Source organism: Polaribacter sp. Z014 (assembly GCF_023555435.1).
Lineage (GTDB): Bacteria > Bacteroidota > Bacteroidia > Flavobacteriales > Flavobacteriaceae > Polaribacter.
The window spans coordinates 1-88,835 of sequence record NZ_JALCZP010000014.1; the positions used below are offsets into that span (position 1 = coordinate 1).

An 88,835-nucleotide genomic window follows, 5' to 3' on the forward strand; every position below is an offset into this window, starting at 1 on the left:
AGGTAATTCCATTTACCAAGTCGGTGCATTATTCCCCAAGTAACACCTTTTCCAGGAATACTATCTGTGTCTACAAAGTTACTAACTCTATACATCCCTCCTGCTTCTGGTTTTTCTAAACCATGTTTTACCGGATAAAAATTAATACCATCTTCTGCAAACTGAATACTATTGGCTTCTGGCCCTTCTGTTAAAATAGCACAAACTCCGTTTTTATAAGGCCATACAATTACTTCATGTCCGCCTACAATTACAGGATTGTATTTTGATTTCACATAAGGTCCTTCAGGAGAATCAGCTACAGCCAAACCTACTGCTGCCCTATCAATATCAGCATATTTCCTAGATAAAGTATTTCCTTTTTTATTGTTATCCCAAGGTGTACGAGGAGACCCTTTGTAGTACAACCAATATTTACCATTTCTAACAACCAAAGAAGGATCGTGAACTACATTACCATCCCAATCATCTTTACTCCCCACCTTAAGCATAGGTTCTTTTGAGCGGTACCAAGGTCCACTAGGTGAATCTGCCCAAGACATTCCAATAACATTTGGAAGAAAATCACCTCCAAAAACAGGATCATTACCAGCTTTAATACCTTGTTTTAAACTTTTTGCTGCTTGATAAAACAAGTAATATTTACCTTTAGCTACTAAAACATCTGCAGTATATACACTTCTATGATCGTACTCTCCTTTTTTTCCTCTTTTAATTGCGACTCCTTTTTCCGTCCATTTATAACCATCAGGAGAAGTAGCATACCAAATCTCCGCTAAATCCCAATGATATGCTCTCAGAGAATCATTAGCTGCTTTTATACCAACAACAGGAATCTTAGCTGGAGGTCTCGTATACCAGACATAGTACAAGTCATCTACCTTTATAACACTAGAAGGATCTCTTCTAGTAATCCCTTCTTCAAACCCAATACCACTAATTTTTGTGAATTTGAACTTTGTTTCAAACTCATTAAATTTCTCATAACGAAGCTTATTTTCTTTAAAACGCTTGTATGATGCACTTTGATAATTTTCAGAATTTACCTCAGATTTTTCTTCTTTCTGCTCACATCCAAGAATTCCTAAAGAAAGTATAGCTAATAGTATATATAGTTTTTTCATTTATGATTTATATTATCCTTTTTCTACTAATTATTACCATAAGCTAATACTTGCTTTAACTTTTTATTAAATTCAGCATTGTCTTTAAAAGGATCTTTTTGCTCCTTTACATAATTCTGTAATTTTTTAGCCAACTCAATGGTAATCTCTTTATAGTTTTTATCACCATAAAAATTAATCAATTCATCCGGATCTTTTTCTGTATCAATTAACCAAGGTCTAGATTTTTTAGAGACATCTATTGCTAGTTTATATCTATCGGTAATTACAGCTAACCAACTTCCATTAATTCTACTAAAAGTAACGCCTTCAAAAGATTTTAAATCAGGATTTTTAATCAGTTCCGATAAATCTTGTCCTGCCGATTTTGGTATGTTTTTAGCACCAACCATATTTAAAATTGTTGGCATCCAATCAGTATTGTTTGCGGCTTTATTTACAATTGTACCTGGTTTTATAGAATTACTGTGATACATGATAAACGGAATTAATGCAGATCCTTCAAAAGGTGCTCCTTTATTTATTTGATTATGCTCACCCAATAAATCTCCATGATCTGAAGTAAATATAATAATTGTATTTTCTAAAATACCTTTATCCTTTAAAGATTTTATTAACTTTCCAACATTATCATCTATACATTTTACAGAACCAAAATAAGTTGCAACCATTTTGTGTAATTTTTCTTCAGTAAAGTTTTTTTCTAATGGTTTTCTCCATTTTGGTGAATGTTCTGTTCTTCCTTCTGTAAACGTTTTTGGTAAATTAAATTCATTAGCCATAAACATGGTGTCATAAGGTGCTCTTACAGCATCTGGTCCATGAGGTTCTGGTAAGCTAATCACACAAAAGAAAGGGTCTTTTTTCTGTTCACCAATAAAATCTATTGCTCTATCCATTAACCAATCTGTAGAGTAAGTTTTTTCATTAGCTCCTTTCATACCATAAGACGGTGCTCCATTTTTGTCTTTTGCTGCAATAAATGGTGTGCCATCTTCTTTGGTTCCAAAAACTTTCCAATGACCTCTGTTAAACATGTATTTATTGTTCTTAAAACCATGAGTAGCCTCGGGTGCCCAACCTGGTTTTGCATCACCATCTAAATGCCATTTACCAATATAACCTGTATTATAGCCTTCTTTATTTAAAACATTTGCAATTGTAGGATAACTTTTATCTAGCACTCTATTATTAACTTGCATATTTACGGTATACGGATATTGGCCAGTAAACATACTAGATCTAGAAGGAGAACAAACTGGCGAAGAAGCATACATACTTGTAAATAAAACTCCTTTTTTTGCTAACCAATCTAAATTTGGCGTTTCTACTACTTTATCTCCCCATTGTTTCGCCTGAGAAGCTTCCATTAAATCTCGATAACAACCTAAAGTTCTAAAATTATGTTCGTCTGTAATGACCCAAACAATATTTGGTTTTTCATTTTTTTGAGCAAAAGAACAAATGCTAAATAAGGCAAAAGCGATAACGAATCTTATGTTTATATTTTTTTTCATGAATCTATATTTTCTAGATAATAAAAGTAAATAAATATCGCTAGTTTGATTAGAACAAATAAACGGAACAACAGAATACATGGTCTATATTCATGGGTTTAGTTACTATAAACACAAAAACCTAAAACAAATCCTTTATGGGTTTCTTAGGTTTTTATAAAAATATTTTAAAAAAATTCTTATTTCTTCAATGTAAAAAACATAGAATTAATATCTAGAGCATCTCTCGTTTTATTTGTTCCTTTGACATCGCGAATAATTGCTTCCACTTTATAAGTTGATGATTTAGATAGTTTTTTATTTAGTTCAAAAACAAGTTCCATGTTTCCATATCCTGGAGAAACCTCTATTGTTTTTTCTACAACTTTTTTATCCCATTTTACTTTTGTTCTATCTGTAGTTTCAGATATTTTGATATAAATAGTTCTCTTTTTATTTGCTTTAAAACTAATAGGAATCGTTATTTCATTGTCTTTTGAAGCAACTATTTCAGTTTCTATATTAGAAAAAATAATACTTTCGTTATACAAATTTAAACCAATTTCATAATCTTGATTCACTTTTTTATCCAATACATCTACCAATTTATAACCTCTAACCCAATCGTAATACACCGTATTTTTTGTTGGATCTGCTAACTCCTCATCCGTTGGTAATTCAATCCAGGGAAAGGGATATGTTTCTGAAACCAAACGCATAAACATTGGTTCACTAAATGGTTTTTCAACAACTTTATCGTAGAATTTTATATGCTTTGGTTCTCGGTTATCGTAATAATAGCTTGCATAATTTTCATTTCGCCACCAACCTCCGTAAACGTGAAAATTTTTTGAAGCTAATTCTTTATTCGCAAATTCTACACTCGATGCTTTTAAATCATGCCTTTTCTTATCTACATCAGTGTACCAAAAGTGTCCATTTGAATTCATTCCTGTTGTAAAATGATTTCCGGCAAAATCACCACTTCGCCCTATGCATTCTTGTATATCCCATTCCTGACCATATTTATCACTTCCATTTGGCCCTTTTGCAGCACCATTTGTTGAAAACCAAAATGTAGCAGACATTGTGGTAGCAGCAGCTTTCATTTTAGTTTCATAATATCCTAGAAAAGCAGCATTTTTTGAAACTACAGCGCCTCCTTTGATATTAAACGTTAAGTCTTTATTATAAGCGTGAATAATGGTGTCTTTTTCCATTTTTTCTCCCTTAATTTGAAGATAACCGTCTTTTACAGAAACTTGTGACGGCATAAACAAACCAGGCACTCTACCTTTCCATTTTGGATGATGGTCTAACCATTTGGTAGCGTCTAATTGGGTACCATTAAACTCATCAGAAAAATCTGGATTCATAACCCACCTTTTTCCAACTGGTGGTTTTGGTGGACCCGAAGAATTGTTTTGTGAAAATGAATAAAAACTAAAAAACAGAAATACAATTACTAATTTAAGTGCTAAAAAATCTCTCATTTTACAATATATTTTATCTATTCGCTTTTTTATTATGTAAAGTAATTGTTGGCCAATTATCTGTTCTAAAAGCAGTAACTGGCAAATTAGCTTTGTCGTATAAATTCGCATACGGATTATTAGACCACGCAAATCTTACTGCTATTGGTTTGCTAATTTCATCTGCAAAAACGACAACTTTGTTTTTACCAATAATATTCGCTTTTGCCCACACAAACTTTTGATCTTTTCCCGAAATCATAAATCCTTTTACGGTATTCTCATCGAAAGCATATAAACTTTGAGCCACATCTTTAAATGTAATTGTTATTTTATTCCCTTCAACTTTCATGGATTGATAACTCGGACTTTTCGCTTTCAATTTAACGCCATAATCATTATTTAAAGCATGTAAAACCAATCGATTTGCAGAAGTTTGTTTGTCTTTAAAATGAATATTATTACTTTCTGATAAATCATACACAATAGCTTCACCTGTATTTGGTAAAGACAACGTCATACTTTGCGCTTCTCGCATTTCTGCCCACATATTTCCTTTTCCTATTTCTAAAGTTTTTTCTTTTAAACCAGCAACTTGAACCCAATAAAAAGGAAAATCGCCTTGATTCCATAATTTTCTCCAAGTATTAATTAGCAAGGGAAACAAAGTACGGTATTGATACGCACGACCTAAATTTGTTTCTCCCTGACACCAAATAGCACCTTTAATTCCGTAACCTACAATAGGATTTACCAAACCGTTAAAACCATTAGCAGGTGTATTCTGACCAATTCTATGATCTCTTGCTGGGTTTAATCTCTTTCCTTTTTTACCTCCTTTTTCCCAAGATTTGTATGCTTTTGTTTCTTTATCAAAAGTAGCCTGCGTATAATTCGCCATTTTTTCATCCCATTGCGCCAACATTTCTGTATATTCTCCTGAAGCATCCATAGCATCTCTTGGTATCCAAGTTTCAATTGCGGAAGCTCCCCAAGCTACATTGATTAAACCTATTGGCACACCTAAAGTTTGATGTAATTTTCTTCCGAAGAAATATCCATTGGCAGAAAAAGTCCCAACAGTTTCTGGGGTACAAACTTCCCAAGAAGCATCAAAATTATCTTGTTTGTCTAAATTCCCTACTAAAGGAACTTTTAAAAATCGAATCTTCGGATACTTTGCTGATGCTATTTCTAAATCTGCAAAAGTAGTTCCTGCTACTTTCCATCCCATATTAGATTGCCCAGAACATAACCAAACTTCACCAATTAATATGTCTTTAATTTCAACTGTATTTTTACCTTTTACCAATAAATTATAGGGTCCTCCGGCTTTCATCGAATTTAAAATTACTTTCCAATAGCCATTTTTGTTAGCTTTTGTAGTATGCTCTTGTCCGTTTATAGAAACTGTTATTTTCTCATTTTTATCTGCATTTCCCCAAATAGGATTTTTATGATTTCTTTGTAAAACCATATGATCACTAAAAAAGTTTGGCAAAGTAACTTGTGCAGTTACTTTTGATGCAGTTGATAATAGTATAACAACCAGTAATGTCTTAAAATAATTCATGTCTATAATTTAATTTTTAAGAATTGTTTTCCAATTTTCTTTACTAAAAGCTGAAGCAGGAAGACCTGCATTATTAAATAAATATTCGTCTATATAACTACTAAAACCATAACAAACATTTTTTGGTTTTGATACTTTATCTCAACTGAAAAATAGCTTCTTGAGGTATTGCAGCACCAAGTTTAGTACTTAATTTTCCTGGTGATGAGTTACCTACTACAACTTTATATTTTCCTTTTCGCCAGACCTTTTCACCTTCTTCGTTAATTACTTTTAACTCTTCAGGGCTTATAGAAAAAGAAACCTTTTTACTTTCTCCTTTATTCAAAGAAATACGTTTAAATGCTTTTAAACTTTTCAATGGAATTCCGCCAGAAGTATCTTCAGGACAAATATATAGTTGAACAACTTCATCAATATTAAAATCACCTTTATTGGCAACTTCTAGGTTAACTTCAAGTGATTCTTTTTTCTTCAATTTTTGAGCATTTAAACTCATGTTTTTATATTCAGCTTCAGAATATGTTAAACCAAATCCAAAAGGAAACATAGGCTCTTTAGTCATATATTTGTAAGTTCTTCCTTTCATAGAATACCTATCATACGCAGGTAATTGAGCTGTGTTTTTAGGAAATGTAACTGGTAATTTTCCAGAAGGAGATACTTTTCCAAATAAAATATCCGCCACTGCGTTTCCACCTTGTTCACCTGGGTACCAAATTTGCATAATAGCTTCACAATGTTCTTCAATCCCTTCTAAAGAAACTGGACCTCCACTTGCAATTACTAAAATTAATGGTGCATCCTTTTTCTTTTCAATTAATTGATGAATGTATTTAATTTGGTTTTCTGGTAATTTTAAAAATTCTTTATCACCACCCCAAGTTGAAGCAATAGCATCAACTGATTCTCCTTCTAAATAACGAGTTGTACCAACAACACAAATAATAGCATCTGACTCTGCGGCTACATTTGGTGCCCAATTTTTAGGATTTGGGTTTATTTGAAATGGTAAAGCACCTGTTCTATAATTTAAAGAAGTACCTAATGAAAGTGCATCCGTAACTCCCTCTAAAATAGAAACCATTGAAGGACTAACCCCATAGTAACTCCCCATTAACACATCATTAGAATTTGCAAAGGGTCCTGTAAGATAAGGAACCTTAATATCTGGCGATAAAGGAAGTGTATTATTTTTGTTCTTCAACAAAACAATAGATTTTTGCGCAATTTTTCTTGCCAATAGAACATGTTTTTGACTGTGAATATGTTCTGGTCCAATTTTAGTATAGGGATGATCACTATTCTTATCAAACAAACCTAAACGGAAACGAGTTTTAAATAACTGAATCACTCTTTCATTAATCAATTCTTCGGTAACCATTCCTTTTTCTACTGCCGTTTTCAATTGCTTATATGCACTTCCACAGTTTAAATTAGCTCCTGCTTTTATAGCAAGAGAGGCTCCTTCAAGACTTGATTTTGCGTATCCTTGTTTTCCTGAAACACCGCCAATAGCTCCACAATCTGAAGTTACATATCCATCAAAATTCCAATTTTCACGTAAAGTTTCCTTAATTAAAAACTCACTAGTAACTGAAGGTTTTCCGTAAACCATATTGTAGGCAGTCATTACACCTTCTACTTTAGCATCTTCAACTAAGGCTTTAAAAGCAGGGAAATAGGTTTCGTTTAAATCTTGCTTGGAAACCTCTACATTAAAAGTCAATTTACCGTGTTCAGGACCTGAGTGCATAACAAAGTGTTTTGCACAAGCTGCTGTTTTTAAAATATTTGGATCATCACCTTGTAAACCATTTACAAAAGCAACCCCAATTTTAGACATTAAGAGCGGATCTTCTCCATAACATTCTTGTCCACGGCCATATCTAGGGTCTCTAAATAAGTTTACCGTTGGCGACCAAAAAGTTAATCCCGCAAACTTTCCGTAATTTCCCTTTTTTTGAGCAATGGTAAATTTAGCTCTTGCTTCAGTTGAAATTGCATCAGCCATTTCTTTAACCAATTCAGGATCAAAAGTTGCTCCTAAACCAATAGCTTGTGGAAAAATAGTAGCTTTCCCATTTCTTGCAACACCATGTAAAGCTTCACTCCACCAGTTGTATTTTGGTATTTTAAATCTAGGAATTGCTGCTGCATTAGAAGTCATTTGACCTATTTTCTCATCTAAAGTCATCTGAGAAACTAATAATTTTGCTCTTACATCAATTGGTAATTGATTATTTTGAAAAGAGAAATCCACATTTTGAGCATTCGACAAAGTGCTAATAAAAAAACATGAAAAAATGATAAAATATTTATTGTATGACATTATAATTTCTTTAATTTAATTTTAATATAACATTCCAATCTTCTGTACTAAAAGCTGAAGCAGGAAGACCGGCATTATTAAACAAACATCCATCTATATAACTGGTAAAACCATAGCGAACATTTTTAGGCTTTGCCACTTTATCACTCCAAACTTGCAGTAATTTTTCTTTCATAATAATTTTAGCTTCCGCTGGATAAAAAACGCCATTTTCTCCCGAAATCTCGAAATTTGTTAACGGTTTCCCTAAACTTGTAATTCCTAAAGCAGCATGATTAAAACTAATAAGTGCTTTGTTTTTTTCTATTTTCACAGCCTTATAAGTTGGTCCGGAATACGTTATTCCCTCCACATTATAATCTTTTGCCAATGCCCAAAAAGCCAAACGTTCTCCTACTTCTCTCTTTTTTGGTGGATGAATTCGTGTTTTATATCCAATATCATTAATTACCGCCATACCTGTACTTGGTACCGTTAACATTGTTTTTAATTGCGATTGCTGCAATTGTGCCCAACCTTCTAAATCTTTATACCCATAAGGGGCTAATTGCACAAAATAGAATGGAAAATCTCCTTGTTTAAATTGGTCTCTCCAATTTTTAATCATGGCAGGAAACAATCTTGAGTATTGTTCTGCATTCCATCTATTTGCTTCACCTTGATACCAAATAGCGCCTTTTATTCCATACGGGATTAAAGGATGTATCATTCCGTTATACAAAACTGTTGCCGTTTTTGTGTTTATCTTTTTAGAAAAATCTTTATTAAATTCTGGAAATTCTGAAGAGATAACTTCTTTTGAAGTCCAAGCTTGAGCTGGTGTTCCGCCCACATTACTAGAAATTAATCCAACAGGAACACCTAAATGTTCTTGAATCATTTTTCCGAAGAAATAACCAACAGCACTAAATGCTGCCGCGGTTTTAGGGGTTGATACTTCCCAATTCCCTTTTAAATCATCTAAAGGAACTTCGCTTACGGTTGTTGGAACTGTAAAAAACCTTAAGTTAGAATTTGTACTATTTAAAATGGCACGATTGCTTCCTTCTATATGCTGACCAACATTTCCTCTTAAAGCCATTGCCATATTAGATTGTCCGCCACAAAGCCAAACTTCACCCAACAAAACATCTTTTAACGTAACGTTTTCTGATCCTTTTACTTCTAAAGTATAAGGTCCACCAGCTTTTAACGTTTTAATTGTTGTCTTCCATTTCCCATTAGCATCTGTTGTGACGCTAGCTTTTTCTCCCCAACTTCCAATAATTTCAATGGTAGATTTAGGAGTATCTGTACCCCAAATATGGACATTAGTATTACGTTGTAATACCATATGGTCATTAAAAATATTGGCTAATTGTGTTTGCGCATTTGTAGTATACACAAACAAGCATAAAATCATTAGATATAAATTTCTCATATGTATTCTTAATTTAAGTTCAATGTTACCACAATCAACAGAGAAACTATAAAACAAATGTTTTTATTAAGGCAAGTGTTTATCTATTTAAAGGAATAAGCCGGATTTTTAATAGCAGAAATTTAAAAATCTCGATTTACCCTATCTTCTAACTTTATATTCGAGAAAAGAATAAAACGACAAAATTGCAATACCAATTAAAGTTATAATACACCAAAATGAGTTTAAGAATCGTAATAATTTATCTAAAAATAGTATATTATTTTAGCATCATTTTTTTAACTTCTACACCTGCATCATTAATAAACTTTAAAAGGTAAATTCCATTTTTGAATTCCTTTAAACTTAAGATGTACTTGCCGTTTCCTTGCTGAACTGAAATCTGCTTTTTTAACTGTCCTACTGCGTTATAAACTTCCAATTTATAAGCACCTAAATTAGGGGTTTCAATTGTTATAAGCTCTTTTGATGGATTTGGATAAAAAGAGAAAGTATCTTTCAATGAATTTGACAACACATTTAACGAATCTTCTCGATTGATTAAAATACAATCTTCTGATCCATTCATGGAAACCTCTAACTTCGTTGCAGTTGTGTAAACAATCTTATATCCGATAGTCACTTCTATTGGCTCATCGATTTTTACATTACAAACACCTTCATCAAATTTTGTTATTTTAATTAAACCTTCATCTGGTTTGTTTGCGACATTCCATACATTATGATGGATTGTTTCATCCTGACTTCTTCCAACATAAAAATCTTCAACTTCATGCATTGCAAGCACATAGTCTAAAGATACATTCTCATTTGCATTAAAAGTATTGCCATAAATATAGATTCTTCTTTGCCCATAACTATGAGGTTTTGGACGACAATCTAAATTTGCTTGCGCATTACTATTCATGTCTCCTGGTTGACATGTCCCAATAGTACCATCATCAAGATCACGAGTTATAATTTCTGGTGTATTTTGATATCTTCTTTTAGCTTCACCGCCCGCAAAATCTATAAATGTACTGGCTCCTGTAATATTATTTGTGAAAATATTTTCGCTGATTGTAATATCACTAACAAACTGTTCTAAATGAATTGAGGCATTATATGACTGAGCCGTAGTTGCTTGATTCGTCATTCTATTTCCGTGAATAAGTGCATTTTTAGACTGTACAAAGCCAATACACCACTTATTCCAACCTTCAAAATCGTTATCATAAATATAGGTTCCTTTTAGATCGGTTGTATAAGTATATCTTTTTTGAGCATCTGAAACACCTGGAAATTCAACATCATAAAAATCATTTCCACAATCGGATATAATTCCTCTTTGATACCCTGGATGAAAACGATTGCCAATTACGTCTATTTTCTCTGTAAGTTCTTCAATTCTATTGATACGTGTTTGTCTATTCAATATTAAAACGCAGATATTTATAATCTCATAAAAATCTGTATTTTCAAGCTTTAATCCGTGTAATGCATAACCTACTTGACCTCTAATTCCGTTTTCTCCATCTCTTAAAACACAATCAATTACGCTTACTTTTTTTCCGTAAGACCTAATCAAACAGGCATCATATTTACCTGTTACCGCTTTGGTAATATTCTGATTTCCGTCTAATTCAAGGTTGGTAAACGTGACTCTATTATTATTTGGTAATGCATTTACTAACTTAAAAAAGTCTGTACTTGATTCCATCATTCTTAGAATCGCTTTCTCAACATCCGTAGAAGTAAAAACAATACCTTGGTTTACATTGATAAGTTTTTTAAAAGGATAAATCTTCCCAGATTCAAACTTAATAATATCTCCCAAATCTGATGAATTAATCAAACTTTGTAATTGTGTGCTATAATCTGTAATACCAGCATCCCAATTCACAATTTTGGTTTCGGCCCAACCTTGTTGAAGATTCGATAATAAAATAAAAATAATTAGAAATGTTATTTTTTTCATAATACACTTTGTTAATTAAAAATAAAATGGACAAGCCCGACCTTCTTTTATTCAGTCAATACTCCTTTTGCAAAACCGCTTCCGTGGCAAGAACTCCAAAATACATTTTCATCATAAGGATCAAATTCAAAACCTGTCATTTTATCAACCTGACCTAAACCATAATTGTATTTTGTCCAAGTTTTTCCGGCATCCTCAGAAATATAAATACCACTATTTATTTCTTTTACCTTTTTACCGGGAGCCACAACTACTGCAATTGTATTCGCATCTAACGGAGAAACTTTTACCATTTTAATATGTGGCATTTCAAAAATTTTATCCCAAGATTTTCCTTTGTTAGTACTTCTGTAAACTCCTCCTTCTTTTATGTTTGCAGCACCTTCTCCGCAAGCTAAATAAAGAGTTCCTTTTTTATCAACTTCTACAAAATTGACACTTTTTATTTCGTTGGGTATTTTTACTTTATCCCAAGACATACCATCGTTTTTACTTTTATACAAACCTCCAACAGATTTTTCGAAACTTCTACCCAAAGCCGCATAGATATCTTTATAGTTATTATCGTACGTCATCTGCATAACGTTTGGTCTATTAGGTAAACCGGTATTACTTGTTTCCCACGTTTTACCTCCATCATTACTTAAATGAACTCCAAAGTCTTTAAAATCGGTCATTCTTAAATAGCCATTTACCATCCATTTACTGGTATGCCACCCTCTTTGTGTGTGCGTTGGAATGGTAAACAACATTCTATTTGAATCCTTTTTATCAATAATATGACTGAATGAAAACAAGACTCCATTAGCATTAAATTTTACCATTGGTTTTTCCGAAACTGTAAACCAAGTTTTACCAGCATCTGTAGATTTACGTAACTCGCCTGCAAAATGCTGTCTGTTTGGTAAAATATAATAAATATTAGCATTGTTAGGGTCAATAGAAATTTCGGGTGCACTGGTTGCTCTATGATCTTTTGCCGTTAATTCTTGCGTTTGACCTTCAATTTGCTCTAAAGCCACAGCTCCTTTATATGCCTTATCTCCGTCTGTTGTTGATTTCCATATTCCGTGTTCTTCTGAAGCGAATAAGTACTGCCCTTTCAATCCCGTATTTACATTTAAACCAAAACCTGGTAAATTACTATTTCCACGACCTACCCAATTTCCACTTCCTTTTGATGTTTCAATATCATCTCTTTGTTGCCAAGTTTTTCCGTGATCTGTGCTGATAAATAATTGTTGATCGTACACTGTAAAAACTTCCCCTTTATTATTTATTTGTAAATCTCTATAGCCTTTCGAATTTCCATACGTATTTGCTGCCGCTTCTAAATGAGAAAAAGTCATATTTCCTCCTGACGGATTGTTTCTAGAATCCCAATAGGCTTTATCAACTCCTTTTTTCCAATAATCTCCAGCCCTAGCACAAGCAAACCAAGTTTTACCTCCATCTTCTGTTTTCATAACTTCCGCAGGCGGAAAACTCATATCGTGTTTTATGTTGCTAGAAATATAAACTTCATCCGGATTTAGAGGATTTACCACCAATCTGTTGTAAACAGGTAATATTGAAGTTGGGTATTCTGAATATTTTTTCTTCGCTTCTTTTATTGAAATACCAAACCAATACGCAATTGTTTTTAGATAATAATTTCTTGAAGAATAATCAGCAATCTGACTCATATCAAAGGGTAAATTACCGGTGATTGATTTCCAAGTATCTCCATTATTTTCGCTTTTATAAACACCTCCATCAGATTTTACTGATTTCCCATTTGGTTCATAATGTGTTTGTAATAACAAGTATAAGTTAAACTTTCCTGATTTTTTATCATAATAACTTTGGATATCTCTAGCATCATTATACGGCAAACCGTTTTTCTTTTCTACCCAAGAATTCCCTTGATCTTTTGATGTGTAAAATCCAAAATTGGTTAAAACATATAATTGATCAGAATTTCTAGGGTCAACAATAATTCTTAACACATCTAAATCTTTCGAAATAGTGTTCATTATTTTTATCCAAGTTTTACCAGCATCTGTGGTTTTGTAGATAAAACCGTATTCGGTATTTCTATATTTGGAACCATGTGGTTCTTTTAAACTTCTATGAACTCCTTTTATTTTCCAGTGTTGACCTGCGCCTACATACCAAATATTATCATCCTTAGGATCTATAGCTACTGCATTGAATTTTTTAGTACTCGGAAAATTTTCAATTTCCTCCCAAGTTCTACCTCTATTGTTAGTGGTAAAAAGAGTTCCTTGATTTCCTTTCATAATTCCAAAATCATAGTTGGTTGCTGAAAAGGCTGTTCTAAACGGTTTTATTTTACTTCCTAAACCGTCATAATCATTCAAGGTTGTCCAAGAATCTCCTTTATTCCAGGTTCCATAACCATTTCCCATATCGTAACTTAAAAACATCACATCACTATCATACGGATGGATATTTAAATCTTCGCTATAACCTGAAGTTCCTGGTCCAATTACCGTCCATTTTAAACTCGGATCACTTGTAACTTTTTTAGTTTGTAAGGTTTTAAAATACTTCTTGTTTTGAGCAGTTAAACTTCCTACTACTAAAAAAGCAACCAACATACTCTTTAAAAACTTATGGTAATTTTTCATTTTATGAATCTTTATGAATTAATTTCTAAATCCTTTTTTAATGTAAAGAGGGTTTAAACTATTTATGATATATTTTATACATTTCTGTACCCGCACTTAAAAAAGCCCCAGTTCCATACACTTCTGTAACATTTTTAGAAGCAACTCCTGGTGCCGCTCCAATTGGCTGAACATAGCCCAACATACCGTTTTCATGCACGTAACCAGCCATCGCATTCCAACCTTTTATGGCTGCTTTTTTATATTTTGATTTATGAAGTATTTTATTATTAACGCCCCAAGCCAAACCATAAACAAAGAAAGAGGAACCACTTGTTTCTGGCGTTGGGTAAAATTCATCACCTAATAAACTCATAGCCCAATGTCCTTTTTCTGTTTGAATTTCCACCAATTTCTTAGCCATTGATTTGTAAATTTTTAAGAAATATTTGTACTCTTTACTTTTAGGATTTAGTTCATTCATAATATTTACCAAACCAGCAAATACCCAACCGTTACCACGTGCCCAAAATATTTTTTGATCATGATCTCTTTTTGTGATAAATCGTTCATCTCTATAATATAAACGCTCGTCTTTATCAAATAAAAAATTAGTAGTCGCTTTAAATTCAGAAACCATAAAATCTAAGTACTTTTTATTTCCAGTTACCTTATATGTTTTTGCCCACAAAGGTGGAGACATAAATAAAGCGTCGCACCAATTCCAACGGTTTTGATGGTTTGGTGATTTCCATTTTAGTGATGAAGCTGATGGGTTATCAATAATAAAATCTAACAACTCAATTGTAGGAGCTAACATTTTATCTTCTTTATACTTTTTGTATAAATCGACATATAACTGTCCTACTGCATGAGGATCTGCGTGATAACCATGAGCATGTTGATATGACCATTTTTGTTGATTTCCGATATCATTTTTTAACCAATCATAATATTTATCATTATCGGATAATGCTGCCCATTTTACCATTCCAGAATATAACGCTCCATTTGTCCAATGATTTGGATGATGCTTTTTCTTTCTACTATAAGTATCTTCAAAATGCTCTATTTGCCAATCAGCATTTTTTTCTAATAATTGCTTAATTTCTTTTTGCTTTTCGGTTTGTGCTTGAATTTGAAAGGCGCTTATTAGGACTAATAGTAAAAGAAAAGTGTTGCTCTTAAAAATGCTCATGGCTCTTATTTATTTGAGATTTGTTTAATTTTTGATAAAAATAAAATCCTTTAATTTATCCTTTGGAATATCTTTAAATTTTATGTCATTCATAATAACATCAGGTTCTATATCAAAAGTCATCGTGTTTTTTGTTTGATAACCTCCTATTATTTTTTCTTCTGAATTGATATGATTGTTTCCTTTTATTTTTAAAAAACCTCTACCATAACCAATCGCTATTGCATTTTTTTTGCTTGAAGTAATCGTGTTTCCATCTAAAGTGATGTTGCTAGAACCGAAGTCAATTTTTTCTTCATCCGGAATTTTACGACCATTTCCGTGCCCAGTATATCCTGTGGAAAATATGATTATGGCGTTACCAACATCATTTTTCATAGTATTATTCTTAATTAAAACATCTCTTGTATCGTGTTCAATATGAATTGCTTGCGAATACCCTTGCAAACCACCATCCATTCTAGAATTATTCTGAATAATTACATTTCTAGTATTTGCTAAAGCGATATTAAACCTTGCGGCAACATAAAAAACACAATCATCAATTACAATGTTAGCATGATCTATAGCATCCGTTTTAGCAAACGCATTGTCTATACTAATTTGATGATCTCCTCTTTTAAAAGTACATTTTGTGACTAAAAAATTCTTTAAAACCTCAGAATCCATTGTTTGTAAACTAAATTTACAATCATCAAAAAAAGTATTTTCAACAAGAATATTTGTAAAATCACCTCTAAAATCTATCCCTGTATATCTACCATTAGAAAAGTTACAATCTTTAATAGTAATATTAGACAACGTTTTATCTTTTGCTTCAATTCGCAACAAATTAGTAGCATTTTTGAATGAGATATTTTCAAAAGTTGTAAAACCTACTTTCAATAAAAATAAGTTCAATTTTTGATGTACTTTTCTAACCTCAAACTTTTTACCATCTGCTCTTTTTGCACCTTTAAAAGTAACTCCTTCTTTATCAATTAAAAAATGAGCCTCTTTCTGATTAAATAACACATCAACATCTATTAAAACAGTATCTCCTTTTTTTGCTTTTTTATAAGCTTCTCTCAATTTTTCAACAGAAGTTCCTTTTTGAGAAGAAACTTTAATTGTTTTAGCCTGAAGTGAATTAACTCCCAGAAATAAAACTAAAACTATTTTAAAAAATGTTTTCATATATAGACCTTTAATTTTTAGACCAACCTTTTTTAGTTCCTTTTAAATAACCAATTGCCCAACCGCTACCTTTTTGCGAACACCAAAAAACATCTTCTCTATATGGATCTGGTTTTATATCTACAATACGATCTTGTTGACCTAAGCCATTATTTATTTTACTCCATGTTTTACCAGCATCAAACGAAACATAAGCACCTGGATTTAACATCGCTTTCTTATCTTTTGTTCTTGGAGGTAATGGTACCGAAACAGTAATTATATCAGGATTTACGGGCGAAGTTTCACATTGCCAAACATAAGGCATATCAAATATTTTCTCCCAAGATTTTCCTTTATCCTTACTTCTCCAAACTCCACTTCCTGCATCTGTTGCTGCTTCATTTCCACAAGAGATAAACATGTGTTTTGTATTTCTATCAATAAAAATATTATTTACAAATTGTATTTTTTCCGGTATAGTTACCTTTTTCCAATCTCCTCCTTTGTTCGTCGATTTATACAAACCACCATTTTCATCATTTACGGCAGAAAATAATGTCTCTGAATTTTCTGGATCTAAAACCACACGTCTAAAACTTGCTGTTTTATGCAAACCTTTAGTGCTTAATTCCCATGTATAACCTCCATCAAAAGAACGGTAAAAACCATAATCTCCTTTTGTTAAAGTTTTCGCATATGGCCCATGAACTTGCGAAATTGGCTTACGCGTTGCACAGAAATACATATTATCGGGATTTACAGGATCGATGGTTAATGAATTTACAAAAACCAATCTCATATGGCTTGGATCATCAGCATCAAAAATATGTGCTATGTTTTCCCATGTTTTACCTCCATCAATAGATTTACGAACCATTCCTCTATTATTCTGTCTGTAAGACATAAAATAAATAACATTTGGATCTTTTGGATGCACAGCAACTGTACCCGCAGAATGCGAACCATCATGATGCATTTGTCCATCTATTTGCTCTACAGCAACATCCATTTTATCTGGATGATTGTCTAAAGACGTTGTTTGCCACAACCCATGCTCTCCGCTACACAATAAATATCGGTCCTTTTTCCCTGTTTCTAACAATATTGTTCTACCAGGTAAATTACTTCCGCCACGTCCAACCCAATGTTTACTTCCTGGTGCTGTTTCGTAATCATCTATTTGTTGCCAAGTTTCTCCTCCGTTGTCGGATGATAATACTTGTTGGTCCAAACATATAAAAGGTGTTCCCTCCGCATCTAACTCTAAAAAACGATTTCCCCAAGACTCTTCTCTTCTGTCCATTTCTGGTTGCATATGAGCAAAAGTGGTATTCATATTTACCAAATTATTTCGAGATTCCCAATAGGCTTTGTCTTTTCCGTCTATCCAATATTTACCTTCTCTAGCAACCGCTTTCCATGTTTTTCCTCCATCGATCGATTTCCATGCACCTCCTGGTAAAAAAGCTTTGTCGTGTTTGCTATTATGTGATAAATAAATCTCGTTTTTATTTTTAGGATTTACCTGTATTCTATGCCAAATATCTAAAACGTCCGTTGGTAATTTTGGATACATAGTTTTCATTTCTTTTGAACTTTTCTGAAACCAAAATGCTATAGAATTATAATATTTACCTTGTAAAGTTTTACTTGAAATCTGACTCATATCTACCTTTAAATTTCCAGTAATATTTTGCCAAGTCTTTCCGCTGTCTGTACTTTTATAAACACCTCCTTTAGAAGAAACTGTTTTTCCGTTAGGTACAAATGCTGTTTGATCTACCAAATAAACTACAAACTCTTTTGTTTTTTTATCAAAATAAAAATCGAGATCTCTAGGGCGATTTACTGGTAAACCTGTACCACTTAATTTCCAAGTTTCTCCTTGATCTTCACTTCTAAACATCCCTTCATTTGTAGCAGCCAAAATAATTTTTGAGTTATTCGGGTTTACAATAATTCTACCCACATTTATTTTATCAGTTTCTCCAACTTTAAAATTTTCCCACGTTTTTCCTTTGTCTCTACTTCTATAAATTGCGTTTTTACTAGTTTTACCAACTTGTCCATTTATATGGCGCCAATTCTTTTTTACATTCCAAAAATCTCCAGGACCGATGTACCAATTTCTATCGTTTGATGGATCTACCACAACTACAGAATGACGTCCTTTAAAAGAAGCTATTTCTGTCCAACTTCTACCAGTATCTTCGGTTTTATATAGTTTTCCACCGCTAGAAATAGCCAAACCAAAAGCTGCATCTTGATAAGAAAATGCAAAATTTCGCATTCTTGCTAAATCTTTACCAATTCCGTCTGCATTTTTAATAGTTTTCCAACTTTTACCAGCATCCCAAGAACCATAGGTATTGTACATATCTGGAGACATCATCATTACATTTTTATCTGTAGGATGACACCAAAACTCTTCGCAATAACCAGACATACCTGGTCCTACTTGTCGCCATGCTACCAAATCTGTTGATGGCATTTCTTTTTTCTGTAAATCTTTGAAATACTTTTTATCTAGCTGCGCCACAGAAGGGAAACTCAATAAAAAAGCAACAATTAGTAAGAGGGCTTTTTTCATATTTAAATGTATAATTATGTGTTTTGTTTATGTTTTTTTTTAAGGATTGCTCTAAATTATCTAACGACAACTAATCCTTGTAATACGGTTGTTTTTTGATTGCTTCCTTTAATAGTTACTCTAACTTCTATAGCCTTATTTCTTTCTATCATTTTCTTTCCCCATAGCGTCAATGTTGTTTTTTTATACGGTTTTAAAGCAGGAATTTTTTCTTTTTTGAAAACATGCCAAGTGTCATTCTCTAAATACTCTATAGTGATTTCTGAAACATCTGACTTTACTTGTCCAAAATTCTCTACCTCAATCTCTGCTTTCAAACTTTTTGCATTCAAAGAAAACTCTGGAAATTTACTAGATAAAATGGGTGTTACATAGGTTACCCAAGGCAATCTTGCAAATCCAAATAAAAGGGATTTCTTTTTAGTGCTCCCTAGTAATTTTGCAACAAAATTATCGTCTGTTAATCCATTATTTTTTCCTTCAAAATATAAGAACAAGTCTTTACCTACTTTTTCTTTTCTCAAGAACTTACTTCCTCTACCAAAATCTACTTCTTCGGATGCCCCAAAACGCAACGATTTTAAATCAATGTCTTTATGCGGATTAAAGCCGGGTTCTGCCTTTATCAATACTTTAATTTCTGAAGTATTTTTATCGATTTTCTCAGTATTAACTAGCGCTATCCTCTTCCCCACTGTCATAGGAATGCTAATATTTTTAGAACTATGATTATCGCTACCTTTATCTTGTTTTTTGATAGTATCTAAAACCGCAAAATTTGCTTGAAACGCGCGTCCGTATGCATCTTGTAACACTTTAATCCGCTCAAACTTATACCAATCTTCTATTGTTCCATCTTTATGTTTTGCAATTCCTGGTAAATACGCTTCTCCTTTGTCCAATTTCCAGTCAACTCCATTTTTAGAACGCATATAATAAGCGAGTCTTCCTAACCAATCATTAACGACTAAATGGTATTGAATGTCCGTTCTCCAAACTACAGGATCTTCATATCTACCATCGTACGGAGGATAAACAGTGCCTTCCGTAATTTTTTTATAGGGAGGCAAACCAGTTTCACTTAACCAAATACCGCCACCACGACCAACCATCAACATAGAACCATCTTCACGTTTTGCAAAGGTGTTGTTTGAAAAATGATCTTCTAATTCACGCTGACGCGTATCATACGTAAATTCAATTTTTTCCCAAGGACCATCTAATGTTTCAGAATAGTAAGAATAAGCATTGGAAAACTTAAATGCATATAAAAAATAACCTCCACTTTTTAATTTTTGAATCTCCGGATTGTGTCCTGGACCAATAATCTGACTTACTTTATACGGTCCAATTGAATTCTCTGAAATAGCATGTACCACCTCAGACCTTGGCCACGCATTATGACCTTTTGGATCGTCTTCTCTCCATCTACAGACAAACAAATGATATGTACCATTGTCATCTATTTGAATATTTCCTCCCCAATAAGACCATTCATTATCTTCTAAACCATTATCAATATATCTAGGTTTAACATTTTTAGCGCCCCAAGTATTTGCAGTTTTTTCACCTGTTTCTGGCATTGGCAAAAAACGATCCATCAATCTTCCTCCAAAGACAATTCCCTTCCAATCATCCGGAGCAGATCGCTCTACATCTTGCCCCTGAATCACAAGCGTACTACATACCAAAAGCACCAATATTAAATATAGTTTTCTCATAATGTATTTTATTATTCTTTTAACCAACCATCTGTTGCACCATTTAAATAGGTAACAAACCAACCTGATCCCCAAGCAGCACTCCACAATACATTTTTATTATATGGATCTGGTTTTACGTCAACCATTTTGTTTGGTTGCCCTAAGCCTTTGTTAATTTTTGTCCAAGTTTTTGCTCCATTTTGAGACACATAAATTCCTGGGTTTTTAAATTGATCTCTCGCTTTTCCTGCTTGACCAGCTACACTTATTACTATAATATTTTCATCTAAAGGAGACGTTTCTACTTGCCACACAAACGGAGCCATAAAAATTTGTTCCCAAGACTTTCCGTTGTTTGTACTTTTCCAAACACCTCCTTCTTCATAAGTTCCGGTACGTCTTCCTGTAGCAATGTATATATTATGGCTATTTCTATCAATAAATACATTATTAACTGCCTTTATTTCTGATGGAATATCCATCTTCTCCCAAGAACTTCCTTTATTTGTCGATTTATACAAACCACCTTTATTGTCGTTTAATGCTGCATAAATAGTGTTCGGATTTTTAGGATCTAATTTTATTCTACGCACACTTGCTCCTTCGCCAAAACCTTTGTTACTTAATTCCCAAGTATAACCAGCATCAAAAGAGCGATAAAAACCAAATCCTCCTTTGGTTAATTTTGCAGATCCATCACCAACCTCAGAAATTGGTTTACGCACTGTACAGAAATACATATTATTAGGATTTTTAGGGTCTATGGTTAACGAATATTGTGTAACCAAACCTCTATACGATGGATTATTTCCTTCAAAAATTGTAGAAATATCTTCCCAAGTTTTTCCTCCATCTTTCGTTCTACGCAACTTTCCTCTATGTTCTTGTCTCCAAGCCAAAGAATAAATAGTATTTGGATCGTTAGGATGAACTGCCATTGTTGATGTTGAATGTTGCCCATGATTTCCATGATGATCGTGAACCTGACCATCAATTTGTTCTACAGCCACCGCTTGTTTATCTGGCCAACCATCTAAATCTGTCGTTTGCCATAAACCATGTTCTCCACTTGCTAATAATCGTCTTCCTTTAATTCCTGTTTCATGAAGCATAAAACGTCCAGGTAAATCACTGGTCCCACGACCAATCCATTTTTTACTTCCTGGTGATGTTTCAAAATCATCTACTTGTTGCCAAGAATTACCATGATCAGAAGATTTTAAAGTTTGCTGATCTATCCCAATAAATACTTCTCCTTTAGGATTAATTGCCAACATTCTATTTCCAGAACGAGCAGGCGAATTATCTATATTGGTTTGTAAATGTGCAAACTCAACATTTGCTCCCATCGGATTGTTTCTACTTGTCCAATATGCTTTGTCTTTTCCGCTTTTCCAATACAGACCATCACGAGCACAAGCAAACCATGTTAACCCTCCATCTTCCGTTTTCCATAAATCTCCTGCACCAAACGTTTTATCGTGTTTTTTATTGAAATTTACATATAACTCATTCTCGTTTATCGGGTTTACAACCAAATGGTTGAATACTGGTAATGTTTCTGTAGGTAAATCTTTAAGCGTTTTTCTTATCTCTTTTTTATTGATTCCAAACCAATTTCCAATAGTATTGTAGTAACGATCTGCTTCCGAAGAAAAACTAATTTTAGTTAAATCAATCGCTAAATTACCCGTAATATTTGTCCAAGATTTTCCGTTATTGGTACTTTTATAAACACCTCCTTTAGCGGTAGTAGTTTTTCCTGCTTTCTCATAAATAGTTTGTTCTACTAAATACAAAACAAAATCTCCTGTTTTAGGATTATAGTATGATGTTAAATCACGTGGTAAATTGTTAGGCAATCCTTTGTTAGCTGCTTCCCATTTATCTCCACCATTATAACTTACAAAAACACCATAATTAGTCGCTATAAAAACAGTTGATGGATTTTTAGGATGATAAATAATTCTCCCAACGTCCAAATCTTCAGAAATATCTGTTGCAATTTTTGAAAACGATTTTCCGCCATTGGTTGTTTTTAACACATACCCATAACTTGCTCTTTTATCAAGTTTACCATGAATATTTTTTAAGCTTCTGTGATTGTTTTTTACATTCCAAAAATCTCCAGCTCCAATCATCCATTCTTTATCATTTTTAGGATTGATGGCAATTTTAGTATGTGCATTGCTAGTGTGTTTCCCTTTTTCTCTTGGAATACTATATACAACTTGCCAAGTTCTACCTCTGTCATTTGAGGTATAAACATCTCCAGCACGTTCTATTGCCACACCAAAATCTGGGTTTTGAGCAGAAAAAGCAATATCATGCACACGTTCCATATCTGTACCGTCTCCATCAGAATCTTTAATGGTTTGCCAAGATATTCCGCCATCCCAAGTTCCGTAACTTACATGCATATCTGGCCCCATAAACATTACGTTTGTATCCGTTGGATGACACCAAAACTCTTCATTATAACCGGACATTCCTGGGCCAAAATTTTTCCATTCAACAGATTGATCAGAAACCACTCTTTCATTCTTTATCTTTTTAAAGAACTTTTTATTGCTCTTAGACATTTGTGCATTTGCAGTAATACTAAACACAAAAACGATAATTAATAATTTTATTTTATTCATTTAAATTTGATTATTGATGAAACAATTCAATTCAGAAACCAATATGGAATCTATTTATTTTTCTAACTTTAATTTATAATCATGAGCGCCAGGAGCAAAATTGTTTTTATAAACTTTTGTTCCCGTAGCTTTCATTCCTTTACCCCAATTTACCTCTGCTCTATTGTCTCCAAGCACAATATTTGTAAGTTTATCTTTTAATTGCTTCGCTATTTTTTGATACTTTTTATCAAAAGCTAAATTGTTTGTTTCTTGAGGATCATTTGTCATATCAAACAACGCAGGATCTAAATCTTTATACTCCGCGTTTACTGCCCAATTCATATCAACTCCACGTTTTTTACTCGGTCTAGTTTGCATAGAAAAGGCATATTCTTTAGTTCTTATATAAGCTCTTGGACCTGTAACAGCATGACTTTCGCCCACCACATAATCTCTATGAATAGCCTTACCAGAAGCTACATCTGCCAAGTTCATTCCGTCTAAATACTTAAACTCTTTGGTATCAATATTAGCACCACCAGCAGCAATAATTGTTGGCGCAATGTCTACAAACTCCGTATAATCCGTTACCACTTTTCCTGCTGGAAAGGCTTTTTTATCAGAAGAAACCACAATAATTGGGTTGTGAGCATCTATTTCCCAAGGTGTAAATTTAGAATATGCACCGTGTTCATTCAATTTCCAACCATGATCTCCATTTACATACACCACCAACCAAGGTTGTTTTTTGTTTTCACTATATTTAATAAAAGCATCTACAGATTCACCCACCAAATCATCACCATAAGCACAAAAGGCATAGTAATCTTGAATCATTTGTTGCTTCTGATCATCTGTAAACTCATTAGAATACGCATTATTTACTTGCTTTTTAAGCTGTTTTGGCATTTTAGCCCACTCTTCCTTGGTTAATTTTGGTAATTTATAGGTATGTTTTTGAAAACGCTCTCTATATTCTTTTGGAGGCAAAACCGGTGTATGAGGAAAATCATAACCAATATGGCAAAATAATGGTTTAGAAGTATCAATACCATTAAACGTTAATGTTCCCAACTTAAATTCTTTATTTTCACTTGACAAAAACTCTTTGAAAGAAGAATTATAAAAGCCATCACGTGTTTCACCTGCAGGTCTTGGACTTACCCCTCCTAAAATACCTTGGCTAAATTCCGTTTCAGGTTTTTTAGGTGTATGCTTACGCAACAAATCTAATTTATCATAGATTGCTTTTGCCATTCCAGCAAACTGTGGGTTTTGTTCTTCCAGTTCTTTACTGAAATAATGATATTTTCCATCTTCAGTTTTTAAGTATTTTATGTTTTTAAAAGGCTTTACCAATTTTTGTCCATCAATTTCTTTCAGCAAACCCATTTTCCCCCATTCAGCCATTCCTTCATAAGAAAGCAATATTGAACTGATATCCGTTTGATACATTTCTGGAGCAACCGCTTTACCATTTTTAATGGTTCTTAATCTAACACCTAGTTTACCAACATGCACTGTTTGATATCCCATTTTTTCCATTTGTTCTGGTAAATGCGGATAAGAGTTTTCTGTATTGTTATTATGATACTCAAATTCATACACTCCCGAACGAAAAGGGTAACGACCATAATGCATAGATGCTCTAGAAGGTGCACAACCAGAAGCTTGACAATAGGTATTTATAAACGTAGTTCCCATGGTACCTAAACGATCAATATTTGGAGATTCTACATACCCTAATTCACTTTCTTCTTTTCCCGTTAGTATTTTATTAAACGAACTAATAGCATCATAACGATGATCATCCGTTAACACCCAAAGTACATTTGGTTGTTGTTGTTTTTGAGCTATCACTAATTTACTCGTCAATAGCACTGCTGATAACAGTACGAATACTTTATAATTTATTTTCATAATCAATATTATTTTTTTTCTAATGGTGCTACTTTTCCATAACCTCCTTTCGGAGCATCATGTGCTGTTTCATGTAAATTAAATTGAGGAATTATCCCTAACAATTCATCTCTTTCTTTTCTGTGTGCTTCAGAAACAGTACTCCAATCTTTAATCTTTGGAAAACTTATTAAATCAGTTGGATTTGCACTTACATCATACCAAACATTATTACCATCTTTCATCACCAAATCTCCACGAACAATTTGAGTCTCTTTATGATATGCATAAATCCATTCTCTATGTTTTTTCTTATTTGTAGTTAAAAACGGAATTAAACTTTCTCCATTTATCTCGTAGCTATCTGGAATTTTTACTCCTGCAATTTCAGCGATAGTGGGTAACATATCAGAAATATTTACCAAAACATCTTGCGCTCCTTTTTTAGTCATATGTAAACCTGGAGCATAAATAATTAATGGCACGTGCGTTCCTCTCTGCGAAACTGGACTCGATTTTCCGTATCCACTTGTTCCATTATCTGCACAGAAAATAAAAATTGTATTGTCTTCAATTCCCATTTCCTTTAGTTTGTTCATATACAACCAAACTTGATAATCTAAATAGTTTACATGGTTGTGAATTCCGTCTTCCGTAATAGTTCCATGGGTATCATACACACCATTATCACCTGTTACATTGGGTGCTGTTCTTGTATATTTTTTTCCATCCCAACTAATTTTTGGAGTCCCTGGCCATTTATTTCCAGAATCTGGATGTAAAAAATCGAAAGCATCATGTCCTAAATGACTTGTATGGTATACAAAGAAAGGTTCATCTTCCTTTTTCTTTCTCTCCATAAAATCAAAAATAAACTCTAATTCTACATCAGGTCCAAACGTATTTAAACCAAATTCTTTTTCAGAAGCTTTATCATTTGGCCACCATTCAAGATGTTCTTTAGAATCTGGATGATTCATTAATTGCACATGAGGTTTCCAATACCAACCAGATTGCACATAACTTTTTTGAGTTAATTGTTTTCCTGTATCTGCATTAAATATTTTTTTCTTCCCAGTTTCTTTTCTTGTTTCTAATCTAAAATCTGTAGTATGAATTTCTTTATTATAAGAACCTTCTCCAGGAGTGAAACAACCTTCATCAAACTGAAAACCAGCAATACTCATTTGTGTTTTTCCTGCCCAATAGGTAGCATAACCACCTGCCTTAGCAACATTTGCAATTGAATGCGGAGAACTATCATACAAATTCCAAGAACCTTTACCATTTGGTGCTTTTCCTTTATCACTATTGTGCCACCATTTATGTAAATGTGCATATCTACCCGTCATCATCATTGCTCTACTAGGACTACAAACTGTTGCTGCCCAAGTTGTTTTTACGAACACACCTTCTTGTGCCAATCGATTAAGATTGGGCGTTTTTGCTCTGTATTTTACATCTTGTGTATCGCCACCTTTAAGTTTTCCTCCTTTGGGTAAGCTCCAAGTATCTGAACCGTAAATAGGCAATTCTCTTGCGCTAATATCATCTGCATATAACAAAATGATATTTGGTTTTTTCTGAGCTTCCATTGAAAACGACAGCATCATTAATAAGCTTCCTAAAAGTATTTTTTTCGATGTTTTCATGTAATTCTTATTGATCTTTATCACTAATGATTATTAAATAATATGTTCCTATTCACTTACTTTTAAAGCAAAGTCTATTCCAATTTTAGTTTATAATCATGAGCACCCGGTGCAAAATTACTTCTGTAAACTTTTGTTCCAATCGCTTTGGTGTTTTTTCCGAAATTATCTCCTCCCCAATTTACTTCTGCTCTACCATCACCAATTACAATATCTAATAATTTCTTTTTTAATTGCTCTGCAACTTTTTGGTAATCTGAATCAAAAGCAAGATTATTAATCTCGTTAGGATCGTTTTTTGTGTTATATAAAGCTGGGTCCAACTCTTTATAAGTTGCATTCATAGCCCAATCCATATTTTCGCCCCTTTTTGAATTTGGTCTCGTTTTTACAGAAAACATATAATCTTTGGTTCTAATATAAGCTCTTGGGCCAATAGCGTGGTGACTTTCGCCAATTACATAATCACGAGCTTGAATTGAACCAGAAGCAATTTTTTCTAAATCCAATCCGTCTAAATAACTAAATTCTTTATTTTGAATATTTGCTCCTGCTGCATTTAAAATAGTTGGAGCAATATCAACAAATTCAGTAAAATCGGTTACTACCTTTCCTGCTGGGAATTTCTTTTTATCAGAAGAAATCACAATAATCGGATTATGACTGTCAATTTCCCAAGGTGTATTTTTAGCAATTGAACCGTGTTCATTTAGTTTCCAACCATGGTCTCCACAAACATAAACAATCATATAAGGTTGTTTGTTCTTTTTACTATACTGAATAAATTCATCAACAGCATCTCCAATTAAAGCATCTCCATAGGCACAAAACGCATAATAATCTTGCACCATTTTTTGTTTTTCTAAATCTGTAAAATCATCAGAATAACTATTTTTCACTCTCTTTTGAAAAGCTTTCGCCATTTTCTTGAATTCCTCTTTTGTTAATTCAGGAATTTTATATGCATGCTTTTGAAAACGCTCACGATAATCTGCTGGAGGTAAAACTGGCGTATGTGGAAAATCGTAACCAATATGAGCAAACAAAGGTTTTGAAGTATTAACTCCATTAAAAGTAGTCTTTCCTACATTAAAATTTTTATTTTCATTTTTCAGAAAATCAATAAATGCGGTTGTGTAATTTCCATCACGAGTTTTACCAGCTGGTTGCGGACTTACACCAGACAACACACCTTTGTTAAAAACACTTTGTGGATCTCCCTTTGCATTATTGTATTTGTAAAAAAGGTCAAATTTATCAAAAGCCTTTTTTGCCATACCAGAAAACTGAGGATTCTCTTTTTCTAACTGTTCAGATTTATAATACATATTTCCATCTGCATCTTTAAAAAAAGTAACATTCCTTAATGGCTTTTTCAGCTTTACTCCATTTATTTCTTTTACAATACTTTGTTTTCCCCATTCTGGTAATCCTTCATTTTCTACAATTTTAGAATCAACATCCGTTTGATAAAGAGAATAACTAACTGCTTTCTCATTTTTTATAGTTCTTAAACGTACACCCAATTTACCAGCATGCATGGTTTGATATCCTAATTTTGCCATTTCTTCTGGCAACAATGGATATGAATTATCTGTATTATTATTAAAATATTCAAATTGATAAATTCCTGAACGAAAAGGATAACGACCTGTATGCATAGATGCTCTGGATGGCGCACAACCTTGAGCCTGACAATAGGTATTGATAAATGTTGTTCCCATATCTGATAGGCGATCTACATTTGGAGACTCTACATAACCTAATGCACTTTCTTCTTTACCCGTTAGTATTTTATTAAATGCTGAAATTGCATCTAAACGTTGATCATCTGTTAATACCCAAAGTACATTTGGTTGTTGTTTTTGTGCGAAAAGTGATTTATTTGAAACTAGTGCAATTGCAAAAATTAAGGCAATATATTTTAACTTATTCATGATTATAATTTTAAATTTTTACTATATAAAGGAATTGTTTTTATACTTTTTATTTTTAATACATTTTCCGTTTTATTCAAATTTGGCCAGTAAACTCCATCAATGTATATTTCATCTTTAGGTTGAAGTGGTAAAAATTTCAACTCTAACTTTATATCCTTTTTATAATCTGATAAAAGGTGCTTTGTACTGAAATCCCATACGTTTCCATTGAAGTAATTATCGTATATAAATTCATCATTTTTATAAAAACGTAAAGCACTTGCTTCGTAATCAACAACAACTCTTACATCGTTTAAGTTTGAAGGTATTCCTTTAGGGAAAGCTAATTCAATAACTGTTCCTTTATGCCATACAGAATCTAGCGGACGTGCAATTTTATTATTTACTTTTCTATTGTTTGAACGGTTTTTAAAACTTAGGTTTTTACCATCTTGAGTTTCTTTGATTGAAATAGGAACGTCAACTTTATTAAAATTCACTTCAAACTTATCAAATAAACCATCTTTAGATGCATTTACATCTGCCACAGTATATGATGGATATACCCAAACCGTATTTTTAGTATTTTCACTTATAACCTGAAGCGTATTTTTAACATTATCAAACGTAATTACTTCCGCATTTGACAAGTATAATTTATCTTCATTTTTATACAATTGCTTTGCCTGTTTTTGCGACAATACTAAAAAACGAATTGTTTCTCCATTTTTTTGTTTTACATCAAAATAACAATCCAATCCAGCTTTAGAAACTTTGATTTTAGTGGTTTCTTTTAATTTTGAAACAGCTGCATTGTTGGCCGTTACAGTTTCAATAGAAGCATTATTTAATAAAAATTCAGCATTAATTCCTTCATTTTCAAAGAAAACATATGTTTTACTTTCTTTTAGTGAAAGTATTGGTTGCGCCGATGCATATTTAATTGTTGTTTCTTGAAGTTTTAAATTAAAAGGCCAATAAAAATAAGAGTCTACCGGAATAGTTACAGCCTTTTCTGGAATAGTTAAGGTTTCATTCTTTAACTTTATTTTAAATTGAATGTTATTAAATTGATACGTTGTATCTAATTTTACGTGGTTATTTACAAAAATAAAACCTGTGTTACCATCAGTTCTAATTGCTCTTTGCAACTTACTTGTTTGTCCTAATTTAAACCCTTTAAGTTCATCCAATTCAGAAGGAACAAAAGTTTTACAAGGCGCTAAGTATTGCCCAAAATCTGTCATGAAATTTAATTGAACTGGAAATTCATGAAAGCTTTTACGCACTTGTCCAAACTCTCCAATTGCAGCTTGAAAATCGCGACTAATAACACCATTATCATTTGCACCTTGCTCAATATCACGATTCATGTATGTTAACTTTCCTTTCGGATTGTTTCCACCAACATTCATAAAATATCCAATACCATTTGCTCCACTTCCAAGTTCTACTAAAGATAGCGCTCCGTTGTCTAAATAAGTTAAATTTGTTCTTCTATGATATGCCATGTCCATTCCAATTCCTGTTTCACAAGTCATATAAGGATTTGCATTGTAAGATGTCTGAACGCCTTCCGATTCTTTTGCTCCATCATTTAATTCTGTATCAACATCATTTGAGGCTCTGTAAATACTAAAGCTAAAAGCCTCGGGAACATGTTTAGCATCAGCAGGAATCCAAAAATAATCTGCATAAGAGCCATACATTGGTATGGTATTATCTTGCGTAAAAGGAGCATCTGCCCATCCTGTTATAGAATATAGCGGAACTTCCATTCCGTATTTAATAGCCGTTTCTTTTTCCCAATCCATTAATGCTGGATTGCCTTTTGAAACGTGATGCGAAAACTCATTATCTAATTGAATAGCATAAATAGGTCCTCCGTCTTTCCAATATAAGCCTTCCATTTGTTCTGCTAATTTTTGGAATAACTTATCAACTGAAGCCAAATACTCAGGATCCATGGTACGCAGTTTCCCGCCTCTTCCACTATTTCCAAATGGATTTTTAGGAGCTCCTAATCTTTTAACGAGCCAATCTGGATGCCCTCCATTTCTGCATTCGCCATTTACCCAAGGTCCAATTCTTGCAAAAAACTTTAAATCATGTTTTTGACATAATTTAATAAAACGCCTTAAATCATTATTCCCTTTAAAATTCCATTCCCCTTCAATTTCTTCATGCATAATCCACAAAACATAGGCAGACACACCATCAAAACCTTGTGCTTTCATTTTTAAAAGTGCATCTTCCCAATATTCTGCTGGGTAACGTTGATAATGAAATTCTCCATATGAAGGGATCCAAGGTGTATCGTTTAAAGTTACATATTGGCTGTTAACGGTAATCTTATCACCTTTTGGTGAAACAGCAGACATACCAGGTATATCTCGAGGTGTTTCTATTTTAATTTTAGAAAAATCTGAAGTTAAAGGTGCATTATAAGTAATGATATTATCAACCCCCTTTAAAGTTATGGTATCCGTTTTACAAGCGTAAAACAGTGATGTTAATCCCAAAAATAAGATGAATTTTTTCATTTTTTTTATTTAAGAATTATTTTTCCAGTTTCAATTTATAATCATGAGCTCCAGGTGCAAAATTTGATCGGAATACTTTTGTTCCATCTGCTTTTTTACCCCAAGCAACTTCTACTCTTCCATCTCCTAAAACCACATTGATTAGTTTCTCTTTCATTTTTTGAGCTATCTTTTGGTATTTTTTATCAAAAGCTAAATTTTTAACTTCATTAGGATCCGATTTCGTTTCATATAAACAAGGATCTAAATCTTTGTAAGAAGCCGTTCTTGCCCATTCCATATTTTCTCCTCTTTTTTTACTAGGACGAGATTGCATAGAAAACACGTATTCTTTTGTTCTAATAAATGCTCTTGGTCCTGTAACCGCATGATTTTCTCCAACAATATAATCTCTAGAAATAGCTTCTTTAGATGCAACTTTTTTCATATCAAAACCATCTAAATAACTAAAAGTATCATCATTTAAATTTGCTCCTGCGGCAGATAATACTGTTGGTGCAATGTCTACAAACTCAGTATAATCTCTAACTACTTTGTTTGCCGGAAATGCTTTTTTATCCGAAGAAACTACAATAATTGGATTGTGTGTATCAATCTCCCAAGGAGTAAATTTGGATACGGCTCCATGGTCATTTAATTTCCAACCATGATCTCCGCAAACATAAACGATTACCCAAGACTGATTTTTACTTTCACTATAAGCTATAAAATCGTCTGCTGTTTGTCCGATTAATGCATCGCCATAGGCGCAAAAAGCATAATAATCTTGAATCATTGCTAACTTTTCCTTTTTTGTAAAATCATCAGAATAACTACTTTTAACCTGCTTTTTCATCTGAACAGACATGGTTTCTAATTCTTTTTTATCAAATTCAGGAATTTTATAATCATGTTTTTGAAAACGTGCTCTATAATCTGCAGGTGGTAAAACTGGTGTGTGAGGAAAATCGAAACCTATCTGACAAAACAATGGTTTAGAAGTATTTACTCCTTTAAATGTTCTAGAACCGACTACAAATTTCTTATTCTGATTGTCTAAAAAATCTCCAAAAATAGAAGCATAATAACCATCTCTAGTTTTTCCTGCGGGTTGAGGACTAACTCCTGATAAAATACCTGCTGAAAAAGGCGTCATTGGCCCTTTCTTTTTATTATATTCTCTTAGTAAATCGTACTTTTTCATAGTACTTTCTCCAGTTCCTTTATGCTGTGGAAAGTCCTTTTCAAAAGCTTCTGAGATGTACTCAAACTTACCTTCTGGAGTTACAAAAAACTCTAAACTTTTATAAGGTTTATCTAGTTTTTTACCATCAATTTCATAAAACCAATCTTTACCCCAATCTGTTAAACCGTCTCTTCTTAATTGTTTAAAATCGATATCTGTTTGGAAAATTTTAGCAGGTCTTACTTTGTTGTCTTTAATCGTTTTAAGACGTACTCCTAATTTACCAATATGCAACGTTTGATACCCTAATTCCTCCATTTGTTCGGGTAAAGTAGGTTTGCTATGTGCTGCATTATTATTAAAATATTCAAACTCATAAACTCCAGATTTAAATGGATATCTACCAGAAATCATGGAGGCACGAGAAGGTGCACAACCCGCAGCTTGACAATAGGTGTTTATAAAAGTAGTTCCCATTTTAGCTAAGCGATCAACGTTAGGAGACTCTACATAGCCCAATTCGCTTTCTTGTTTACCCGTAAGCATTTCATTAAAAGCGCCAACAGAATCATAACGTTGATCATCTGTTAATACCCAAAGTACATTTGGTTGCTGTTGTGCATAACCAAACTTAATAACTGTTACTAAAAGCAACCAAGCTACAACTATCTTGTTTTTCATGTTCTGTGTTATTTATTATTAATATTGTAAAATAATTTCTCTTTCTATTTTGATATAAATCTTGCTTTTTTCTTAGAAAAAGCAGGGTCATTATATTGTTTTGCTTGTTTTAATAATTCGGTTTGCATTTCATTAGCAATCAACTTATAATCTGGATTCTTATAGAAATTAATATCCTCATCCGGATTTTTTTCTAAATCGATTAACCAAGGTTTATCTTTTGTAGACAATACTAATTTGTATCTATTTGAAACTGAAGCAATCCAATTTTGATTAGAAGCAGTCATGTAGGTAATTCTACCATCTACAACTTCTTTTTTAGAAGAACTAAAATCTGTTGAAGCATCCACTCCGTCTGTATTTTTAATAGAAGGCGCATTCATTAAGCCTAAAATTGTTGGCGTAAAATCGGCAGTAGTAAAAGCTTTGCGTATTACTTTACCGGCTTTTACTTTACTTGGAAAACGCAACACAAAAGGAATTTTTGCAGAAGCTTCATAAGGATTCGATTTATCATTTTTGTGATGTTCTCCCAATAAATCTCCATGATCTGAAGTAAAAACAACAATAGTATTATCCGTTAAATTGTTTTTATCTAAAAAATCAAGGATTCTACCCACATTGTCATCAATACATTTTACCATTCCAAAATAGCGTTGCATTTTAGCTTGATCTAATTCATTTATCAAACTTTTTCCTTTTGCACCTGCCCAAGAAGGCATTTCATTTAATGGTGTTTTTAGTGTTTTCGGTTTTTCGAAATGTAGATTAGAAAACATAGTATCGTAAGGAGCACGCACTGTATTTGGCGTATGAGGATCTGGAATGGAAACCATAATACAGAAAGGTTTATTCTTGTCTCTTTCTAAAATTTCTAATGTTTTTGTAGTTAAATAATCCGTAGTAAAATTCTCTTTCGTTACTTTTTTAAGACTTATGGTTTGCTTTTGCGTTTTTGGATTGTATTTCCCAAAAAGTGCAGGCTTCCCATTAACATCATCTAAACCTTTCCAATGACCACGATTAAACATATAGGTATTGTCATTAAATCCAAATTTTCTTTTTGGAGCAAATCCGGGTTTTGCATCTCCATCTAAATGCCATTTTCCTAGATACGAAGTCGCATACCCTTCTTTACTTAACACTTCTGCAAAAGTGACAACCTCATCTTTCATAGGGATATCATTTCTGTAAGAACCTGTTTTAATAGGATAATTACCAGACACAAACGATGCTCTAGAAGGTGTACAAACGGGTGATGAAGCATAAAAATTATTACAAATAGCGCCTTCATTTGCAATACGATCTATATTTGGTGTTTTTACTTCAACTCCTTTACCCCAAACAAATGCCTGATCTTCGCTCAATAGATCTCTATAACAACCTAAAGTTCTAAAATTATGTTCATCCGTATGAATTATAATTAAATTAGGTTTCGTTTTTTGAGCGTTCGCTTTTAAAGGAAAAATTAGAATTCCTAAACTTAATATTGAATATAATTTTAATAATTTCATATACTTTTTTTTAATAATCTCTTTTTAATGAATATGTTTTTTGGTAAAATAATCTTAACAGATAAAGTTCGTTTTCTCTGATTTTTATTTTATTTAATTGTCATTTTCAGCAGTTACAATGTCAATCATTTTTTAGACTAAAAACACACCAAAAGGTTTAATGCAAAAACCACAAAAAACCCTTTAAAATAAAGAGATAAGACTATTATTAAACCAAAATAAAACCACACCAAAAGTCATTCGCTTTTCTTTCAAAAAAGAGGCGAATTATAGTCATTTATTTATATGTTTTTTACGATTGCTTTTTACTCTTATTTATTTGCTTTTAAAATGATTTTTTATGCTATTTATATTTAATAAAATGTAAACCAATCTATATTGAATAAAATAGAATTCGGTTTTCCTTTGAAAATAAAATACACAGCATGAATTCCTTTTGTTGATGTAATATGAGCTTCATCAATTTGAAAAAATGAATTTTCATCTTGTTTATCAATATTTACTTCCGCAATTATTTTCCCATTAGGTTTGTCAATTCTAACCTCAACAATACCTCCACTTGAGTTGAAAGTTTTGATTTTAATTTTCTTTAAATCAGTATTAAAATCTAAATATTTATAAACAGCTGTATCATTATTTTTAATTGCTGATAACTGCTCTATTGGAATATCTAATTCTTTATTTGCAGTAATATGTGTATTTCCAGATAATCCACAAGCCCATTCTGCTTCAATAATTCCTGTTGCTTTTAAAGGTTTACTGGCACCTTGACTCGTCATTTCTACTTCATCAATTGTACCATCAGCATTAATCTTAATGGGTTCTATACAGGCTTTTCTAAATTTTCGAGAATTGTGTGTAGCTCTGTGATAGAAAACATACCAATCTCCCTTAAACTTTTCTATAGATCCATGATTGTTCCAGACACTTGGGTCAGATCCATAATTATCAATAATGACTCCTTTGTATGTAAAAGGTCCTGTTGGAGCATCACTTATTGCATATCCCAAACAGGTTGGTTTACCCCTTCTGCTTTCATCAGCAAAAACAAAATAATATTTCTCACCAATTTTTCTGATGGATGAACCTTCATGAAAATATTTATTTCCTAAACTATCTAACGGTTTTACAATTGTAGATTTATCAATTTCTAAAAGATTCGATTTTAATTGTGCAACTTTAGGATTTCCTTGTCCCCAATATAAATACCCTTGTCCATCATCATCTATAAAAACTGCAGGATCTATAGCATTCACACCCTCAATTCTTTTTCCGTTTTTAAATGGCCCGTTGGGGAAATCACTAATGGCTACACCTGTTTCTTTGGTTTTAGTAGTTCCTTTAGGAGAACAGTAATACAAGTAATATTTACCCTCTTTAAACACACAATCGGGTGCAAAAAGTAATTTATCATTATAAGAAACTTGGTCATTTTTCCCTTCGGATGAAAAAACATTTTCATCTAAATTCCAATCTATTAAATTATCCGTAGATAAAACATGATGACTGTGAGAGCACCAATAATCGTTGCTTTCATCTCTAGAACCATAAATATATAATTTACCATCTTGCCAAACATGCGCTTCTGGATCTGCAATATAAACTCCAGCAGGCACAATAGGATTTTGTGCGAATCCACATAAATTAAAAGCGAGTAAAAAATATAAAATGTAGTTTTTCATCAGATTTAATAAATACAAGATTTAGGTTTGTCTTTTACATAATAGGACTTAAAGTTTTTAGCTTTTGGATCTTTGCATCCACATAAATCTAACACCTTTAAATTTTTAAAATCTACCGGATGACTTTCCGCTTGCAAAGCGATATAACCTTCCTTTAAAACATCTCCAGTTTTTGCGCTCCATGCTTTTTTATTGATGCCCCAGTTTTTCCAATTTTCTCCTCGGTAATATTTATTTTTCTCTAAACTACCAATCTGAGGTTTTTCAAATTTTAAAACCGTGTCATTTTCTACAATAAAAACCATAGATTCTCCACCTAAAACAATGGCTTCTGCATGTACCCATTGGTCTCCATAATAGGTTTTAGAACTGGAAGGTATACAATGCTTATAATTCACTTTATTCCCCATAACTACAACCGTACCTGGTGTACAAACATTTGCCGTTGGTCTTGCTTTTTTATCTTCTAATCCACCTAAAAGTTGCAATTCTACAGACACCGGAAATTTTTGATTAAACTCATTACTCGCTGCAGATTGAGAGTGTAACATAATTCCGCTGTTTCTATGATTAGAAGTTGCTCCGCCTTTAAGTTGTTCTCCCGTAAATCGATAATCGAAACTTAATTTATAATATGAAAAAGGTTTGTTATAATAGATATGTCCAAAATTATCGTTGAACTCTTTATATTCATCATACTTAATTCGAATCATATTATCTTCTGCAACAACCGTATTTTTGTAGTTTTTATTGAGTTCTTCTCCTGTAAACTTCATATCCCAACCCGTTAAATCTTTTCCATTGAATAATGAAATCCATTCTTCTGTATTAGCTGTTTTATTAACGATTTCTTTATTTGATTTACAGCTAAACACAACAACTGTAAACATTAAAAGCAATAAATAGTTGTAAAAATTAAGTTTTGTGTTTTTCAATTTTAGTTTGTTTTTAGGGTTAGCGGTTCTACTTTTTCCTTAACTTTTGGAGCATCATGTTCCGTATCGTGCAAGTTGTATTTTGGTAATACATTGTTTAACATCGTATTTTCCTTTACAAAACCTTTTGTCATATTGTTCCTGTTATTTATCTCAGGAAAACTAATTAAATCATCAGGGTTTTTAGTTACATCATATGTTTTTCCTGTTCCGTCTATCAATACACTTTTACCTCTAATTAACTGTTTATCTTTATGGTAAGAATACACCCAATCTCTAAACTCATTTGTATCTGTTGTTAAATAAGGAATTAAACTTTTTCCATTTATCTCATAACTATCAGGAATCTTAACTCCTGCTACATCTGCAATTGTTGGTAAAACATCCGATAAATTTGCTAAAATATCTTGCTCTCCTTTTTTAGTCATCTTTAAATACGGAGCATAAATAAGAAAAGGTACATGGGTTCCTCTTTGTTGTTTAATACTTCCTTTTCCGTAACCACTTGTGCCATTATCTGCACAAAAAATAAAGATGGTATTCTTCTCTATTCCTAACTCTTTAAATTTATTCATGTACTGCCAAACCTGATAATCTAAATAATTAATATGGTTATGAATACCTCCTTCTGTAACCGTGTTATGGGTGTCATATACTCCTGCATCTCCAGTAATTTTTGGGTCTGTTCTTACATATTTTCCATTTTCCCATTTAATTTTTGGAGTTCCAGGCCATTTGTTTCTTGTTTCCTTGTTGATATCACTACTAAAGAAATCCCAACCATCATGTCCTAAGTGAGACGTGTGATAAATGAAAAAAGGCTTGTCTTCTTTTTTCTTTCTTGTCATAAAATCGAAAATAAACTCCAACTCAACATCTGGCCCATAGGTATGTAAACCATATTCCTTTTTAGATTCCTTAGTATTTGGCCACCATTCTAATTTCTTTTTTGAACTTGGATGATTCATCAACTCTACTTGAGGTTTCCAATACCAACCAAATTGTTGATAATACTCTACTTCTACACCTGTATCTTCATTAATTAATACACGTTTCTTTTTCCCAGGTACTTTGGTACTTACTATTTTAAAATCTGTGTATTTATTTGATGTATTTGCGCTACCAATACCACTTCCGGGTGTAAAACAAGCTTCGTCAAATTCAAAACCTTCAACATCCATTTGAGTTTTCCCTGCCCAAAAGGTAGCGTAACCTCCAGCTTTTGCAACATGAGAAATGGTATGTGGAGAGGTTTCATAAAGCGGTACATTCTTTTTTTCCTTCCCTTTTTCGTTAATATAAGTTCCTTTATCGCTGTTGTGCCACCATTTGTGTTTGTGTGCATAACGCCCTGTCATCATCATTGCTCTACTGGGTCCGCATATAGTAGAAGCCCAAACCGTTTTTATATACATTCCCTCTTCTGCTAATTTATTTAAAACGGGGGTTTGAGCCCTATATTTAAGATCAGATGTATCGCCTCCTTGCGGTGGTTTACTCCATGTAGAAGAATTGTAAAAAGGGAATTCTCTAGCGCTAATATCATCAGCAAAAAGAAGTACAATATTTGGTTTCTTAGACTGAGCATTATTTTTATTAATAAAAAAGGACAGAGATAACATTAGGAGTACGTTTTTTAAAATCATCTTATACATCATAAATTTTCATCTTTATATTTAATTATTAGAATAAAACAAGATTATTATTTTGTTCTATTTTTAATAATTTGCTGTTATAAATTACTTCGTGTTCTTACCACAATTCACTTAATTGTTATTTGCGTAGTTTGAACATGCTATTTTACATAAAATTCCTTTTTAGTAGAATATGATATGTTCATTATAGAGCAAGGGATGTTCTTTTTAAGATTAGTATAGAAAAAACGTTCATCTACATATCCCCTTTTTAAAACTAAAGAACACATAAATAATTAAAAATCAATGATATATGTTAAAAATTCAAAAAAAGCACATTCTATAAAAAAAATACAAACTTGCCCTTCTTGTTTTTACTTTCTTTTTTTTTAATTCTAAATATAAAACGAAAAAAAAACTACTATTATCATCAATATTAACCATATGTTGTAGTAACTAATTTGTTTCATAAACATAAAAAAAAACTAAACTTTTAATTTTGCAATGAATAAAAACAACTATTAATATGTATAAAAATATCCTTTTAATTATCATCCTTTTCTTTTCTATAGAATTGATAAATGCTAAAACTATATATGTTGCTTCTGATGGAAATGACAGTAATAACGGATCTATAACTAATCCTTATAAAACATTTCAAAAAGCAGTGTCTGAAATGTTTGCTGGAGATGTTTGCATTATTAGAGGTGGAGTTTATACCGAACCTCTTATAATAAACAAAAACGGAACTAGCAGTAATTATATAACTATTAAAGCTGCTGATGGAGAAACTGTAGAAATTAAAGCTACAAATAGCGTTAACGGTTGGCAATTACACACCGGCAACATTTATAAGGCAAATGTTAACATGACAATTGACAGCAGGTTTCGTGCTATTTATCATAATAATGAATATATGGATTTAGCTCGATGGCCAAACAATACAGATAACAACCGTTGGACTATAGATTCCACACCTGTTACTAATGGAGATGGATCTCACTTCGTGGTAAATAATGTACCTAATATAGATTGGACAGATGGTTATGTATATTACTTAGGCGCTCATTCTGGAGCAAGCTGGACACGAACTATTACTAGCAGCACCAGTACAACTATTAACCATACTGGTGTAAACATTAACCAATGGCCTTTTAACCCACACAACCCAACCGTTTGGAGAAATTACCCTAATAACAATAGAGGTCAATTATTTCTATTTAATAAGCTAGAAGCGCTTGATTATGCCAGAGAGTGGTATTATGACAAGGCTAATAATATGCTCTATTTTCAACCCGCAGATGGTATTATGCCTATTGATGGCACTGTTGAGTATGCTGTAAACAAATTTACCTTAGAATTAAAAGGTGATTACATTAAGATTCAAGGACTTAACTTTTTTGGGGGAAGTGCAAAAATTCATAACAATGCAGATAATAATCAAATTCTTAATTGCCAAATAATACACGGTAGCGAAGGTCATGATGATTTAACTAACAATTCTGCACAAGTTGGAGAAGCTGCTTTAGAAATTTTAGGAGCAAATACCATAGTTAAAGGCTGCACTATAAACCATAGCTCTGCAAATGGTATTACAGTTGCCAATTGGTCAGGAGCTCATAATACAATAATAGAAGGCAATTATATAAGCAATATAGACTATCTAGGTATTCATTCTAAACCAATTAGCTCTTCTGCTAATAATGTAAAAGTATTAAAAAACACCATTATAAATGCTGGTAGAGATGGTATGACGGTTGGTGGAACAGGAAGTGAAATTGCCTACAATGATGTCTCTAATTCTCAACTTATAAATAGTGATTCTGGTATATTTTATACAGTTGGGAATGCTAATCTTAAAAATATTGTGGTACATCATAATTGGTTTCATGATGCTACTGCACCAAATTATTCACATGAGGTGGGTAATCCTGGTAAAGCTGCTGGTATTTATTTAGATAACAACAGTAAAGGATACACTGTACACCACAATGTAGTTTGGAATGTGTCTTGGACCGGATACCAAGTAAATTGGAATAATACTCATTTAGACTTCTTTCACAACACCATTTGGAACGCACAAAATGCTACTGGAACATGGATTAATGGCTACACACAAGAAAATAATAAAGTTTACAATAATTTTTCTAGCACTGGAGATTGGTTTAGTGAAGCAGATGCATCAGCTTTCGATATTCAAAGTAATTTAATAACAACTGCTTCACCTTTTGAAAATGTTAGTAATCAAAATTTTATGCCCAAAGAAGGAAGTGCTGTTGTAAACCAAGCTATGGCTATTTCGGGCTTTACAAAACCTTATAAAGGAAGTGCTCCAGATATTGGCGCTTACGAATTTGGAGGCACACAATGGACTGCCGGTATTAATGCTATTGAAGATACTGGTAATGCCCTAAATATTGCTGATATTGTAATAGATAAAAGTCTTAAACTCTTTCCTAATCCAACAAATAACAGCTTAAATATTAAAGTAACTAATGTTATAAACAAAGCCTCAATAAATATTTATACTTTAATGGGACAATTAGTCAAAACGGTAAAAATAGACAATGCAACTAGTAGCGAGTTAGTTGTTGATGTAAACAATCTATCATCTGGTACTTATTTACTAAAAATAATTACTGATAATAATACAAGAACTAGCAAGTTTATCAAACTATAAAAATAATGAGTACCAAATAAATTTTAAAATGATTAATATTAATTTAGAATAATTATTTTTTCTTGATATAAAACAGAAAATCGACTATTAGCCTTAGTTACTTTGAGTTTTATTTTGAAATAGTAAGGAAGTAGAAACGAATTTAATCAGTCATTTTGATGTTTATTTGGTACAAAACCAATACTGTACTAAATAAACTTAAGGCACACAATTTTAAACCATTTTACTAGTTTTAACCTTTGATTACTACTATGTTCAAAAAAAACTCCCTTGTATTGTTAGATTTGGAGAAGGCTGTTTTTCCTTCTGTAATATTCAAATAAGATGGTAAATGACCATCATAATCAAGTAGTGTGTGCATTTTTACAGCACCTTTTTTTGTTTTGTGTTTTACCCAATCAAATAAACTTAAACAAAGTCTAATAGTAGTGATATCTAACTTGAATATTTTTGATTTTATTTTAAACTTAACCCGCTTCATAGCTGCCTGCTGTCCTAAACTCTCCAATAAAACATAATAATAGTCTCTAAAAAACTCCCAGTTTCTATTTTTATTCTGATAACTGATTGTAGATTTTGAAGACGATTTAAGCATTCCTAAATGATTAAAGTTGCCAGTTACAGAACGTAAACCATTACTGATATCTCGAATAGACTGACTCTTTGCAAATTGATAGAAGCGCATAGAAACTAAATGTGACCAACTATTAAAGCCTTTTTGATGCGTATTGGTTTAATGTGTTTTGACAAGTTTTTTAAACCTAGAACTATAAAGTTTTCATATTCTCTGAGAAAGTAAAGTTACACTTACCATATGTGTAAGGGGTTTTTTATGCAACTCAAAGATATTTGAGAAACTTGACTCTATCCTCGTATTTTTAAAACGTTTTGGACGGTATTGAAGAAAAATCATATGTTTTGTATAATAGCCCATATGTTTTAAGCTTTAAATACAAAAGTTTGATATTTGTATGCCTTCAGAATATTTTTATGACTCAAGAGGAGCAAATGGAGTCATTAAAATAACTACAAATTAAAAATTTATGAAATTTATTTTTTCTCTCATCTTAACATGTTTAACTATTGCCGCAACAGCCCAACAAAAAAATGATTGGGAAAACCCGCAAGTAAATCAAATTAACAGGCTTCCAGCCCATGCCACTTTTTATAATTTTGAAAATGCAGAACAAGCAATTACTGGAGATAGAGAACAATCTAAATATTACAAAACGTTAAATGGAGATTGGCAATTTAAATATGTTGCAAAACCTGCAGAAGCTTCCAATAATTTTCAAAAAGTAGATTTTAATAGTTCTTCTTGGGATAAAATAGATGTGCCTTCTAATTGGGAAATGAGAGGTTATGGAACACCTATTTATACAAATACAATTTATCCTTTTTACAATGATTTTCCTAATATAAATCATCATGATAATCCTGTTGGGCATTATATTAGAACTTTTAATGTTGATAAATCTTGGAGTAAAAGAGATATTATTTTACATTTTGGAGGCGTTTCTTCTGCTTATTATGTTTGGGTAAATGGTGAATTTGTAGGCTATAGTGAAGACACAAGATTACCATCAGAATTTGATATTACAAATCTAATAAAAGAAGGCGAAAATAAAATCGCTGTTAAAGTATATAGGTGGTCCGATGGAAGCTATTTAGAAGGACAAGATCATTGGAGAATGAGTGGCATTGAGCGTGAAGTATATTTACATGCAAATCCTAAAGTACGTTTGTCTGACTTTACAGTTAGAACCGCTTTTGATGAAAATTATAAAGACGCTTTGTTACAAATTAGACCAAACATCATTACAAATATTAAAGATAAATATGTTGCTAAAGTTGGTGAATTTGGAAACACAAACCTCAAAACAACTGTTGATGATTGGACAATCACAACAACGCTTATAGATCAAGAAGGAAATACAATTGGAGATAAATCAGTAACAGAACTTGGAAAAATATTAGGGGAATTTTATCCTCAAAGAGATAACGTTTACTTCGGATTAATAGAATCTAAAATTGAAAAACCTAAAAAATGGTCTTCAGATACTCCTTACTTGTATACTTTACTTTTTGAAGTTAAAGATGACAATGGAAATTCAATTCAATATACAAGTACTAAAGTTGGTTTCAGAGAAGTAAAATTTGATGATAGAGGTCGCTTTTTAGTAAATGGGAATCCAGTAAAAATGATTGGTGTAAATCGTCATGATCATCATCAAACTAACGGAAAAACCTTGTCTAGAAAAGATATGGAAGAAGATGTAAAACTCTTAAAACAGTTTAATTTTAATGCAGTAAGAACATCACATTATCCAAACGATCCTTATTTCTACGACTTATGTGATAAATATGGACTGTATGTTATGGACGAAGCTAATATTGAAACACATGGTGTTAGAGGACAACTTTCCAATGTACCAGATTGGGGAACTTCATATTTGCAACGTGCCATAAGAATGGTACAACGCGATAAAAACCATCCTAGTATTGTATTTTGGAGTTTAGGTAATGAATCTGGAACTGGTGCTAATCATGCAGCAATGGCTGGATGGATAAAAGACTTTGATCCAACTAGGTTTATTCATTATGAAGGTGCTCAAGGTGTCCCAACAGACAAACGATATAAAACTAGTTTTTTCACTCAAGATCAAGGTAATCCAACCGATCTAAGTTGGGTAGATATGTTAAGTAGAATGTATACTACACCACAAGAATTACAGGATTTAATAAATAATACAAGTTTTGATAAGCGACCTGTTGTAATGTGTGAGTATGCACATTCTATGGGGAATTCTACAGGTAACATGAAAGCTTATTGGGATGTTATTTATAAAAATGATAGAGCTTTAGGAGGTTTTATTTGGGATTGGATTGATCAAGGCATTTTACAAAAAGATGAAAATGGAAAAGAATTTTTGGCCTATGGAGGCGATTTTGGTGACAAACCTAATGCAGGTACTTTTTGTTTAAATGGAATTATTGCTTCAGACAGAACTCCAAAACCTGCTACTTACGAGTGTAAAAAAGTAAATCAACCAGTCGTTATTACTACTGATGATGCTCTAAAAGGAGATTTCGAAATTTTAAATCGTCATCATGCAATAGATTTGTCTATATATAATCTTAATTGGGAGCTAACAGAGAATGGTGTTGTTATTCAAAATGGCAATTTAGAATCGTTGAATACGGAGCCTTATCAAACAGATAAACTAACTATAAAATTTAAAAACCCAAAAGCAAAACCTGGTTCTGAATACTTCATAACTATTAAAGGAAGTTTAAAAGAGAACACCATTTGGGAGAATAAAGGGTATGTGGTTTTTGAAGAGCAATTCAAACTTAACTATAAAACAAAATCAATCGAGCCAAATTCAAGTAATTTGAGTTTGAATGTTACTGATAAAAATGATGAAGTTACAGTTTATAACAAATTGGTAAGCCTTAACATCAATAAGAAAACAGGCTATATTACTTCATATAAATCTAAAGGTGTAAATGTTTTAAGTTCTCCATTAAAATTAAATTTTTGGCGTGCAGAAACAGAAAATGATAAAGCTTATCGCGAAGCATTACATTTAGAAAAAGAATTAGACTGGATGAAAGCTGGAGATCGATTTGTAGCAAATAATGTTTCAATTAATTCAGATGAAAAAGGAAAAGTTATTGTAAACGTTAAAGGAGAAATTATCAACCCTAAAACTCAAGTAAATCTCTCCTATATTGTATTGGCATCAGGAGAAGTAAAAGTAAACTATCAAGTTGATATTGATAAAAAAGCACCAAATGCACCAAGAATTGGGATGCAATTTGATATTTCAGATGCGTATAAAAACCTTTCTTATTTTGGAAAAGGACCACATCCTAATTATGCAGATAGAAATTATGGTTCGCACGTAGGTTTATATTCAGGTAATGCTAAAACAATGAGTTATATGTACGCTTATCCTGAAGAATATGGAAATCATACAGAAACAAGATGGTTTAAGATTCAAAATAATAAATCAAACGGAGTTTTAATCAAAGGTGATGATCTATTAAGTTTCAGTGTTATTCCTTATAGTACAAATAATCTTCAAGATGCAAATCATATAAACGAATTGATAGAGCGTGATGTTTTAACAGTAAATGTAGATTTAATTCAACAAGGAGTTGGCGGAGATGATACGTGGACTGCAAGTGCTCAATCTCATGAAGAATATTTAATCAAACCAAGAAGTTATAATTATTCATTTTATTTGGTGCCTTTTCAATCAAAGGTAAAACCAGAAATAATTAAATTTTAGTTAAAATGAAAATGAAATTAAGAATACTTAAGATTTTATTTCTTGCATTAATTTGTTTTAATGTTTCAGGACAAACAGCTCCCGACAATTTTAAGAACCCAATCTTGTCTGGTTTTTATCCAGACCCTTCTATTTGTCGTGTAGGAGATACGTACTATATGGTTAATTCTAGCTTCGAGTGGTTTCCAGGGCTGCCAATTCATAAAAGTAAAGATTTGGTTAATTGGGAGTTAATTGGTTACGGATTATCAAAATCTACTCAAATTAATTATCCTGATGGATTAGGTAATTCTCAAGGTATTTTTGCGCCAACAATTAGACATCACAATGGAACATTTTATATTATCTGCACAATGGTAGGTGGCAATGGGAATTTTATAATCACAGCAAAAGACCCTTCCAATTCTTGGTCAGATCCAATATGGATAGATGATGCTCCTGGAATAGACCCTTCTCTGTTTTGGGATGATGATGGTAAATGTTATTATACTGGAGCTGGAATTATTGACTACTCGCAAAAAGAATGGCAAGGAAAAAATGGTGTTTGGATGCAAGAAATAAATCCAGATAAAGGCGAGCTAATTGGAGAGAAAAAACAACTTACCTATGGACATGCATCAAATGCACGTTGGGCGGAAGGTCCACATTTATATAAAATAAATAATGAATATTTATTACTAATTGGTGAAGGCGGAACAGGAGAATATCATGCTGTAACAGTTTTTAATAGCAAAAATATTTGGGGACCTTACATACCCAATCATGCAAATCCAGTAATGACACATCGTCATTTGGGAAAAGATTATCCTATACAACAGACAGGACATGCAGATTTAGTACAAACTCAAAATGGAGACTGGTGGAGTGTAATGCTTGCTAAAAGAAAAATTGATGGATACACTACTCTTGCTCGTGAAACTTTTTTAGCACAAGTAGAAATGTCAAATCAAGAATCTGGTGTAACTCCTATTTTTAATCCCGGAAAGGGTTTATTGCAATTTGAACAAAAGCGACCTGAATTACCCTGGCATCCAATGTCCAAAACTAATGAGTTGGATGAGTTTGAAGGTGAAGAATTGGGACTTGAATGGAACTTCTTACGATCTCCCAAAGAAACCTGGTACGAGCAAAAAGATGGACAAATACAGATTCAATTACGACCAGAAACGGTTGCTGAATTTGTTAACCCATCCTTTATTGCCCAACGTACCCGTCATTTAAATTATGAAGCCAGCACATCACTTTCGTTTAAAACTAAAAAAGAAAATGAAAAAGCTGGGTTGGTAATTTATCGCCGTCATGGAAATCATTATCAACTATTGAAAACAAAGGATAAACTTGTACTTTTAAAAACATTGCAAAAAGAAAATAAGGGCGAGTTTGAACCGCAAGTAGTAGTAAGTATTCCATATAAAAAAGAAAGTGTTGTTTTTAAGGTAAAAATTGATGGCATTAATGCTCAATTCTATTACGGTGAAAATAAGTTTGAACTGAACCCCATAGGCAAAGCACAAGATTATACGATTTTATCTGACGAGATTGCACAAAAATTTAATGGTGTATACGTGGGCATGTATGTTACGTCATCAGGAAAAGAAAGTAAGAAAACAGCACTTTTTGATTGGTTTATGTATCAAGGTGCAGAATAACTTTTAATTAAAAGAAAATCAATAGAAATTATGAAAGCCGTAAAAAAGATTTCACTATTCGTGGCAAACAATGTAGAAAAACGCAGAGAGTTTAGTCATTCCTAAAGTAAATAAAGAGCCTTTTGCTATTTCAAAAATTGCATCTAGTTCAAAATAATAGTATAAGACTATTACCCTGCTGGAAAGGACGATGCATGAAAAGCCTTGCTTTTTAATAAAACCTTTAAAATCATACACCATTAATTACTATTAAAATTTGAAACAATGAAACATCTCTTACTACTTCTATTGCCACTTTTTATGGCATGTTCTGACCAAAATAATATTGTTAAGGAAGTAGCCTCTCCTAATTTAAATAATAAAATTGTTTTTGAATTGAATGATGCGGGACAATTATTTTATAGCATCAGTTCTAATAACTTGGAGTTCTTACAACCTTCAGCTTTAGGTTTTGAGTTAAAAAACAAGTCTTTAAAAAATAACTTTAAGATGCTTTCTTCAGAAGTAAAAACCAATAACTCAACTTGGGAAACTGTTTGGGGCCAGCGTAAAACGGTTAAAGATTATAATAATCAGTTAACCTTACATCTTCAACAAAAAGAAACAAATATTTTAATAGATATAATTGCAAAATCTTTTGACGATGGTATAGCTTTTAGATATGTATTTCCAAAACAAAATAACTTAAGCGATTTTGTAATTATAGATGAATTGACTGAGTTTAATTTTAAAGAAGATTACAAAACTTGGTGGAATTTTGCAGACTATGATAACTATGAAAAAGTATATTACAACTCTCCTATTAGTCAAGTTGGAGATTCTATCAAGTTTAAAAGAAGACCAGAAAAAGAAGAACGTCCGAATATGGCAAATACACCAACTACTATTGAGGTAAATGATAATTTGGTTGTAAGCATTCACGAAGCAGATTTAACAGATTATGCAGGCATGAATTTGTTAAACACTTTAAATGGGTTTAAATTTAAAGCACATTTAACTCCTTGGCTGAATGGAGATTTAGTAAGAGCTTCAACACCTTTTCAGTCGCCTTGGAGAACTATTCAAATTGGCAAAAATCCTGGTGATTTAGTAGAATCTGACATTATAATGAACTTAAATCCAGAATGTGCTTATGAAGATACTAGTTTTATTGAAACCTATAAATATATTGGTATTTGGTGGGAATTACATATTGGAAAAACTGCTTGGGCAGAAAAAACACAATTTGGTAAGCCTATAACAAAACCCCATGGAGCCAATACTAAAAATGCAAAATATCATATAGATTTTGCTGCTAAACATGGTATCCCTGATGTATTAATTGAAGGTTGGGATAAAGGTTGGGACAATATGGAAGGTTCTTGGACAGGTTATAATATTTTTGATTGGAAAACATCAACAGACGATTTTGATATTAAAGAAGTAACAGATTATGGTAAGAAAAAAGGGGTAAGAATGATGATGTATCATGAAACTATTTCTGATATAGACCATTATGAACCTGCCATGGATTCGTTGTATAAAATGTGCAAAGACCTTGGTATAAAGACAGTAAAAGTAGGGTATACAGGTGATGTAAATTACGATAGTAAAAAGAAAACATACAAACAACATCATCATGGGCAATATATGGTGCGCCATTATAAAAAAATGGTTCAAACAGCTGCAAAATATGGTTTGTTAATTGTAAATCATGAACCAATTAAATTTACAGGTGAACAAAGAACATATCCTAATTTAATGGCAAGAGAGGGTGCTAGAGGTCAAGAATACAATGCTTGGAGTGAAGGCAACTCTCCTGAACATGGGGTAGTTTTGCCTTTTACAAGATTATTAGGTGGGCCTATGGATTATACTCCTGGAATATTTAAAATGGACGTACCTGATCGTAATTGGAGTCCTTTAGATTTTAGAGTAAAATCTACTATATGTAAACAATTGGCATACTATTTAACCATGTACAGCCCCATACAAATGGCTGCAGATTTGCCAGAAAATTATGAAGGCAATGCTGCTTTTCAATTTATAAAAGATGTACCTACAAATTGGTCTGAAAGTAAAGTTATTAATGGTAAAATTGGAGATTATTATACTGTAGTTCGTAAAGAAAGAAATGCAGACAATTGGTATTTAGGAAGTATTACTGACGAAAATCCAAGGAAATTTAAGGTCGATTTATCATTTTTAAAGAAAAACAAAACTTACATAGCAACTATTTATTCAGATGCTAAAAATGCTCATTGGCTAACAAACCCAGAAGTATTTACAATTTCTAAAAGAGAAGTTACTTCTAAAGATGTATTAGAAATTATTTTAGCAGCAGGTGGCGGGCAAGCTATAGAATTTAAAGTAGTTGAATAATATTTCATCAATGATAACATAAACACTATACACTCTTTCTATGATTAATAATTACCGTTTTTATGTTGAAATAGAAACGAATTTAATCAATCATTTTGATGTTTGTTTGGTACAAAACCTAACTTTATTGAAAGTTTTAAAAGATTACTATTTGTGTAATTTTAATTCAAGTATAAAAATTTAGAAAGGAAGTTCTTAAGCAACAATATTATCAACAAAAAAAGCACTAAATTCAGCTATTAACCCGCTAATTTAGTGCTTATCTTATTATTACTCTAAACAACGTTACTGCTAAAATTGTTATGATAATTATATTCGCTTTTATAACTAATTCTTTATAAATTTATACGAAACATTTTTCACCTTATTGGACAGAGATATTATATACATTCCCTTTTTAAGGACAGAAACATTTACTTTATTTTGATTTAAAGAACCAGTTGTATGTGTTTTCCCTAAAGCATCTACAATCGTGTAGTTTACATCTTCTTCAGCTCTAAAACCATGAACATTTAGAATACCTTGTGTTGTAGGATTTGGAAATAACTTTATTGTTTTGCTATTTTCACGAATATCATTAACAGCTAAAGTATTTACATCTATAACTGCTTTGTACCAACCACTACCCCAACCGGCAGACCAAATAATGTTTTCGTTATACGGATCTGGTTTTATATCTGTAATTCTATCAGAATGTGCCAAACCTTTATTTATCTTAGTCCAAGTTGTACCAGCATCAACAGAAATATATGCACCTGGGTTTTTAAAATTAACTGCCATATTTGGTACTTGAGATGCTACTGAAATTATTATTATATTTGAGTTGACTGGAGATGTTTCTGTTTGCCAAACATATGGCGCTTCAAAGATTAATTCCCAATTAACACCGTTATCAATACTTCTCCAAACTCCACCAGAATTCATTGCTCCAGATCTAGAACCCGTAGAAATAAACATATGCTTTGTATTTCTATCAATAAAAATATTATTAACAGATTTTATTACTGAAGGAATTATAACTTTCTTCCAATTGACTGCTCCATCTGAAGATTTGTATAATCCACCTGGATCTGAATTTTTCCACTGACTTAAAGCTGCAAAAATAGTTTCTGAATTATCTGGATGCATGGCAATTCTATTTACACTTGCTCCAGCTGGCAAACCAGCATTACTAACATTCCAGGTAAGACCTCCATCATTAGATCTATTAACGCCGTATTTTCCTTTTGTTAAAGCAGGACTTGTACCGCCTCCAACTCCAGCTATTTGCTTATAGATAGCCGTAAAATACATATTGCTTGGATTTACCGGATCTATCATTAGCGAATGCTGCGGAGCTACCGTTGAAGACACGTTACTAGTACCTTCAAAAATTGTAGCAATATTAGTCCACGTTTGTCCTGCATCGGTAGATTTTCGTAACGTTCCTCTATGTGTTTGACGATCCATTAACGCAAAAATAGTATTTGGATTATTGGGATGAACAGCAACCGAGGCTACCGAATGTGCAGATTTATAACCTCCAAAATCAAAATGCTGTCCTTCAATTTGCGCTATATTTACGGCTCCTGTATTTGTCCAATTTGCAATATCTGTACCAGTAGTTTGAAATAAACCATGCTCGCCACTACATAAAAGTCTTCTTCCTGTAACACCTGTTTCATGTAACATAAATCGACCAGGAAGTGCTGTATTACCTCTACCTTTCCATACGTCTGGTGCAACCTCTTCGTCATCAATCTGTGTCCAACTAGTACCATTATTATTAGAACGCAAGGTTTGCTGATCTATACCTGTAAAAACATCTCCGTTGGCATTAATTGCAAGCATTCTAGTACCTGAAATAGATCTTTGATCGTTCATATAATTCTGCAAATGAGCAAAATTGATATTATCTGCAGTTGTACTCAATCCAGTTTTATTATTCCAATAGGTTTGATCTTCTTTGGCTACCCAATATTTACCCTGTCTTGCACAAGGAAACCAAGTAGCTCCTCCGTTTGTAGTTTTCCATAAATCTCCAGGACCAAAACCATAACCGTGCTTTGTTTTCTGGGCGATATAAATTTCATTTTTATTAAGCGGATTTACAACAATCATACTAAAAACAGGTATAATGTTTGAAGCATATGCTTTACTATCTAAGTTGTTTTTTGGAATACCAAGCCAGTGTGAAACCGACCTTTTATACTTGTCGCGCGAAGTCCAATCTTTTACAACTTGAAAATCAATACCCAAATCTCCGGTAATATTAGTCCACATTAATCCGTTATTTATACTTTTATAAACACCTCCACTGGTATCAATAGAGTTATTTCCATTTTCTGTATATACAGATTGTTCCACTAAATAAAGTGTAAAATCTCCAGTACTAGCATCGTAATGCGATGTTAAATCTCTAGGCAAATTATTTGGAAGTCCCGTAGCGTTAGCCGTCCAAGTCTCGCCTGTATCAGCACTTGTGTATATACCATAATTAGTGGCCATAATCATATTTTCTGGACTACCAGGATTGAAAATAATTCGACCTACATCTAAATCATTCGATAAACCTTTAGCAACTTTTTTCCATGAAACACCACGATCTGTTGTTTTCCATACGTAACCATAAACAGACCTAGAAGTTTTTTCGCCATTAGACTTTGCTAAACTTCTGCTATTCTCTTTTGCATTCCAAAAATCACCTGCTCCTAAAAACCATATATTGTCATTGGTAGGATGAATAGCTAATTTTGAATGAGATTTACCCATTGTAGAATTAAGGTTCCAAGTTCTACCTCTATCATTAGTTTCATAAATTTTACCGCTAGTATTACTTCCTGTTTGGTTGTTTGCAAAAGCAATTCCAAAATCAGGGTTTTGTAAGGAGAATTTGATATCAATTACACGACGCATATCTACACCTGTACCATCGCTGTCTTTTAGTGTTTGCCAGGTTACTCCGTTATCCCAAGTACCAAAAGCCGCATGCATATCTGGGCCACTAAACATCACATTTGTATCTGTTGGATGACACCAAAACTCTTCGCAATAACCAGAAGTTCCAGTCGCAAAGTTTACCCAAGTTACGCTTTGATCTGACGCAATACGTTCTGTTCTTATTTTTTCAAAAAAAGGAGTTCCACTATTTTGAGCAGCTACATTTAGAGCGCACAAAAACACTGTTACTAGTGAAATGATTATTTTTTTTGAAAAATAGTTTATGTTCATCCTTATGTTATTTTATTATAATTTCATCTAACTCCCAAGAACCAGAATTACTATCTGATGCTGGTTGCAGCGCTATTTGCATTAACCTATTTTCTATATTCTTAAATTCTGATAACTGGACTTTATACGTTTTAAAATCGGTATCATTAGAAGAAATAGGAATAGTAATCCATTGTTGCTGAGACCAATCTACAGGATCTGTGCCAACAGCCCAAAAACCATCTTCCTTTTCATTACGTGTATAAATTGAAAATTTTAATTCTTTGGCATTACTATTATTTTTGATATTAAAAATAACTTCAGAACACAATCTTGTATCCGTATACAACCAAGGTGCACTTCTAATAAGGGCATTCTTTTCTGATAAATTACCTACTAATTTCCCGTCTTTAAAAGAAAGATCTGTACCGCTTAAAGCTTTCCATCCCATGGTACTGTTTTTAAACTCAAAAGGTCTTCCGGGAGCTGGATACATTCTATCATCCTTAGGAATTATAATACTTCCATCTTCATTAAAATTAACAGGCTTTAAACTTGCTCCTCTATAAAATGCACTGATATCATGATTTTCTTGCATTACATATTTTTGCCCTTTCCAATCAAAGAAACTTGTATGTCCACCATCTAAAAACGCTCCTTGAAACTCATAAGGACCATATAAGTTTTTAGAGATAGAATACCTACTTCCATACACTAAATAGTACAAATCATTTCGCTTAAATAACGTAGGTTTGTCTTCTGCTCTTAATTTATTACCTTCTTTATCTTGAATGATAATTTCTTTTGGTTCGGTATCTAAAGACTTCATGTCTTTAGATAATGTTGCCATGTAATAAGTCCCCACACCAAAACAAATGGTATACACATCATCTTCAATATAAATTTCTGGATCATAAGGATGCACAGGTACAATGCCTTTTGGCAATAATGGTTTACCCAACAAGTCTTTATATTCCCCGGTAATTGAGTCGGCAACCATGACGCCTGTATCTATATTTCTGTTTGAAAAGAACCAATAATATTTACCGTCTCTTTCACAAATATCTCCTGCCCAACAGTTCGGTTTATCACCAATATAAGTGTCTTGTGGTAATAAATTTCTGTGAAATTCCCAATTAACTAAATCTTCACTCGACCAAAGTTCCCATCTATCCATAGGAAAAGAAGAAGTTGCATCCCAAGATTCATCATGACCACAAATAATATAAACACGACCATTTTCTACCCAAGCATGTGGATCTGCCATACCATGTTCTGGCACAATTACATCTACACTAATCGCTTGATTACTTAATTTATTAGACACTTTGGCTTCCTTTTGCTTATTACCACAGGATACCATCAAAAAAGTTACTACTACAAAATAAAACAGTTTGTGAATTTTCATTATTAGTTTATTATTTATCTAAAATTGGGTCTCTTTTTACGTCCATACGTTTCATAGCATTTACTTCATAAACACGTTTTAATTGCCAAAGAGGTCTTTCCAACTCACTTTCCCAATTCCATAAATCTTTAAACATTTCTCTTACTTTATCGGGATATTTATAGGCTAAATTGTTGTTTTCTGTAATGTCTTTTTTGATGTTATATAATTCAGCTGGTCTATCAGGAAAACGTAGCATTTTCCAATCACCTTTTCTAACAACACCTCTATTTTCTTTTTTCCAAAACAACATTTCATGCGGTACCTTTTTATTCTTCCCTGTAATAAAAGGAATTAAATCTACTCCATCTAATCCTTTAATTTTTGAAGCATCTCCTTGAGCAACATTTACAAAAGTTGGCAACATATCTAACATACTAATAGGTTCTTCGTAAACTGTATTTGGTGTAACTACATTTGGTAATTTTATAATACATGGAACTCTAATTCCGCCTTCTAAATGATTTGATTTACATCCGCTTAAAGGATAATTAGAAGTGTTTGAACCATCTGGACCACCATTATCATTCGCAAAAACAACCAACGTATTTTCATCCAAACCTAATTCTTTTAGTTTGTCTAAAATTCTCCCGCAGGCTCTATCCATAGCAAATGTCATGGCTGCTAATTTTTTACGTTTCCCTTTCAAATTTGGAAATTGATCTAAATCTTGTTGTTCTGCCTCAAGAGGTGTGTGAACTGCATTAAAAGAAACATACATAAAAAAAGGATTCTTCTTATTTCTATCTATAAAATCACAAGCTTCATCTGCAATTTCATCTGTTAAATATTTTTTAGGTTCTTCAAATACTCCTAATCCTTTTTCCCATCTGTCTAATCGCTTTTCTGCTGCTTCTTTTTGTGATAATGCATAAAAACTTCTTGCTCCACCTCTAAAGCCATAAAACTCATCGAAACCTCTATATAAAGGGTTATACTCGTCATTTCCTCCCAAATGCCATTTCCCAAAAATCACAGATTTATAACCCTGTGGTTTTAAATAATTCGCAATTGTTTTAATATGCAATGGAAGCCCCATATCATCTCCCAATAATTTTGAAGACTGACTCATATAACCAGGCACATTATTATCTTCTATACCATATCTTTGTTGATACATTCCTGTAATAAAGCCTGCTCTAGAAGGGCCACAAACAGCAGCTGTAGTATATGCTTCTTTAAAAAGAACTCCTTGTTTAGCTAATTTATCTAAGTTTGGAGTCTTAAAATATTTACTTCCATGAAAACCAAAATCATGATAACCTGCATCATCTGCCAAAAGAAAAATAATGTTCTTTTTTTGAGCTGATGTTTCTGTTATGTTAAAGAAAATTGTACTGGCTATTATTATAATTAATAATAGCTTCTTGTCAATATTATTGAATGCCATATCTCTATTTTTAGTTTATTTCACTTTTTGAAAAGAATACTTCTCTACCATTACTGAGTATTAAATCTTCTCCTTTTAATGTTACTTTTCCTTTTAATCGAATATCTGTTGAAGAAGCAGCTATTTTAAATTCATAGGTACCACCTTCAACAATCCATTTCCCTTTTTTATATTGAACTAATTGTTGTGGAGAAACCTTAAAAGTTACTTTTTTACTTTCTCCTGATTCTAAAGAAACTCTTTGAAAACCTTTTAATTGAATAGGTTTCATTGTTGATGATTTATCAACCGGAGAAACATATAATTGTACTATTTCTGTTCCCTCTTTTTTACCTGAATTTTTTAGCGTAAATGAAATTGAAAAACGATCATCAGTCAATTTTACTTTCGATTTCATTTTAAAATTACTGTAGGTATAATTGGTATAAGACAAACCATACCCAAAAGGATATAAAGGTTGATTATTTACATCATAACCATTTTGATAATTTACTTCTTCTTTTTTCTGAGAATTAGGATACGTCACATTTAATTTTGCAGAAGGATTTACTTTACCCGTTAAAATATCTGCAATTGCATTTCCGCCTTCTTCACCCGGCAACCAAGCATTTATAATTGCTGCACATCTGCCTTCTAATTTATCTATTACTTGCTGTCTTCCTCCAAATAAAACTAAAATAACAGGCTTTCCAGTAGCCAATAATTTCTCTACAAAAGCTTCTTGTTCTCCAGGAAGTCCTATTCCCTTTCTTTTTCTACCTTCTCCATTCAAGGCAATATTCTCTCCTACTGCCGCTATAATTACATCACTTTCGTTCGCGATTTTTAGAGCATTATTTAAATCTGGTTGTGGCAAGCCTTTTACAGTTAACAGTTTTAACTTACCTAATCGACTATCTCCAAAACCACTTTTATCAATTTTTGCTTCTAAACCAGCACTCCAATCACAACCACGTTCGTGCTCAATTTCTACTGTATTACCCAATGCATTTTCCAATCCTTCTTTAAGGGTTACTAATTTCGGATTTAAAGGATCGTACTCTTCACTTTTCCAAAAAGCTCTCATGGCTTGGTACGTATAATCGCCTAACAAACCTTGTGTTGTAGCTGCATTTGGACCTACTAAAGCTATTTTTTTAACATCGCTTTTTAAAGGTAAAATTCCATTATTTTTTAACAAAACAATAGATTGAGCTGCAGCTTCATAGGCTAGTTTTCTAAATTCTGGAGGATCAAAATCTAATACACCATCTTTACCTATTTGCGGATTCTCTTCTAACAATCCTAATCTAGCTTTCATTATTAAAGACCTTCTAACAGCTGTATTAATTTCTTTTTCTGTAATTAATTCTTGTTCAATAGCCTCTGGTAATAATGGAAATGCTGTTGGTGATGATAATTCGATATCTACCCCAGCATTAATTGCCATTGCGCCTGCCATAGCAGGAGATTTTGCTTGTTTATGGCCTTTATATATTAAATTCACGGCACCATAATCACTAACTATTAACCCATCAAAACCAATTTCTCTACGTAACATTTGGTCTAACATCATAGGGTTCGCTGTTACTGCCAAAGATTTATATTTACCATAAGAAGGCATTACACTTTTTGCGCCTGCAATTTTTATACAAGCTTCATGAGGCATTAAATATTCTTCATATAAAACCTTTTCTTCATTGTTTTTAGTACCATAACCCGCAAAATGTTTTACAGTTGCAGCAACACCCGTTTTTAAATCATCTCCTTGTAAACCTTCAACAAAAGCAACACCTAAACGAGATGTTAAATATGCATCTTCTCCATAACTTTCTTGATGACGGTTCCAATGTGCAGTTCTACTTAAATCTAACATTGGCGATAATGCAAACGTTGCTCCTGCAGCTCTCATGTTTTGTCTTGTAGAATTTGTATTTCTTTCTACCAATCCTGGATTCCAAGAACATCCAATACCAATTTGTTGCGGAAAAGTAGTGGCTCCCATCGTTGCAAATCCTGTAATTGCTTCTTCATGAAAAATAGCAGGAATTTTCAACCTTGTTTCTGTTGTTAAATAATGCTGAATTTCTCTAACTAGATCTCTTAATTCTTCAGGATTCAATGCTTGACCCGTAGAAAACTGACAAAAATGCCCTATTCCGTTTGGAATTACTTCTCTACATTTATCTAATGACAATTTTCCATCTACCATTAACTCTCTAATACGAGTTCCTGTTATTTGAGCAATTTTCTCATCCATTGTCATTTTAGACAATATCGATTCTACTTGAGAATCTATTTCAGGAGTACTGAATGATGAGTTCAATTTTCCCTGAGCAACAAGGAAAATTGAACTCATCAATAAAACTAAAAAAACTATTTCCTTCTTCATTATTACTTTTTAATATTAGAATACTTTTCTCCTCTAATTTTTACAAATTCTGCTAATAATTCTTTCAATTTTTCTGGATTCTTTTCAGCTAAATTATTTTTCTGACCTACATCCTCTTTTAAATTGTATAATTGAAATTCAGTTTTAACCCCTGTTTCAACAAAAGAATGCCAGCTCATTGCAGCTCCTTTGTATGGAGGAATCATTACCCAATCTCCTGATCTAAAAGAAGTTTTTGAACCTGCTTCTAAAACAATGTTATCTCTTCCTTTATCGCTTTTTCCTAAAAATTCAGACATCATATTTTGACTATCATTTACCTCTGCTTTCACATCTAATAAACTTGCAAAAGAGGCTAATAAATCTACCTGACAAACCAAAGCTTCTGATACTTGTGGCTTAATTTTACCTTTCCAATACACCATAAAAGGAACTCTTGTACCTGCATCAAATAAACTATACTTTCCTCCTCTTAATTTACCTGCTGGTGTATGTTTTCCTAATTTTTCTATTGCATCATCAAAATAACCATCTTGTAAAACAGGGCCATTATCACTAGAAAAAACAATGATTGTATTTTCTAAAACACCTTCTTCTTTTAAGGTTTTCATAAATTCACCCACCATATAATCTGCCTCTAAAATAACATCTCCTCTTGGTCCTAATCCAGATTTACCTACAAAACGAGGATGTGGAGTTCTTGGCACATGTGGTTGTTGCAAAGCATAATATAAAAAGAATGGCTTTTCTTTATGGGTTTTTACATAATTCTGCGCTTTCTTTAAAAAGTGATCTGCCATTTCTGTGTCTACCCATTTTGCAGCATCTCCACCTTTCATATATCCAATTCTTGGAATACCGTTTACAATACTATTGTTATGACCATGGTGCCATTTCATAGTTGTTAATTCAGGATTATCTAAACCTGTAGGTTCTCCTTCAAAATTCTTTTTATAACTTACTGAAATTGGATCTTTAGGATCTAAACCATCTACAAAACCATTGTTAATATAAACTGTTGGTACACGATCTTGCGTTGCTGCTAAAATATATGCATCTTCAAAACCAACTTCATTGGGTCCTGGAGAAATCTGTTCATTCCAATTTAAATTTCCTGCACCTAAACCTAAATGCCATTTACCAACAATACCAGTTTGATACCCTGCTCTTTTAAACATTTTGGGCAATGTTTCTTGCTCGGTAGTAATAATTAATGGAGCAGACCCTGGTAATATTTTTGCCTTAGGGTTTCTCCAAGGATAAACACCTGTTAACAATCCATATCTACTTGGTGTACACGTTGCAGAAGTTGCGTATCCGTTGGTAAATTTAATTCCGTCATTTGCCAAAACATCTATATTTGATGTCTTTAATTCTGTAGCACCATAAGCGCTTAAATCTCCGTAACCTAAGTCGTCCATATAAATGACAACTACATTTGGTTTTTTAGTTTCTGATGTTACATTTTCCTTTTTAGCTTCTTTACAAGCGGAAAATACAAATAGTGCAATCAATAAGTATTTTAATACGTTTTTCATTATTTAATATATTAAGAGTTTTTCGGTTAAATTTTCTTTTGTTGTTTTTACGATATACATACCTGAATTTAATTTAGAAGTATCTATTTTGTTTTCAGTTCCTTTATAAATTCGAACTCCAGATAATGTATAAATGGTAAATTCTTCATTTTCTATACTAGAATTTAGCGTAACTAAATCACCTTTTTTAGCATAATTAGGTACGAGCCGGAATTTATTTTTTTGTTGAATATTGGATGCTAAAGACAATGGGTTTTGAGATTGCTGAACTTGAAGAATTGCAGAACTAATCCGTCCTCCATTATCTGCAAATTTTACAGTTAAGGTATTTGTACCTTGTTTAAGTTGCCCAATTTCTACAGGAATCTCTAGCGTTCCAAAAAACTGTTTTCTAGTACTTTGATTGTATCCTCTTATAATATCACCATCAGTATTTATCTCGTTTCCATTGATAAATAGCGTTGGTTTTAATGATAAATTATGAGCACGTCCAATACTTAAACGTAAAGTTGCTAAACCATTTCCAGTAGCTACATTGTTAAATGTGAATGTATTATTTGTATTTGCATTAATCGTTTTTAAATATTCTGTTGCGTAATATTTTTTACTATCAATAGTATTATTGAATGCAATAACACTATTAAATTTATACGTTAAAACAACCGTTTCTCCATAATTCAAACTCAGAGTTTCTGGGGCAGTATTTTGAGAGGTTTCTGTTATTTCCGGCAATTTATCTAAAAAAATATTGACCCTTTTAATATCTACATTTTGTAATCCTTCTTTATTTAATAAATTCAAATCTACAGTTTGCACAGCATCATTTAAATTATTTAATACTACATGTACTTTGTTATCATCTACAAAAGCTTGCGTTTGTACATCTAAATTATTAGATTTTGTAAATACCCTTTTCCCTTTTACATCTTTCCAAATTTCGTAGAATAGCTTTCTTTGGGTAAGTTCTACTTTTCCGTTTTCATCTTTTATCCAAACACTAGATTTTGAATATTGCGAATTTCTATTTCTTGTGTTTACATTAAAAGGAATAGCAACCAACATATCATTTCCTCTTTCTATAAAATTCATCACCAAATGCATTTGAGAACGCACTGCTTGCGAATTTGTAATAGGCTCGTAATTAGAAACACTAGGAAAACCTGGTTGATTAGCTACCAAACGACCATATTCTGTTACAGCAATTGGTTTTACCGTTTGCAGTTTTATACTACTATACGTTTCTATTAAATCTAAAATTGCTTCAGAATTAGCACCAGAACGTCTACCTCCAGAATTATTTAATCCACTACCATCATACAAATGCACAGAAAAAACATCTACATCATTACCAGCAATATCTATAAACTTTTTAAAACGTTTGTTCCATAAATCAAAATCGTTATTTTCAAATTCTGGATACGCAGATGCATACCCCACCACTTTCATGTTTTGTAATTCTGGAACTGCGTGAATAGATTGTCCAAGATCTTTTAGATATTGACACATTTTTGTAATGACGTTATCTATTTTACTAGTGATGTATTTTCCATCTTTCCCTTCTGGGTAATAATCTACAGCATGTACCATAGGCTCATTAAAAGGTTCTATAAACTCCGGAACTAATGCCCAATCTTTTTTGTAACTATTCGCTACATAATTGGCTACATTTTTACTAAAAACAGAAACATCTTCAATAGAGTAATCTTTACTATCATCATAAAAAAGTTGACCAGCTGTACCTGTAGCTACTAAAAGTGGCTCCACATTTCTGATGCCCGAATATTTATTTTGAACATTAGGAATCACGCCGTTTTTTACTTTTCCAAAAGGATTCCAAAACTGACGAGAACCTTTATAATCAGAATCAATATTATATTCATTTTTAAAAGACTCAAAATCGGTATCATTAGAATTATACAAAAAATGACCCGTTATAAATTTATTACGATTAAACTCAGAAACTCCATTTATAAATCTTTGGGTTTTAGGATCAATAGTAATTTCACTTTGTGAATACACAAAGAAGTATGAAAACATTATTACTACGAATATAAATTTTGTCATCTTTTTTTTAAAGTTCATTTCTGTTACAACGATATCTTTCCTTTTCTAGTTACATCTACTTTTTCTTAGGCTGAAGGTTTCTAAGAATCAATATCGTATCTGCTTCACCTTTCCAAGGTCTAGCGTCCCAAAATTCTAATGGTTTTTTTACATATTTTACTTCTTTCGTAAACTCACCTGTAATAGTATTAAACCATTGTTTAGTCGCATTTTTATGATTGAATTTTTCTTTTAATGCTTTAGATGTTCCTCCAGCCCAATTATTTTCTTTAGGATTGTACACTAAAATAACACCATCTTTTTCATTGGTTAAATTGTAACCAGCATTGTTATAATTTGGCATCGGTTTAAAGTTTTCGAAATGTAAATCCTTAAACAAGGTTCTCATGTGTTTAAAATATTCGAAATGAGGTTTCTTAAAGTTTTCTGGTTGTTCAAACGGATTGTGAATAACGGCATTCCAAGAAGCTCCTTGCCAGTAATATGTTGAATATGCGCCTGCAAATAAACACATGTAATTTCTTCTTAAACAAGCTTCTGCATTGTCATAAGCACCTGGAAAAACTACATATGGAGAATCTTCATAACCTCCATGTTCAATATTAAAAATAGGTTTGTTCGGAAAATCATTTCTTGCTTTTAACATATTTTGATACAACGTATGTTTCCAATCTTGGGTAGAAATAAAATCTACTTCATCTTTATGATTTCTACAAAAACCGTAATCGTGCACAGAAACCAATCTGTTATAAGAATCTAACTTACGAGTACGTTTTATACGCTCAGAAATATATTCTTTTGTCGCTCTTGTATAATGCAGAGCTTCCTTAGAAACATCCCAAATAATATTTGGAAAACCTTGATATCTTTTTACAACATAATCGTAATACATATTATCTGCCTTGGTTTCCATATCTGGCCATGAAACCAATTTGTTCCAAACATAAATCATTAAATGACTGACAATTTCTTTATCATGCATTTGTGATATAACTCTATCAAAATGCTTAAAAAAATCTACATTTAACGCAGTAAAGTCTGGTTTTGAATTGGATCCTAAAAAAGGAAAAATATCTTCACGACTTCCGTATTCATGTTCTGGAAAGTCTTTTAATCTTTTGGCTTTTGGCCACTTTACATCATAAGAATAGACATTCATTACAACCTGATTGAACCCATACTTTTCGATTAAAGACAGTAAATGTTCGGTCTTCGGAATTTCCTTTTGATTGTAATCTAACGCAAACAACCAATCGCATTCAAATGCTAAATTGAAATAATGAGAACCATCTTCATAATAAAAATGTTGGGTATCTTCTTTTGATAAAACTACGCCACCATGTCTATTTTCCTTTTTATTTTCAGCAACGACAATCTTACCTTTTTCACCATCTAATTCTTTAATTTCAGAAGCGATTACAAAAGTTTTATTTCCAATAGATGCACTCGAATAACGAAATACCCAAGTTTTATCACCATTATAAAATAAAGGGATTTTTTGTTCTGTATTATTGCTTTTTACAATGGCAAAAGCATTTTTACTAAATGGATCTTTTACTTCTTTTTTTACTTTGTAAACAATATCATTCACTTGCCATTGCACCGTTTCTATGGCCTTATTTTTCTTAGGTTTTTTCCATACCTGTATTTGTGCAACACTAACGTTTACAAAAAATAAGATACCTAATAAAATAATTACTTTTTTAATCATCCGTAAAATTTATATCATTTTAACAAAACCTAATACTTACAATTTACTGAACATCAATGCTAATGGTATTTCCTTTTAAACCTTTACCATTCACCTTAATTGTTGTTTTTCCTGATTTTTTTAAAGACTGTAATAATAAAAGTGCATGTCCGTTACTTGTAATAACCGTATCCGATTGATACTTTTGTGCACTTCTGTTAGATCCGTTATCTACTCCTAATTGTCTGATATTTCCATCCACAGAAAAAGTTATTTTAGCCTCTTCGGTTGTTACATCATTTCCGCTTTCATCAACCAATTGAGCAATTACATGCGCAACATCATAACCATCTGCAGAAAGTGTAGTTTTATCTACCGTTAATTTTATAGATGTTGGTTTTGTTGTCGTTTTTAAAACAACTTCTTTTTCGTCACCATCAAAACCTCCTCTTGCTGTTAAAATACCTTCTTCAAAAGGAACCGCCCAACGTAATATTCTATCTACACTTCCGCTTAAAGACCTCCAACCTAAAGATTTTCCGTTTAATAATAATTCTGCTTTGTGCAAGTTGGTAGGAACCTCAACAATAATCATGTCTCCTTTTTTATAATTCCAGCTTTTTTGCGCTCTTATATTATTCCAGTTTAAAATCTTTTTACTGGTTGTTATTACTTTTCCGCTTAGCGGATCTACCACTAAAGAGTCTTTTACCTTGTAAGTTCCTAGTGCTATATGTGGTTTGTTTACCCAAATAGATTTAAAATGATCAAATCCCGTTTTTTTAAATCCGCCAAAATCTAAGATATCTCCATCCCATCCTTTTTGTGGCCATTTATTATGTGCTTCCCCTAAATAATCAATTCCGGTCCACATATACATACTATACACCATCGGATCTTCTATAATAGAGTTCCATTCCGTCCAATTACCTGCATTTTCATTTCCTGTAAAATGCATGTTCGGATAATTCTTTTTAGACCAATTATATTGATTTGTTTGATAACTAAACCCTACAATATCTAATGCTTCTGCATAACCAGAAGCTAAACTTGCTACGGGGATAATTAGATTTGCCGTTACCGGACGACTTAAATCCATCTCTTTCGTCCACTTTACTAATTTCTTAGCCGTTTCTGTTAATTTATGTTTTCTATTTGGCAATGCTTTGTAGCGATCTTGCATTTCTTTAGCAGAAATATTCGGAATTCTATTCCAATAATTCCCTGCTCCTGGGTCCCACAAACCACTTACATGTTTGTAGTTTTCATAAGTCCACTCAATTTCATTTCCAATACTCCACTCAAAAATTGAAGGATGATTACGATCTCTTAAAATAGATCTCTTTAAATCGCTTTCTGCCCATTTTTGAAAATGTTCTGTATAACCACGAGAAACATAATCATCATGTCTTTCGTGCATGTTTTGGCGCTTGTCTTTCGGATTGTCAAACTCATCAAAAATTTCTGCTTGCACTAAAAACCCCATTTCATCACACAAATCATAAAATTCTGCAGAAAAAGGATTATGAGAAGTTCTAATTGCATTTACACCTGCATCTCTCATTAATTGCAAACGACGTCTCCAAACTCCTTTTGGCACAGCAGCACCTACTAAACCACCATCATGGTGTATACAAACTCCTTTTACAAAGGTTGATTTTCCGTTTAAAAAGAAACCTTGGTCTTTATCATGTCTTAAAGAGCGAACCCCAAAAGTTGCTATATACGTGTCTACAACTTTTCCTTTTTTAATAATACTTGTAACAGCTTTGTAAAGATTTGGTTTTGCAATATCCCAAAGTTTAGGATTTTTAATGGTTAGTTTTTGATTGAATTCACTTTCTTTTCCTCCATTTACCTTCGTATTGCTCGTAACCTCTGCAACAACTTCTCCTGCAAGGTTTTCTATTTTTGTTGATAAAATAAAAGAAGCTTTACTTCTATTTTGATTTACCACTTTTACTTGAACATTAACTTGGGCTTCTTCTTTAGTAATATTAGGTGTGGTTACAAAACTTCCCCAAATAGGAATGTGTAATTTATCTACCGTTATTAATTTTACGTTTCTATAAATTCCGCTTCCTGTATACCAACGACTGTCTACAAAACGAGAATGATCTACATGAACCGTTAAGATATTTTTAGAGCCATCTGTTTTTAATGCTTTTGTTAAGTCGAAGTATGTTGGTGAATATCCATACGGATTTTCGCCTAACAATTTTCCGTTTAACCAAAAAGTAGCATTGTTATAAACGCCGTCAAACAAAACATAGGTACTTTTATTTTTAGGATTCGCAGGTGTTTCAAAATGTTTTTGATACACACCAACTCCACCTGGTAAATAACCTGTTGCTCCATCTAATTTTTCATCAAAAGAAGCTTCAATACTCCAATCATGTGGTAGACGAACAGGTGTCCAATTCGTATCATTTATCGGAAATTTTGTTGGTTTTTTAGTTTCTTTTACCAAAGTAAATTTCCAATCGAAATTAAAATCCGTTTCTCTATTTTGAGCTGCCGTATTTTGCAGACTCATACACGTTAAAAAAACAGCTATAATGCCTCTTAAGAATTTATTCATTTTTGATTGGTTTTTATTTCTCGTTAAAATTACTGCAACCAAAAACACAATAGAATAACATATGGTCTAAATAGAATCATTAATGATTTACAACAACTCGTTTTTAGAGTAATTAAGCGATAACGGCAGAAATTATCCCTTAAAATGCTACTTTCTCTTATTTTCTGTATTTTTTTTAAAACTTTAAATTCATCTTTTTTAAGACATCTAAAAAAATAAAAAGCATAAAAAAAGGACTAAAACTAGCCCCACATTTTTACTAAAATTAGACGTATTTATGAAAATAAAACCTCTTTAAAACCAACTTTTTTACAGTTAAAAATTCACTCTTTACTTCAATAAAAATAACAATAAGACTACACAATCCTTCTTTATTTCTTAGAGTAAAAATCTCCTTACTTAAAATACATATACTATAATAAAAACAATTATCTCTTGTTTTACAATATTAGAATTTAAACAAAGAAAAGCCCTCTTTTCAGAGGGCTTTTTCAATAAATTAAAAAACCTTTAAAACCCAGTACCTGGAGCTACAGGAGATTGCGCTTGCGCTTTCTGTGGATTTAAGATCAAGTAAGTACCTAACGCAGTTAATGCTGCATATTTACCGTAGTTTCCTATCTTTTTAAGAGCGTCTTTACGAGAAATATCTTCTGGAGTATTATTTATATTGTTTTTCATTTTATATCGTTTTTATAAGTTGGTTTATTCTAAAATAACTTTCTTGTTTAATTTACCTGTTGCAGATTCTAATTGAACAATGTACATACCAGTTGCTAATTTTGGTAAAGCAATATCTTGTACTCCATTTGAAGTAAAAGAGCTTCTTAATACTTGTTTACCAAGAACATTATATACACTAATAGTTGCATTACCTTGTTCTAAACCAACAACTCTTAAAGTAGATGCGTTAGATTGATACACACTAATATCTGATGCATCAATAGTAGCAATACTTAACGCCTTACTTGCTGTATGTATATAAAATCTACCAATACCATTTAAAGCTTCCTTTAAAGTAACTTTATACGTTGCATTTTCCTCAGATAAATTAGTAAACGTATTTGCAACTCTATCTTCTAAATAAACTTTAAGGCCAGAAGGTAAGTTTAATGACTCTGCAGAAAAAGTAAGATCTTTATCAGTTGCCGATTTTACACCAACAGGAACAACAGTCGCTTCTACATCACTGTTAGATAAAGACTGTATTTGATAGTTTTTACCAATATTGCCTTCAACTAATTGTGTGTAAACTTGAAACTCTTGTACAACTCCACCAAACATTTCACCATCATAACCATTATCAAATCCTTTTGTAGAATTATCTGTAAAATTAATTAATGCAAATTTATCATTCACACCATCTTTTATAGATAATTTAACTTCTGTCTTTGCACTTGTTTTCTCAAAAGTAAATGATTCATGTGTTTGAGAACTAGTTGCTACAGTAACAGTACCAGCCACTGCACATTCAACAAAAAACCCTTGTGTGGGAGCAACATTAAATGCATCTCCTGCAGGTTTTACCAAGTAATCACCTACTTTACTATTTGCTGATGAATCCCAGATCCAAATTTGTTGATTTGTTATATTTAAAACATTATCTTCTAAAAAATCCTTACTATTTATACTTGAAGTAAAAGGATTTCCTATTAAATTATAACCATTCGTGTTTTTTGTAAGTGTAAAATCAACATCTGCAACACCTATAGCACCTCTAAAATAAACATTACCAGCACCACCATCTTTTATTTTTACTGAGTACCCTTTACCATTACCAACATCTCCTCCAGGAGTAGATGCTAAATAATCATAACTTTCCGTTGTATTATTGTATGTTGCTATACTTCTATTCCCCACATTACCTGGAGTAGTACTTGTTAACAAATCACTATCATTTCTACTTATAAAGTTATCCATTGTTTCTCCAGAAAAAGGAGAAGCAACTAAATGCCAACCTTTTGCTACATCAACATCTTCAATAAGCACTCTATCGTATCTAATATCTGTAACATCACCAGTAGTAGGTGCTGTTCCTTTTACAATTAATGAAGCACCATTTTTAAACTGTAAAGTACCAGTACCATTCATTAACAAGTTATTTACTGTTACTTTATTTGCACTTCTAAGTATTGCATTATTAGAACCTGTAAGAATTGCCACATTTATGTTATCATCTATTGTGGTTGGTGCAACACCATTTGACCAATTAGCATCATTCTCCCACCAAGAATTATCTCCACTAGCGTTTGTAAAAATATTAATTTTAGAATCCCAAGCACCAATATCACTAGTATCAGTTCCAAAATCAATTGGCGTATCGTCTGTAAGAGCAGTAGGTGCTGTAAATGTTACGTTTGGTGTTACGAAATCTAAATTTGAGTTTGTTAAATCTGCTGCTCTATTTGTATTATCAGCAGCTAGGTCTGCGTTATCAAATTCATTAGCAGCTGCAACGGTTAAACAATTATAAGCCTTTAGGATTGAACCTGTATTACCATCAATATTAGAAGCTGTACCACCATCTGTAGTTGAATTATTACCATATATTAAGCAGTTTGTTAAATTAATAATCTTAGTATTACCACCCTGTGTACGAAGACCTCCACAATCAGCATTATTTTTTGCTGTAGTATTGTTATAAATGGTTACGTTTGTAAGGTTAGCATTTCCATTAACACCATTCAAAATAACTGCCCCACCTCTATTTGACGAGGTATTATTTACAAAAGTTGAATTTGATAATGTTAATTGCGCAGTTAAGGTTACGGGATCAGTAATAGGAACATTATAATTCAATGCTCCTCCATGTCCATTAGCATGTGTTGTAAAATTGCCATCAAAAAGACATCCTGAAATATTTGCTGTAGTAGTAGACCCAATCTCAATAGCACCTCCACCACCTGCACCAGAAGCACTATTAGTTTTAAAAGTTGAATTAGAAAGAATTAATTTAGAATTACCACCAACATAAAGAGCTCCTCCTCCATCATCTGTTGAATTACTTGTAAAAGTACAGTTAGTAACTGTTAAGGTTCTACCAGCAACAACATTAGTACCTCCATAAAAAATAGCTCCACCATTTTTCACACTTCCAGGTTTTAAAACTGTATTAGAATTAAAGTTACAATTCGTAAATGTTACATCTCCGATATCTGCATTATTTGCATTAAGAACTGCTCCTGGACCAGCTTTAGCAGTTACATTAGAAAAAGTTAAATTTGTAAAAGATAGTTCTTTATCCCAATAAAAGCCAAACATTCCAAAAGAAGTACCTTTGGCATCCAATTCTCCATCATTTACACCATCATTAGCCCCTTCAAACTTCAAAAATTTATTCAAATTTACAATGTCAGCATTATGATCTACTTTACCAACAATTTGAATAACATCCGCTGAAGCTAAATCTGTAGCTGCACCAGAAGCAGCAGCATATGCAGCCGCAACAGTTAGGAAAGGTGTCGCTGAATCTGAGCCATCGGCTGTGGCATCATCTCCAGTACTTTGCACATAATAAGTAGTCTGTGCTGTTAAACTAAACCCAACTACAAGGCATAGACATAAAGTCAAAAATAATTTTTTTTTCATTTTTTTCATTTTAATTATTGATTAATTGTTAAACTCATTTTAATCTAACTATAGATTTTTCAAATATCAACTAAACATTCACTTTTTAGGAGTACAAATAATCTTTATCAAGAAACATATTATCATTTTTAAAAAACAAAAAACTACAAAAAACAAATTAAAAATAGATCTTAATACAGCGCTACACCTATCTATAACTAGGTAAATAAGCATATAACAAAGTTAAAACACCACACATTTAACTGTTTTTTAACAAAAAAATATGATAAAAAAATAATTTATATTTTATTTAACAAAAATCATGAAAGAAGGAAAAAACTCGACTTTTAAAGTTGCGTTTTTTTACCTGTGAGATACTAGATGCGGTTATATATGTTAAAAAAATAATTCTTACTCTATTCTAAACTTTATTTTACACCACAATTTTATCTTATAATCTATTTCTAAAGACCAAACCCTTTTAGACATCTTCTTATCATCTAACAAACTTAAATACACTTTCTTGCTTGTAAAAATAAACTTCAAAATGATGAGTTAAATTCATTTGGCAGTACTCGTTAGAAAAGAAAAAGGAAGCTTCTTTTCTAACTCCTTTTTTTATAAAACAAAAAATCTCCGAAGCCTGCGCCTCGGAGATTTTTTTCAATTAAAAAGGGACCTAAAAATCCAATTCTTTTTTATGGTAGCCTAAAAAGCTACTGCTCAAAATAAGTATCTAACCTGTTAAAATTCGTGCACTTTATCTCTAAAAACACCTAGTTCCTTTACCCTTTTTCCCACCAAGACTTTTTAACCTCAGTATCACCGTACCCATAACCATATCCATAGCCGTATCCATAGCCTCTTTCTATATCTATATCATTTAGTAAGACTGCCATGTTTGGCAAACGCTTTTCTTTATAAAGTTTTGCTGGTATTTCTAACAAACGTTTGTCGGAATAATTGGCTCTAATGGTATAAATAAACAAGTCGGCATTTTTACCTAATAGCATGGTATCTGTTACTAATTTAACTGGCGCTGTATCTACAACTACAAAATCATAGTTTTCTTTTCCGTAGGCTAATATATCCTCAAAACGGCCATTACTTAATAATTCTGAAGGATTAGGAGCAATGACTCCAGAGTGTACCACATCTATATCTAGAGCGTCTATATGTTTTATAACATCTGTTACTTTTAAAGACCTGTCTGTTAAATAGTTTGTAATACCTTTCCCTAGTTTCGTTTGTAAATATTCTGCTAAACGAGGTTTTCTAATATCTGCACCAACCAATAATACTTTTTTATTAGAAAGCGCCAATACAGAAGCTAAATTTACAGCAATAAAAGTCTTTCCTTCACCTGGAACTGTAGAAGTTATAAAAATAGTTTTTGCACCATCCGTAACTCCTGCAAGCATAAAATCTAAATTGGTACGTACCATCCTAAAAGATTCCGAAACACCACTTCTACCATCTTTGTGCACAACCACATTATTCGCATCCTTTGTTTTAGGAATTTCCCCTATTAAAGGAGCCTTTACAATGGCTTCTATATCTTTACTACTATGTACCTTATTATCTAATAAAAAGAAGATATAAATTATAGCAAAAGGTATTAGTAAACCTAGTACTAAACCTATCAAATAGATTTTTTTACGATTAGGGCTTATCGGATCGTCATTTCCTCTTGCGGTATCAATTACTTTTGCATTTGGTAAGGTAACTGCCAATGAAATAGCATTTTCTTCTCTCTTTTGTAATAAATACAGGTATAACGTTTCTATAATTTGCTGTTGTCTTTCAATATCTCTAAATTCCCTTTCTTGTTTTGGAACGGTAGACATTCTATAACCTACCCTACTTTCTGTTTTTTTGGCATCGTTTAAAGAAATACTTAAAGATGATTTTAAATTTACAAGACTTTGAGAAATACTACCACGTAATTGAGCAATTTGAGAATTTAAATTAACAATTACAGGATTCTTATCACTGGAACCATTTAAAATTCTATTTCGCTCTAAAATTAATTGATTGTATTGTGCACTATTCGCATTCACACTACCATCACTTAAACCTAAATTTGCCGGAATTAGATTTTCTTTATTTTCAGTGATATATTCTGTTACATAATCAGCCAATCTTAATTGGGTGTTTAAACCTACAATTTTCTTTTCTAATTCGGCATTACTTTCTAAGACCATAGCCGCTTCTGCAGGAATACTTGTAAGTCTATTGCTAGATTTAAATTCCTCTACCCCTTTATCTACAGCAGATAAATCTTTTTCAATCACCGCCAATCGTTCATTTATAAAGGTACTTGTATTGTTCCCTATTAAATTTTTATCGGCAACAGCATCTTTATTATATTGATGTACCAAATCATTTAAAATAGCGGTAACCTTTTCTTTATTCTCCCCAATTAAACTAATCTCTAATAAACTAGATTTTTTAAACAATAAACCTACTTCAACCGCAGCTCTTAAACTTTGTGTAACATTCTTTATGGGGGTAATATGAACTGTTATCACTTCGTTTGTAAGCATATCTTCGGCAGCCAAAGGTGTTAAAGTAATGTTACCAAACTCCATCTTTACCTTTTCTCCAAATATATGTGGCGTTACTTTCTCTTCCTTAGAAATAATTTCAAATTTAGAATCAGAAATAACACGAACCTTAAAAGTGGTGCTTAAAGAATAAATTTTTTCTATAGCAGAAAAAGTTATTTTAAAAGGCACTTCTTTATTATAGATTTCTGTATTTCGAACTCTTCCTTCTTTATGAAAAGTGGTCTGTAAACCTAAATCTTTTACAACACGCTCCATAAGCATGTAAGATTTTAAGATCCCAATTTCATTGTCTATCGATTTTTTACCACCTCCCATTAAGCCTAAGTCTTCAAAGGCAGAAAGTTCACTTGGTAAACCACCACTACTTTCATCATCAATTAAAATAGTGGTTGCTACCAAATATTGGTCAGGCGTATAATATGCTTTCGCATAGGCCAAGCCTAATGCAACCAAAACACATACTACAAACCATTTCCAATAAAACAAATATTTTTCTAATTGTTCACGTATATTAATCGGTTTATCTTCCTCTAACAATTGGTTTAACAGATTCTCTTCTTGCATAATTTTTTAAATTTTACTATCTTAATATAGCAATAATGGATATTAATGTGGCGATTGAAGTAAAAATAATACTTGTATTTGGTCCTACCGCAGATGAATTTATTTTAGACTTGTTAGGCTCTACATAAATAACATCATTTTGTGCTAAGTAATAAAATCTCGAATTAAACAATTCTTTATTAGTGATATCTATCGGAATAAAAACACGACGACCATCTTTTTCTCTAATCAACGTTATATTAACTCTATTTCCATTAATAGTTAAATCTCCTGCCAAACCCAATGCCTCTAACATAGTGATTCGTTTATTTACAATGCTATAAGTACCTGGTCTATTTACTTCTCCCAATACCGTAATTTTAAAATTAGTCGTTGTAATATTTACAATTGGTTTGGTAATGTATTCTGATAGTTTTTGAACCAATAATACACTTAAAGCATCCGTGGTAATCCCCGTAACTTTTAGTTTACCTAATACAGGAAAGTTAATTTCTCCTTCAGCATTTACTAAGTATGGCAAGGGTTTTACTGTGCCCATACCAGTTCCTAAAATAGGCGTTTCATAGATATTAAAAGGCATAACAGCTTCTCCGTTTGTTGCGGAAACATTTATGTTTAATAAATCATCTTTTTGAATGGTAGATTCATACTCTCTTAAGGTTTTTTTCATAATAAACCCTTCTTTGTCTCCAAAATAGACCATTTTTTGCTTAGAAACGCAAGACGATGCTAGTACTAAAAATAGCACTATAATAATATTTGTGTATTTCATTCTTTTTTATTTATCTATTTTTCTTTTTCTTTTTTATAATTGTATTCTTTTTATTACTTTAAAAAGCATTGCTGTCTTTTTTAAATACCACCTGCCAAATAGTTAAAAATAGAATCTTTACATCTAATATCAAGTTCCAATTTTCTATATACCAAATATCAGCTTGTGCCCTATTCTTCATGTCTTGTACTGTTTTGGTTTCTCCTCTAAACCCCGTAACCTGTGCCCAACCTGTAATACCCGGTTTTACAAAATGACGCACCATAAATTTCTGTACAGATTTTCTATACGATTCGGTATGCACCAACATATGTGGTCTTGGTCCTACTACAGACATATTTCCTATTAAGACATTATAAAATTGTGGTAATTCATCTAAACTGGTTTTACGTAGAATTCTTCCAATAGAAGTAACTCTACTATCATTTTTAGTTGCTTGTAAAGAATCCGATTCCGTATTTACCGTCATGCTTCTAAATTTGTAACATTTAAAAGGTTTATCATCTTTACCCGAGCGCATTTGACTAAACAACACCGGACCTTTACTATTTAACTTTATAATAATTGCTAACAAAGGGTACAACCAGACTCCTATACCTATAAGAACCAATAAGGAAAATATAAAATCACATGCACGTTTGGTCATTCTACTCGTTAAACTTTCTAAAGGTTCTGCTCGTAAATATAAAGTAGCCACCTTATTTATATAGGTCATTCTAAAGTGCTGAAATAAATATTCAGAAAAATTAGGAAGTATATACACCCTTATTAAATGATTATCTGCATAACTAATATATTTGTTAATTATAGCAGATTTCTCTGGAGGTAAAGAGATAAATAAGGCATTTACTTCTTTACTTTTATCTAAATAAGGAATTAATTCTGACTCTTTTCCTTTATAAAATGTTTGTAATGATTCGGGTACTTCATTATCTGAAAAAATACTATGAAGCTCATACCCATTTTCGGGTACCATTAAGACACTTTTTATTAATTTTTCTATTTTTGAATCGAAACCTAAAACAATAACCTTTCTAATATTATGTCCTCTTTTACGATACCTTTTAAATACATACATTAAAAGTATCTGAAAGATAGCATGCATAGCACCAAACAACAATATAGTAATGATAAAAAAATCTCTAGAAAATTTATATTCTATTATCAAATATAAAAAGGTTGCTCCAATTAAGGTAAAAAGGGTTAACCCGTGCAGACTTTTAGAAACCACCTTATCCGTGTAAATAATTCTGGGTATATCGTACATTTTTAATCGAAAAGTAATCGCCAACCAAAGTAATAATCCAAATAAAAAGATAGATCTATATAATATTATTTCTGGAAACACGCCATCAAAAACAATATAATTCGCTGTAAAAAATGATACAAAAAATAATAAACCATCTATAAAAAAAGCTGGAATGGGTAAATATTTAATTCTTCCTTTCGGCATATTAATTAATTTAAGTCGTAATAATAAAATATTTTATTTAAGTAGCAATTGTAGTTTTTCATAAAACACATAATATATAAATTGAGAATTCCCAATTAAATACCTACGCCACATGCGTTTTGGTTCTTTTACCAATCTATATAACCATTCTAAACCTAGATGAATCATCCATTTTGGAGCTCTATTTACAGTACCTGCATAAAAATCGAACACCGCACCTATAGAACAAATTACAGAAGTGTTTAGCACTTCTTTATGTTCATGCCCCCATTTTTCTTGCTTTGGGGCTGTCATGCCCACAAAAAGAATGTCTGGAGAAAAAGCATTTACCTGCGCTATCATTTCATCAGTATCTTGTTTGGTAAATGTGGTTTTATAAGGAGGTGAATAACTAGCTACTTTTATGGCCGAAAATTCTTTTGCAATTCTATTTTTAATAAGGTTTAATGTGCTTTCAGAAGCTCCCAAATAAAACACTTTCTGACCTTTTAAATTGGCTTCCGTAAGTAAATGTTGGTGTATGTCCCAACCTGCAATTTTCTGAATTTTCTTACCCCCCAACAACTTAGAGGCTAATACAATACTAGAACCATCTGGCAATAAAACATCACTAGATTTTAATACCGCTGCAAAGCGATTGTCTTTTTTTGCCATACAAAAAGAATACGCATTAATGGTGTTTATACAACACCTGCTATCCGTTTTTATGTCTGACAACGCTTGACTAAAAATGGTGTTTTTAACAATATGTGTTAAATTCATATGTGAAAGAACTTTGTTTGTTATATAATTCTATTAATTAAGTCTTTTATTCGTTAAGACGCGTTTTTAAAGTTTTAAATGATAATATCTTTGTCCAATTTATAATCTTTTTATTTTAATTGTTATAATTGTAAAACATTAAAATTAGAATAATCTAGCTGTTCCATTTTTTTGTGATTCAGTATATAATTTCATAATATCACTATTTTATTTAGTTCTAGAGCACTTTTTTTATCCATTCTAAATATATCATACCAAAGTTATAACCGAATTATTTCCTTAAAATCCCAAACTTTATTTGAAAATATTCTTAAAAAGAAATTTGTTAAAATCCTTAAAACATATGCAGAAAGAACTATAAGTATAAATACAATTAGCGTATTTAAAGGATACCATTTATTAAAATCATTTGTAATTATACTAAATTGTACAATATAAATTTCATAAGTCAGAGAAGCTATTAAAAAAATAATTGACCAGATTTTATGAGTTGCTAACTTATCGCACCATGAGTAACTAACCACTTTATAAGAGTAGAAAAGAAATGATAATAGAGGAAAAACAGCAAGTAATTGAGTATAATAAAAATAGTCTGTTTTACCTTTTCCAAAAACCATTATTGCAAAGTATAATAAAAAAGAAAAGGTACAAAAGGATAAATCTAAAAGTAAGTTTTTAGTTTTAATATTTTCTCTATGTAAACTGATGCTAACACCTAACATCATGGAACTGAAATAGCAGATATAATGAAAACCGTGATAAATACTTCCATTTACTTTTGGCGAAATAAATATAATAATAAATGTAATTAAGATTGATAAAGCTAATATGTGTTTTGAATATTGCTTAAAAAACTTAATTAGAAAATAAATTAAAGAAAAACTAATAATGAAACATCTTACAAACCAGTATTCACCAGCTAATAGAAAGTCGTGCCAACTAATTTCTTTATTAAATATTAAGTTAGCGAAAACAAAGAATACAATAAGTGTAGGCCATAATCTAATAATTTTGTTCTTAATCCAATAATCGAACTTTATATATTCACCATCACTTGTTTCAATTTTGGTAAGAAAAAATCCAGAAACAAAAAAAAACAAGGCATTACCGTGTACACCAAGTGTTGCAAAACTAATATTGTGATCTTCATACAAAGGAATAAAATGACTATTTGTAATCATTATTGCAGCTACAAATTTCAAAAAATCTATACCGTAATTACGTTTTTTCATTTTAGAGGCTATTCTCTTCATTTTTCTAATTAGAATTTCTATATCAACTATTTTTTTATACTTATTTAAAAATTATATTTTGAATTATATAATAATCAAAGTGTTCTACTTTTTTAAAGCTTCAGTATAAAATTCTACCAATTTTTTAGCTTTTAGGCCCCAAGATAATTCAATTTGACGTTGCTTACAGTTGGTTGCTAATAATTCCAACTTTTCTCTATTAACAAATAAATCTTCAATTTTATTTGCAAAATCTACAGCAGATTGCTTCGGATTACTTAACGCAATCTTAACGCCTACATTTTTATTTATAACATCTCCTTGACCGCATGTATTAAAACAGACTACAGGTAAATTATTACTAATTGCTTCTAGGACTACATGTGGTGTACCTTCTGCTACACTAGTAAAAAAAAATAAATCACATTTTTGCATCAATTGCTGCACTTCACTATGCTTTATTAAACCATACCATTTACATTGCTTTTCTATCCCTAAGCTTTTAGCTAAAGATTTATAAACTAAATCATCGCCACCGCCCACAATATGAAGTAAAATGTCTTTGTTATCTATTTCTTTTAAAGTTTGTAGCGCAATAGGTAACTGCTTTCTAAAATCAAGTTTCCCTACCCACAGTAAGTCAAGATTCTTTTTATTTGTTTTATCTACTTTTTTATGATCTTGAATATAACACCCCGTTTCATTTAACAAAGGAGAATTTATACCAAAAAAACGATTAAATGAGGTCTGAGAATTCGTAGATGCAGAAACAACCACAGAAGCACTTTTAACAGCTAAACGCAGACGTTTTGAAAAACGAAGTTGTAAATATGTAATACTATTCTTAAGATTTACAAAAAGCTTTGTTTTTAAACTTGCTCCATCCAAATAGGCTACCGGAAATTTTTGTTTCGCATCAACAGGCCCCCAAATAAGTGGAACATTTGTAATTTTCCATAAATACCCAGGTTCTCTAAAACCTATCATATTTAATTGATGTAACACATCAATTTTATTTGTTTTAACAATTTCTTCAGCTAATTGATATGTCTTAAATTGCCACTTTTTATAATGTTTATAAAAACGCCAATCACCTTGATTCCAACACATTTTTCGAATATCTTCGCTTACTGGATTATAATAAAAATGCATATTTTCACCCTGTTCTAAGGTGGGCAAAACAGCTTCTATATTTACCCGAAACTCCCCTTCAGTAATAATGTGTAGCTCGCATTGCTTTGCCAGATGCAAACACCAATTCCAAGCCATTCCGGGTTCACTGCCCATATTTGGCGAGCATGCATAAGCGTTTATTAAAATTTTTAACATTGTTGTATACTTTTTTTAAATTAAAAGGCGGTTAGAATACAAAACTTGCAAATTCAACTTTCAAAAATGCTAAAACACATCTATGTTTAAAATCTACATAGACGCTGAATAAAATAAAATGTTGATCCTATTATTTTACTTTTGTGTTTTATAATTAGTTTTACCCCTACTTCAAAATCATCTTTTATAAATGAGTTTATTATTTTTCTAAATAATTTATCCAGATAAATTTTATATAAATAATTATTTTTATTTAGTCCTTCAAGCGGCATTACCCATTCATATATTTGTTCAACAGGCACTTTCTTTTTACTTAGTGCACTGAAATCAAGATTATAACACATTATTAAACTTGGAATGTATGCTATTTTACAGTTTTTAATTAAGTTGTCTGTGAATATTACATCTTCTCCAATAATTATATCTGATCTAAATCTTTCCAATTTATCAAGCATATTATTTTTTACTATAAAAGAACCTAATCTAATATTCCATGTTTTTTGCCATAAACTTTTAAAAGGATTTTCTAGCAATTGTTCTTTTGTTAGTTTACACGATTTATTAGTAGAGTTACCTGCATTTATTTCATAATTACCACTTATTAAAGTAGACATAGGGAACAAAGTCAAACCTTTAATTAAATCTTCTATCGATTTTTTAAATAATGTATCATCTGCATCTAAAAACATAATCCAATCACCAGTAGCTTTTTCAAATCCTTTGTTTCTTGCGAAAGAAACTCCCCCATTCTTTTGATAAGAATACTTTATTCTATCATCATCTAATGCAAGTACAATTTTTGCCGAATTATCTGTTGAACCATCATCAATAATAACTACTTCAATATTTTGGTAAGTTTGGTTTAATACCGATTGTAAAGTATTATAAATACAGTTTTCCTTATTATAAAGTGGTATTATTATTGAAATCAACATTATGCTTTATTTAATTTATTCAAAAAAAAATGATAAAAAACTCGTAAATGATTAGTAATGTAATGATATACCTCTTTGAATATAACACTGTGTCGTTTATCAAATAAAAAAAAATCTTGAGCGTTGTTAATAGTCATTTCACATTTTTTAATTAATTATTATTAACTAAGAATCTTTGTAATTATTTATCAAAGTAATTGTGGTTTAGATAGTGGAAAAGAATTTTTTTGAATTATTTTAAATTCAATTTAGACTTTAAAATAAACTTTAATCTTTTAACAAACGAACATGAAACCATTATTCATACATGATATTTAATAACTTAGAAACAAAAACCATTAACCATTTATTTTGTTTCATTATTCCTATTAAACTCATCTTATTAACCTTTTGCTCCACAATAATGCATAAATTACTATTAAGTGATTTGTTAAATAATGAAATAATCTTTGGTTTTAGCAGCTTTAGTCCAAGCAAAATGCATGCCTCTATTCCAATATAAAGTTCCATTGCCTTTTATAAATGTTACATTAGGAAATTGTTTCTGCACTGCTTCTGGCGTTCCATCTTTACAACCATCATCGGTCAGAAATACTTCCCAAGTATATCATTCCACTACTTGCTGAGAAAACAAGTTCTCCAAGCATTGAAGGGTTTCTTCTTTGCGATTATATATAGTAATTAGTATTGCTATATATTTCATTTATGGTCAATTTTATTTCTATCCCAATCTATTTGTTGCTTTAATAGTTTACAGGGAATTCCTGAATAAAGTGAATTTTCTTTTTCTAATTTATTGGTCACAACACTAGAGTTGCCTATTATTGAATTGGAAGGAATGAAAGCTCCTTTTAAAATCCGAACATGAGCTGTTAACCATACATGGTTACCGATAGTAACTGATTTAGCATAATTAATTCTTTGTCTAGTATCATTATTAATTATTGAATGACTGTCACCATTTCTAATCTCAATATCTCCAGAGAACATACAGTCATCTCCAATCTTGATTAACTTACCTTCAGTTGATGCTAGATGCCCTCCTTCCATTGTAAAATCTCTTCCAATTTCAATAGTGGACTCATCATCTTGACACCAAAAAGTAGCCTCTGATATAATTGTGCTCCCTTCTCCTATTATCAGTTTGCAATTATCCCCTAAAATTGTAATTTTACAATTATTTAATCTTGCCTTATGACCTACAATAATGATATTATTTTTACCTTTTATATTAAACTTTACTTTTTTTAAAAAGGCTCCTTTTGTTTTAATCTTATTTGTATATCTATATTTCCAACTATTATTAAAATACCTAATATTAAACAACTTAGAAACAAAAACCATTAACCATTTATTTTGTTTCATTATTCCTCTTAGACTCATCTTATTACCCTTTTACTCCACAATGATGGATAAATTACTCTTAAGTGATTTGTTAAATAATGAAAAATTGCATTTGTAAAACCTTTATGCCTTTTTTCGAAAATAAAAAACTCTTCTGGATTGTTTCCTAAAGGAGAGCGAAATGCTTTCCATCGCTGATTAAATGTTTTTTTTGGATTACACCAAGTTGCTAAATTTTCGTGACTATCACATTTACCTAAAAAACCAGGGGCTATATACATTTTAAAACCAAGTTTACCTGCTCGCAAGCCATAGTCAAAATCACCTAATGCATGCTGAAAACCTGAATCATTAATTCCTGCTTTTTTATAAACCTCTTTAGGAATCCAAACAATGTTTCCATTAAAATAATCACAAGCTATAGCTTCTTTTAAAGGAGTTATTAAACCATCAATAAGACTGCGGCCTCCGTAGGTAATTTCATTATCGTCTTTAAATGAACTCGTAGATCCAACTATAATAGCTTTATTTTGCTTTAGAAGAGAACTTGATTCTAAAATATTTAATGCTAAATTATTTAAAATCGTATCATCATTTAGCCATAAATAAAAATCGTAGTCTTTAACTTTAACAGCACTTTCCCAAGCCAAACGCATACCTTGGTTCCAAAATAAATTTCCATTCCCTTTAATAATGGTGATTTTTGGAAATTTTGCTTTTACAGCTTCCTCGGTTCCGTCTATAGAGCCATCATCAACCAAAAAAACAGTAAATGTATAGCCATTTGGTACTTCATTTTTATAAAGAGCTTTTAAACATGCTATTGTTTTATCCTTGCGATTATGGCAAGTAAGTAATACCGCTATTTCTTTATCAACCATTCCTTTCTTTTCTTTAAAATATAAAACTCTAATTTTCGATAACGACGATCAAATATACCTTTTACCCAAATAATAAATTCTTTATCCGACATAGATCGAAAGGATTTTGAAAAACACATTCCTATGGAAATCCAAAGAAAAGTATTAGATAAATCAAATTGACTAAAATCCTCTACCCATGCATAGGACCAACGAAATGTAATATATAACCCGATTATTTTTATAAATATATTTTGAGACTTATTTACAGCCAAATAGGAAGCCTTATAAAACACTAAAAAATAGAGTATAACACCAATAACTCCTGTCCAAGTAAAAACATTTAAAATAGAAACCTCGTTAGAAGGTCGTTCCATTTTCCCTGTCTTCAATTCATCCGCCAAATAACTCCCAAAAGATTCTGAATCATTCCCCCTTGCAGGTGTTCTACCAAATAAGATATAATTATGTCTAATAGCTGACTCTAAAACTTCTACATATAAAAATGTACGCGTATCTGCTGTTAATGATTCTGTAACTTGCTCTCCTTCAAATTGCGTTTCATTAGTATATTCTCCCTGGATGTAATCGTCCATTTTAAATACATTAAAAATACCGCTTATACCTAACCCAAATAAAATTATAGGTACAAGTAAAAGCAATAATCTCCCAATCTCCATCATTTTTACACTAACAAAAACTCTTATATAATAAATACCAGCAAAAATAATGGGTACAGCAAATTTTATTACATTACTTCTAGCTCCTAAATCAGAAAATAGAACTAATAGAGTAAAGAAACAAAGAACTAATTTCCATTTATTCTCTATTATAGGAAAAAATAAAAACAAAAATGAGATTGGTACTAAGTAACGTCCAATAGCTTCCGTCCATATAAAAAGATAAAAAATAAAAAATGCTGGTAATGCATATTTTAACCATATTAATACGATCCTTTGAACTATTAGTTTATTAGTAGCTACATAAATGGTTAAAGGCATTAATAAAACTAAAGATGTAGACACTAAATTTTTCCATTCCCAATAGTTTTCTGCAACAAACAAACCTCTAAATATGCATATTATATTCCACGCTAAATAGCCAAACAAGACATAAAGGTATTTACGATTTTCTTTATGTAAAAAATATTTTTTTGATTTTACAAAAATCAATAAAATTAATGCATAGATAATCCACCATATTGTAGTATTTCCAATAATTAAATCAGTCCAAGCATTTACTGAAGAAATTGTAATCAACAATATAAGAATTGGTACTATTTTTACGAGAAGCTTCCTCATTTAATAAAACTATTAAACATTTTATTTTTTATTTTTTTAATAAAATAGGGTTAAAATTAAGTTTTTGCCCTATACAAGTTATAAAGATCCTCTTGTTCATATACTTCTTCTGCATTCTTTTGCCACCAATTAGATTTCAATAATTTTTCTATTTCTATTTTATTAAAACGGAACTTAATTATTTTTGCAGGAATACCAACTACAACTGCATAAGGCGGTACGTCTTTGGTTACGATTGCTCCAGCTGCGATTACAGCACCATCACCAATAGTAACTCCATCCATAATAATTGCTCTTGTTCCTATCCAAACATCATTTCCTATTTTAATTGGTTTGTACTCTTCAAAATCAAGATCTTTATCAACTAGTTTAATTCTTAAAAGATTTTGTTTTCTATAAAAAATAGGAGCCGTAGAAAAAAAATGTAATGGATGTGAACCAAGTCCTATAATTACATCATCTGCTATTGAACAATAATTACCAATTGTTGCATTCTGAATGAGTGCATTGTTACTACAATATGTATAATTACCAATATTACTATGATTAATTGTAGATCTAGAAAGAACACAACTATTTACTCCTAAAGTAGAATCTAAAGAAAAGCTAGATCCAGAATAAATAATTGCTTTAGGAAAACGTTTTTTATTTTCAATATCTCTAGCGTTGTCATTTGCTAATTTAAAGAGTCCTTTAATAAGCCCTATTGGCATCCACCATATTCTTTTTAAGCTTTTCATAAATATTTTTAATAAATTACCAATAACAAGCACCTTCCACTTGTTGTGCATTTTTAGGTTTGTCAATTTCTCCGGGTCGTACCCAATGTTTGTTCATTAGATTTGAGTAACTTCCTCTATTAATCCCCCACTCTTTAACACCATAATTAGGATCTTCCCAACGATTACCTTTAATACCAAACAAGAGTTGTAAAGCTCCCCCTAAATGCACTGCTTTTTTACCACTTTGCTTTACATGAGCTGCTAATGGAAAACCATAAGCACCTGCACCTATTAAACATACGTCATAATCTACTTTGTCTATCTCTGCTTTCATGAAGTCTAAAGCTTCAAACCAAGTTTTAAATTCACTATCTCCACCTAAACTCTGTACCGCTTTTATGGTACTCAACTCAAATTCTGGTAACACTTCTTTCTCAAATAAAAGTGTTCGTTTTTTATACTGTGCTTCAATGGTTTCATTAAAGGGATGTACTACCAATACTTTTTTACCTTTTAAAGCTAATGTCCATGGTTTTTTAGACCAAAAGGGTTCTAATAAACGTAAATGCACATTTAAAGAATCATTTACTCTATAAATGTCTACTTGTTCTTCTTCAGATAACCAAGATCCTAGAATATCAACATCTTTTAAATCTTGTAGCATCAGTTCGCAAAAGCGAGTAAGATGTGCTTGATCTGCAGGAAAAAAACCAGACCAGTTTTGCATTTGTGTCATAATATTTTGGTTCCACCAAAAGGGCTCACATTCACCTTTTATATACTTCAAATATTTATTTTTGTTTTCCTTAATGCTTAAATAATTTAATAAACAAGTCAATTCTGTTGATCCTAATCTCGCAATCATGCAAGGTTTATCTGCTAATAATTGCTCTATTAAGATTGTAGAAGCTTGTTCTTCCTCTTGAATACCACGAGCAAACTTAAAAGGTTGTTGATTTATTTTTTGATAAACCTTTCGTAGAATTTTAAGTAGATAAATAGATACTTTATTCATTAGGTGATATTATTTTTATGTTTAAATACGTAAACTGAATTCTATATTTTTATTAAGGATATAGAAATATCTAATTTTTGTTTAAATATTATATCAATTATTTTACAAATATTTTTTCTGGTTTGTTCTTAGTTCTATAATATGAAAATAAAATCGTTAATTTATTTTTAACTTTTTTGCTTATTGGTATTTCAAAATTTGACGATACAAAATAGGCTAATAAAATACTTATTAAAGTTGCTAGCATAACATAAAAAAATTGATTGTTATAAATCATTTTGGCTCTATAAATAATGGAATAGCCAATTACATTATGTAATAAATATAGAGGATATGATATTTTACCAATAAATAAAAGTATTTTATTCTCTAATATTTTAATCTTAGCATAAGATATATAGTAGAATATTAGATAAGCACTAATGACTAGTATTCTAGGTATCAATTTAAACTCAAAAGGATTGGGTACAATTGCGTCTGGTTTAATATTAATTAAATAAATCATTAAACTCATAATAATAATAATATGAGTGAAATAATTTGATTTTCCATATTTTATTTGGTGAAACATTATACCACTTATAAACAATGGAGCGTGTTCCGTTATTAATAGAACCTTAAAATACTTTACAAATGGAAGTTGAAAATTATATACTGTTAAACAAATTATTAACCAAAAAAAACAATAAATTATTATATGTTTCAATTGTTTAAAATAGAATAATAAGCCCATAATGAAGTAAAAAATTAATTCAACTCCTAAAGACCAATATACTTGATCGATATGTCTAGTTTTTAACAAACCTTGAATCATTGTTGTGTTTAATATTACTTCTTTTAAAGTGTAATTACCCAAAGTAGGTACAGGAAAAAAAAATATAATTAAAATTGTTAAAAACATGCAAATCCAATAGGTAGGGTATAATCTAGAAAATCTAGCAATTATAAATTGCTTAATTTGTGTAATATTTTGTAAAGACATAAAAATTACAAAGCCACTAATAATAAAAAATATTTGTACACCAAAATCACCATAAAAAAAATGAAATTTATGCTCACTAAGAGTATTAAAATGGTAGTCAAATGCCCAAGTATAATGACTTAATAAAACTAACATAATTGCAATTCCTCTTATTGCATCTAATTCATAAAATCTTTTTTTCATATTTTAAATATTTACGTTTGTTTTCCTTAATACTTAAATAATTTATCAGACAAGTCAATTCTATTGATCTTAAACTCGCAATTATATCAAGTTTGTCGGATATCAATAAGAATAGTAGCGGTTTGTATGAGAAGATTTTCTGACAAAAAATAAGACGTTACAAACATGCAACGACCTTCCGTTAAGCACTAAGCAATTATTTTTATAAGGTGTTAGCGTGTCGTTAATTCATTCACTATATCTTGTACTAGTAGTTTATTTCCCTTTTTTATTTAATTCAAGTTTCAGGAAAGAATCAAGTTTTTCTCCAAAGCCCCAACTATCTCCAATAACACCAACTGTCAAAATAATTACATTTTAATACGTTCTTCAAAGTCTAATTGACCATCATCATCAACTAAAACCCAATCTTGTGTCTGCGGGTATCCATGCCAAAAATTATTTGGAACTACTTTTATATTTTTATTTAATAAAGCAGGTTTGTAAGAAAAAGAACTTTTACTAGTAATTAGAACATCTGCAAATACCATGTGTAAAAAAGAGGCTTGTGGATCCATATCTAGACACCAGTGAAGGTTTTGAATTGAGTGGAACTCTGGGTAATCCTCAGGCCTTCCTTGTGAAAAAAAATAAATATGTATAAGTTTCTCTGTTTTTGATTTAGCAATCACTTGTTTTAAAACAGTTTCAAAATAATCATTTGCCATAAAACGCATTTTAAGATTAGGATTATTGGGATCTGCAAGAATATCTCCTCTTCTAACGTGGATAGCAATATTGTAATTTTGATCACTATAAATTAATTTTTCTACTTTTCGTTGAGGTGCTGAATAGAATTTTTGCTGAATTCCATACATTACACCAAATTGATCTTGATAAAATTGATCTTGTTCACAAACAAAAATAACCTTCTTGTTGGAGTATGCCGAAATAATAGTCTTTATTAAAGTAACTTCTTTTACATTATTTTCATCAAATAGTGGTAAACGAACTTTTTTATACCCTTGTTTTATTAATTCTTGTACAGGTATTTCTCCATACCCAAAACCTAAGAAAGAATCCCATTTATTTGAAGAAAAAGGAATGTGAGCAAATTTTAAGTTAAATTGTTGCGCAAACCAATACCCTGCAATCCAATTAGCCATTTGGTGCCCAATGCCTGCATTAGAATTAGGAATTGCAGAAAAATATTGTTGAACAATTCCGTTAATCCCTTTATTAGAATTTGTTTTTCTATACCAACTAGATTTATAAATATATGGGTACCAAACACGATGTCTTGAAAAGCTCACCCATTTCTCCCATAATTTTCTTTTTATTTTATAATAAATTGTTTGCACTATGAGTATTTTAGTTTTAATAAATCTATATAACTTTTAACCTCTACGGGTAATCGTTTTAATTTCGCATTTAAACGTTCGTTAAATGTTAATGTTTTGCTTTCAAAAAAACCACGTTTAGAAAAATCCATTTCTATGTTATGATCTTTAAATAATTGCACTACGCCAGGGTACCATTTACCGCCAATAACACCTGTAACTTCATAAGGTATTATATTACGCCCATTATCTGAGTTTACGTTGTTATTAGTGGTGTAAAAATTATGATTTATGTAGGCTGCACGTTTAGAACCCCACCACTCAAAATTCCATCCGCTCTCATAAGGCTTTAAATAACTTTTTAAAACCTCCTTTTTCCAAAGTGCTGCTTGACAAGATACTCTATCTTTATGATGTTTAGGTATTGAATATAATTTTAGGTCGTTTATTGTAAACAGTTCATCTCCACCTGCCGATTTATCTGTTAAATGAATGCAATCTATACTTTTGGAAGTTGTAATAGCATTTACATAAGTATTAAAAGTATTTGAATCCATTTTTTTATTCAGAAAATAATCTTCCTGCATATATAAAACAATATCTTCATTCATTGTTTCTAAAGCCCATTTAAAACAATCGCTCCATGTTGCCCGTTCTGTTTTAGGTATGTTATTTTTTAAAGCTCCCTTTACGGCTATAATATTTAAATTTCCATAAGAATAGCCTTTGTACTCTGTATTTAAGTATATAGTTCCTTCGTAATCGGGCCAATAAATAGAAAATAGCTTAAAAAAAGGATCCCAGCAATCTTCGAATTTATCACATGTATTTACTAAAATTGAATATTTTTTCATTTATATTGCTGTTTGATGATTAATAAGCTTCTCCAGCTCTGTTTCTCTTTTCCAAAAAGGAAGTAGAGCTTATTGAAAGAAATTGGAATTATAAATAAATACATAGATAAGACTAATGCTACTATTTTAGCAAAAAAAGCAAAAAGCTGTTGTTCTTCAGTAAATCCATATTTAATTATAGAATCGACTATGATAATAACATAGCATTGTGCACCTAAAATAGGCAATGCATTCTTAGCTATATAGATTAGTCCGTGAAATATCTTATCTATGGCCTTTACTTTATCAAATAAATAAATTAAATAATTTATTAAAAGAATAACCCCCAATATTCCACTAAAAGCTGAAATATAAAAAAGTCCATAATTGTTAATAATATTTTGACCTAAAACAGCCCCAAAATTAGCAATACCTGCACTAAAAGAAATACAAAATAAAGAAACAATAATTACCATCAACCATAACTTATGCAAACCTAAAATACTTTCCAATTTGAAAATATATTTTTTTAGAATGTTTCCTGTTCCAAGAAATGTAAGCGCTGAGAAAGAAACCTCTACATGAAAGGGTAGATGAATATTCTTTAAAAAACAAATATATCCTAAAAAAGAACTAATTAGAATTGCTATTATTTTTATCGAAACTGTCTCTAGTTTTGTGTCAACCCAATAATATAATAGGTTTATACAATATAATATAAAAACAAACCATAATGGACTTGCCTTTGCTGGACCGGATCCCATTAAAATAGCAAACAAATTTGAAGGTATAGAAACTTTTGGTTGGAGATAGGTATTCCAATCTAATAAGACAAATAATAATGCTAAAGAAATGAATGGTAAAAAAAGAGTTTTTGTTTTATATGTAACGTATTTAATAAATGAAGTATATCGCTTTGATGAAAACAACACTCCAGACAAAAAGAAAAAA

General features: G+C 31.6%; 52 protein-coding genes and 1 pseudogene. 4 read left to right on the forward strand and 49 right to left on the reverse strand.

Annotated features, from left to right (window positions below):
• From MPF19_RS13880 to MPF19_RS13985, 22 genes are all read right to left on the reverse strand, one after another.
• On the reverse strand, positions 1 to 1,124 hold a 1,124-nt coding region (locus MPF19_RS13880), incomplete at its 3' end, for a glycoside hydrolase family 117 protein (protein ID WP_249988691.1).
• Between the two features lie 26 nt (positions 1,125 to 1,150).
• A complete protein-coding gene (locus MPF19_RS13885) occupies positions 1,151 to 2,641 on the reverse strand; it encodes a sulfatase family protein (RefSeq protein ID WP_249988692.1) in 1,491 nt (496 codons plus the stop codon).
• 179 nt (positions 2,642 to 2,820) lie between these two features.
• The gene (locus MPF19_RS13890) at positions 2,821 to 4,113 is read right to left on the reverse strand and encodes a LamG domain-containing protein (protein WP_249988693.1); all 1,293 of its coding nucleotides are present in this window, start codon (positions 4,111 to 4,113) and stop codon (positions 2,821 to 2,823) included.
• Between the two features lie 13 nt (positions 4,114 to 4,126).
• Positions 4,127 to 5,665, reverse strand: a complete 1,539-nt coding sequence (locus MPF19_RS13895; protein ID WP_249988694.1) for a sialate O-acetylesterase — start codon at positions 5,663 to 5,665, stop codon at positions 4,127 to 4,129.
• A 136-nt stretch (positions 5,666 to 5,801) separates the two neighbouring features.
• Positions 5,802 to 7,997 carry a glycoside hydrolase family 3 C-terminal domain-containing protein gene (locus tag MPF19_RS13900; protein WP_249988695.1) on the reverse strand — a complete coding sequence of 732 codons (2,196 nt, stop codon included), beginning with the start codon at positions 7,995 to 7,997 and terminating at the stop codon, positions 5,802 to 5,804.
• Positions 7,998 to 8,007: 10 nt separating this feature from the next.
• Positions 8,008 to 9,417, reverse strand: a complete 1,410-nt coding sequence (locus MPF19_RS13905; protein WP_249988696.1) for a sialate O-acetylesterase — start codon at positions 9,415 to 9,417, stop codon at positions 8,008 to 8,010.
• 259 nt (positions 9,418 to 9,676) lie between these two features.
• A complete protein-coding gene (locus tag MPF19_RS13910) occupies positions 9,677 to 11,374 on the reverse strand; it encodes a T9SS type A sorting domain-containing protein (protein ID WP_249988697.1) in 1,698 nt (565 codons plus the stop codon).
• A 47-nt stretch (positions 11,375 to 11,421) separates the two neighbouring features.
• Positions 11,422 to 14,007, reverse strand: a complete 2,586-nt coding sequence (locus MPF19_RS13915; RefSeq protein WP_249988698.1) for a beta propeller repeat protein — start codon at positions 14,005 to 14,007, stop codon at positions 11,422 to 11,424.
• 58 nt (positions 14,008 to 14,065) lie between these two features.
• Positions 14,066 to 15,184, reverse strand: a complete 1,119-nt coding sequence (locus MPF19_RS13920; RefSeq protein ID WP_249988699.1) for a glycoside hydrolase family 88/105 protein — start codon at positions 15,182 to 15,184, stop codon at positions 14,066 to 14,068.
• A 24-nt stretch (positions 15,185 to 15,208) separates the two neighbouring features.
• A complete protein-coding gene (locus MPF19_RS13925; protein WP_249988700.1) occupies positions 15,209 to 16,360 on the reverse strand; it encodes a right-handed parallel beta-helix repeat-containing protein in 1,152 nt (383 codons plus the stop codon).
• A gap of 10 nt (positions 16,361 to 16,370) precedes the next feature.
• The gene (locus MPF19_RS13930; RefSeq protein WP_249988701.1) at positions 16,371 to 18,932 is read right to left on the reverse strand and encodes a VPS10 domain-containing protein; all 2,562 of its coding nucleotides are present in this window, start codon (positions 18,930 to 18,932) and stop codon (positions 16,371 to 16,373) included.
• Positions 18,933 to 18,988: 56 nt separating this feature from the next.
• On the reverse strand, positions 18,989 to 20,653 hold the full coding sequence (locus tag MPF19_RS13935; RefSeq protein ID WP_249988702.1) for a glycoside hydrolase family protein: 1,665 nt from the start codon (positions 20,651 to 20,653) through the stop codon (positions 18,989 to 18,991).
• A gap of 11 nt (positions 20,654 to 20,664) precedes the next feature.
• The gene (locus tag MPF19_RS13940; protein ID WP_249988703.1) at positions 20,665 to 23,277 is read right to left on the reverse strand and encodes a WD40/YVTN/BNR-like repeat-containing protein; all 2,613 of its coding nucleotides are present in this window, start codon (positions 23,275 to 23,277) and stop codon (positions 20,665 to 20,667) included.
• 54 nt (positions 23,278 to 23,331) lie between these two features.
• On the reverse strand, positions 23,332 to 25,179 hold the full coding sequence (locus MPF19_RS13945) for a sulfatase-like hydrolase/transferase (protein ID WP_249988704.1): 1,848 nt from the start codon (positions 25,177 to 25,179) through the stop codon (positions 23,332 to 23,334).
• 8 nt (positions 25,180 to 25,187) lie between these two features.
• Entirely contained in the window at positions 25,188 to 26,810 is a 1,623-nt protein-coding gene (locus tag MPF19_RS13950; RefSeq protein ID WP_249988705.1) for a sulfatase-like hydrolase/transferase, read from the reverse strand.
• Between the two features lie 74 nt (positions 26,811 to 26,884).
• Positions 26,885 to 28,747, reverse strand: coding sequence for a sulfatase-like hydrolase/transferase (locus tag MPF19_RS13955; RefSeq protein ID WP_249988706.1), 1,863 nt, complete (start codon positions 28,745 to 28,747; stop codon positions 26,885 to 26,887).
• A gap of 2 nt (positions 28,748 to 28,749) precedes the next feature.
• Positions 28,750 to 31,272: a beta-galactosidase gene (locus tag MPF19_RS13960; RefSeq protein ID WP_249988707.1), complete on the reverse strand. Its 2,523-nt coding sequence runs from the start codon at positions 31,270 to 31,272 to the stop codon at positions 28,750 to 28,752.
• Positions 31,273 to 31,288: 16 nt separating this feature from the next.
• Positions 31,289 to 33,118 carry a sulfatase-like hydrolase/transferase gene (locus MPF19_RS13965; protein ID WP_249988708.1) on the reverse strand — a complete coding sequence of 610 codons (1,830 nt, stop codon included), beginning with the start codon at positions 33,116 to 33,118 and terminating at the stop codon, positions 31,289 to 31,291.
• A gap of 44 nt (positions 33,119 to 33,162) precedes the next feature.
• A complete protein-coding gene (locus MPF19_RS13970) occupies positions 33,163 to 34,632 on the reverse strand; it encodes a sulfatase-like hydrolase/transferase (protein WP_249988709.1) in 1,470 nt (489 codons plus the stop codon).
• 353 nt (positions 34,633 to 34,985) lie between these two features.
• Entirely contained in the window at positions 34,986 to 36,314 is a 1,329-nt protein-coding gene (locus MPF19_RS13975; protein WP_249988710.1) for a family 43 glycosylhydrolase, read from the reverse strand.
• Between the two features lie 5 nt (positions 36,315 to 36,319).
• Complete coding sequence (locus MPF19_RS13980) at positions 36,320 to 37,249, reverse strand: 3-keto-disaccharide hydrolase (RefSeq protein WP_249988711.1); 930 nt, start codon at positions 37,247 to 37,249, stop codon at positions 36,320 to 36,322.
• Between the two features lie 2 nt (positions 37,250 to 37,251).
• Positions 37,252 to 38,871, reverse strand: coding sequence for a sulfatase-like hydrolase/transferase (locus tag MPF19_RS13985; RefSeq protein WP_249988712.1), 1,620 nt, complete (start codon positions 38,869 to 38,871; stop codon positions 37,252 to 37,254).
• A gap of 538 nt (positions 38,872 to 39,409) precedes the next feature.
• On the opposite strand from MPF19_RS13985, the gene MPF19_RS13990 reads away from it, so the two are divergent.
• Entirely contained in the window at positions 39,410 to 41,563 is a 2,154-nt protein-coding gene (locus MPF19_RS13990; protein WP_249988713.1) for a T9SS type A sorting domain-containing protein, read from the forward strand.
• A 232-nt stretch (positions 41,564 to 41,795) separates the two neighbouring features.
• On the opposite strand, the pseudogene MPF19_RS13995 reads toward MPF19_RS13990, so the two are convergent.
• A pseudogene (locus MPF19_RS13995) lies at positions 41,796 to 42,281 on the reverse strand (DUF4372 domain-containing protein); the annotation flags it as partial.
• A 325-nt stretch (positions 42,282 to 42,606) separates the two neighbouring features.
• Here MPF19_RS13995 and lacZ point away from each other — a divergent pair.
• The 3 genes from lacZ to MPF19_RS14010 all read left to right on the forward strand — a co-directional run bounded on the left by lacZ (position 42,607) and on the right by MPF19_RS14010 (position 49,871).
• A complete protein-coding gene (gene lacZ, locus MPF19_RS14000; protein WP_249988715.1) occupies positions 42,607 to 45,861 on the forward strand; it encodes a beta-galactosidase, LacZ type in 3,255 nt (1,084 codons plus the stop codon).
• 11 nt (positions 45,862 to 45,872) lie between these two features.
• A complete protein-coding gene (locus MPF19_RS14005; RefSeq protein ID WP_249988716.1) occupies positions 45,873 to 47,510 on the forward strand; it encodes a glycoside hydrolase family 43 protein in 1,638 nt (545 codons plus the stop codon).
• Positions 47,511 to 47,774: 264 nt separating this feature from the next.
• The gene (locus MPF19_RS14010) at positions 47,775 to 49,871 is read left to right on the forward strand and encodes a glycoside hydrolase family 97 protein (protein ID WP_249988717.1); all 2,097 of its coding nucleotides are present in this window, start codon (positions 47,775 to 47,777) and stop codon (positions 49,869 to 49,871) included.
• Between the two features lie 327 nt (positions 49,872 to 50,198).
• On the opposite strand, the gene MPF19_RS14015 is transcribed toward MPF19_RS14010, so the two are convergent.
• The 26 genes from MPF19_RS14015 to MPF19_RS14140 all read right to left on the reverse strand — a co-directional run.
• Positions 50,199 to 53,081: a T9SS type A sorting domain-containing protein gene (locus tag MPF19_RS14015; protein ID WP_249988718.1), complete on the reverse strand. Its 2,883-nt coding sequence runs from the start codon at positions 53,079 to 53,081 to the stop codon at positions 50,199 to 50,201.
• Between the two features lie 7 nt (positions 53,082 to 53,088).
• Complete coding sequence (locus MPF19_RS14020) at positions 53,089 to 54,468, reverse strand: family 43 glycosylhydrolase (RefSeq protein ID WP_249988719.1); 1,380 nt, start codon at positions 54,466 to 54,468, stop codon at positions 53,089 to 53,091.
• 10 nt (positions 54,469 to 54,478) lie between these two features.
• Positions 54,479 to 55,897 carry a sulfatase gene (locus MPF19_RS14025; RefSeq protein ID WP_203392230.1) on the reverse strand — a complete coding sequence of 473 codons (1,419 nt, stop codon included), beginning with the start codon at positions 55,895 to 55,897 and terminating at the stop codon, positions 54,479 to 54,481.
• Positions 55,898 to 55,907: 10 nt separating this feature from the next.
• Positions 55,908 to 58,268, reverse strand: coding sequence for a glycoside hydrolase family 3 N-terminal domain-containing protein (locus MPF19_RS14030; protein ID WP_249988720.1), 2,361 nt, complete (start codon positions 58,266 to 58,268; stop codon positions 55,908 to 55,910).
• Positions 58,269 to 58,270: 2 nt separating this feature from the next.
• Positions 58,271 to 59,806, reverse strand: coding sequence for a sulfatase family protein (locus MPF19_RS14035; protein ID WP_249988721.1), 1,536 nt, complete (start codon positions 59,804 to 59,806; stop codon positions 58,271 to 58,273).
• A gap of 3 nt (positions 59,807 to 59,809) precedes the next feature.
• Positions 59,810 to 61,870, reverse strand: coding sequence for a T9SS type A sorting domain-containing protein (locus tag MPF19_RS14040; RefSeq protein WP_249988722.1), 2,061 nt, complete (start codon positions 61,868 to 61,870; stop codon positions 59,810 to 59,812).
• 55 nt (positions 61,871 to 61,925) lie between these two features.
• Positions 61,926 to 63,581 (reverse strand): apiosidase-like domain-containing protein, encoded by a 1,656-nt coding sequence (locus tag MPF19_RS14045; RefSeq protein WP_249988723.1) that lies wholly within the window; start codon positions 63,579 to 63,581, stop codon positions 61,926 to 61,928.
• A 43-nt stretch (positions 63,582 to 63,624) separates the two neighbouring features.
• On the reverse strand, positions 63,625 to 66,141 hold the full coding sequence (locus MPF19_RS14050; RefSeq protein ID WP_249988724.1) for a glycoside hydrolase family 2 TIM barrel-domain containing protein: 2,517 nt from the start codon (positions 66,139 to 66,141) through the stop codon (positions 63,625 to 63,627).
• Positions 66,142 to 66,651: 510 nt separating this feature from the next.
• Entirely contained in the window at positions 66,652 to 66,822 is a 171-nt protein-coding gene (locus MPF19_RS14055) for a hypothetical protein (RefSeq protein ID WP_249988725.1), read from the reverse strand.
• A gap of 24 nt (positions 66,823 to 66,846) precedes the next feature.
• Positions 66,847 to 69,729 carry a DUF8693 domain-containing protein gene (locus MPF19_RS14060; RefSeq protein ID WP_249988726.1) on the reverse strand — a complete coding sequence of 961 codons (2,883 nt, stop codon included), beginning with the start codon at positions 69,727 to 69,729 and terminating at the stop codon, positions 66,847 to 66,849.
• A gap of 764 nt (positions 69,730 to 70,493) precedes the next feature.
• The gene (locus tag MPF19_RS14065; protein WP_249988727.1) at positions 70,494 to 72,842 is read right to left on the reverse strand and encodes a GumC family protein; all 2,349 of its coding nucleotides are present in this window, start codon (positions 72,840 to 72,842) and stop codon (positions 70,494 to 70,496) included.
• A gap of 16 nt (positions 72,843 to 72,858) precedes the next feature.
• Positions 72,859 to 73,614 (reverse strand): polysaccharide biosynthesis/export family protein, encoded by a 756-nt coding sequence (locus tag MPF19_RS14070; protein WP_249988728.1) that lies wholly within the window; start codon positions 73,612 to 73,614, stop codon positions 72,859 to 72,861.
• Positions 73,615 to 73,672: 58 nt separating this feature from the next.
• Positions 73,673 to 75,067 carry an undecaprenyl-phosphate glucose phosphotransferase gene (locus MPF19_RS14075; RefSeq protein WP_249988729.1) on the reverse strand — a complete coding sequence of 465 codons (1,395 nt, stop codon included), beginning with the start codon at positions 75,065 to 75,067 and terminating at the stop codon, positions 73,673 to 73,675.
• A 33-nt stretch (positions 75,068 to 75,100) separates the two neighbouring features.
• On the reverse strand, positions 75,101 to 75,829 hold the full coding sequence (locus MPF19_RS14080; RefSeq protein ID WP_249988730.1) for a WecB/TagA/CpsF family glycosyltransferase: 729 nt from the start codon (positions 75,827 to 75,829) through the stop codon (positions 75,101 to 75,103).
• Between the two features lie 260 nt (positions 75,830 to 76,089).
• The gene (locus tag MPF19_RS14085) at positions 76,090 to 77,082 is read right to left on the reverse strand and encodes an acyltransferase family protein (RefSeq protein WP_249988731.1); all 993 of its coding nucleotides are present in this window, start codon (positions 77,080 to 77,082) and stop codon (positions 76,090 to 76,092) included.
• 84 nt (positions 77,083 to 77,166) lie between these two features.
• Complete coding sequence (locus MPF19_RS14090; RefSeq protein WP_249988732.1) at positions 77,167 to 78,390, reverse strand: glycosyltransferase; 1,224 nt, start codon at positions 78,388 to 78,390, stop codon at positions 77,167 to 77,169.
• 86 nt (positions 78,391 to 78,476) lie between these two features.
• The gene (locus MPF19_RS14095) at positions 78,477 to 79,325 is read right to left on the reverse strand and encodes a glycosyltransferase family 2 protein (RefSeq protein ID WP_249988733.1); all 849 of its coding nucleotides are present in this window, start codon (positions 79,323 to 79,325) and stop codon (positions 78,477 to 78,479) included.
• 699 nt (positions 79,326 to 80,024) lie between these two features.
• Complete coding sequence (locus tag MPF19_RS14100) at positions 80,025 to 80,708, reverse strand: acyltransferase (protein ID WP_249988734.1); 684 nt, start codon at positions 80,706 to 80,708, stop codon at positions 80,025 to 80,027.
• Positions 80,705 to 81,550, reverse strand: a complete 846-nt coding sequence (locus MPF19_RS14105; protein ID WP_249988735.1) for a glycosyltransferase family 2 protein — start codon at positions 81,548 to 81,550, stop codon at positions 80,705 to 80,707. Before MPF19_RS14105 ends, MPF19_RS14100 begins: the two co-directional genes overlap by 4 nt.
• Positions 81,532 to 82,830 (reverse strand): hypothetical protein, encoded by a 1,299-nt coding sequence (locus MPF19_RS14110; protein WP_249988736.1) that lies wholly within the window; start codon positions 82,828 to 82,830, stop codon positions 81,532 to 81,534. Before MPF19_RS14110 ends, MPF19_RS14105 begins: the two co-directional genes overlap by 19 nt.
• Positions 82,831 to 82,886: 56 nt before the next feature.
• Positions 82,887 to 83,570 carry a CatB-related O-acetyltransferase gene (locus MPF19_RS19340; RefSeq protein WP_284041531.1) on the reverse strand — a complete coding sequence of 228 codons (684 nt, stop codon included), beginning with the start codon at positions 83,568 to 83,570 and terminating at the stop codon, positions 82,887 to 82,889.
• A gap of 16 nt (positions 83,571 to 83,586) precedes the next feature.
• Positions 83,587 to 84,567: a hypothetical protein gene (locus tag MPF19_RS14120; RefSeq protein ID WP_249988737.1), complete on the reverse strand. Its 981-nt coding sequence runs from the start codon at positions 84,565 to 84,567 to the stop codon at positions 83,587 to 83,589.
• 97 nt (positions 84,568 to 84,664) lie between these two features.
• Positions 84,665 to 85,732 carry an acyltransferase family protein gene (locus MPF19_RS14125; RefSeq protein WP_249988738.1) on the reverse strand — a complete coding sequence of 356 codons (1,068 nt, stop codon included), beginning with the start codon at positions 85,730 to 85,732 and terminating at the stop codon, positions 84,665 to 84,667.
• 350 nt (positions 85,733 to 86,082) lie between these two features.
• Entirely contained in the window at positions 86,083 to 87,072 is a 990-nt protein-coding gene (locus MPF19_RS14130) for an O-fucosyltransferase family protein (protein WP_249988739.1), read from the reverse strand.
• On the reverse strand, positions 87,072 to 87,905 hold the full coding sequence (locus tag MPF19_RS14135) for a hypothetical protein (RefSeq protein WP_249988740.1): 834 nt from the start codon (positions 87,903 to 87,905) through the stop codon (positions 87,072 to 87,074). Before MPF19_RS14135 ends, MPF19_RS14130 begins: the two co-directional genes overlap by 1 nt.
• A partial coding sequence (locus MPF19_RS14140) for an acyltransferase family protein (protein WP_249988741.1) occupies positions 87,902 to 88,835 on the reverse strand: 934 nt, incomplete at its 5' end. The genes MPF19_RS14140 and MPF19_RS14135, both read right to left, overlap by 4 nt.

What these genes read in the sequence shown, in the direction of transcription:
- MPF19_RS13885 (WP_249988692.1), bottom strand. Translation starts at nt 2,641, where the DNA reads ATGAAAAAAAATATAAACATAAGATTCGTTATCGCTTTTGCCTTATTT.
- MPF19_RS13890 (WP_249988693.1), bottom strand. Translation starts at nt 4,113, where the DNA reads ATGAGAGATTTTTTAGCACTTAAATTAGTAATTGTATTTCTGTTTTTT.
- MPF19_RS13895 (WP_249988694.1), bottom strand. Translation starts at nt 5,665, where the DNA reads ATGAATTATTTTAAGACATTACTGGTTGTTATACTATTATCAACTGCA.
- MPF19_RS13900 (WP_249988695.1), bottom strand. Translation starts at nt 7,997, where the DNA reads ATGTCATACAATAAATATTTTATCATTTTTTCATGTTTTTTTATTAGC.
- MPF19_RS13905 (WP_249988696.1), bottom strand. Translation starts at nt 9,417, where the DNA reads ATGAGAAATTTATATCTAATGATTTTATGCTTGTTTGTGTATACTACA.
- MPF19_RS13910 (WP_249988697.1), bottom strand. Translation starts at nt 11,374, where the DNA reads ATGAAAAAAATAACATTTCTAATTATTTTTATTTTATTATCGAATCTT.
- MPF19_RS13915 (WP_249988698.1), bottom strand. Translation starts at nt 14,007, where the DNA reads ATGAAAAATTACCATAAGTTTTTAAAGAGTATGTTGGTTGCTTTTTTA.
- MPF19_RS13920 (WP_249988699.1), bottom strand. Translation starts at nt 15,184, where the DNA reads ATGAGCATTTTTAAGAGCAACACTTTTCTTTTACTATTAGTCCTAATA.
- MPF19_RS13925 (WP_249988700.1), bottom strand. Translation starts at nt 16,360, where the DNA reads ATGAAAACATTTTTTAAAATAGTTTTAGTTTTATTTCTGGGAGTTAAT.
- MPF19_RS13930 (WP_249988701.1), bottom strand. Translation starts at nt 18,932, where the DNA reads ATGAAAAAAGCCCTCTTACTAATTGTTGCTTTTTTATTGAGTTTCCCT.
- MPF19_RS13935 (WP_249988702.1), bottom strand. Translation starts at nt 20,653, where the DNA reads ATGAGAAAACTATATTTAATATTGGTGCTTTTGGTATGTAGTACGCTT.
- MPF19_RS13940 (WP_249988703.1), bottom strand. Translation starts at nt 23,277, where the DNA reads ATGAATAAAATAAAATTATTAATTATCGTTTTTGTGTTTAGTATTACT.
- MPF19_RS13945 (WP_249988704.1), bottom strand. Translation starts at nt 25,179, where the DNA reads ATGAAAATAAATTATAAAGTATTCGTACTGTTATCAGCAGTGCTATTG.
- MPF19_RS13950 (WP_249988705.1), bottom strand. Translation starts at nt 26,810, where the DNA reads ATGAAAACATCGAAAAAAATACTTTTAGGAAGCTTATTAATGATGCTG.
- MPF19_RS13955 (WP_249988706.1), bottom strand. Translation starts at nt 28,747, where the DNA reads ATGAATAAGTTAAAATATATTGCCTTAATTTTTGCAATTGCACTAGTT.
- MPF19_RS13960 (WP_249988707.1), bottom strand. Translation starts at nt 31,272, where the DNA reads ATGAAAAAATTCATCTTATTTTTGGGATTAACATCACTGTTTTACGCT.
- MPF19_RS13965 (WP_249988708.1), bottom strand. Translation starts at nt 33,118, where the DNA reads ATGAAAAACAAGATAGTTGTAGCTTGGTTGCTTTTAGTAACAGTTATT.
- MPF19_RS13970 (WP_249988709.1), bottom strand. Translation starts at nt 34,632, where the DNA reads ATGAAATTATTAAAATTATATTCAATATTAAGTTTAGGAATTCTAATT.
- MPF19_RS13975 (WP_249988710.1), bottom strand. Translation starts at nt 36,314, where the DNA reads ATGAAAAACTACATTTTATATTTTTTACTCGCTTTTAATTTATGTGGA.
- MPF19_RS13985 (WP_249988712.1), bottom strand. Translation starts at nt 38,871, where the DNA reads ATGTTATCTCTGTCCTTTTTTATTAATAAAAATAATGCTCAGTCTAAG.
- MPF19_RS13990 (WP_249988713.1), top strand. Translation starts at nt 39,410, where the DNA reads ATGTATAAAAATATCCTTTTAATTATCATCCTTTTCTTTTCTATAGAA.
- lacZ (WP_249988715.1), top strand. Translation starts at nt 42,607, where the DNA reads ATGAAATTTATTTTTTCTCTCATCTTAACATGTTTAACTATTGCCGCA.
- MPF19_RS14005 (WP_249988716.1), top strand. Translation starts at nt 45,873, where the DNA reads ATGAAATTAAGAATACTTAAGATTTTATTTCTTGCATTAATTTGTTTT.
- MPF19_RS14010 (WP_249988717.1), top strand. Translation starts at nt 47,775, where the DNA reads ATGAAACATCTCTTACTACTTCTATTGCCACTTTTTATGGCATGTTCT.
- MPF19_RS14015 (WP_249988718.1), bottom strand. Translation starts at nt 53,081, where the DNA reads ATGAACATAAACTATTTTTCAAAAAAAATAATCATTTCACTAGTAACA.
- MPF19_RS14020 (WP_249988719.1), bottom strand. Translation starts at nt 54,468, where the DNA reads ATGAAAATTCACAAACTGTTTTATTTTGTAGTAGTAACTTTTTTGATG.
- MPF19_RS14025 (WP_203392230.1), bottom strand. Translation starts at nt 55,897, where the DNA reads ATGGCATTCAATAATATTGACAAGAAGCTATTATTAATTATAATAATA.
- MPF19_RS14030 (WP_249988720.1), bottom strand. Translation starts at nt 58,268, where the DNA reads ATGAAGAAGGAAATAGTTTTTTTAGTTTTATTGATGAGTTCAATTTTC.
- MPF19_RS14035 (WP_249988721.1), bottom strand. Translation starts at nt 59,806, where the DNA reads ATGAAAAACGTATTAAAATACTTATTGATTGCACTATTTGTATTTTCC.
- MPF19_RS14040 (WP_249988722.1), bottom strand. Translation starts at nt 61,870, where the DNA reads ATGACAAAATTTATATTCGTAGTAATAATGTTTTCATACTTCTTTGTG.
- MPF19_RS14045 (WP_249988723.1), bottom strand. Translation starts at nt 63,581, where the DNA reads ATGATTAAAAAAGTAATTATTTTATTAGGTATCTTATTTTTTGTAAAC.
- MPF19_RS14050 (WP_249988724.1), bottom strand. Translation starts at nt 66,141, where the DNA reads ATGAATAAATTCTTAAGAGGCATTATAGCTGTTTTTTTAACGTGTATG.
- MPF19_RS14055 (WP_249988725.1), bottom strand. Translation starts at nt 66,822, where the DNA reads ATGAAAAACAATATAAATAATACTCCAGAAGATATTTCTCGTAAAGAC.
- MPF19_RS14060 (WP_249988726.1), bottom strand. Translation starts at nt 69,729, where the DNA reads ATGAAAAAAAAATTATTTTTGACTTTATGTCTATGCCTTGTAGTTGGG.
- MPF19_RS14065 (WP_249988727.1), bottom strand. Translation starts at nt 72,842, where the DNA reads ATGCAAGAAGAGAATCTGTTAAACCAATTGTTAGAGGAAGATAAACCG.
- MPF19_RS14070 (WP_249988728.1), bottom strand. Translation starts at nt 73,614, where the DNA reads ATGAAATACACAAATATTATTATAGTGCTATTTTTAGTACTAGCATCG.
- MPF19_RS14075 (WP_249988729.1), bottom strand. Translation starts at nt 75,067, where the DNA reads ATGCCGAAAGGAAGAATTAAATATTTACCCATTCCAGCTTTTTTTATA.
- MPF19_RS14080 (WP_249988730.1), bottom strand. Translation starts at nt 75,829, where the DNA reads ATGAATTTAACACATATTGTTAAAAACACCATTTTTAGTCAAGCGTTG.
- MPF19_RS14085 (WP_249988731.1), bottom strand. Translation starts at nt 77,082, where the DNA reads ATGAAGAGAATAGCCTCTAAAATGAAAAAACGTAATTACGGTATAGAT.
- MPF19_RS14090 (WP_249988732.1), bottom strand. Translation starts at nt 78,390, where the DNA reads ATGTTAAAAATTTTAATAAACGCTTATGCATGCTCGCCAAATATGGGC.
- MPF19_RS14095 (WP_249988733.1), bottom strand. Translation starts at nt 79,325, where the DNA reads ATGTTGATTTCAATAATAATACCACTTTATAATAAGGAAAACTGTATT.
- MPF19_RS14100 (WP_249988734.1), bottom strand. Translation starts at nt 80,708, where the DNA reads ATGAGTCTAAGAGGAATAATGAAACAAAATAAATGGTTAATGGTTTTT.
- MPF19_RS14105 (WP_249988735.1), bottom strand. Translation starts at nt 81,550, where the DNA reads ATGGTTGATAAAGAAATAGCGGTATTACTTACTTGCCATAATCGCAAG.
- MPF19_RS14110 (WP_249988736.1), bottom strand. Translation starts at nt 82,830, where the DNA reads ATGAGGAAGCTTCTCGTAAAAATAGTACCAATTCTTATATTGTTGATT.
- MPF19_RS19340 (WP_284041531.1), bottom strand. Translation starts at nt 83,570, where the DNA reads ATGAAAAGCTTAAAAAGAATATGGTGGATGCCAATAGGGCTTATTAAA.
- MPF19_RS14120 (WP_249988737.1), bottom strand. Translation starts at nt 84,567, where the DNA reads ATGAATAAAGTATCTATTTATCTACTTAAAATTCTACGAAAGGTTTAT.
- MPF19_RS14125 (WP_249988738.1), bottom strand. Translation starts at nt 85,732, where the DNA reads ATGAAAAAAAGATTTTATGAATTAGATGCAATAAGAGGAATTGCAATT.
- MPF19_RS14135 (WP_249988740.1), bottom strand. Translation starts at nt 87,905, where the DNA reads ATGAAAAAATATTCAATTTTAGTAAATACATGTGATAAATTCGAAGAT.